General features: G+C 73.1%; 96 protein-coding genes and 8 pseudogenes. 63 read left to right on the forward strand and 41 right to left on the reverse strand.

All coding sequences use genetic code 11. The features are described 5' to 3' along the window. Nucleotides 1–153: 153 nt before the first annotated feature. From ACFYPD_RS29050 to ACFYPD_RS29070, 5 genes are all read left to right on the forward strand, one after another. Entirely contained in the window at nt 154–1,110 is a 957-nt protein-coding gene (locus ACFYPD_RS29050; protein ID WP_387120233.1) for a carbohydrate ABC transporter permease, read from the forward strand. 12 nt (nt 1,111–1,122) lie between these two features. Continuing rightward, nucleotides 1,123–2,010, forward strand: coding sequence for a carbohydrate ABC transporter permease (locus ACFYPD_RS29055; RefSeq protein WP_387120236.1), 888 nt, complete (start codon nt 1,123–1,125; stop codon nt 2,008–2,010). Nucleotides 2,011–2,158: 148 nt separating this feature from the next. After that, nucleotides 2,159–3,745, forward strand: a complete 1,587-nt coding sequence (locus tag ACFYPD_RS29060) for a glycoside hydrolase family 13 protein (RefSeq protein ID WP_387120239.1) — start codon at nt 2,159–2,161, stop codon at nt 3,743–3,745. 125 nt (nt 3,746–3,870) lie between these two features. Beyond that, a complete protein-coding gene (locus tag ACFYPD_RS29065) occupies nt 3,871–6,732 on the forward strand; it encodes a discoidin domain-containing protein (protein WP_387120242.1) in 2,862 nt (953 codons plus the stop codon). Nucleotides 6,733–6,825: 93 nt separating this feature from the next. Beyond that, on the forward strand, nt 6,826–11,109 hold the full coding sequence (locus ACFYPD_RS29070) for a discoidin domain-containing protein (RefSeq protein ID WP_387120245.1): 4,284 nt from the start codon (nt 6,826–6,828) through the stop codon (nt 11,107–11,109). A 67-nt stretch (nt 11,110–11,176) separates the two neighbouring features. On the opposite strand, the gene ACFYPD_RS29075 is transcribed toward ACFYPD_RS29070, so the two are convergent. From ACFYPD_RS29075 to ACFYPD_RS29095, 5 genes are all read right to left on the reverse strand, one after another. Continuing rightward, a complete protein-coding gene (locus tag ACFYPD_RS29075; RefSeq protein WP_387120248.1) occupies nt 11,177–12,241 on the reverse strand; it encodes a cellulose binding domain-containing protein in 1,065 nt (354 codons plus the stop codon). Between the two features lie 47 nt (nt 12,242–12,288). Then, complete coding sequence (locus ACFYPD_RS29080) at nt 12,289–13,620, reverse strand: low temperature requirement protein A (RefSeq protein WP_387120250.1); 1,332 nt, start codon at nt 13,618–13,620, stop codon at nt 12,289–12,291. 83 nt (nt 13,621–13,703) lie between these two features. Then, nucleotides 13,704–14,330: a GNAT family N-acetyltransferase gene (locus ACFYPD_RS29085; RefSeq protein WP_387120253.1), complete on the reverse strand. Its 627-nt coding sequence runs from the start codon at nt 14,328–14,330 to the stop codon at nt 13,704–13,706. A 52-nt stretch (nt 14,331–14,382) separates the two neighbouring features. Further along, nucleotides 14,383–14,724, reverse strand: coding sequence for an MmcQ/YjbR family DNA-binding protein (locus ACFYPD_RS29090; protein ID WP_387120256.1), 342 nt, complete (start codon nt 14,722–14,724; stop codon nt 14,383–14,385). Nucleotides 14,725–14,754: 30 nt separating this feature from the next. Beyond that, a complete protein-coding gene (locus tag ACFYPD_RS29095; RefSeq protein ID WP_387120259.1) occupies nt 14,755–15,345 on the reverse strand; it encodes a TetR/AcrR family transcriptional regulator in 591 nt (196 codons plus the stop codon). A 101-nt stretch (nt 15,346–15,446) separates the two neighbouring features. Between ACFYPD_RS29095 and ACFYPD_RS29100 the strand changes: the two genes are divergently transcribed. The 3 genes from ACFYPD_RS29100 (at nt 15,447) to ACFYPD_RS29110 (ending at nt 18,534) form a co-directional block, all read left to right on the forward strand. Beyond that, a complete protein-coding gene (locus tag ACFYPD_RS29100) occupies nt 15,447–15,917 on the forward strand; it encodes a MarR family winged helix-turn-helix transcriptional regulator (RefSeq protein WP_387120262.1) in 471 nt (156 codons plus the stop codon). Then, the gene (locus ACFYPD_RS29105; protein ID WP_387120265.1) at nt 15,914–17,554 is read left to right on the forward strand and encodes an MDR family MFS transporter; all 1,641 of its coding nucleotides are present in this window, start codon (nt 15,914–15,916) and stop codon (nt 17,552–17,554) included. The genes ACFYPD_RS29100 and ACFYPD_RS29105 overlap by 4 nt, the downstream gene beginning before the upstream one ends. Before the next feature lie 95 nt (nt 17,555–17,649). Further along, the gene (locus ACFYPD_RS29110; protein WP_387120268.1) at nt 17,650–18,534 is read left to right on the forward strand and encodes a phosphatase PAP2 family protein; all 885 of its coding nucleotides are present in this window, start codon (nt 17,650–17,652) and stop codon (nt 18,532–18,534) included. A 12-nt stretch (nt 18,535–18,546) separates the two neighbouring features. On the opposite strand, the gene ACFYPD_RS29115 is transcribed toward ACFYPD_RS29110, so the two are convergent. Next, nucleotides 18,547–20,622, reverse strand: coding sequence for a cellulose binding domain-containing protein (locus tag ACFYPD_RS29115; RefSeq protein WP_387120271.1), 2,076 nt, complete (start codon nt 20,620–20,622; stop codon nt 18,547–18,549). 246 nt (nt 20,623–20,868) lie between these two features. Here ACFYPD_RS29115 and ACFYPD_RS29120 point away from each other — a divergent pair, with 246 nt between their 5' ends. Together ACFYPD_RS29120 and ACFYPD_RS29125 are read left to right on the forward strand one after the other, a co-directional pair. Continuing rightward, nucleotides 20,869–21,609 carry a lytic polysaccharide monooxygenase gene (locus tag ACFYPD_RS29120; RefSeq protein WP_387120274.1) on the forward strand — a complete coding sequence of 247 codons (741 nt, stop codon included), beginning with the start codon at nt 20,869–20,871 and terminating at the stop codon, nt 21,607–21,609. A gap of 8 nt (nt 21,610–21,617) precedes the next feature. Further along, on the forward strand, nt 21,618–22,244 hold the full coding sequence (locus ACFYPD_RS29125) for a DUF305 domain-containing protein (protein ID WP_387120277.1): 627 nt from the start codon (nt 21,618–21,620) through the stop codon (nt 22,242–22,244). 12 nt (nt 22,245–22,256) lie between these two features. On the opposite strand, the gene ACFYPD_RS29130 is transcribed toward ACFYPD_RS29125, so the two are convergent. Continuing rightward, nucleotides 22,257–22,757: a DUF1772 domain-containing protein gene (locus tag ACFYPD_RS29130; RefSeq protein ID WP_387120280.1), complete on the reverse strand. Its 501-nt coding sequence runs from the start codon at nt 22,755–22,757 to the stop codon at nt 22,257–22,259. Between the two features lie 80 nt (nt 22,758–22,837). Between ACFYPD_RS29130 and ACFYPD_RS29135 the strand changes: the two genes are divergently transcribed. Together ACFYPD_RS29135 and ACFYPD_RS29140 are read left to right on the forward strand one after the other, a co-directional pair. Further along, nucleotides 22,838–23,770, forward strand: a complete 933-nt coding sequence (locus ACFYPD_RS29135) for an AraC family transcriptional regulator (RefSeq protein ID WP_387120283.1) — start codon at nt 22,838–22,840, stop codon at nt 23,768–23,770. Nucleotides 23,771–23,933: 163 nt separating this feature from the next. Then, nucleotides 23,934–25,520, forward strand: a complete 1,587-nt coding sequence (locus ACFYPD_RS29140) for a DHA2 family efflux MFS transporter permease subunit (RefSeq protein ID WP_387120286.1) — start codon at nt 23,934–23,936, stop codon at nt 25,518–25,520. 83 nt (nt 25,521–25,603) lie between these two features. On the opposite strand, the gene ACFYPD_RS29145 is transcribed toward ACFYPD_RS29140, so the two are convergent. Further along, nucleotides 25,604–26,119, reverse strand: a complete 516-nt coding sequence (locus tag ACFYPD_RS29145; protein ID WP_387120289.1) for a DinB family protein — start codon at nt 26,117–26,119, stop codon at nt 25,604–25,606. 163 nt (nt 26,120–26,282) lie between these two features. On the opposite strand from ACFYPD_RS29145, the gene ACFYPD_RS29150 reads away from it, so the two are divergent. The 3 genes from ACFYPD_RS29150 to ACFYPD_RS29160 all read left to right on the forward strand — a co-directional run bounded on the left by ACFYPD_RS29150 (nt 26,283) and on the right by ACFYPD_RS29160 (nt 28,012). Next, nucleotides 26,283–26,696, forward strand: a complete 414-nt coding sequence (locus ACFYPD_RS29150; RefSeq protein ID WP_387120292.1) for a nuclear transport factor 2 family protein — start codon at nt 26,283–26,285, stop codon at nt 26,694–26,696. A gap of 40 nt (nt 26,697–26,736) precedes the next feature. Next, on the forward strand, nt 26,737–27,249 hold the full coding sequence (locus tag ACFYPD_RS29155; protein ID WP_387120295.1) for a GNAT family N-acetyltransferase: 513 nt from the start codon (nt 26,737–26,739) through the stop codon (nt 27,247–27,249). A 277-nt stretch (nt 27,250–27,526) separates the two neighbouring features. Continuing rightward, on the forward strand, nt 27,527–28,012 hold the full coding sequence (locus ACFYPD_RS29160; protein ID WP_387120298.1) for a winged helix-turn-helix domain-containing protein: 486 nt from the start codon (nt 27,527–27,529) through the stop codon (nt 28,010–28,012). A gap of 138 nt (nt 28,013–28,150) precedes the next feature. On the opposite strand, the gene ACFYPD_RS29165 is transcribed toward ACFYPD_RS29160, so the two are convergent. Next, on the reverse strand, nt 28,151–32,518 hold the full coding sequence (locus tag ACFYPD_RS29165) for a S8 family serine peptidase (protein ID WP_387120301.1): 4,368 nt from the start codon (nt 32,516–32,518) through the stop codon (nt 28,151–28,153). 341 nt (nt 32,519–32,859) lie between these two features. Between ACFYPD_RS29165 and ACFYPD_RS29170 the strand changes: the two genes are divergently transcribed. The 4 genes from ACFYPD_RS29170 to ACFYPD_RS29185 all read left to right on the forward strand — a co-directional run bounded on the left by ACFYPD_RS29170 (nt 32,860) and on the right by ACFYPD_RS29185 (nt 35,721). Next, nucleotides 32,860–33,435 (forward strand): winged helix-turn-helix domain-containing protein, encoded by a 576-nt coding sequence (locus ACFYPD_RS29170; RefSeq protein WP_387120304.1) that lies wholly within the window; start codon nt 32,860–32,862, stop codon nt 33,433–33,435. Between the two features lie 183 nt (nt 33,436–33,618). After that, nucleotides 33,619–34,326 carry a hypothetical protein gene (locus ACFYPD_RS29175; RefSeq protein ID WP_387120307.1) on the forward strand — a complete coding sequence of 236 codons (708 nt, stop codon included), beginning with the start codon at nt 33,619–33,621 and terminating at the stop codon, nt 34,324–34,326. A 45-nt stretch (nt 34,327–34,371) separates the two neighbouring features. After that, complete coding sequence (locus ACFYPD_RS29180) at nt 34,372–34,599, forward strand: hypothetical protein (protein ID WP_387120310.1); 228 nt, start codon at nt 34,372–34,374, stop codon at nt 34,597–34,599. 30 nt (nt 34,600–34,629) lie between these two features. Then, entirely contained in the window at nt 34,630–35,721 is a 1,092-nt protein-coding gene (locus ACFYPD_RS29185) for an NYN domain-containing protein (protein WP_387120313.1), read from the forward strand. A gap of 19 nt (nt 35,722–35,740) precedes the next feature. On the opposite strand, the gene ACFYPD_RS29190 is transcribed toward ACFYPD_RS29185, so the two are convergent. Next, nucleotides 35,741–36,976, reverse strand: coding sequence for a hypothetical protein (locus ACFYPD_RS29190; RefSeq protein WP_387120316.1), 1,236 nt, complete (start codon nt 36,974–36,976; stop codon nt 35,741–35,743). 89 nt (nt 36,977–37,065) lie between these two features. On the opposite strand from ACFYPD_RS29190, the gene ACFYPD_RS29195 reads away from it, so the two are divergent. Together ACFYPD_RS29195 and ACFYPD_RS29200 are read left to right on the forward strand one after the other, a co-directional pair. Next, entirely contained in the window at nt 37,066–37,539 is a 474-nt protein-coding gene (locus ACFYPD_RS29195; RefSeq protein ID WP_387120319.1) for a molybdenum cofactor biosysynthesis protein, read from the forward strand. Nucleotides 37,540–37,691: 152 nt separating this feature from the next. Then, the gene (locus tag ACFYPD_RS29200) at nt 37,692–38,267 is read left to right on the forward strand and encodes a sigma-70 family RNA polymerase sigma factor (RefSeq protein ID WP_387120321.1); all 576 of its coding nucleotides are present in this window, start codon (nt 37,692–37,694) and stop codon (nt 38,265–38,267) included. Between the two features lie 25 nt (nt 38,268–38,292). On the opposite strand, the gene ACFYPD_RS29205 is transcribed toward ACFYPD_RS29200, so the two are convergent. Both ACFYPD_RS29205 and ACFYPD_RS29210 read right to left on the reverse strand, forming a co-directional pair. After that, nucleotides 38,293–39,030 (reverse strand): zf-HC2 domain-containing protein, encoded by a 738-nt coding sequence (locus ACFYPD_RS29205; protein WP_387120323.1) that lies wholly within the window; start codon nt 39,028–39,030, stop codon nt 38,293–38,295. A gap of 61 nt (nt 39,031–39,091) precedes the next feature. Further along, a pseudogene (locus ACFYPD_RS29210) lies at nt 39,092–39,645 on the reverse strand (AMP-binding protein); the annotation flags it as partial. A gap of 106 nt (nt 39,646–39,751) precedes the next feature. On the opposite strand from ACFYPD_RS29210, the gene tnpA reads away from it, so the two are divergent. Further along, a complete protein-coding gene (gene tnpA / locus ACFYPD_RS29215; protein ID WP_387120326.1) occupies nt 39,752–40,150 on the forward strand; it encodes an IS200/IS605 family transposase in 399 nt (132 codons plus the stop codon). Next, nucleotides 40,151–41,368 (forward strand): RNA-guided endonuclease InsQ/TnpB family protein, encoded by a 1,218-nt coding sequence (locus ACFYPD_RS29220; RefSeq protein WP_387120328.1) that lies wholly within the window; start codon nt 40,151–40,153, stop codon nt 41,366–41,368. Here ACFYPD_RS29220 and ACFYPD_RS29225 read toward each other — a convergent pair. Next, nucleotides 41,363–42,259: pseudogene (locus tag ACFYPD_RS29225) on the reverse strand (AMP-binding protein); the annotation flags it as partial. The gene ACFYPD_RS29220 and the pseudogene ACFYPD_RS29225 overlap by 6 nt on opposite strands. Nucleotides 42,260–42,415: 156 nt before the next feature. Between ACFYPD_RS29225 and ACFYPD_RS29230 the strand changes: the two are divergent. Then, nucleotides 42,416–43,552: a CaiB/BaiF CoA transferase family protein gene (locus tag ACFYPD_RS29230; RefSeq protein WP_387120331.1), complete on the forward strand. Its 1,137-nt coding sequence runs from the start codon at nt 42,416–42,418 to the stop codon at nt 43,550–43,552. 4 nt (nt 43,553–43,556) lie between these two features. Here the strand turns inward: ACFYPD_RS29230 and ACFYPD_RS29235 are convergent, their stop codons facing one another. Then, the gene (locus ACFYPD_RS29235) at nt 43,557–44,132 is read right to left on the reverse strand and encodes a TetR/AcrR family transcriptional regulator (protein ID WP_387120334.1); all 576 of its coding nucleotides are present in this window, start codon (nt 44,130–44,132) and stop codon (nt 43,557–43,559) included. Nucleotides 44,133–44,272: 140 nt separating this feature from the next. Between ACFYPD_RS29235 and ACFYPD_RS29240 the strand changes: the two genes are divergently transcribed. Both ACFYPD_RS29240 and ACFYPD_RS29245 read left to right on the forward strand, forming a co-directional pair. Then, nucleotides 44,273–45,466 (forward strand): thiolase family protein, encoded by a 1,194-nt coding sequence (locus ACFYPD_RS29240; protein ID WP_387120337.1) that lies wholly within the window; start codon nt 44,273–44,275, stop codon nt 45,464–45,466. A gap of 32 nt (nt 45,467–45,498) precedes the next feature. Then, the gene (locus ACFYPD_RS29245) at nt 45,499–45,714 is read left to right on the forward strand and encodes a hypothetical protein (RefSeq protein ID WP_387120340.1); all 216 of its coding nucleotides are present in this window, start codon (nt 45,499–45,501) and stop codon (nt 45,712–45,714) included. A 35-nt stretch (nt 45,715–45,749) separates the two neighbouring features. On the opposite strand, the gene ACFYPD_RS29250 is transcribed toward ACFYPD_RS29245, so the two are convergent. After that, nucleotides 45,750–46,700 carry a helix-turn-helix transcriptional regulator gene (locus ACFYPD_RS29250; RefSeq protein ID WP_387120344.1) on the reverse strand — a complete coding sequence of 317 codons (951 nt, stop codon included), beginning with the start codon at nt 46,698–46,700 and terminating at the stop codon, nt 45,750–45,752. Between the two features lie 63 nt (nt 46,701–46,763). Between ACFYPD_RS29250 and ACFYPD_RS29255 the strand changes: the two genes are divergently transcribed. Beyond that, nucleotides 46,764–47,918 carry an epoxide hydrolase family protein gene (locus ACFYPD_RS29255; protein ID WP_387120347.1) on the forward strand — a complete coding sequence of 385 codons (1,155 nt, stop codon included), beginning with the start codon at nt 46,764–46,766 and terminating at the stop codon, nt 47,916–47,918. Nucleotides 47,919–48,140: 222 nt separating this feature from the next. Then, nucleotides 48,141–49,313, forward strand: a complete 1,173-nt coding sequence (locus ACFYPD_RS29260; protein ID WP_387120350.1) for a winged helix DNA-binding domain-containing protein — start codon at nt 48,141–48,143, stop codon at nt 49,311–49,313. Between the two features lie 225 nt (nt 49,314–49,538). Here the strand turns inward: ACFYPD_RS29260 and ACFYPD_RS29265 are convergent, their stop codons facing one another. After that, nucleotides 49,539–49,967 carry a PPOX class F420-dependent oxidoreductase gene (locus tag ACFYPD_RS29265; RefSeq protein WP_387120353.1) on the reverse strand — a complete coding sequence of 143 codons (429 nt, stop codon included), beginning with the start codon at nt 49,965–49,967 and terminating at the stop codon, nt 49,539–49,541. Between the two features lie 143 nt (nt 49,968–50,110). Here ACFYPD_RS29265 and ACFYPD_RS29270 point away from each other — a divergent pair, with 143 nt between their 5' ends. Further along, complete coding sequence (locus tag ACFYPD_RS29270; RefSeq protein ID WP_387120356.1) at nt 50,111–51,322, forward strand: LCP family protein; 1,212 nt, start codon at nt 50,111–50,113, stop codon at nt 51,320–51,322. 49 nt (nt 51,323–51,371) lie between these two features. Here the strand turns inward: ACFYPD_RS29270 and ACFYPD_RS29275 are convergent, their stop codons facing one another. Continuing rightward, complete coding sequence (locus ACFYPD_RS29275) at nt 51,372–52,430, reverse strand: S8 family serine peptidase (RefSeq protein WP_387120359.1); 1,059 nt, start codon at nt 52,428–52,430, stop codon at nt 51,372–51,374. Between the two features lie 143 nt (nt 52,431–52,573). On the opposite strand from ACFYPD_RS29275, the gene ACFYPD_RS29280 reads away from it, so the two are divergent. The 13 genes from ACFYPD_RS29280 to ACFYPD_RS29340 all read left to right on the forward strand — a co-directional run bounded on the left by ACFYPD_RS29280 (nt 52,574) and on the right by ACFYPD_RS29340 (nt 72,119). Then, the gene (locus tag ACFYPD_RS29280; RefSeq protein WP_387120362.1) at nt 52,574–53,227 is read left to right on the forward strand and encodes a hypothetical protein; all 654 of its coding nucleotides are present in this window, start codon (nt 52,574–52,576) and stop codon (nt 53,225–53,227) included. A gap of 1 nt (nt 53,228) precedes the next feature. Beyond that, nucleotides 53,229–53,528: a LysM domain-containing protein gene (locus ACFYPD_RS29285; RefSeq protein WP_387120365.1), complete on the forward strand. Its 300-nt coding sequence runs from the start codon at nt 53,229–53,231 to the stop codon at nt 53,526–53,528. Between the two features lies 1 nt (nt 53,529). Further along, nucleotides 53,530–54,681, forward strand: coding sequence for a hypothetical protein (locus tag ACFYPD_RS29290; RefSeq protein ID WP_387120367.1), 1,152 nt, complete (start codon nt 53,530–53,532; stop codon nt 54,679–54,681). Between the two features lie 19 nt (nt 54,682–54,700). Continuing rightward, nucleotides 54,701–55,198: a phage baseplate assembly protein V gene (locus ACFYPD_RS29295; protein WP_387120370.1), complete on the forward strand. Its 498-nt coding sequence runs from the start codon at nt 54,701–54,703 to the stop codon at nt 55,196–55,198. Further along, nucleotides 55,198–55,515 (forward strand): hypothetical protein, encoded by a 318-nt coding sequence (locus ACFYPD_RS29300; RefSeq protein ID WP_387120372.1) that lies wholly within the window; start codon nt 55,198–55,200, stop codon nt 55,513–55,515. Before ACFYPD_RS29295 ends, ACFYPD_RS29300 begins: the two co-directional genes overlap by 1 nt. Continuing rightward, nucleotides 55,512–55,895 carry a GPW/gp25 family protein gene (locus ACFYPD_RS29305; protein ID WP_387120375.1) on the forward strand — a complete coding sequence of 128 codons (384 nt, stop codon included), beginning with the start codon at nt 55,512–55,514 and terminating at the stop codon, nt 55,893–55,895. The genes ACFYPD_RS29300 and ACFYPD_RS29305 overlap by 4 nt, the downstream gene beginning before the upstream one ends. Further along, entirely contained in the window at nt 55,892–58,396 is a 2,505-nt protein-coding gene (locus tag ACFYPD_RS29310; RefSeq protein WP_387120377.1) for a putative baseplate assembly protein, read from the forward strand. Before ACFYPD_RS29305 ends, ACFYPD_RS29310 begins: the two co-directional genes overlap by 4 nt. Nucleotides 58,397–58,452: 56 nt before the next feature. Next, nucleotides 58,453–60,951 carry a baseplate J/gp47 family protein gene (locus ACFYPD_RS29315; protein WP_387120380.1) on the forward strand — a complete coding sequence of 833 codons (2,499 nt, stop codon included), beginning with the start codon at nt 58,453–58,455 and terminating at the stop codon, nt 60,949–60,951. After that, nucleotides 60,948–63,125 carry a phage tail protein gene (locus ACFYPD_RS29320; protein ID WP_387120383.1) on the forward strand — a complete coding sequence of 726 codons (2,178 nt, stop codon included), beginning with the start codon at nt 60,948–60,950 and terminating at the stop codon, nt 63,123–63,125. Before ACFYPD_RS29315 ends, ACFYPD_RS29320 begins: the two co-directional genes overlap by 4 nt. Nucleotide 63,126: 1 nt before the next feature. Beyond that, nucleotides 63,127–66,204: a DUF6519 domain-containing protein gene (locus tag ACFYPD_RS29325; RefSeq protein ID WP_387120386.1), complete on the forward strand. Its 3,078-nt coding sequence runs from the start codon at nt 63,127–63,129 to the stop codon at nt 66,202–66,204. 2 nt (nt 66,205–66,206) lie between these two features. Continuing rightward, nucleotides 66,207–70,598 (forward strand): DUF4157 domain-containing protein, encoded by a 4,392-nt coding sequence (locus ACFYPD_RS29330; RefSeq protein WP_387120512.1) that lies wholly within the window; start codon nt 66,207–66,209, stop codon nt 70,596–70,598. A 137-nt stretch (nt 70,599–70,735) separates the two neighbouring features. After that, nucleotides 70,736–71,677 carry an inositol-3-phosphate synthase gene (locus ACFYPD_RS29335; RefSeq protein WP_387120389.1) on the forward strand — a complete coding sequence of 314 codons (942 nt, stop codon included), beginning with the start codon at nt 70,736–70,738 and terminating at the stop codon, nt 71,675–71,677. 13 nt (nt 71,678–71,690) lie between these two features. Next, nucleotides 71,691–72,119, forward strand: coding sequence for a PaaI family thioesterase (locus ACFYPD_RS29340; RefSeq protein WP_387120392.1), 429 nt, complete (start codon nt 71,691–71,693; stop codon nt 72,117–72,119). A 15-nt stretch (nt 72,120–72,134) separates the two neighbouring features. Here the strand turns inward: ACFYPD_RS29340 and ACFYPD_RS29345 are convergent, their stop codons facing one another. The 3 genes from ACFYPD_RS29345 to ACFYPD_RS29355 are packed head-to-tail and all read right to left on the reverse strand — an operon-like array spanning nt 72,135 to nt 74,318. After that, nucleotides 72,135–72,692 (reverse strand): dihydrofolate reductase family protein, encoded by a 558-nt coding sequence (locus ACFYPD_RS29345; RefSeq protein WP_387120395.1) that lies wholly within the window; start codon nt 72,690–72,692, stop codon nt 72,135–72,137. A gap of 56 nt (nt 72,693–72,748) precedes the next feature. Next, a complete protein-coding gene (locus ACFYPD_RS29350) occupies nt 72,749–73,687 on the reverse strand; it encodes a sigma-70 family RNA polymerase sigma factor (RefSeq protein ID WP_387120398.1) in 939 nt (312 codons plus the stop codon). 40 nt (nt 73,688–73,727) lie between these two features. Then, nucleotides 73,728–74,318: an NADPH-dependent FMN reductase gene (locus ACFYPD_RS29355; protein ID WP_387120400.1), complete on the reverse strand. Its 591-nt coding sequence runs from the start codon at nt 74,316–74,318 to the stop codon at nt 73,728–73,730. 85 nt (nt 74,319–74,403) lie between these two features. Between ACFYPD_RS29355 and ACFYPD_RS29360 the strand changes: the two genes are divergently transcribed. After that, the gene (locus ACFYPD_RS29360; RefSeq protein ID WP_387120403.1) at nt 74,404–74,925 is read left to right on the forward strand and encodes a MarR family winged helix-turn-helix transcriptional regulator; all 522 of its coding nucleotides are present in this window, start codon (nt 74,404–74,406) and stop codon (nt 74,923–74,925) included. Between the two features lie 222 nt (nt 74,926–75,147). On the opposite strand, the gene ACFYPD_RS29365 is transcribed toward ACFYPD_RS29360, so the two are convergent. Further along, entirely contained in the window at nt 75,148–75,702 is a 555-nt protein-coding gene (locus ACFYPD_RS29365) for an NUDIX hydrolase (protein ID WP_387120515.1), read from the reverse strand. Between the two features lie 159 nt (nt 75,703–75,861). On the opposite strand from ACFYPD_RS29365, the pseudogene ACFYPD_RS29370 reads away from it, so the two are divergent. From ACFYPD_RS29370 to ACFYPD_RS29385, 4 genes and pseudogenes are all read left to right on the forward strand, one after another. After that, nucleotides 75,862–76,275: pseudogene (locus ACFYPD_RS29370) on the forward strand (winged helix-turn-helix domain-containing protein); the annotation flags it as partial. A gap of 108 nt (nt 76,276–76,383) precedes the next feature. Beyond that, nucleotides 76,384–77,799: a sensor histidine kinase gene (locus tag ACFYPD_RS29375; protein WP_387120406.1), complete on the forward strand. Its 1,416-nt coding sequence runs from the start codon at nt 76,384–76,386 to the stop codon at nt 77,797–77,799. 125 nt (nt 77,800–77,924) lie between these two features. Then, entirely contained in the window at nt 77,925–78,479 is a 555-nt protein-coding gene (locus ACFYPD_RS29380; protein ID WP_387120409.1) for a phosphatase PAP2 family protein, read from the forward strand. 60 nt (nt 78,480–78,539) lie between these two features. Beyond that, entirely contained in the window at nt 78,540–79,208 is a 669-nt protein-coding gene (locus ACFYPD_RS29385; RefSeq protein WP_387120412.1) for a DedA family protein, read from the forward strand. Nucleotides 79,209–79,217: 9 nt separating this feature from the next. Here ACFYPD_RS29385 and ACFYPD_RS29390 read toward each other — a convergent pair whose 3' ends face one another. Together ACFYPD_RS29390 and ACFYPD_RS29395 are read right to left on the reverse strand one after the other, a co-directional pair. Continuing rightward, complete coding sequence (locus ACFYPD_RS29390) at nt 79,218–79,931, reverse strand: polysaccharide deacetylase family protein (RefSeq protein ID WP_387120415.1); 714 nt, start codon at nt 79,929–79,931, stop codon at nt 79,218–79,220. An 11-nt stretch (nt 79,932–79,942) separates the two neighbouring features. After that, on the reverse strand, nt 79,943–80,824 hold the full coding sequence (locus ACFYPD_RS29395) for a glycosyltransferase family 2 protein (protein ID WP_387120418.1): 882 nt from the start codon (nt 80,822–80,824) through the stop codon (nt 79,943–79,945). 200 nt (nt 80,825–81,024) lie between these two features. Here ACFYPD_RS29395 and ACFYPD_RS29400 point away from each other — a divergent pair, with 200 nt between their 5' ends. Together ACFYPD_RS29400 and ACFYPD_RS29405 are read left to right on the forward strand one after the other, a co-directional pair. Beyond that, the gene (locus ACFYPD_RS29400; protein WP_387120421.1) at nt 81,025–81,468 is read left to right on the forward strand and encodes a response regulator transcription factor; all 444 of its coding nucleotides are present in this window, start codon (nt 81,025–81,027) and stop codon (nt 81,466–81,468) included. 280 nt (nt 81,469–81,748) lie between these two features. Next, nucleotides 81,749–82,987 carry a hypothetical protein gene (locus ACFYPD_RS29405; protein WP_387120424.1) on the forward strand — a complete coding sequence of 413 codons (1,239 nt, stop codon included), beginning with the start codon at nt 81,749–81,751 and terminating at the stop codon, nt 82,985–82,987. 332 nt (nt 82,988–83,319) lie between these two features. Here the strand turns inward: ACFYPD_RS29405 and ACFYPD_RS29410 are convergent, their stop codons facing one another. The 3 genes and pseudogenes from ACFYPD_RS29410 to ACFYPD_RS29420 form a co-directional block, all read right to left on the reverse strand. Continuing rightward, nucleotides 83,320–83,775, reverse strand: a complete 456-nt coding sequence (locus ACFYPD_RS29410; protein WP_387120518.1) for an ABC transporter permease — start codon at nt 83,773–83,775, stop codon at nt 83,320–83,322. A 169-nt stretch (nt 83,776–83,944) separates the two neighbouring features. Next, a pseudogene (locus ACFYPD_RS29415) lies at nt 83,945–84,109 on the reverse strand (ATP-binding protein); the annotation flags it as partial. 158 nt (nt 84,110–84,267) lie between these two features. Continuing rightward, nucleotides 84,268–84,945 carry a response regulator transcription factor gene (locus tag ACFYPD_RS29420; RefSeq protein ID WP_387120521.1) on the reverse strand — a complete coding sequence of 226 codons (678 nt, stop codon included), beginning with the start codon at nt 84,943–84,945 and terminating at the stop codon, nt 84,268–84,270. Between the two features lie 251 nt (nt 84,946–85,196). On the opposite strand from ACFYPD_RS29420, the gene ACFYPD_RS29425 reads away from it, so the two are divergent. The 5 genes and pseudogenes from ACFYPD_RS29425 to ACFYPD_RS29445 form a co-directional block, all read left to right on the forward strand. Next, entirely contained in the window at nt 85,197–85,433 is a 237-nt protein-coding gene (locus ACFYPD_RS29425) for a ferrous iron transport protein A (protein WP_387120427.1), read from the forward strand. Then, nucleotides 85,430–87,382, forward strand: a complete 1,953-nt coding sequence (locus ACFYPD_RS29430; RefSeq protein WP_387120430.1) for a ferrous iron transporter B — start codon at nt 85,430–85,432, stop codon at nt 87,380–87,382. The genes ACFYPD_RS29425 and ACFYPD_RS29430 overlap by 4 nt, the downstream gene beginning before the upstream one ends. A 4-nt stretch (nt 87,383–87,386) precedes the next feature. Then, complete coding sequence (locus tag ACFYPD_RS29435) at nt 87,387–87,923, forward strand: NifU family protein (RefSeq protein WP_387120433.1); 537 nt, start codon at nt 87,387–87,389, stop codon at nt 87,921–87,923. Between the two features lie 34 nt (nt 87,924–87,957). Continuing rightward, nucleotides 87,958–88,185 (forward strand): annotated as a pseudogene (locus tag ACFYPD_RS29440) (hypothetical protein); the annotation flags it as partial. A gap of 39 nt (nt 88,186–88,224) precedes the next feature. Continuing rightward, nucleotides 88,225–88,857 (forward strand): annotated as a pseudogene (locus tag ACFYPD_RS29445) (IS256 family transposase); the annotation flags it as partial. A 231-nt stretch (nt 88,858–89,088) separates the two neighbouring features. Here ACFYPD_RS29445 and ACFYPD_RS29450 read toward each other — a convergent pair. Continuing rightward, nucleotides 89,089–89,694 (reverse strand): PadR family transcriptional regulator, encoded by a 606-nt coding sequence (locus ACFYPD_RS29450; RefSeq protein WP_387120436.1) that lies wholly within the window; start codon nt 89,692–89,694, stop codon nt 89,089–89,091. Nucleotides 89,695–89,793: 99 nt separating this feature from the next. On the opposite strand from ACFYPD_RS29450, the gene ACFYPD_RS29455 reads away from it, so the two are divergent. Together ACFYPD_RS29455 and ACFYPD_RS29460 are read left to right on the forward strand one after the other, a co-directional pair. Next, nucleotides 89,794–92,607, forward strand: a complete 2,814-nt coding sequence (locus tag ACFYPD_RS29455; RefSeq protein WP_387120439.1) for an FtsX-like permease family protein — start codon at nt 89,794–89,796, stop codon at nt 92,605–92,607. A 2-nt stretch (nt 92,608–92,609) separates the two neighbouring features. Next, nucleotides 92,610–93,356, forward strand: coding sequence for an ABC transporter ATP-binding protein (locus ACFYPD_RS29460; RefSeq protein WP_387120442.1), 747 nt, complete (start codon nt 92,610–92,612; stop codon nt 93,354–93,356). 12 nt (nt 93,357–93,368) lie between these two features. Here ACFYPD_RS29460 and ACFYPD_RS29465 read toward each other — a convergent pair. The 12 genes and pseudogenes from ACFYPD_RS29465 to ACFYPD_RS29520 form a co-directional block, all read right to left on the reverse strand. Beyond that, nucleotides 93,369–93,613: pseudogene (locus tag ACFYPD_RS29465) on the reverse strand (phosphoglucosamine mutase); the annotation flags it as partial. Next, a pseudogene (locus tag ACFYPD_RS29470) lies at nt 93,595–94,349 on the reverse strand (transposase family protein); the annotation flags it as partial. The pseudogenes ACFYPD_RS29465 and ACFYPD_RS29470, both read right to left, overlap by 19 nt. Further along, nucleotides 94,346–95,329: a glycine betaine ABC transporter substrate-binding protein gene (locus tag ACFYPD_RS29475; RefSeq protein ID WP_387120445.1), complete on the reverse strand. Its 984-nt coding sequence runs from the start codon at nt 95,327–95,329 to the stop codon at nt 94,346–94,348. The gene ACFYPD_RS29475 and the pseudogene ACFYPD_RS29470, both read right to left, overlap by 4 nt. A 58-nt stretch (nt 95,330–95,387) precedes the next feature. Then, the gene (locus tag ACFYPD_RS29480) at nt 95,388–96,173 is read right to left on the reverse strand and encodes an ABC transporter permease (RefSeq protein ID WP_387120448.1); all 786 of its coding nucleotides are present in this window, start codon (nt 96,171–96,173) and stop codon (nt 95,388–95,390) included. Next, nucleotides 96,170–97,411, reverse strand: a complete 1,242-nt coding sequence (locus ACFYPD_RS29485) for a betaine/proline/choline family ABC transporter ATP-binding protein (protein ID WP_387120451.1) — start codon at nt 97,409–97,411, stop codon at nt 96,170–96,172. Before ACFYPD_RS29485 ends, ACFYPD_RS29480 begins: the two co-directional genes overlap by 4 nt. Beyond that, on the reverse strand, nt 97,408–98,169 hold the full coding sequence (locus ACFYPD_RS29490) for an ABC transporter permease (RefSeq protein ID WP_387120454.1): 762 nt from the start codon (nt 98,167–98,169) through the stop codon (nt 97,408–97,410). Before ACFYPD_RS29490 ends, ACFYPD_RS29485 begins: the two co-directional genes overlap by 4 nt. Before the next feature lie 461 nt (nt 98,170–98,630). Continuing rightward, a complete protein-coding gene (locus ACFYPD_RS29495) occupies nt 98,631–100,541 on the reverse strand; it encodes an ATP-binding protein (RefSeq protein ID WP_387120457.1) in 1,911 nt (636 codons plus the stop codon). Beyond that, entirely contained in the window at nt 100,538–101,788 is a 1,251-nt protein-coding gene (locus ACFYPD_RS29500) for a DUF4255 domain-containing protein (RefSeq protein ID WP_387120460.1), read from the reverse strand. Before ACFYPD_RS29500 ends, ACFYPD_RS29495 begins: the two co-directional genes overlap by 4 nt. After that, the gene (locus tag ACFYPD_RS29505; protein ID WP_387120463.1) at nt 101,785–102,651 is read right to left on the reverse strand and encodes a hypothetical protein; all 867 of its coding nucleotides are present in this window, start codon (nt 102,649–102,651) and stop codon (nt 101,785–101,787) included. The genes ACFYPD_RS29500 and ACFYPD_RS29505 overlap by 4 nt, the downstream gene beginning before the upstream one ends. Beyond that, nucleotides 102,648–103,361: a hypothetical protein gene (locus tag ACFYPD_RS29510; RefSeq protein WP_387120466.1), complete on the reverse strand. Its 714-nt coding sequence runs from the start codon at nt 103,359–103,361 to the stop codon at nt 102,648–102,650. The genes ACFYPD_RS29505 and ACFYPD_RS29510 overlap by 4 nt, the downstream gene beginning before the upstream one ends. Before the next feature lie 5 nt (nt 103,362–103,366). Continuing rightward, a complete protein-coding gene (locus ACFYPD_RS29515; protein WP_091261579.1) occupies nt 103,367–103,888 on the reverse strand; it encodes a phage tail protein in 522 nt (173 codons plus the stop codon). Nucleotides 103,889–103,899: 11 nt separating this feature from the next. After that, on the reverse strand, nt 103,900–105,459 hold the full coding sequence (locus ACFYPD_RS29520; RefSeq protein ID WP_387120468.1) for a phage tail sheath subtilisin-like domain-containing protein: 1,560 nt from the start codon (nt 105,457–105,459) through the stop codon (nt 103,900–103,902). Between the two features lie 123 nt (nt 105,460–105,582). On the opposite strand from ACFYPD_RS29520, the gene ACFYPD_RS29525 reads away from it, so the two are divergent. The 5 genes from ACFYPD_RS29525 (at nt 105,583) to ACFYPD_RS29545 (ending at nt 109,715) form a co-directional block, all read left to right on the forward strand. Further along, on the forward strand, nt 105,583–106,422 hold the full coding sequence (locus tag ACFYPD_RS29525; protein WP_387120471.1) for a DUF4253 domain-containing protein: 840 nt from the start codon (nt 105,583–105,585) through the stop codon (nt 106,420–106,422). Between the two features lie 239 nt (nt 106,423–106,661). Next, nucleotides 106,662–107,855: a low temperature requirement protein A gene (locus ACFYPD_RS29530; RefSeq protein ID WP_387120474.1), complete on the forward strand. Its 1,194-nt coding sequence runs from the start codon at nt 106,662–106,664 to the stop codon at nt 107,853–107,855. Nucleotides 107,856–108,211: 356 nt separating this feature from the next. Further along, complete coding sequence (locus ACFYPD_RS29535) at nt 108,212–108,427, forward strand: hypothetical protein (RefSeq protein WP_387120477.1); 216 nt, start codon at nt 108,212–108,214, stop codon at nt 108,425–108,427. A 28-nt stretch (nt 108,428–108,455) separates the two neighbouring features. Continuing rightward, nucleotides 108,456–108,830: a hypothetical protein gene (locus ACFYPD_RS29540; RefSeq protein WP_091308430.1), complete on the forward strand. Its 375-nt coding sequence runs from the start codon at nt 108,456–108,458 to the stop codon at nt 108,828–108,830. An 81-nt stretch (nt 108,831–108,911) separates the two neighbouring features. Beyond that, a complete protein-coding gene (locus ACFYPD_RS29545; protein WP_387120480.1) occupies nt 108,912–109,715 on the forward strand; it encodes a BTAD domain-containing putative transcriptional regulator in 804 nt (267 codons plus the stop codon). Here ACFYPD_RS29545 and ACFYPD_RS29550 read toward each other — a convergent pair. Then, entirely contained in the window at nt 109,646–110,395 is a 750-nt protein-coding gene (locus ACFYPD_RS29550) for a BTAD domain-containing putative transcriptional regulator (RefSeq protein ID WP_387120483.1), read from the reverse strand. The two genes, ACFYPD_RS29545 and ACFYPD_RS29550, sit on opposite strands and share 70 nt — an antisense overlap. Nucleotides 110,396–110,886: 491 nt before the next feature. Here ACFYPD_RS29550 and ACFYPD_RS29555 point away from each other — a divergent pair, with 491 nt between their 5' ends. Further along, nucleotides 110,887–111,195, forward strand: a complete 309-nt coding sequence (locus ACFYPD_RS29555) for a TraR/DksA family transcriptional regulator (protein ID WP_387120485.1) — start codon at nt 110,887–110,889, stop codon at nt 111,193–111,195. A gap of 122 nt (nt 111,196–111,317) precedes the next feature. Then, a complete protein-coding gene (locus ACFYPD_RS29560; protein WP_387120488.1) occupies nt 111,318–111,848 on the forward strand; it encodes a GNAT family N-acetyltransferase in 531 nt (176 codons plus the stop codon). 349 nt (nt 111,849–112,197) lie between these two features. Here ACFYPD_RS29560 and ACFYPD_RS29565 read toward each other — a convergent pair. Further along, the coding region (locus ACFYPD_RS29565) for an RNA-guided endonuclease TnpB family protein (RefSeq protein WP_387120491.1) at nt 112,198–112,874 on the reverse strand (677 nt) is incomplete at its 5' end.

Below are 112,874 nucleotides of genomic sequence, written 5' to 3' on the forward strand. Positions count from 1 at the left end.
TCACGCAAACTCCGCGGCGTGGCACACACGGGCTTATTAGAGGGCCACCCGGGGGGTGGGGGGGGGGGGTTGGGGGGGGGGGGGGGGGGGCGGGCCCCCCCCCCCCACACCCCGCCCCACCCCGTCCGGCCACCGATTTCCGCAGGAGACGCCTTGGCTGTCACCACCGTCCCGGGTACCACCAGACAACCGGGTCGCCCCGAGCCGCCGTACCCGTCGAGCCGCCGGCGGACGAGCCTGGGCCGCAAGGTACGCGACAACCTCACCGGGCACTCGTTCCTGATCGGGGCGGTCGTCTGCTTCGCCGTCTTCTCCTGGTACCCGATGATCCGCGGCGTCGTGATGAGCTTCCAGCGCACCCGCCGGGGCGAGACCACCTGGGTGGGTTGGGACAACTACGCCCGCATCATCGCCGACCCCAGCTTCTGGACCGCCTGGAAGAACACCTTCTACTTCACGGTCCTCGCACTCGTCCTCGGGTACGCGGTGCCGTTCTTCGTGGCGATCCTGCTCAACGAGTTCCGCCACGCCAGGGGCTACCTGCGGATCCTGGTCTACCTGCCGGTGATGCTGCCGCCCGCCTCGGCGCTGTTCCTCTTCAAGTTCTACGCCTACGACCCCAGCGAGGCGGGCCTGTTCAACGCGATCCTCGCGGCGCTGCACCTGCCGACCTCGGAGTGGATGCAGTCACCCGGGATGACCATGCCGGCCATGGTGCTCGCGTCGACCTGGATGAACATGGGCAGCGCGGTGCTGATCTACCTGGCGGCGCTGCAGAACATCCCCGGCGAACTCTACGAGGCGGCCGAGCTCGACGGCGCCGGGATCTGGCGGCGCATCCGGCACGTCACCATTCCGCAGACCCGGCTGATCCTCGCGCTCCTGGCGATGCTGCAGATCGTCGCCACCATGCAGCTCTTCATCGAGCCGCTGATCCTCGCCAACGGCGCGGGCACGGGGGACTCGGCGACCTCGGTCGCGTACCTCATCTACCAGCACGGGTTCTTCCAGAACGACCTCAACGGCGCCGCGGCGCTCGGCGTGATCATGCTCGTCGTGCTGGCCGGCTTCTCCGCCGTCTACGTGCGGCTGACCGCGAAACAGGACTAGGACGGACGAGGAATGGCACAGGACTCCGGGACCCGGACCCTCATCTCCCAGGCCCAGCTCGAACGGGGACGCGGCCGGATCATCTACTGGACGCTGCTCGTCGTCGTCGTGGTGGCGTTCACGCTCGTCTTCATCGGGCCGCTCTACTGGATGGTCACCGGCGCGCTCAAGTCCGGCCAGGAGATCGCGCAGACCCCGCCGTCGCTGTTCCCGAAGGACCCCCAGCCGCAGAACTACGTCGACGCGTGGAACAACCTGGACCTCGCCAAGCTGCTGTTCAACACGTTCTACTACGCGACCGGCGCGGTGTTGTTCCAACTCGTCCTCGACACGGCGGCGGCGTACGCGCTGTCGAAGCTCCGGCCGATCTTCGGCAACGCGATCCTCGGCCTGATGCTGGCGACGCTGATGATCCCGGCGATGGTCCTCATCGTCCCGCAGTACGTGACGGTGATCGACCTGCCCATCCTGCACGTCAACCTGCTCGACTCGCCGTTCGCCATCTGGCTGCCCCTGGTCGCGAACGCGTTCAACATCTTCCTGCTGAAACGGTTCTTCGACTCGATCCCCGAGGACCTGATGGCGGCGGCCTTCGTGGACGGGGCGACCCCGCTGCGCACGCTCTGGTCGATCATCCTGCCGATGTCGCGCCCCATCCTCGGCGTGGTCTCGATCTTCGCGGTGACCGCGGTCTGGAAGGACTTCCTCTGGCCGAAGCTGGTCATGCCGTCGCCCGAGACCCGGACGGTCAGCGTCGGCATCTACGCCTTCGCCGGTGGCACCCCCATGAACGTGGTGATCGCCGCCTCGGTCATCGCCGCGATCCCGACCGTCGTCATCTTCCTGATCTTCCAGCGCAACATCATGTCCGGCCTGACCACCGGCAGCCTCAAGGGCTGACCGCGCCGGACACCACCGGCGAAACCTCCCGAGGCGACCGACGACCGTTCGCCCGACACATCCAGGTCCGGCGAACCCGCCGACGTACCAACCCAGAAAGCAGGTGCTCGTGTCCACAGCAGACAGTGGTCCGTGGTGGCGTGGAGCGGTGATCTACCAGGTGTACCCGCGGAGCTTCGCCGACGGTGGTGGCGACGGCATCGGCGACATCGCCGGCATCCGGTCCCGGCTCCACTACCTGTCCGAGCTCGGCATCGACGCGATCTGGTTCAGCCCCTGGTACCCCTCGCCGATGGCCGACGCCGGCTACGACGTGGCCGACTACCGCGACATCGACCCGGTCTTCGGCACCCTCGCCGAGGCGGAGGCGCTCATCAGCGAGGCACACGCGCTGGGCATCCGGACCATCGTCGACGTGGTGCCGAACCACTGCTCCGACGCGCACCCCTGGTTCCGGGCGGCCCTCGCCGGCGGGCCGGACGCGCCCGAGCGGGAGCTGTTCTGGTTCCGCCCCGGTCGCGGTCCGAACGGCGACCAGCGGCCCACCGACTGGGTCGGCGAGTTCGGCGGCCCCACCTGGACCCGGACCGTCAACCCGGACGGCACCCCCGGCGACTGGTACCTGCACCTGTTCGCCCCCGAGCAGCCGGACTTCAGCTGGGACCACCCGCGGGTGCGCGCCGAGTTCGAGGACGTCCTGCGGTTCTGGTTCGACCGCGGCGTGGACGGCATCCGGATCGACTCGGCCGGGCTGCTGGTCAAGGACGGGACGCTGCCCGAGACCCGGCCGGACCGGCCACACCCCTTCCGGGACCTCGACGGGGTGCACGAGATCTACCGGGGCTGGCGGCGGGTCGCCGACTCCTACCCCGACGACCGGGCCCTGATCGGCGAGGTGTGGCTGCCGGACCGGCAGCGGTTCGCCAACTACCTGCGCCCGGACGAGCTGCACGCGGCCTTCAACTTCGACTTCCTCGGATGCGCCTGGGACGCCTCGGCGCTGCGCGAGAGCATCGACGGGACGCTCAGCGCGCACGCGCCGGTCGGCGCCCCGGCCACCTGGGTGCTCTCCAACCACGACGTCACCCGGCACGTCACCCGCTACGGCCGGGCGGACACCCGGTTCAGCTTCGCGGCCAAGCGCGAGGGCATCCCCACCGACCTGGAACTGGGCACCCGCCGGGCCCGCGCCGCCGCGCTGCTCTCCCTGGCGCTGCCCGGCGCCGCGTACGTCTACCAGGGCGAGGAGCTGGGGCTCTGGGAGGTCGAGGACATCCCGTACGAGCTGCGCCAGGACCCGATGTGGGAACGCTCCGGTCGCGTCGACCCCGGCCGGGACGGCTGCCGGGTGCCGCTGCCCTGGGCCGGTGACGCCCCGCCGTTCGGGTTCAGCCCCGACGGCGCGGCGGCCGGGCCCTGGCTGCCCCAGCCGGCCGACTGGAAGGACCGCACGGTCCGCGCCCAGACCGGCGACCCGCACTCGATGCTGGAGCTCTACCGGGCGGCCATCGCGATCCGCCGGTCCGAGGCGGCGCTCGGCGACGGCGCGCTCACCTGGCTGCCCGCCCCCGACCGGGTGCTCGCCTTCGCCCGGGACCCGAACTTCACCTGCCTGGTCAACCTCTCCGCCGCCGCCGTGCCGCTGCCCGGGCACGAGCGGCTGCTGCTGGCCAGCGGTCCGCTCGACGACGACCGGCTGCCGCCGGACACCGCGGTCTGGCTGCGGACCGGCTGACCCGTCCCCGGCGCCGGCGGCCCGCCGCCGGCGCCGCCCGCCGCGCCACCCGAACAGGAGGGAGGGGAGGAACCACCGCACCGCACGGGGGACCTGGCCATCCGACGAAAGGGAGCGCACCCCCCATGGCCGATCACACCACCCCGCACCACCCCCGCCGCAGCCGGCTCCGCGCGGGGCTCGCCGTCCTGGCCGGCGCCGCGCTGGCCGCCACCTCCGTCACCGTCGTGGCGCTCACCACCACCGCCACCCCGGCCCGCGCCGCCGGGCTGTCCCCGTTCGACATCGCCGGTCGCGGCGCCACCGTTCCCTTCGCCGAGCAGGAGGCGGAGAACGCCGCCCACACCGGCACCCGGATCGGCCCCGACCGGCGCTACGGCACCCTCCCGTCGGAGGCGTCCGGCCGGGAGGCGGTCACCCTCGACGCGGTCGGCGAGTACGTCGAGTTCACCCTCACCGCGCCGGCCAACGCGGTCACCTTCCGGTACAGCCTGCCGGACAACGCCGCCGGCACCGGCCGCGACGCCAGCATCGACCTGCGCGCCGGCGGCGCCCTGGTCAAGGCGGTCCCGGTCACGTCCCGGTACGGCTGGTACTACGGCGGATACCCGTTCAACAACAACCCCGGCGACACGAACCCGCACCACTTCTACGACGAGACCCGCACCCTGTTCGGCACCACGTACCCGGCGGGCACCAGGATCCGCCTCCAGGTTTCCTCGACCGCGCAGTCGCCCAGCTTCACCGTCGACCTGGCCGACTTCGAGCTGGTCGGCGGGCAGATCGCCAAGCCCGCGGGCGTCCTGGACGTGGTCACCGACTTCGGCGCCGACCCGAGCGGCGCGACCGACTCGACGGCGAAGTTCCAGGCCGCCGTGGACGCCGGCAAGGCCCAAGGCAAGACCGTCTGGATCCCCGCCGGCACGTTCACCCTCTGGGACCACGTGGTGGTCGACGGGGTGACCCTGCGCGGCGCCGGGCCCTGGTACTCGGTGCTCGGCGGCCGGCACCCCACCGACCGCAAGCGGGCCGCCGGCATCTACGGCAAGTACGTGCCCGGTGGCGGCTACAGCGGTGGGATCCGCCCGCACGAGGCCGGCGGGCCCAGCCGCAACGTCACCCTGCGGGACTTCGCCATCATCGGCGACATCCGCGAGCGGGTCGACGAGGACCAGGTCAACGCCCTCGGCGGGGCGATGTCGAACTCGGTGGTGGACAACCTCTGGTTGCAGCACACCAAGGTCGGCGCCTGGATGGACGGCCCGATGGACAACTTCACCATCCGCAACAGCCGGATCCTCGACCAGACGGCCGACGGGGTGAACTTCCACTGGGGCGTCACCAACTCCACGGTGACCAACACCTTCGTGCGCAACACCGGCGACGACGGCCTGGCCATGTGGGCGCAGAACGCGCCGAACGTCAACAACGCCTTCACCTTCAACACCGTCGGCGTCACCATCCTGGCGAACAACCTGGTCACCTACGGCGGCCGGGACATCCGGATCACCGACAACGTGACCGCCGACTCGGTCACCAACGGCGGCGGCATCCACGTGGCCAACCGCTATCCCGGCGTGAACGGCCCGACCGCGGTCGCCGGCACCGTGACCGTCGCCCGCAACACCCTGATCCGCAACGGCAACTCCGACTACAACTGGCGCTTCGGCGTCGGCGCGCTCTGGTTCTCGGCGCTCAACGAGCCGATCCAGGGCGCCACGATCAACGTCACCGACACCGACATCCTGGACAGCTCCTACGCCGCGCTGCACTGGATCGAGGGGCAGACCAGCGGGATCAACCTGAGCAACGTGCGCATCGACGGCGCGGGGACCTTCGCGCTCCAGGTGCAGGCGCCCAGCCAGGTCAGCTTCACGAACGTCCGGGCCACCGGCATTGCCCAGGCCAACCCGATGTACAACTGCGTCGGCAGCGGTTTCCAGATCACCCAGGGCGCCGGCAACTCCGGCTGGTACTCGGCGAACCCGTACTGCGGGCCGTGGCCCGAGCCGCAGTGGGGCAACGGCCCGTCCACCCCGCCCACGCCGACCCCGACCAGCCCGACGCCGAGCCCGACGCCGACCACCCCGCCGCCGTCGGGCGGCAACCTGGCGCTCGGCCGGCCGGCCACCGCGTCCAGCAGCACCCAGACGTACGCGGCGGCGAACGCCGTGGACGGCAACGCCGGCACCTACTGGGAGAGCGCCAACAACGCGTTCCCGCAGACGCTGACCGTCGACCTCGGCGCGGCGCGCGCCGTCGACCGGGTGGTGGTCAAGCTGCCGGCCGGCTGGGAGCGGCGTACCCAGACACTGTCGGTGCTCGGCTCGACCGACGGGTCGACCTGGACCACGCTGAAGGCCTCGGCCGGCTACACCTTCGACCCGGCCACCGGCAACACCGTGTCGATCCCGCTGCCGGCGGGACAGTGGCGGCACCTCCGGCTCAGCGTCACCGGCAACACCGGCTGGCCGGCCGGCCAGGCCGCCGAGTTCGAGGTGTACGGCACGGGCGCCACCCCGCCGCCCACCACCACCCCACCCCCGACCACCACCCCGCCGCCGCCCAGCGGCAACCTGGCCGCCGGGCGGCCGGTCACCGAGACCAGCCACGCCGACGTGTACGGCGCGGCCAACACGGTCGACGGCAACGCCGGGACGTACTGGGAGAGCGCCAACAACGCCTTCCCGCAGTCGCTGACCGTGGACCTCGGCGCGACGTACCCGGTGTCCCGGGTGGTGCTGAAGCTGCCGCCGTCGTCGGCCTGGCAGACCCGCACCCAGACGCTGTCGGTGCTCGGCTCCACCGACGGGTCGACCTGGACCACGGTGAAGGCCTCGGCCGGCTACACCTTCGACCCGGCCACCGGCAACACCGCCACCATCACGTTCCCGTCCGCCGGGCGCCGGCACCTCCGGCTGACCTTCACCGGCAACACCGGCTGGCCCGCCGGCCAGCTCGGCGAGTTCGAGGTGTACGCGACCTGACCGCCCCGGGGTCCCCGCGGCGCGGCGGGGACCCCGTCCACCCCCCCACCACACCCACCTCTCCACGTCCCAGGAAGAAGGTGTCCCTCCACCATGTCCAGATTCCGTACCCGGCTGGTCGCGGTGCTCGCCGCGGTCGCACTGGCCGTCACGGCCCCGCCCCCGTCCCCGGCCGCCGCGGCCGGCGGTCCCAACCTCGCCCTGGGCCGCACCGCCACGGCCAGCAGCGTCAACGGCCCCTACGCTGCCGACAACCTCACCGACGGCAACGCCGGCAGCTACTGGGAGAGCGCCGGCAGCACCTTTCCCCAGTGGGCCCAGGTCGACCTCGGTTCCGCCCAGTCGGTCGACCAGGTCGTGCTGAAGCTCCCCAGCGGCTGGGAGTCCCGCACCGAGACCCTGTCGGTGCAGGGCAGCACCGACGGCAGCACCTTCACCACCCTGGTCGCCCCGGCCGGGCGCACCTTCAGCCCGGCCAACGGCAACACGGTCACGCTGAGCTTCCCGGCCACCAGCACCCGCCACGTCCGGATCACGGTCACCGCCAACACCGGCTGGGCCGCCGCGCAGCTCGCCGAGCTTGAGGTGTACGGGTCGGCGAGCGCCTCGGCCAACCTGGCCCTGGGCCGGACCATGGCGGAGAGCGGCCACTCCGACGTCTACGGCGCGGGCAACGCCAACGACGGCAACCCGGCCACCTACTGGGAGAGCGCCAACAACGCATTCCCGCAGTGGATCCGGGTCGACCTCGGCGCCGCCGTGGCGGTCAACAAGGTGGTGCTCAAGCTTCCCGCCGGCTGGCCGGCGCGCACCCAGACGCTGACCGTGCAGAGCAGCACCGACGGGACCACCTTCGGCACGCTCGCCGGCTCCGCCGGGTACGCGTTCAACCCCGGCAGCGGCAACACCGTCACCGTCACCTTCGGCACGGCCACCACCCGCTACGTGCGGCTGCTGTTCACCGCCAACACCGGCTGGCCCGCCGGCCAGCTCGCCGAGCTGGAGGTCTACGGCCCGGCCACCGGCGACACCCAGCCACCGAGCGCCCCCGGCAACCTGGCCTTCACCGAGCCCGCCGCCGACCAGGTCCGGCTCACCTGGACGGCGTCCACCGACAACGTCGGCGTCACCGGCTACGACGTCTACGCCAACGGCACGCTGCGCACCAGCGTCAGCGGGTCGACCCTCACGTACACCGACACCCAGCCGGCCGGCCTCACCGTCTCCTACACCGTCCGGGCGCGCGACGCGGCCGGCAACCAGTCGGCCCCCAGCAACACCGTCACCCGCACCGGCAACACCGGGGACACCACGGCGCCGACCGCGCCGGGCAACCTGGCGTACACCCAGCCGGCGGCCGGGCAGATCCGGCTGACCTGGACGGCGTCGACCGACAACGTCGGGGTCACCGGCTACGACGTCTACGCCAACAACGCGCTGCGCGGCAGCGTCAACGGCTCCACCCTGAGCTACACCGACAGCCAGCCGGACAGCGCCACCGTCTCCTGGTTCGTCCGGGCCCGGGACGCGGCCGGGAACGTCTCGGCGACCTCCAATACGGTCACCCGGACCGGCAGCACCCCGGGCGGCACCAACCTGGCCGCCGGCAAGCCGATCACCGCCTCCTCGGTGGTGCACGTGTTCAACGCGGCCAACGCCAACGACGGCGACGTGACGACCTACTGGGAGGGCGCGCCGGGGGCGTACCCGAGCACGCTGACCGTCGCGCTCGGCGCCAACGCCAGCATCAGCGCGGTCGTGGTCAAGCTCAACCCCGACCCGGTGTGGGGGCCGCGCACGCAGACCCTCCAGGTGCTGGGCCGGGAGCAGTCCGCCTCCGGGTTCACCAGCGTGGTCGGCTCGGCGACGTACTCGTTCAACCCGAGCAGCAGCAACACGGTGACCATCCCGGTCAGCGCCACCGCCGCGGACGTGCGGCTGCAGTTCACCGCCAACTCAGGCTCGTCCAACGGGCAGGTCGCCGAGTTCCAGGTGATCGGCACCCCGGCGCCGAACCCGGACCTCACCGTCACCGCCCTGTCCGCGGCGCCGTCCGCGCCGGTGGAGACCGACCCGGTCACCCTCTCCGCCACCGTCCGCAACGCCGGCACCGCGCCGGCCGCCGCCTCGGCGGTCACCTTCTGGCTGGGTACGACCAAGGTCGGCACCGCGGCCGTCGGGGCGCTCGCGGCCGGGGCGTCGGCGACCGTCACGGTCGGCATCGGCGCGCGCAACGCCGGCAGCTACGAGGTGACCGCCACCGCCGACGAGGCGAACACGGTCATCGAGCAGAACGAGTCGAACAACAGCCGGACCGCCTCGCTGACGGTCAGCCCGGTGCCCAGCTCCGACCTGGTCGCCGGGTCGGTGAGCTGGTCACCGGGCACGCCGAGCGCCGGCACCGCGGTCAGCTTCGCGGTGTCGATCCGCAACCAGGGCACGGTCACCTCGGCCGGCGGGGCGCACGGCATCACCCTCACCCTGCTCAGCGACACCGGCGCGGTGGTGCGCACCCTGACCGGCTCGTACAGCGGCACCCTGGCGGCCGGGGCGACCAGCCCGCCGGTCAACCTGGGCGGCTGGACGGCGTCGAACGGGAGGTACACGGTGCGGGTGGCACTCGCCGCCGACGCCAACGAGCTGCCGGTCAAGCAGCAGAACAACACCAGCGACCGGCCGCTGTTCGTCGGGCGGGGCGCGAACGTCCCGTACGACATGTACGAGGCCGAGGACGGCCGGGTCGGCGGCGGGGCCCAGGTGCTCGGGCCGAACCGGACCATCGGCGACCTGGCCGGCGAGGCGTCCGGCCGCCGGGCGGTCACCCTGAACACCACCGGCGCGTACGTCGAGTGGACCACCCGGGCGCCCACCAACACCCTCGTCACCCGCTTCTCCATCCCGGACGCCCCGGGCGGCGGCGGGATCGACTCGACGTTGAACATCTACGTCAACGGGGTGCTGCACAAGCCGATCAACCTCACCTCGAAGCACATCTGGCTCTACGGCGCCGAGGCCGGCCCGAGCGACTCGCCGGGCGCCGGCGCACCCCGCCACCTGTACGACGAGGCCAACGTGATGTTGAACTCGACCATCCCGGCGGGTGCCACCATCCGGCTGCAGAAGGACCCGGCCAACAGCACCACGTACGCGATCGACTTCGTCAACACCGAGCTGGTGTCGCCCCGGGCCAACCCGGATCCGGCCCGTTACACGGTGCCGAACGGCTTCAGTCACGCGGATGTGCAGAACGCCCTGGACGCCGTCCGGATGGACCCCACCGGCAACCTCGTCGGCGTCTACCTGCCGCCAGGCACCTACGACACCGCCCAGAAGTTCCAGGTGTACGGCAAGCCGGTCAAGGTGGTCGGCGCGGGCATGTGGTACACCCGCTTCCAGACGCCCACCAACCAGCAGAACACCGACGCCGGCTTCCGGGTGGAGTCCTCGGCGAGCGGGTCGACCTTCGCCCACCTGGCCTTCTTCGGCAACTACACCAACCGGATCGACGGTCCGGGCAAGGTGTGGGGCGAGCTGAAGGACGTCGACAACATGACGCTGGACAGCGTCTGGGTCGAGCACACCGTCTGCGCGTACTGGGGGGTGAGCGTCAGCGGGCTGACCATCCGGGACAGCCGGTTCCGGGACACCTTCGCCGACGCGGTGAACATGACCAACGCCAGCACGAACAACCTGGTCACGAACTCGGAGGGCCGCTCCAACGGCGACGACGCCTTCGCGCTGTTCTCCGCGACCGACCAGGGCGGCTCGGGCGGCAACCACGGCAACGTGTTCGAGAACCTGACCGCCACACTGACGTGGCGGGCGGCCGGCGTGGCGGTCTACGGCGGGTACGACAACATCTTCCGCAACCTCTACATCGCCGACCAGCTGACGTACTCGGGCATCACCATCAGCTCGCTGGACTTCGGCTATCCGCTCGTCGGGTTCGGCGCCAGCCCGCCCACCCAGTTCCAGAACGTCTCGCTGATCCGGGCGGGCGGGCACTTCTGGGGTCAGCAGACCTTCCCGGCCCTGTGGCTCTTCTCCGCCTCCAAGGAGTTCCGCGGCATCCGGATCTCCGACGTGGACATCGTGGACCCGACGTACTCCGGGATCATGTTCCAGACCAAGTACACCGGCAACCAACCGGAGAACCCGGTCACCGACACGGTCCTGACCAATGTGTCGATCTCCGGGGCGAAGCGCAGCGGCGACGCCTTCGACGCCAAGTCCGGCTTCGGTATCTGGGTCAACGAGATGCCCGAGCCGGGGCAGGGCCCGGCGGTCGGCTCCGCCACCTTCACCAACCTCCGGCTGACCGACAACTACCAGGACATCAGGAACACGACCAGCACCTTCACCATCAACCGGAACTGACCCCTCGGCCAGCGGCGCCGCCGGGAGGAACGGTCCTCCCGGCGGCGCCGTGCCGTGGCCGCACGCGTCACAGCCCAGCGCAGGCCGCCCCGTCCACCGTGCAGCCCTCCGGCCCGGTGGCCGCCAGGTTGGGATCCCGCACGTCGAACCGGATCGTCGTCGATCCGCCCGCCGGCACCGCCGCGCCCGTGAACGTGACCACCGCCCCGTCCTGCTTCGCCTCGGCCCCGTTGACGCTGCCGACGGTGGCGTCGTCGCCCAGCGTCACGGTCACCGTCCAGTCCGGCTTCGCCGCCGGGCCGGGATTGCGCACCACCACCTGGCCCCGGTAGCCGAAGACCCGGTCGGAGACCGTCTCGTAGCTGGCGGCCAGCCGCGCGGCCGGCCGCGGGCTGAGGCTGGACGTGCGGGTCGGGGAGGCCGACGCGGTCGGGCTCGGCGCGACGCTGCGGCGGGTGGTCGACGGCGTGGGCCGGGACGGGGTGGCCTTGGGCGACGCGCTGCTCGCGGCGGGCTCCGCCAGCGGCGACGGCGAGGTCGACGCCGGCTGGGCGGCCGGCGCCGTCGGCGCGGGTCGGGTGGCCCACACCGTCACCCCGGCGGCCACGCCGAGCACCGCCACGACCGCGGCCATCACCAGCACCAGCCGACGCCGGGCCCCGCCGCGCGCCTCACCGGGCCCGACCACCGGCAGTTCGGCGGTCAGCCCGCCCTCGGCGCGGCGCAGGTCGACCTCCTGGAACGCGAGCCAGTCGAGGATCGCCGGGAGCCGTCCGGTCACCGCCCGCTGGTGCTGCTCGGCGCGCCGGTCGGCGTCCCAGTCACCCCCTTCCAGCACCTCCCGCACGGACAGCCGCGAACCGTGGCCGAGGGCGACCACGTCGCAGGCCAGCCGGGTGCTCCGGTCCGCCTCGCGGCAGCGCAGCACCAGCCGTTCCGGCGCGCGCAGCTCGACCACCTCCACCTCGGTGTCGGCGTCGTACCCGGGCAGCCCAGCGGTCCGCAGCAGCGTTCGCTCGCCCAGCGACTCGCTTCCGGCGAACCACTTGGCGAGCAGCGCCTGTTCCGTCAGCGCCCGCCAGATCCGTGCCGGCGGGTGGAACAGGTCGACCTCGGTGGCGATCTCGATCACGCGGAGACTCTAAGGGTCGCGTCCCACCATGGCGAACGGGCGACCGGTCAGCCCGCGGGCCGGTCCGGGTCGCCGTCGTGCCAGCGGGCACGGAAGGCCGCCTCGCCCGCCTCGTGGCTGGCCTTCTCCTCGTACACCGCCCGGCGCAGCGCGGTGCGGGGGTCCGCCATCATCACCAGCTCGACCGCGACGAGCGCGACGCAGATCGCGGTGAGCAGGCCGAGCGCGATGAGCGCGGGCAGGTGCCGGGCGACCGGCAGCCCGGCGGCGAGCGCGCTGAGGGCGCCGAGCCGGCTCCAGGACAGGGTCTTCAGGGTGCGTAGCTGGAAGGCCATGTCGGCGGCCAGATAGATCATCACCCCGGTGAAGAGCAGCGGCACGGCAGGCCCGTGGGCCCGCTCGGCCACCCCGCCGACCGGGTCGGTGATCGTCCGCACCACCTCCTCCGCGCCGATCGCGAACAGGATCACCCCGGCGATCATGGGCAGGTAGAGATAGGCGTACGCGTCCCGGGCCATCGCCACGCGGGGGTGGCCCTCGGCGGCGTGCAGGGCGATCCGGGCGGCCGGACCGATCATGTCGAAGTGCACCCACCAGAGTGCGGCCGTGAACAGGATCCCGAAGATCGCCGCGGGGATGGCCGGCCAGGTGACCGGCTTGCCGATCAGGTTGCCGCCGACGCCGACCGAGATCACCGACTCGCCCAGCGCGATGATCAGGATCAGGTCGTAACGCTCGGTCCAGTGCTCGGCGGAGGTGACCTGCCAGCCCTTCGTGCCCGACAGCAGGCCGCCGGCGTACTGCACGACGACCACGGCGATCCAGAGCCCGTCGCGCAGCCACAGCCCGAGGTCCGGGTCCGCGATCCTCGCCGGGAGCAGCGCCGCGACCAGCAGCAGGCAGGTGGTGATCAGCACCTCGGGCACGAACTGCCACAGCTTGCGCCGGGCCGCCGGGTCGCCCCGGGTCGCGGACACGTACAGCGACAGGTGCACGGCGCGGATCACCACGTAGCTGACGGTGACCAGCATGGGCCCGGCGCTGCCCTGCTGCAGGTCGCCGAACGTCTGCGGCAGGGCCAGCGCGAAGGTGAACAACGCGATCATGCCGATCACCATGAGCGCCGGGACGAAACCCTCGCCCAGCCGGAGCCGGCTGGCCACCACGCTGTGCACCACCCAGCACCACCAGAGCACGGCGAGGACCAGCATGGCGTGCAGCAGTTCGCGCCCGGTCACGTTCGCCGCGGTGGCCCGCGTGATGATGAAGAACGACACCACGAAGACGAGGTCGAAGAAGATCTCGAACTTGTCCACCCGGGCGGCCGGGGCGATCGGCATGGCGGGGCCCAGCCCCTTGCGCCACCGGTCGCCGCCCACCGCACGAGTCTGTCAGCGCCGGACCGGCCGGTGGGGCGGAATCGATCGCCGTACCGCCTCGCCGGCCGGACCGTCGTCGCAGCTCAGGTTGTGGACCGCCCGAGATAGGTGAGCGGGCCCGGGTCGGGCACCGGGATGACGTGGAAGCCCAGTCGGTCGTAGAAGCCCCGCGCGCGGACGTTGGCGGTGACCATGCCGACGTGCAGCGCGGGCGCGCCGGCGCGGGCGGCGGCGGCCAGGAACGTCTCCAGCAGCCGCCGGCCGTGGCCGCGCCCCTGGTGGCTGGGGAGCAGGTCGATGTGCAGGTGGGCCGGGTAGCCGGCCAGCTCCGGCAGGAGCATCCGCTCGGGATGGTGGTGCAGGGCGATCATCTCCTCGTCCAGTGTGCGCGGGTCACCGGCCGGCGCGGGGTAGCGGTGCGCCAGCCGGGGGATCCAGACGCGCCGGTAGGCGCGGACGAAGGCGGCGGTGTCGGCGGTGCCGACCACGTAGCCCACCACCCGGCCGGCGTCGGCCAGGACGAACGCCAGGTCGGGCTCGAGGTGCAGGTAGGGACCGGCGAACAGGTCGGGCATGAGGTCGTCCGAGGCGTACCTCCCGCGGGCGTCGCCGCCGGCGTCGGCGGTGCGCACGCAGATGTCGTAGACCGCGTCGTGGTCGCCGGGCCGGTACGGCCGCACGGCCGCCGTGGATGTCGTGGTGCCGCTCATGCCGGGACCGTACGGCGTGGTACCGCTCTCACCGAAGGCCCGGCGGCCGGGGCTATCCGCCCAGCCGCTGGCGGGCCAGGAACTTCGGCACCACCATCCGCCACGCCTCGCACACCAGCTCGGTCATCTGGGCGTGGTCGAGCCGCTCCAGGTGGCAGCAGACCCAGTTGAAGCGCAGGTCGGAGGGGCGGGGCAGGAAGAACAGCGCCGCCTCGGCGGCGATCAGCCCGTCCCGCTGCTCCTTCGGATAGCCGAAGCCCATGCTCCGCTCGTCGCGGCTGAACGCGACGTAGACGATCGCGCCGACCCGGAACTTGACCCGGTCGTGGATCAGGTGCTCGCTGGTGCGGGGCAGCGTGCGCGCCAGGGCACGGACGTCGTCGACGGTGACCACGCCGAGGACGCTAGCCCCGCCGTGCGACAGTCAGCCGGCCGCCGGGGCGGCGTGGGCGAGCGCGGCCCGCAGCGTGTCGGCCAGCGGGTGCTCCGGTTGCTCGATCCACTGCTGAACGGCGACCCGCAGGGTGGCCAGGAAGGTCGCGGCCAGGATCCGGGCGCGCAGCGCCACGTCGGGTCCGGTGAGCCGGCGGGCCATCTCCCCGGCCAGCTCCCGCTCGATCGCCGTGTACGCGGCCACCTGGTGCGCCAGCAGGCCGGGGTTGCCGTGCAGCCGGCGGCGCCGGGTGAGCCAGGACTCGGCGGTGTCGTCGTACATCTCGTCGGCCTGGCGCAGGGCGGCCCGACTCAGCGCCGCCCACGGTGTCAGGTCGGCGGGTTGCTCGGCGATCAGGTCCAGCAGCCGCCGCAGCCGCATGGTGTCGCCGTGGAAGAGGGCCTCCTCCTTGCTGGAGAAGTAGTTGGAGAAGGTGCGCCGGGACACGTTGGCGGCGTCGGCGATCGCCTCGACGGTGACCCGGTCCGGCCCCTGCTCGGCGGCCAGACGCAGGGCCGCCTCGTGCAGGGCGAGGCGGGTCGCCGCCTTCTTCCGCTCGCGCAGCCCGGTGGACTCTTCCATGGCTCCCCAGCGTACGTGATCCGTTTCTCAATGAGCAAACTTGCCTACTGCGCAAGATTCGCGAATTATTGCTTGAGGCAACCAACGCAGGGAGGGGAAGAGTGGACGCGACCAGCCGTGAGCTCGTCGCCCGGTTGCAGGACCTGCTGACCGGCGTGCGACTGCTCAAGCAGCGGCGCGCCGACGACCGGCCGGCCGTGCCGCCCGGCCTGGTGGGCCTGCTCCGGCACATCGACCGGGACGGCGCCACCGGCTGCCACGCCCGGGACCTGGCGGAGCGGAGCCGGCTCGACCCCTCGACGGTCAGCCGGGCGGTCGCCGCCCTGGTCGCCGACGGCCTGGTCGACCGGCGCACCGACCCGCAGGACCGGCGGGCGAGTCACCTGACGATCACCCCGGCCGGCCGGGCCGCCATGGCCGAGGCCTACGACTGGTACGGCGGAGTGCTCTCCCGGGCGCTCGCCGACTGGACCCCCGGCGACGTGGCGGCCCTGTCCGCCGCGCTCGCGCGTCTCACCCGCGACCTCGAGGTCGCCCTCACCCGACACGACAACCTGGAGGACGCGCGATGAGCGCACCCACCGCGACGGCCGACGCCGCGCCCATGAACCGGCGGCAGACGCTGGAAGCCCTCAGCGGCCTGCTGCTGGTGCTCTTCGTGGCCATGTTGAGCAGCACGGTCGTCTCGACCGCGCTACCGAAGATCATCGGAGCCCTCAACGGCTCGCAGACCCAGTACACGTGGGTGGTCACCGCCACCCTGCTCACCGCCACGGCGACCACCCCGATCTGGGGCAAGCTCGCCGACCTGTTCAACAAGAAGCTGCTGATCCAGGTCGCCATCGTGGTCTTCCTGGCCGGCTCGGTCGCGGCGGGCTTCGCGCACTCCGCCGGTCAGCTCATCGCCGCCCGCGCCTTCCAGGGCATCGGCGTCGGCGGTCTCCAGGCCCTGGTCCAGGTGGCCATCGCGGCGATGATCCCGCCGCGTGAGCGGGGTCGCTACAACGGCTACCTCGGCGGCGTGATGGCCCTCGCCACGGTCGGCGGCCCGCTGCTCGGTGGCCTCATCGTGGACACCTCCTGGCTCGGCTGGCGCTGGTGCTTCTTCGTCGGCGTGCCCGTCGCGATCGTCGCGCTGTTCCTGCTCCAGGTCACCCTGCACCTGCCCACCGCGCGGCGGGACAACGTGAAGATCGACTACCTGGGCGCCACCCTGATCGCCGCCGGCGTGAGCCTGCTGCTGATCTGGATCTCGTTCGTCGACGACTCGTTCGCCTGGGTGTCCTGGCAGACCGGCGCGATGGTCGGCGGCTCGGTGCTGCTGCTCGCCCTCGCCGTCCTGGTGGAGAAGCGGGCCGCCGAGCCGGTCGTGCCGCTGGAGATCGTCCGCGAGCGCACCACGGCGCTGGCCATCCTCGGCAGCCTCGCGGTCGGCATGGCGATGTTCGGCGGCGCGGTCTTCCTGGGCCAGTACTTCCAGATCGGCCGCGGCTACAGCCCGACCGAGGCCGGCCTGCTCACCATCCCGATGATGGCCGGCGTGCTGCTCTCCTCGATCGTCGCCGGCCGGCTGATCACGTCCTCCGGGAAGATCAAGCCGTACATCGTGGCCGGGTCGATCATCCTGGTCGTCGGCTTCGCCCTGCTCGGCACCATCGACCACGAGACCTCGCTGGTCCTCGTCGGCGCCGCCATGTTCATCGTCGGCGTGGGCGTCGGCATGACCATGCAGAACCTGGTGCTGGCGGTGCAGAACACCGTGGCGCTCAAGGACATCGGCGCGGCCAGCTCGAGCGTGGCGTTCTTCCGCTCGCTCGGCGGCACCATCGGCGTGTCGGTGCTCGGCGCGGTCCTGGCTCGCCAGGTCACCGACCGGATCACCCATGACCTGGCGGCGGCCGGGATTCCCACCTCGGGCGGCAGCGGCGGCAGCACGCTCAACCTCGCCGCGCTGCCCGCGCCGGTACAGCACATTGTGCGGGCCGCGTATGGTGACGCGACCGGGCACATCTTCCTGATCTCGGCCGCCATCGCGGTCGTCGGGATCCTGGCCGCGCTGCTGCTCAAGCCGGTCACCCTGCGGTCCAGCCTGGACCTGCCCGACACCGCCCGCTCGGTCGCCGTCGCGGCCGACGCGGTCGACGGGGCGCCCGCCTTCGACGAGGTGGCCGTGGACGTCACAGGGCCGGGCGAACGCGCCCGCCGCTGACGCCCCGTCGTCCCAGGGCCGTCGCCGATCCGGCGGCGGCCCTGGTCCGTGCCCACCGGGCCGGCGTACGCCGGCCGTGACCGAATCGAGGCGCTGTGGACACCACGCAGCCCGTGCCACCGTCGGTGGCCGTCGACGCGCGGCCGGCCGGGGCGGTGCGCCGGGCGGTCCGCGAGCTGGTCCTCGTCGCCGCGCTCTTCCTCGCCTACAAGGCGGGCCGGGTGGCGGTGGCCGGGCGGTCCGGCACCGCGCGGACCAACGGGGAGCGGATCTGGTGGCTGGAGCGGCTGCTCCACCTGCCGAACGAGGCCGCCGTGCAGGCCCCGTTGCTCGTCCACGAGCTGCCGGTCCGGCTGGCCAACTGCTACTACGCGTACGTGCATTTCCCGGCCACCGCGCTCTGCCTGGTGTGGCTGTATCTCCGCCATCCCGTGCACTACCGGTGGATGCGACGTGCCCTCGCCGTGCTCACCGCCGCGGCGCTGGCCCTGCACGTCCTCGTCCCGCTCGCCCCGCCCCGGATGACCGCGCTCACCGGCCTGGTGGACACCGGCAGCCGGTACGGCCCCGCCGTCTACGGCCCACCGGAGGCCGACACGCTGAGCAACCAGTACGCGGCGATGCCCTCCCTGCACGTCGGCTGGGCCGTGGCCGTCGCCGTCGCGCTGGTCACGGTCACCGCCGGGCGGTGGCGGTGGCTCTGGCTGGCCCACCCCGTGCTCACCCTGCTGGTGGTGGTCGGCACCGGTAACCACTACTGGCTCGACGGGATCGTCGCGGTGGCCCTCCTCGGGGTGATCCTGGCAGGGCTGCCCCGGCCGGGCTCGTTGCGCCGACGACCGGCCGGGCCGGAGTCCGCGGCGCGCCTGCGCCCGCACGTCGTGCCGGCCCCGCGCCGACCGGGGGGCGCGGGCCGCCGACGGAGCCCGCGGACCCCGTCGGCGGCCGACGGCCGGCTCAGGCCACCCCGCGGGGGGTGACCCGCGCCCGGCTCACCCGGTGGCGCACACGGTTCCGTTGAGCCGGAACGCGCTGGGCGGCACGTTCGGCCCGCTGTACGCGCCGACGAAGCCGGCGCTGGCGCTGCCGCCGCCGGCGGCGAGCCGCCGGTTGTCGGCGGTGCTGGTCGCCGTGACCTGGGTCCCCACCTGCGCCCAGTTGGCGTTCCAGCCGCTGCTCACCTGCTGCCAGGCGGTGGGCCAGCTCCAGGTGAGCGTCCAGCCGTCGATCGCGCTCGGGCCGGTGTTCACGATGTCGACCGTGCCGATGTAGCCGTTGCCCCAGTCGCTGCCCGTGCCGAACCGGACCGCGCAGGTGCTGGCGGCCGGGCTGCCGGTGGCGAAGGTGAGCGGCGGGGAGGACCAGGAGACCCGGCCCGCGGTGTCCCGGGCGAGCACGTTGACCGTGTACCGGGTGCCGGGTTCGAGGTTGCCGACCGTGAGGGAGGTGCGGGCGGTCTCGCCGAGCTGCTCGCTGACCGCCCCGTGCTGCCGGTACACCTCGTACTTGGCGATCGGCGCGCCGCCGGGGGCGGCCGGCGGCCAGGAGACGGTCGCCGTCCGGTCGGTCACCGCACCGGCGGTGGGCCGGCCCGGCGCGCCGGGGCGGCCGCCGACCACACCGGCCGGGCGCAGCACGAGCGTGGTCAGCGAGTACGGCGGCAGCGTCCGGCTGGTCGCGCCGCTGGACCGGCCGGTGGCCACCGCGCCCGCGCCGTTGGTCAGCGTGTGCACCGTCGGCGCCTCGTCCGCCGGGGTGAAGCCGGCGTAGTCGATCTCCACCGGGTACGCGGTGTCCGGGTCTTTGTTCAGCAGCAGGACCGCCAGGCTGCCGTCCGGCCGGCGGGCCGCGTGCGCGGCGACCAGCGGCTCGTCGGTGCCGGCGCGGACGAGCTGGTCACCCGCCCGGGCGAAGAGGTTCATCATGGACAGCCCGTGGTACGGCGCGAACGGCGTGTTGAACGGCGGCTCGCAGACCGACCCGTCGGCGGTGCACCCGCCGCTGGAGAGCAGCCCGAAGTCGCCGTAGTCGGTCTGCCCGGCGACCTGCGAGACCGTGCCGATCCCGTTGTGCGCGTTCCACCACTGCACGGTGAAGACACCCTGCTCCAGCAACCCGCTGTAGGCGTCGGCCAGGAAGAGCGCACCCGGCTGGGTGTTCTGGCCGGCGCCGACGTTCAGCTCGGTGAAGCTGATCCCGATCCGGGCGGCGTCCGGGCCGGCGTAGCGGGCGATCTGCTGGCGCAGCAGCCAGACGGCGTCGGGGAGGTGGCTGGTCCGGGCGAGGGACTCGGCGGCGGTGCCGCCCGGGTACCAGTGCACGTCGACGAAGTCGATCTTCGGACCGGCGAGGGAGAGCACGGTCTGGTTCCAGGGGCCGGGGTCGGCGCCGGCGGTCAGCCCGTCCGGCCAGTTCCCCGGCATGGTCAGCACCGCGCCGACCTTGATGTCCGGGTCGACCGCCTTCATGGCGTCGGCGTACTCGACGACCAGCCGGGCGTACTGGGTGGCGCTCTTGTCCGGGTGGTCGTCGGCCTCCCAGGCCGAGCCGTAGTGGCCGTTGCCGTAGTTCTCGTTGCCGACCGTCCACCAGGTCGCGTCGTAGCCCTTGGTGACGTTGGCGTACCGCACCCACTCGGCGGCCTCGGCCGGCGTGCCGGTGCCGTAGTTGGCGATGATCATCGGCTCGGCGCCGACCCGCCTGGCCGCGGCCATGAAGGTGTCGAAGTCGGTGTTCGGGGCGACGTACCCGCCGGGCGCGGTGTGCGTCCGCCAGTGGTAGATGTCGGCGTAAGAGCCGCCCGGGTAGCGCAGCATCGTCACGCCGGCCGCTTTCAGCAGGTCCGATGTCTCGGTGCTGCCGAGCTGCTGGTCCCAGATGGCGTGGTTGACGCCGAGCGCGGTGTCCGGCACGGTGGCCAGCCCGGCGCGGGCGTTCACGGTCACCGTCACCGCGTCGGCCGCTGCGCCGGCGGCGGGCGGGTCGACGGCGGCCGGCACGGCGAGGGCGAGCAGCAGGCTCGCCGCGTACGCGGTGACGCGGCGCGGGGTGGAGGAATTTCTGCTCATGCGGGGTTCCTTCGGGGGTCGGGCGATCGTCTGTCCTGCGTCGCCCTCCCGGTGTCCGGGTGCCCAAGGAACGACGGTCGGCCCCGCGCAGAGCCATCGACGTACCAGAATCCCACGGCGGCGCCGGAGCGCTCAAGGAGGCCCCTGATACGCGACTTAATTTATAGACAGGAGTCTTTACTGTTAACAAGGTTTAATTTATGTTCATTGACATCTCCTCCCATCGCCCCCGAAGGAGTTGCCGTCATGCGTCGAAGAATCACCCTGCCGCTGCTCACCACGGGTGCGGTCACCGCCACCCTGGCGGTCGCCGTCCCCGCCCAGGCCCACGGCTACGTCTCGTCGCCGCCCAGCCGCCAGGCGCTATGTGCCCAGAACCGGGTGCCCGACTGTGGCCAGATCAAGTACGAGCCGCAGAGCGTCGAGGGCCCCAAGGGCCTCAAGAGCTGCAACGCCGGCATCGCCCAGTTCGCCGTGCTCAACGACGACAGCCGCGGCTGGCCGGCCACCTCGGTCGGCAGCTCGGTGACGTTCACCTGGGTCAACACCGCCCGGCACGCCACGTCCAACTGGGAGTACTGGATCGGCAACACCCGCGTGGCGGTCGTCGACGGCGGTGGCCGGCAGCCCGGCGCCACCGTGTCGCACACCGTCAACCTGGGTGGCTTCTCCGGCCGGCAGAAGCTCCTCGCCGTCTGGAACATCGCCGACACGGCGAACGCCTTCTACTCCTGCGTCGACCTCCAGATCGGCGGCGGCGGCAACCCGACGCCCACCCCGTCGCCGACGCCCGCCCCGACGACCCCGACGCCCCGGCCCACCCCGACCAGCTCGCCGGCCCCCGGCGGCACCTGGACCGCCGGGCGCGCCTACCAGGTGGGGGACACAGTCACCTACAACGGCCTGACCTACCGCTGCCGCCAGGCGCACACCGCGATCCCCGGCTGGGAACCGCCGAACGTGCCGGCGCTGTGGCTCCAGATCTGACCGGACGGGTGCGGCCACGCTCCGCGTGCGCCGCACCCGGCACCCGGCGTACCCCCGACACGAGTACCGCCCTGCGCCGCCCGCTCGCCGCCGCGCTGCTGGCCGCGCTGCTGGCCGCCGCCGGCTGCACCGGCCAGCCCGCGCCGACCGCGGCCACCCGTCCCGGACCGGCGGCCGAGACCGCCACCAGCGGCATCGACGCGCTCTTCCTGGCCATGATGGTGGCGCACACCGAGCAGACCCTGGCCATCGTCGGGCTCGGGCTCGACCGCACCACCGACCCCGAGATCCGCACGCTGATCGCCGCCGTCCGAGCCACCGAGACCGACGAACTGGCCACCATGCGCGGCTGGCTGCGCGAGGCCGGCCCGTCCGCAATGGCGGCCGCCGAGCGGCACGACCACTCCGGCCACAGCGACGCCGCCGCCGGGCTGGCCCGGCTGCGGGCCGCCCCGCCCGGCGAGGCCGACCGGGTGCTGCTCGACGTGCTCGGCGCGCACCAGCGGACCGCCGCCGAGCTGGCCCGCGCCCAGGTCCAGGCCGGCACCAGCGCCCGGGTACGCGACCTGGCCGGCCGGATCGAACGATCCCGCACCGCCGAGGTCGCGTTGCTGGCGAAGCTGCGCACCCGGTGACCCGGACACCGCTCAGCCGGGCACCGACCGGGCCACCAGCAGGGCCCAGCCGAGGCAGCCGAAGGCCGCGGTGTTCAGCACCGCCCGGACCACGTTCCCGCGCACCCAGGCGCTCTCGAACGTCGCGCGCAGCTCCGCCGGGTCGGCCAGCCGGGCGGCCCCCGCCTCCAGCCGGTCGTTGAGCGGCACGTTCACCGCGGCGGTCACCGCGAGCACCAGCACGTAGAGCACCAGGCCGGCGATCAGCCAGGGCAGCGGCCCGCGCCGCCCGGCGGGCAGGTGCAGCAGGACCGCCGCGAGGGCGCAGACCAGCGCGCCGCCGAAGCAGAGCGCGAACCAGCCGTTGAGAATGGCCTGGTTGATCGACCGCATGCCGGCGACGAACGCCCGGTCGTCGACCCGGGCCAGGCCCGGCATCACCGCGTACGCGAAGGCCGCGAAGAGCCCCGCCGTCAACCCCGTGGTCACGGTGGCCAGCAGCAGCACGCCGGCCCGGACGTTCGATGCGATCATGGGTCCATTGGACACCGGGAGCGCTGGACGCTCCATGGCCGAAACGCCCCGAACCATACGCGAGCGTCTAGGCTCAGCCGGTGGACGTACTCGCCGCCCTGCTCCGCGGCCTGCGCGCCCGGGACGCGTTCCTGCTCCGTACCGTGATGGACCCGCCCTGGTCGATCCGGGTCCGCGACGCCGCTCCGCTGAGCGTCACCGCGGTGGTCCGGGGCAGCGCCTGGGTGGTGCCCGACGGCGGCGCGCCGGTGCTGCTGCGCCCGGGGGACGTCGCCGTGCTGCGCGGGCCCGACCCGTACACGGTGGCCGACGGCCCGGACACCCCGCCGCAGGTGGTGATCCATCCCGGGCAGCGCTGCACCACCCTCGGCGGGCAGGAGCTGACCGAGACCATGGCGCTGGGCCTGCGTACCTGGGGCACCCGGCGCGACGGCGCCACCGCCCTGCTCACCGGCACGTACGCCAGCAGCGGCGCGGTCGGCGCCGGCCTGCTCGCGGCCCTTCCGCCCCTTGTGGTGCTGACCGCCGCCGACGGCGACCTGCCGGTCGTCGCGCTGCTCGCCGCGGAGCTGGACCGGGACGGTCCCGGGCAGGAGGCGGTGCTGGACCGGCTGCTCGACCTGCTCGTCATCGGGGTGCTGCGTACCTGGCTGGCCCGATCCGGCGCACGGCCGCCCGGCTGGTACCGGGCCTACGCCGACCCGGTCGTCGGCCACGCGGTCCGGCTGGTCCAACACGACCCGGCCCGGGCCTGGACGGTGGCCGGTCTGGCCGCCGCCACCGGCGCCTCCCGGGCCGCGTTCGCCCGCCGGTTCACCGAACTGGTCGGCGAGCCGCCCATGACCTTCGTCACCAGCTGGCGCCTCGCGCTCGCCGCCGACCTGCTCCGCGACACCGAACTGACGCTCACCGCGGTCGCCCGCAGAGTCGGCTACACCAGCCCTTTCGCGCTCAGCGCGGCGTTCAAGCGGGTCCGCGGCGTCAATCCCCGCGACCACCGCGCCACGGCCTGAGCCCGTCCCGCGTCGCCGCCGATCCCGGTAAACCGGCCGCGCGCTGTCGCAGCCCATGGCTACGCTTCCTGCCGGACGCCGCCCCACCGCACGTCAACCCCGCGCCTCACTGGCGCGCGGCGCGGCCAGCGCCCCCGACCGGACCTGAACCAGGAGACTGTTTGTGACCCAGCAACCTGTCGCGACATCGAACAAGCTCGACGCCGCGGTGCTCAAGGTGGCCGGCGTCGTCGTGCTCGGTGCGATCATGTCGATCCTCGACGTGACGGTCGTCAGCGTGGCGCTGCCGACGTTCCAGAACGAGTTCGACGCCTCCTACGCCCGGGTGGCGTGGACGATGACCGGCTACACCCTCGCGCTGGCCACGGTGATCCCGCTCAGCGGGTGGGCCGCCGACCGGTTCGGCACCAAACGCCTCTACATGGTGGCGCTCGCGCTGTTCACCATCGGCTCGGGGCTGTGCGCCACCGCCGACTCGATCGGCGAGCTGATCGCCTGGCGCGTGGTCCAGGGCCTCGGCGGCGGCATGCTCATGCCGCTCGGCATGACGATCATGACCCGGGCCGCCGGCCCGCACCGGATCGGCCGGCTGATGGCCGTCCTCGGCATCCCGATGCTGCTCGGTCCGATCGGCGGCCCGATCCTCGGCGGCTGGCTGATCGACACCGCCAGCTGGCACTGGATCTTCCTGATCAACCTGCCAATCGGCGTGGTCGCGCTGATCTACGCCCAGCTCGCCCTGCCGAAGGACAACCCCGAGCCGTCGGAGTCGTTCGACTTCCTCGGCATGCTGATGCTCTCGCCCGGCCTGGCGCTCTTCCTCTACGGCGTCTCGTCGCTGCCGGAGGCCGGCACGGTGCGCGACAACAAGGTGTGGCTGCCCATGCTGGTCGGCGCCGTGCTCGTGGTGTCCTTCGTGTTCTACTCGTTCCGGCCCCGGCACCCGCTGCTCGACCTGCGGCTGTTCCGCAACCGCAACCTGAGCATCGCCACGGTGACCCTGTTCGTCTTCATCATCGCGTTCATGGGTGCGGGTCTGCTCTTCCCGAGCTACTTCCTGCAGGTCCGCGGCGAGTCGACGCTGACCGCCGGCCTGCTGATGGCGCCGCAGGGCCTCGGCGCGATGCTGACCATGCCGATCGCCGGCATGCTGGCCGACAAGGTGCCGGTCGGCCGGACGGTGCCGTTCGCGCTGGTGCTCATCGCCGCCGGGTTCTTCACCTTCACCCAGGTCGACCCGCACACGTCCTACTGGCTGCTCTGCGGCTCGCTGTTCGTGATGGGCCTCGGCATGGGCGGCACCATGATGCCGATCATGACCTCGGCGCTGAAGACCCTGCACGCCGCCGAGGTGGCCCGCGGTTCCACGCTGGTCAACATCCTTCAGCAGATCGGCGGCTCGGTCGGCGCCGCGGTGATGTCGGTGATCCTCACCAGCAAGCTGAACGGTTCCGAGGTGATCCCCGGCGTGACCGACCCGAGCGGCAAGCCGGTCACCCAGGCCGGCCTGGCCATCGCCGCGCAGCAGCGGCCGGAGCTGCTCCAGCAGTTCCCGGTGCCGCCGTCGCTGATCGAGCGCGGGCTCGACTTCGCGGCCGGTTCCTTCGCGACCACCTTCTGGGTCGGCTTCGCGCTGGTGCTGCTCACCTTCATCCCGGCCGCGTTCCTGCCCCGCCGGCGCGAGCCGTCGCACCTGCTCGACGGCGGGACGGGCGAGGAGCAGCGTCCGACCCCGGTGCCGATCCACTGACCGCCGGTCGGGCCGCCGGGGCAGCGCCCCGTCGCCCCGATCCCGGTCCGGCTCGCCGTCGCGGGGCCTGACGCCAACCGGCGTCAGGCCCCGCCGGCCGTCCGGGCGCCGGTGGCGCGGCGGATGTCGAGCAGGTGATGCTCGCCCTCGTGGACCGTGTGCCGGCCGAGCCAGCGCAGTGTCCGCGCCTCGCGCCGCGGCCACGGGTAGACGCCCGTGCGGGCCAGCTCCGTCTCGCCGAGCGCCGCGAAGCGGGCCGCGAACTCGTGGGCGGCCGTGGCCAGGTCGGCGAGGACCACCTCCGGGTCCTGCGCGTTGTAGCGCTCGGTGATCACCAGTTCGTCGCGGCCCATCGGCGGGAACTCCGGCTCCTCCACGCGCAGGGCCAGCGCGAGCCGCTCACCCTGCACGCGGAACACGTCGCGGACGTGGCAGGCGTACTCCAGTGGCGACCACACCTCCGGCGCGGGCCGCCGGCGCGGGTCCGGCACCCCGTGGAGGGCAGCCGGATAGCGCCCCGCCAGGTCGCGCAACCGCTGCGGCAGGTCCCCACTGTCGAGCGCGGAATAGACGAACAGGCACTCGTCACACCGATCCACGCGTTCAGGGTAGGTGGTGCGGGGGCGTACCGGCGAGGTGCTTCCGTGCCACCGGGGGAGTGGGGTGCGCCGAATCCGCCTCGGCCACGGACGCGGCGGCGGAGGATGAGCGGAGCCGGCGAGCGTCCGGGGTGCCCGCCGCAGGAAGAGAACGGGAGCGCCGATGACCGCCAACCGGGAGATCGTCGCGGACGCCTTCGCCGCCTGGTCCGCCGGCACCGGCGACATCACCGGCATCTTCGCCGAGGACCTGCGGTGGGAGATCACCGGCCGCTCCGTGGCGGCCGGGACGTACCATCCCGCCCGCCAGTTCGTCGACGAGGTGCTGACGCCCTTCGGTGCGCGCTTCACGGCCGAGGATCCCTTCCGGCCCGTGCTGATCCGGGGCATTCACGAGGATCCGACCACCGACACGGTGATCGTCGCGTGGAACGGCGCGGGCACCACCACGATCGGCACGACGTTCACCGACACGGTCGCCTGGTTCCTGCGGATGCGGGACGGCAGGGTGGTCGAGGGGACCGCCTTCTTCGACAGCACCGCCTTCAACGAACTCTGGCAGGACGTGCCAGCCTAGTCGCCGGGCCGGCCGGGGGAGCGGGCCGCTCCCGCCCCTCATGTCGACCTCGGCGATACTGGACGGCATGCTGACGACGGTCGCGCCGGTGACCCCGGCCCATGACGCGTTCGAGCAGGTGGCTGCTCTCTTCGACGACTACCGGGCGCACTACGGCCAACCGCCGTCCGCTCAGCGGACCCGTGCCTGGCTGCAGGAGCAACTCGCGCAGCGCCGGATCGCGGTCGCTGCCGCCATCCGCGCCGAGCACGTCTGCGGCTTCATCACGACGGCGATCACCCCGGCGTCGCTGATGCTGGGTGCCGCATGGTCGATCCGCGACCTCTACGTCGACCCCCACCATCGCCGCAGCGGCATCGCGAAGACCCTGCTCCAGCACGTCGTCGACGAGGCGCGGGCCGCCGGCGCCCACCGCGTGTCGCTGCAGACCGAGGTGGACAACATCCCCGCCCGCTCGCTCTACGCCGAGGTCGGTTTCCAGCCCGTTTCCGGCCTGGAACTGTTCAACCTCACCCTTGCTCCGAACCACCAGGAGTCAGATATCTCCGGATAATTGAACTCGCGCCAGCGTCGTTACATTGATGTTAACTGCTATACCAATCATCGGTATGCAGCTATATGATGTCGATCAACAGCTCCGCAACGCCTCACAAAACACGAGCTTCAGCACATTTCCGCGCCGGCCGACCATCAGGCGTACGAATCCACCCACGCCCGACGGTCTATTTCCACCACCTGTGCCGCATGTGCACCGGTAATTGCCTGGCGCCCTGGAAAAGCCGCACGAAAAGGGTGGAACGGAAGGGCGGATGATGGCGGGGGTTTCTTCCTTGGTCATCGGGATCGCGTCCTCGGCCGCGGAACGCCGGCAGCTCGCCCAGCTGCTCGGCGGCACTGAGACGTTCCTGATCGTCTCCAGCGCGCACCAGGCGCGACGGTTCCTCGATCTGCTTCGCACGCCCGGGGCGGCGCGACCTGCCCCCGCCCGCGACGCGGTTGCCGACGACCCGTCGCCGGCCGGCCCGCCCGTGTCCGATCTAGACGTGGACTCCGACCGGCGCGTCCTGCGCTGGCGGGAGCGTGAGGTCGGGTTGACGCCGCTGGAGCACGACCTGCTGGTCTGCCTCGCCCGCAGACCCGGCCAGGTGTGGACCTACGCCCAGTTGCACCGGGCGGTGTGGGGCAACGACCACCTGGGGCGCGGCTCCGACATGCACTCGGTGGTGCGCCGGGTGCGGCGCAAGCTCGGCCGGGTGGGCGCGGTGCCGACGATCCATGCGGTGCGCGGCATCGGCTTTCGCCTCGCCTCGTCCTGACGACGTTCGCGCCGTCCGGCGCCCATGCCGCGCCGGACGTCCGTCCCGCCGGAGCGCCCCGATCAGAGCCGCAGACGCGGTCCGGCCCGCCCGGTGCGAACACCGGGCGGGCCGGACCTGACGGTCGGCGGTCAGGGGTCAGCAGCGGATGGGTGACAGGGTGAAGTCCTCCACGGTGGGCGTGGTGTTGTTGATCCTCGTCTGACGGGTCTGGGGCTTCCAGCCGTCCTTGGCGACGATGATGCTGAGCGGGTTGTTGCGCCGGTCCATCCAGTAGGCGTACTTGCCGTCGGCGTCGGTGGCGAACGTCCAGGACATCGCCCACGAGTCGACCTGGACGACCGTGCCGGGAAGCGGTGCGACGGCGCCCTGGCAGCTGCGGCCGGAGACCGTGCCCATCAGCTTGCCCCAACTGGTCGGCGGCTGCGCGATCATCGTGACCGCCACCGGCGGCACGGTGTACGGCGTGTTCTCCTTGATCGCGACCGACGCCGAGTAGGTGCCGGGCTGGTCCACGTTGGCCGTCATGCCGACGGTGACCGTGACCTTCTCACCGGGCGCCAGGGTGACCTTCGACTTGTCGATGGTCAGCCAGCTGACGTCCGCCGGCCCCTCGGCGCACTCCTCGAGGCCGGGCAGTACCTCGCTGTCCTTCGTGGCGTTGAAGCTGCCCGAGGAGCCGCCCACCTTGTAGAAGCCGCACGCCGCCCCGCCACGGTAGCGGGGGGTGTTGGCGTTGGGCAGGTTCGCCCACGAGTCGGTGGCCGGGTCGTACGCGAAGCCGGCGTTGGTGATGGCGCCGCCCTGCGAGCCACCCACGACCAGGAGCTTGCCGTTCGCGACGGCGAACGAGCTGGCCCAGCTGTCGGCCGGGGCGTCCGCGACGGCGGTCCAGGCGTTGGCGCCCGGATCGAAGGCGTAGCTGGCCTTCTGCGCGACGGAACCGTCGTTGCCGCCGGTGCAGTAGACGGTGCCCCCGATTCCGCCGCAGGACGCGAACGCCACCGACTTCGGGTAGTTGGGCAGGGTCTCCCAGGCGTCGGTGCCCGGGTCGTAGCGGACCACCGAGTTGGACATCGGCAGGCAGCTGGCCGTGGTGCAGCCGCCGACGGCGTACAGCTTGCCGTCCGCGACAGCCTGACCGGCGGCGGCCCGCGGCGCGGGGTTGTCGGCCTTCCGGGTCCAGGTGTTGGCCGCCGGGTCGTACGACCAGGTGGTGCCGTCCGGCCCGGCGGCGCCCCAGCCTCCGGTGGCGATGATCTTGCCGTCGACGACCCCGACCGTCATGGCGTTGCGCGCGGCGGGGAGGTCGGCGATCGCCGTCCAGCTCTGGGCGATCGGGTCGTACACGTAGTTCTTCGCGCTGGACGTCGTGCCGTCACCGCCGGCGATCGAGTAGATCTTGCCGTCGAGGTTCACCACCCGGTTGTCCATGACGTTGGCCGGGTAGTTGGCGATGCCCGTCCAGGGTTCCGCCTGGGGACCGGCCGGCGTGGCGGCCGCGGTGGCCGACTTGCCGGACGGACGGGCGGCGAGCGACGTCGGGGTGGTGAGCCGCTGCGCCCGCGCGCCGGTCGAGCCGAGCAGCTTCTGCTCGGACAGCTGGGAGCCGTCGGCCCGCTGCAGCACGAACCCGCCGTCGCGCTCGCTGAACTCGGCGGTGACGGGGGCCCCGCCGGTGTTGGTCACCGTGAAGGTCTTGTTGACCTTGCCGGTGGGCATCCGGACCGTGCCGGTCACCGATGTCGGCTGCACGGACAGCCGGCCCGCGGCGAGCTGGAAGTTCGCCGCCGTCGCCCAGTCGGTCTCGACGTCGACCTGCTTTGTCTGGCTGACGTAGTTGCCGGCCTTGGCGGTGAACGGGTGCTGGCCGGTCAGCGACGAGAACATCCAGTAGAAGCCGTCGGGAAGTTCGGTGTCGTCCGGGGTCGCCACCGTGGTGGCCTTCTCCGCCGGGCGGTCGTCACTGGTGACGGTGGCGCCGTTGACGTAGCCGTTGTCGTTCTTGTCCCGGACGTGGCCGAGCACCAGGCCGCCGTCGACCGGCTTGCAGATCAGCTTGCTGCCGATCAGCACGTTGTCGACCTGCCACCACCATTCCCAGGAGGCGTCGTAGTAGTGGAACCGGACCTGCACCTGCGCCTGGCCCGCCGCCTGCGGGATGGGCACCTCGGTAACCCTGGGCCCGCGCACGTCGGCCGCCTGCCGCAGCACGTTGCTCCAGGTGGTGCCGCCGTCGAGGCTGAGGTCGACGTCCGCCCGGTCGGAGCTCAGCCAGTTGAAGTCCTGGTTGAACCGGATCACCGGCGCGGCGACGTCGGTCAGGTTGACGACGGGGCTGACCAGCGAGGTGTCCTGCCGGCCACCGCTGCCGTAGTCGTCGCTGTCGATGATGGCGAACCCGCCGGCGCCGCCGGTCAGGTTGCCCCGGTCGCCGCTGTCGGTGAACTTCCAGACCTGGCCGGTGCCGGCGTTGTCCACGACGGACCAGCCGTCGGGCACGCTGGTGCCGTCGAAGGTCTCGTACTCGCCGTCGGAGCTGTTGGTGTAGCCGGGCGCCGTGGTGCACGCGGCCGGATCGGCCGGCACGGCGATGTTGTTGGTGGTGTTGCCCGAGCCGACCACGACCTCCTTGGTCACGGTCTGGTAGCCCGGGTACTGCGACTCGACCTTGAGCCGGTAGGTCGCCCCGGCCGGGAGCTTGATGCTGTAGCGGCCGTTGGCGGGAGTGGTGTAGTCGGAGACGGGGAGGCCTTCGACGCTCACCTTCGCGTAGAGCGGCCAGCCGTGTCCGGAGCCGTCGGTGACCTGACCGCTGACGGTGACGCTCGGCACCGCCGTCAGTGCGACGTCGAGCGTCGTGGTCGCGTTCGTGGTCACCGTCGCCGAGAGCGTCCTGGTCTGGTAGCCGAACGCCGAGACGGTGACCTGGTAGTCGCCGGCCAGCAGCAGCGAGGAGTACCTCCCGTCGGCGCCGGTGGTCAGCGAGCGGGTCGCCGCACCGGTCAGGGCGATGGTGGCGCCGGCGATCGGGGCGCCGGTGGCCGAGTCGGTCACCTTGCCGGCCAGGGTGCCGTTGTCGCCGATCGGGGCGGCGTTGAGCAGCGCGAGCGCGTCCAGCCGGCCCTCACCGTAGACGTTGTTGTCGTCCGTGGTGCCGCCGCACTGGGTGTCGGCCTTGTCCACCGCCGTGTCGTTCAGCAGCGCGCGGGTCGCCGGCACGTCGCCGACGAGCGTGGGTGCCGCCGACCAGAGCAGCGCGATCGCCCCGGCGAGGTGCGGCGCTGCCATCGAGGTGCCGCTGTAGCTGGCGTAGGAGTTGTCCGGGACGCTGGACCGGACGTTGACCCCGGGCGCCGAGAGGTTGGGCTTGATCTCGCCGTTCTGCCCGGTGCCCCGCGAGGAGAAGCTGGCGATGTTGTTGTTGATGTCGTACGCGCCGGCCGAGTAGTTGCTGGCCAGGCTGCCCGGGGAACCGCTGGTCTGGCAGGCGGGCCCGTTGTTGCCGTTGGACCAGGTGCCGAAGATGCCCGAGGCGGTCCAGGCGTTGGTCACGTCCTCCATGAACGGCTCGGTGGACGGCAACGTGGTGCCCCACGAGTTGTTGATGATGTTCGGCCGCTTGCTCGCGTCCGGGTTCTGCCCGTTGAGGTCGGTGGGCTCCAGCATCCACTGGCCGGACGAGACCAGCGCGGCGTCGGTCGGGCAGCACCCGTTCGCGGCGATCCACTTGACCCCGGGGGCGACACCGATCTGGTTGGCGCCGGCGGAGCCGGCCATGGTGCCCATGGTGTGCGTGCCGTGGCCGTCCTCGTCGCACGGCGCGGTGGCGCAGGTGCCGGCGGCGTCGAACCAGTTGTAGTTGTGGTCGAAGGTGCCGTCACCGTTGTTGCCGCGGTACGAGTTGACCAGCGCCGGGTGGTCGAACTGGACGCCGCTGTCGATGCTGGCCACGGTGATGCCGGCGCCCTGGACGCCGTACTGGGACCAGACGTCGTCGGCGTTGATGTTCGCAACGCCCCACTCCAGGGCGTTCACCGACTTCTCGTCGGTGCCCTTGGTGATCTCGGGGAGCTTGTACTCGACCGGGGCGTAGACGGCGTCCACCTCGCTGTGGGCGGCGAGGTTCTGCGCCATCGTGAGCGAACCGTCGGTGACCTTGATGGCGTTGGTCGCCCAGAAGGTCTGGTACTTCGCGCCCGAGCGGTCGAGCTCGGCGCGGATCTTCGCCTGGCTGTCCGCGGCGGTCTTCTTCAGCGCGTCCGCGACCGCGGTGCCCCGCTTGGCCCAGTCCGTGATCGCACCGGCCTTGCTCAGGTCGGCCCGGGCGCCGAAGTGGATCCAGAAGTCGCCCTCGCTCTTGCCCTGAAGTTGCCGGGTGAGTTCGGGGCGGATCTTGTCGCCGGCGGATGCGCCGGTTTCCGTTCCGGTCTGCGCAGCCTGTGCGCCTGTGCCGGTGGCGGCCATGGCGGTCGCGGCGAGAACCAGGGCCGCGCCAGCGCTCACCAGCCGACCGGCCAGGCCCCTCCTGTGTGGACGTCTCAGCATCGGTGCTGCCTCCTCCAGAACGACCCGCGGATGGTCGAGCCATGGCGGAAGGCGCAGGAGACCCCTCTCCCGTCGGATCACATCGGTTTGAACGAGCCCCCCAAGCCCCCTAGGCGCCGTGCGGGTCTACGCCGGCTGCCTGAGTGGACACTATGATCGACAGGAAAGCGCGATCAAGCACTCTACGTGAGCAACATGTCACCAACAGGCCCCCGTCGGTCGGCCTGGTTGACATTGACTGTCATGGCGATTCTCCAGAGCGGCGATTTTGCCGCCGGTTGCTCCGGGCGGGGGTGACGGTGAGCGAGAAGGAAACGAGCGGGGCGACCGGTGGCATCGACCCGGTGGACCGTCCGTTCCCGATGGTGATCGGGGTGACGTCGTCACCGGCCGAACGGGTCCGCCTCACCGAACTCCTCGACGGCGTCGCGCCTCTGCTCCTGGTCGCCGACCTCGACGAACTGCGCAAGCTGCTCACGCCCGCGGGGCCACCGGCGGACCTCGACGTGCCGCCACCGGTCACCCCGACGCCCCCGGCGCCGGACGACACGCTGGTGATCGACGCCGCCCGCTCCACCGCCCGGTGGGGCGACCGGGAGATCGTCCTCACCCGCCTCGAGCGCGACCTGTTGGCCTGCCTGACCACCGAGCCGGTCCGGGTCTGGAGCTACGCCGAGCTGCACCGCTCCGTCTGGCACGACGAGGGGCTGCAGGACAAGGCGGACGTGCAGTCCCTGGTCAAGCGGCTGCGCCGCAAGCTCGACCAGTTGGGCACCGGCGTCACCGTCGTCGCGGTGCGCGGCGTCGGACTCCGGCTGACCGACCACCGGCGCCCCCGGGCGCAGGGCACCGGCCACCCGTCGAACGGCCGCTAGGGCCACGCCGGCCGTCCACGCCGATGGCCGACTACGTCGTGGAGCGTACGGGCGTACCCGTTCTGCCGTACCTCGAAGGCCGCCCCACGTCGGATGGCACGCTGCCCGCTCCCTGAAAACCTGAGTGGCCGATCGACGCGCGTCCGGGCTCGTCCGGCCGCGTCCGACCACAAGGGAGGGCAAATGGGAGTGAATCGGATCAGGAGTGCGGCCGGCGCGGCGCCGCAGGCGGCGGATGCCCCCGGCCGGCGCTGGGGCTGGTGGGGCATCGTCTTCGTGGTCGCCTTCGTCGCCAGCATTGCCGCCGGCAGTGCCCTGAAGGTGGGGGAGAGCCTCTATCTGCCCGACGCGTCGGTCACGCAGTTGCGTGACTTCTATGCCGCCAGCGGTGCGGCGGTGCTCGTCCAGTCGGCGTTGCAGATCCTGGCGGCGGTAGCCCTGTACCGGTTCGGGTGCCGCCTGCGTGCCGCCCTGCGGGCGGAGGGCACCCGTGCCGGTGCGGTGATGGGTTGGGGGACCGCGATCACCGCGGGGGCACTGCTCGCCTCGGTGGTGTGCGGGCTGGCCCTGCTGCTGGTCGCGGCACCGGCCGGCGACACGACCGTCGCCGGTCTCGGCAGGGCCGCGCTGGTACTCGGCGGTGCGGCGCACCTGCTCGGCGCCGGCCTGCTGATCACGGCAGCCTCGACGGTCGCGTGGCGTTCCCACCGGCGGCCACGGTGGGTGTTCGGCTACGGGAGGATCGTGGGACCGCTGGTGGCGGCCTCCGCCCTCTCGGTCCTGTTGCCGCCGCTCGTCCGGCCGGAGCCGGCGTTCCGGCTCCTCGCGGCCGTCTGGCTCGTCGGCGTGGGCATCGGCGTCCTGCGGGGGGCCTTCGACGAAGTGGGGTAGGACGGGCCGGCGCAGCCCCTAGGCTGGCCGGAGGAGGTGTGAGCGGTGGGTGATGGTGGTCAGGAGCGGTCGACGGCGAGGCGCAAGCGCCTGCTGCTGGCCGGCCTGCTCGCGGTCGTCGGGTTGATCCTGCTGCTGCTCGGCCTCACCGTCGCCAACGGCGCCGTCGCCGGCGTCGAGGTCGTGCTGGCCCTGCTGCTCCTGATCGGCAGCTACGCGATCCAGTACGTGGCCCGCCGCGACACCCTCTACCGCGACAGGCGGACGCGGTGAGCGACCGGGAACCCCGCTAGGCTGGCCGGCGTGGATCAGGAAGACCGGATTGCGCTGTTCCTCGACTACGAGAACCTGGCGCTGGGTGTGCGGGACCATCACGGTGGCCGGGCGTTCGACCTTCGTCCGATCGCCGACGCCCTCGCCGAGCGCGGCCGGGTGGTGGTGCGCCGGGCGTACGCGGACTGGTCGTACTTCGACGAGGACCGGCGGATGCTCACCCGGTCGCACGTCGAGCTGATCGAGATACCGCAGCGGATGGGCGCCTCGCGGAAGAACGCGGCGGACATCAAGATGGCCGTCGACGCGGTCGAGCTGGCCTTCGAGCGGGACTACATCTCCACGTTCGTGATCGGCACCGGGGACAGCGACTTCACCCCGCTGGTGCACAAGCTGCGGGAATTGAACAAGCGGGTCATCGGGGTCGGCGTGGAGAACTCCACCTCGGCGCTGCTCCCGCCGGCCTGCGACGAGTTTCTCTTCTACGACCGCCTCGAAGGGGTCGACGTGCCGCCCGCGGCAGGCCGCCGGGGCCGGGCGGCCCGTCCGGCCGGGACCGGGGCGCCGCCGCCGGTCGAGCCGCCGACCGAGCGGCCCGCCGAGGTCGCGCCGGCCGTCGAGGAGTCCGCCCGGGACGTCGACACGCTCTCCGTCCTGGTGGCCCAGACCGTGGCCGGCATGCAGGGCAGCTCCAGCGGTGAGGTGACCGCCTCCGGCCTGAAGCGCACCCTGCTCCGCAAGGACCCGACGTTCAGCGAGTCCGACTACGGTTTCCGCACCTTCGGGGAGTTGCTGCGCCACCTGGCCGGGCACAACGTCATCGAGCTCGCCGCGGGACCCGCCAAGGGCGACCCGGAGGTGTCGCTGCCCGAGCGGGGCGACCGGGAGGTGGCCTTCGCGCTGCTGCGGTCCGTGGTGGTGGACCTGGCCGGCGAGGGCGGCGCGGTGGCGCTGTCCGGGCTGAAGGACCAGCTCCGGCGGGCGCGGCCCGATTTCAGCGAGAAGAAGCTCGGCTACCGCAGCTTCCTGCAGTTCTGCAAGGCGGCCGCCACGAGTGGCGCCGTGGAGCTGCGGTGGAGCCCGGAGGCCGAGGACTACCTGCTCACCCCGCACACCCCCTGACGTCCGGGTCCGCCCGCGGTCAGGTCCGGCGGCACAGCAGCGGGTCCACGAGCGGCAGCCGGAGCGGATCTAGGCAGATGCCCGCCAGGGTGGGCTCGCTCGGGGACGGCGAGGCGGTCGGCGCCACGGTGGGGCTTCCGGTCGGGGCCACCGCCGGAGGCGGGCTCCCGGTCGGGCTGACCACCGGCGGAGGGGTCGACGGCGCGGTCGGCGGGGGCGTCGTGACGCGGGACGGCGCCGGCACTGCGATCTGCTCCGTGCCGATCCGGACCGGGGTTCCGGCGACCGCCGGCCGCCGGCCGCCGTCGGCCGGGCGGGGGAGCCGGGTGGGCTCGCCGGCCGGCGACCGGGTCGGGGCTCCGTCGGGCTGGCCGGGCGTGGTGAGGACCGGGTCCGGCGCGAGGTCGTCGGGGACGGCGGCGGGACCAACTGTGGCCGCCCGCGCCTGGTGCACCGACCCGGCCGTCGCGGGCCAGGTGCCTGCGGCCGACACCCCGAGGAGCACCGCGACCGCCACGGCGCCGGCCGCGGCCAGGCGCTCCGGACGCCGCCGTGCCGCCGGGGCGTCCGCGACACCGAGCGGTCGCGGCGGCCGCGGCCGGGCCGCGCGGTGCGCGGCCAGCAGCGCGTCGAGCTGCGTGACGACCGCGTCGCGGGTCCCGGTGGCGGCGGCGTACGCGAGGGTGAGGTAGAAGCGGAAGTTCGCCGCGCCGGTGACCGGCACGCGCAGCCCGGCCGGGCGCGCGCCGTCGCCGGGGTGCAGCAGGGTGACCGGCAGGTCGGTGTGGTGCCCGAGGCCGAGCAGGTCATCGTGGGCCCACTCGCGTCGGCCGGCCCGCCCGGCGAAGGCGACCCGCCGGTCGGTCACCACGGCGGCGCCGGTGTCGACCACCCGCAGCCCGGCCGGGAGCGCGCCGTCGGCCGGGTCGAGCAGGTCCGCGGTCAGCGCCGGGTCGGGCGCGGGGAGCCCGGGCACGTGCCGGGCCTCCGCCTCGACCAGCTCCACGACCGGCACGATCCGGTAGACCACCTCGCCGTCGTCGAGCCCGACCGGCAGCTCGGTGCCGGGGAGGGTGCATCCGTGGAACCCGGTCGCCTCGATGTGGAGCCGCTCCAGGTGCTCGTTGCGCCGGCGCCATGTCCGGGCCGCCGCCTCGTACGCGCACCGCCGGCGTTCGTTCTCGCGTCGCGCCCATGCAATCTGTCGTCCCAGCTCCGGGTGACGCCCGGCCGGGGTGGACCGTCTCGTCGTCACACCCGGTACAACGTGCTCCACCCAGCGTGGACACGTGAGGGTGGCTATCGTCCGCTTTGGTTCCGGTACGTCCGTGCAAGAATCGGCGCATGCCGCAGATCGTCCAGTTGCTGGCCTCGCCGGTGCACCGCTACGTCGGCCGGCCCGCCGACGGCCCGGCTCCGGCGCCGCCGGGCGAACTGGTCGAGGAGGTCCGGATCCGGGCCGGCCTGGGCATCGTCGGCGACCGGTACTTCGGCCGGCCGGCGCACCGGCAGGCGAGCGTGACGGTGATCGCGCAGGAGTCGCTGCCGCCCGGCGCCGACCTCACCCAGGTCCGGCGCAACGTGCTGACCCGTGGCATCGCCGTGGACGAACTGGTCGGCCGGGTGCTCACCCTGGACTCCGGCGACGGGCCGGTCAGCCTACGGGTCCACCGGGCCGCACCGCCCTGCGCCTGGCTGGACGTCACCGTCGCGCCGGGCACCTGGAAGGCGCTGCGCGGCCGGGGCGGCGTCCGCTGTGCCCCGCTCACCGACGGCGTCCTGCGGGTCGGGCCGGTCGAGGTGACCGTCGACTCCTGAGGCGGCCCGGGAACTTTCCGGCCCCGCCGGCCGACCAACGTGCGACCGTCCGGTCGGCGGCCGGGTGACAAGGAGGACGGCGGGATGAACCGAGCGAGGCCCGCGCCCGTACCGTCGATCATGACGGTGGTGGACCGGCGGGCCGGTCGCGGATGAGCCCCGAGGCCGACGACGAGCAGGTGACCCGGTGGGCGCGCCGGGCCGGACGGGGCGACCACCAGGCCGCCGCCGCGTTCGTCCGGGCCCTCCAGGGCCCGGTGTGGCGGTTCCTCGCGCACCTGGCCGGCCCCGCCGAAGCCGACGACCTGACCCAGGAGACGTTCCTGCGCGCGCTGCGTGGCCTGCCCGGTTTCGCCGGCCGGTCCACGGCCCGCACCTGGGTCTTCACCATCGCCCGCCGGGTCGCCGTGGACCACGTCCGGGCCGCGACGGCACGCCCCCGGGTGGCCGCGCTGCCCGACTGGCAGGCCGCCGCGGAGGCGGCCGGGGCGGTCACCCCGGGCGGGGACGACGCCGTGACCCTGCGCGGGCTCATCGCCGGGCTCGCCCCGGAGCGGCGGGAGGCGTTCGTCGCCACCCAGGTGGTCGGCCTCTCCTACGCCGAGGCGGCGGAGGTGTGCGGCTGCCCGGTCGGCACCATCCGGTCCCGGGTCGCCCGGGCCCGCGAGGACCTGGTCGCCGCCTGGCGGGGCGACGCCCGCCCCTCCCGGGGCAACCGGGTGGTCTGACCGCACCGGCCCGCCGAGCGGCCCGTCAGGCGGCCCGGCGGTCGCGGGCCTGAGCGGCGTACGGCGTGGGCGGCAGCAGGCGCAGCCGGGCCGGCTCCGGCGGCTCCTCGATCTGCAGCGACCAGCGCGGCCCGGCCGACCGGCCCTGCCGGGGCGGCGTGCCGCCCCGGCGCCACCGCGGCCGGGCGAGCAGCACCATCACCACCCAGCCGACCAGCAGGAAGCCGTGGCTGACCAGCCGCTGCACCGCCACCTGCCCGGTGATCAGGTCGTTCACCGACAGCAGCACCAGGGTGGCGACGAACGCGCTGAGCATCGGCAGCAGCCCCGCCGGGGCGGAACGCCGCAGCGCCACGTAGAGGAAGCCGGCGCCCACGGCCACGTTCCAGGCGGCCGACTCGTGCCACAGGTGCTGGCCGGTGGCATGCCCGTGGTCGATCACGGCCTCCCGGCCGACCTGGGCCAGGCCGAGCACGAGCTGCACCGCGCCGAGCAGCCCGAGCACCCCCCGCAGCCCGAACGCCGCGCGCTCCCGCCACCCGGGCCGGGCCGCCGGCGCCGCGGCGAGCACCGCGTCGACCAGGTCGGGCACCGGCGGGGCGAGCTGGGTCCGGGCCCGCCGGGTCACCGCGACGGCCGCCTCGAACCAGCCCCGGCAGCCGGCGCAGCCCGCCAGGTGCGCCTCGGCCGCCGCGCTCTCCGACCGGGTCGCCTCCCCGTCCAGCTGCGCCGACAGGATCTCCCGCCACTGCTCACACACCATGTACAGGTAGTCGTCCGCAGCGGCCGCCTGGTTCCCGCGCCCCGGTCCGGACGTGCGCGCGTCACGCCTCGGCCAGCAGGTTCTTCTGCACCTTGCCCATCGCGTTGCGGGGCAGGGCGTCGACTAGCCGGACCTGCCGGGGCCGCTTGTGCACCGACAGCTGCCGGGCCACGAAGTCGATCAGCTCGGCCTCGCGCAGGTCGTCGCCGACCACGTACGCGGTCACCTGCTGGCCCAGGTCCGGGTGGGGCGTGCCGACCACGGCCGCCTCGCGGACCCCGGGATGGGTGAGCAGGGCGTCCTCCACCTCGCCGGCCCCGATTCGGTAACCGCCGCTCTTGATCAGGTCGGTGGCGGCCCGGCCGACGATCCGGTGCCAGCCGTCCGGCCCGACCGTCGCCACGTCCCCGGTGCGGAACCAGCCGTCCGCCGTCCGGCTGGCCGCGTCGGCGTCCGGCCGGTGCAGGTAGCCGTCGAGAGGGTGCCGCCGCGCACCTGGAGCTCGCCCATCGCGTCGGCGGGCAGCGGGTCGCCCTGCTCGTCCACCACGCGGGTGCGTACCCCGGGCAGTGGCAGGCCCACGGCGCCGGGCCGCCGGGGCCCGTCGGCCCGGGCGCAAGGTGATCGAAGTGCGTAGTGCGCAGATCCCCGGCTTTAGCTGTGGGGTTAGCGTGTCAATTTCGGGCGGACAGTAGATAGCGCGAGGCTGTATATTGCACGGGTGTCCGTTGCCCTGCGGTCGAACAGCAACGTCGTGTTCCAGTGCGCTTTCCACGTCGTGTGGTGCCCGAAGTACCGACGCCGGGTGCTCGGCGGCCCGATCGAGGAGCGGTTGACGCAGCTCATCGGTGAGGTGGTGGAGGAGAAAGGGGCGTGGCTGGTGGCGTTGGAAGTCATGCCTGACCATGTTCACCTGCTGGTTGAAGTTGACCCGCAGTTCGGCGTCCACAAGCTCGTCAAGGCGATCAAGGCACGGACGTCTCGGGTTCTGCGTGAGGAGTTCCCGTCGCTGCGTTCCCGGCTGCCGACCTTATGGACGAACTCGTACTTCGTGGCGACCACCGGCGGTGCCCCACTGGCAGCGGTGAAGCGGTACGTCGAGCAGCAGAAGGGCCGCTGAATGCTGACCGGCCGCCGCTATCTGCTCGCCTTCACCGACGAGCAGGCCGCGTACGCCGAACAGGTCGGCGCGGTGTGTCGGGCGGTGTGGAACACGGCGTTGGAGCAGCGCCGTGAGTATCGCCGCCGCGGCGCGTTCATCGGCTACAACGAGCAGGCTGGGCAGATGGCCGAGGCGAAGAAGGACCTGGACTGCGCGTGGTTGGCGGACGCGCCGTCGCACGCGTTGCAGCAAACCCTGCGGGACCTGGACCGGGCGTGCAAGAGGCATGGCACGTGGAAGGTGCGCTGGCGGTCCAAGGCTCGCACGGCCCCGTCGTTCCGGTTTCCCGACCCCAAGCGCGTCGCGGTGCGGCGGCTGAACCGCAGGTGGGGTGAGGTGCGGCTGCCGAAGTTCGGGCCGGTCAGGTTTCGGTGGACCAGGCCGTTGGGTGGCGCTATCCGCAACGCCACCGTCTTGCGTGACGGCGGATGCTGGTACATCTCGTTCTGCGTCGAGGACGGCGGGAGCGAGGTTGCCCCGAACGGTAAGCCGCCGGTCGGTGTGGACCGGGGTGTCACCGTGGCGGTGGCCACCTCTGACGGGGGGCTGGACGAGCGGGAGTTCGTCACCGCGGGCGAGGCGGCCCGGCTCAAGCGGTTGCAGCAGCGCATGTCCCGGTCGCTGCGGGTCCATGGCCGCAGCCGCGGATCGAAACGTCGCGACGCTACCCGCGCGCAGCTCGGCCGGCTCAACGCCCGTATCCGGGCCCGCAGAGCTGACTTCGCCGCGCAGACCGCCGTGCGCCTGGTCCGCGAGCACGGCATGGTCGCTGTCGAGGGCCTGCGGATCACAAACATGACGGCCAGCGCGAAGGGCACCGTTGAGCAGCCCGGCCGTAACGTCCGCCAGAAGGCTGGCCTGAACCGGGTTATCCTCGCCAAAGGGTGGGGCGGATTCCTGCTCAAGCTCGAACACGCCGCCCGCTACCACGGGGCAAAGATCGTCAAGGTCAACCCGGCGTATACGTCGCAGACCTGCAACGCCTGCAAGCATGTCGCCCCGGAGTCCCGCGAGAGCCAAGCGGTCTTCCGGTGCGTCGCCTGCGGGCATCAGGACCACGCCGACGTGAACGCGGCCAAGAACATCCTCGCCGCCGGGCTGGCGGTAACAGGGCGCGGAGACCTAGCCGCAGGGCTGTCTGTGAAACGCCAACCACCCGAACGGCTCGCGGCGTGAACGCGCCTCAGCCACGGGAATCCCCCGCCCTTTCAGGCGTGGGGAGGAAGTCAACAGGGTCTCGGTCATGCCGTACCGCTCGACGACCCGGTGACCGGCCAGGTCGGCGAGGGCCGCGAAGACCGGCTCGGGCAGCGCGGCGCTGCCGGATACCAGCAGCCGCGCCCCGCGCAGCGCCCGCGCCGCGTCCGGGTCCGCGGCGATCCGCGACCAGATCGTGGGTACGCCGAAGTAGAGCGAGCCGGCGGCGGCCGCGTACCGATCGGGGCGGGGCCGTCCGACGTGGTGCAGCCGGCTGCCGACCCGCAGCGGGCCGAGTACGCCGAGCACCAGCCCGTGCACGTGGAACAGCGGCAGCCCGTGCACCAGCCGGTCGTCCGGCGTCCACGACCAGGCGTCGGCGAGCCCGTCCAGGCAGGCGGCGACGGCGCGGCGGGACAGCACCGGGCCCTTCGGGGCGCCCGTGGTGCCGCTGGTGTACAGGATCAGCGCGGTGGCCGCCGGTGCCGGCTCCGGGTGCCGGGTGTCCGACCGCCGGGTCAGGTCGACCGGCACGGCCGCGGGCACCGCGGGGGAGTCGACGACCTCGCCGCCGGCGGGCGTCAGCAGCGCCTCGGCGCCCGAGTCGCGCAGGATGTGGTCGCGTTCCACCGGCCCGGCGTCCGGCGGCACCGGGACGACGGCCGCGCCGGCCAGCAGCCCGCCCACCACGCCGACCACGGTCTCCAGGCTCGGCGTGGCCGGCACGGCCACCCGCCCGACGCCGCGCAGGTCGTCGGCGACGGCGGCGGCCATCCGGCGCAGCTCCACCCAGGACACCGACCGGTCGTCGACCCGGAGCGCCTCCGGCCGCTCGTCGGTCGACTCGGACAGCCAGGTCAGCAGCGACACGGTGCGGGCCTCCTCTCCCGGTCGCGCCGGCGGGCGCACCACCGCCCCCGTCGGGCCGCGACCCCCGGCGAAGCCCGGATGACGGGCCTGCGGGCAGTGTGCCATCGTTGGCCGTCCGGGGCGCCGCGGCGCGTGCGCGGCGGGGAGGAGGCGGCCATGGGGGAGGGGTCGTCGGGGCCGCTGCGCGGCGTCCTCGTCGCGGACTTCTCCCGGATCCTGGCCGGGCCGTACGCGACCATGCTCCTCGCCGACCTGGGCGCCGACGTGGTCAAGGTGGAGGCGCCGGGCGGTGACGACACCCGGACCTGGCAGCCCCCGGTGCGCGACGGGGTCTCGACCTACTACCTCGGCGTCAACCGCAACAAGCGTTCGCTCGTGCTCGACCTCGCCGATCCCGCCGACGCGGTGCTGGCCCGCCGCCTCGCCGCCCGGGCCGACGTCATGATCCAGAACTTCCGGCCCGGCGCGCTGCGCCGTTTCGGCCTCGACCACGACACCGTCACCGCCGCAAACCCGCGGCTGGTGTACGCCTCGATCAGCGGGTTCGGCGCGGCCGGCGGCGCGGACCTGCCCGGGTACGACCTCATGGTGCAGGCGGCGTCCGGGCTGATGAGCCTGACCGGGGCGGCGGACGGCCCGCCGTACAAGGCGGGGGTGGCGCTCTTCGACGTGATCGCCGGGCTGCACGCGGCGGTCGGGATCCTGGCCGCGCTGCACCACCGGGCGGCCACCGGCGTCGGGCAGCACGTCGAGGTGGACCTGCTCTCCTCGGCCCTGTCCGGGCTGGTCAACCACGCCAGCGCGCACGTCGCCGCCGGCGTGGTGCCGCACCGGATGGGCAACGCCCACCCGAGCATCGTGCCGTACGAGCCGCTGCCCACCGCCGACGGTGAGCTGGTGGTGATCGCCGGCAACGACGGCCAGTTCCGCGCCCTGTGTCAGGTGCTCGGCCTGCCCGGGCTGCCCGACGACCCGCGGTTCCGGCGCAACCAGGACCGCACCGCGCACCGCGAGGCGCTGCGGCCGTTGCTGGTGGCCGCCCTGGCCCGGCGGACCAGCGCCGAGTGGTTCGGCGAGCTGCGCGCGGCGGGCGTGCCGTGCAGCCCGATCAACACGGTGGCCGACGGGCTGGCCCTGGCCGACGGGCTCGGGCTCGACCCGGTGGTCACGGTCGGCGGCGTGCCGGGGGTGCGCCACCCGATCGGCCTGTCGGCCACCCCGCCCCGATACGACCTGCCGCCGCCGGGGTTGGACGAGCACGGCGCGGAGCTGCGCGCCTGGTTGGCCGGGTGAGCGGTCAGCGCCGCGCGGCGGCCAGCAGGTCGTCGACCAGCGCGGTCGCGGTCTCCGCCGCGGTCGCGGCGTCCGGGCGCGCGGCGCTGCCGTAGAGGCCCTCCACGACCAGCCAGATCCGGTCGGCGAGCCGGCCCGGGTCGGCCACGCCCAGCCGGGCCACCAGGGCGTCGATCTCCGCGCGGGTGTCGCGCAGGTAGTCCCGGGCCACCCGGCCGGGCTCGCCGGCGTCGCCGGGGAACTCGGCGAGGAAGAGGCGGAAGGCGCAGCCGCGGAAGTCCGGGGCGGTGGCGGTGGCGGCGATCTCCGCGACCAGCGTCCGCAGCCGCGTCGCCGGCTCGTCGGGCAGCCCCTCCGCCGCCGCGGCGCCGGCCCGCTCGCGCTCCCGCCGGCACGCCCGCAGGTACGCGGCGACCAGGTCGTCCTTGCTGGGGAAGTGGGTGTAGAGCAGGTTCTTGCCGCAGCCGGCCGCGTCGATCACCTGGTTCATCCCGACGGCCCGGACGCCGTGGCGGTAGAACAGCTCGCCGGCGGTGCGCAGGATCCGCTCCCGGGTTCCCGGTGCCGCGGTGCGGGCCATCGCTCCTCCTTCTCTCGTCTGTGGCGAGGATAACGGACCGATCGGTCCGGCGACGATTGACCGGCCGGCGGCCCATGGCGCAGTATCGGACCACTCGGTCCCGGACCGATCGGTCCGGCAATGGTCCCAGGGAGGCAGCGATGCGCGACGCGGTCATCGTCGAGGCGGTACGGACCCCGGTCGGTCGGGCGAAGCGGGGCGGGGCGTACCAGGACGTCCACCCGGTCGACCTGCACGCGCACGCGTTGCGCAGCATGGTCGCCCGGGTGCCGGGGCTTGACCCCGTCGAGATCGACGACGTCATCGGCGGCACCGTCGCCCAGGTCGGCGAGCAGAGCACCAACACCACCCGCCTCGCCGCGCTCGCCGCCGGCTTCCCCGAGTCGGTGCCCGGCGTGACCGTGGACCGGCAGTGCGGCAGCAGCCAGCAGGCGCTCAGCTTCGCCGCCCAGGGCCTGGTCGCCGGGGCGTACGACATCGTGGTCGCCTCCGGCGTCGAGTCGATGAGCCGGGTGCCGATCGGCAGCGCCGCCGTGGTCGACGGGGTCCGCACCGACTTCGCCGGGCCCACCGTCGCCGCGCGCTACCCGGGCGGCCTCGTCCCGCAGGGCGTCGCCGCCGAGCTGATCGCCCGCAAGTGGGGCCTGTCCCGCACCCGGCTCGACGAGTACGCCGCCACCAGCCACCAGCGGGCCGCCGAGGCGTGGCGGGAGGGGCGGTTCGCCGGCCAGGTCGCCCCGCTACCGGGCGTCGACCTCGCCATGGACGAGACCATCCGGCCCGGGACCACCATGGCCCGCCTCGCCGAACTGCCGCCCGCGTTCGCCGCTGAGCGCTGGACCGCGCGCTTCGGCGAACTCGACTGGAAGGTCACCGCCGGCAACTCCAGCCCGCTCAACGACGGCGCGGCCGCCCTGCTGCTCACCACCGGCGAGACCGCCCGCCGGCGCGGCTGGCGGCCCCGGGCGCGGATCCACACCGCCACCGTGGTCGGCGACGACCCGATCCTCATGCTCACCGGCATCATCCCGGCCACCGCCAGGGTGCTCGCCCGGGCCGGTCTCACCATCGGCGACATCGACGCGTTCGAGGTCAACGAGGCGTTCTCCTCGGTCGTGCTGGCCTGGCTGGCCGAGACCGGCGCGGACCCGGCGAAGGTGAACGTCGACGGCGGCGCGATCGCCATCGGCCACCCGCTCGGGGCCAGCGGCGCCCGGCTCGCCACCACCCTGCTGCACGTCCTCGAGCGCACCGGCGGCCGCTACGGCCTGCAGACCATGTGCGAGGCCGGCGGCACCGCCAACGCCACGATCATCGAACGCCTCGACGGCTGACCGGCGGCCCCGGCACGGCCGGGCTGGCGTTCGTGATCGCCGTCGAGTTCGGGCTGATCACCTGCATGGGCGTGTTCAACCCGGTGTTCGCCATCTACCGGCTCGACCAGGTCCCGACGGACCGAGTCGCCCGCACCCTGTCCGCGTGGTCGGAGACCAGCAAGGCCGCCGCCGCCGTGCTTGGGGCCTGCTGGCAAGCGTCACCAGCCCCTGCACCGCGATCACGATCGCCAGCCTGCTCATCCTGACCACCCCACTCCTGTTGCCCCGACCCGATCGCGTACTAATCCGTCGCGCCGGCGAGCCTGGCTGCCAGCGTCCTGACGTGCTCGACAAGCTCCGGGGGTTCGTGCACCTGGAAGTCGAACCCTTTGGTTGTCACGTAGATGGCCAACTCGTCCAGCGAGTTGGATCCGGCCCGCAGGGTGCAGCTGTGCTCGTCGATCGGCTCCAGTGCTCCGGTGGTGGGGGCGATCCGCTCCGCCGCGGTCTCGGCGCTGACGTACAGGGTGAACCGGGCCTGGTAGCGGTAGGCCGACGTGGAGATCGCCCGCGAGGTGTAGCCGCTGATGTCGGGGTCTGGCGGGGTGCGCGGGGTGAAATGGGGGCCGGTGGGCGTGCGCGGGTCGAGGCGGTCCACGCGGTAGGTGCGCCAGTCCTGGCGGTCGACGTCCCAGCCAATGAGGTACCAGCGCCGGCCCGCGTGTACCAGCCGGTGCGGCTCGGTCGTGCGGATGCTGCTGGTTCCGTCGTGGGTGCGGTAGTCGAAGCGTAGGCGCAGCGAGTCGCGGCAGGCGGCGGCGATGGCGGTGAGGGTGCTCGGGTCGACGGTGGGGCCGGTGTTGGCCATCGGCACTGTCATCGACTGCAGGGCGTTGATCCGGTGGCGCAGCCGGGACGGCAGGACCTGTTCGAGCTTGGCCAGGGCTCGCACTGAGGTCTCCTCGATGCCGGTGATCGAACCGCCAGCGGCCGTGCGCAGGCCCATCGCGACAGCGACGGCTTCGTCGTCGTCGAGCAGCAGCGGCGGCAGGTCCGCGCCGGCACCCAGCCGGTAGCCGGCGGTGCCCGCGGTGGCCAACACGGGGTAGCCGAGGCCGCGCAGCCGGTCGATATCGCGGCGCACGGTGCGCGGAGTGATCTCCAGTCGCTCGGCCAGTTCGGCGCCGGACCAGTCGCGTCGGGTCTGCAGGAGCGAGAGCAGTCGCAGCAGCCGTGCCGAGGTTTCCCACATGGTTTGAAGTCTGCCATTCGCCTAGGACCGAGTCTGACCTAACCGGCTCCTAGGGTTGTCGGCATGGAGAACAACAGCGAGATCCGGCCCTTCACCGTCGACATTCCCCAGGCTGACCTGGACGACCTGCGGGACCGGCTCGCCAGGACGCGGTGGGCCACGGACCTGCCCGATGCCGGCTGGAGCCGCGGGGTGCCGGTGGGCTACCTCAAGGGGCTGGCCGAGTACTGGCGCGATGGCTACGACTGGCGCGTCTACGAGCGGGAGCTCAACAAGTACCCGCAGTTCACCACCGAGATCGACGGACAGAACATCCACTTCCTGCACGTGCGCTCGCCCGAGCCGGACGCGCTGCCGCTGATCCTGACCCACGGCTGGCCCGGCTCGATCGTGGAGTTCCTGAACGTCATCGGCCCGCTGACCAACCCAAGGGCACATGGCGGAGACCCGGCGGACGCGTTCCACCTGGTGATCCCGTCGATCCCCGGCAGCGGATTCTCCGGGCCGACCGGCCAGGCCGGCTGGGACACGAACCGGGTGACCAGGGCGTTCGCCGAACTGATGAACCGGCTCGGCTACGACCGCTACGGCGCGCAGGGCGGCGACACCGGCGCGGTCATCTCGCCGGGGCTCGGCCGGCTCAACCCGGACAAGGTCGTCGGCGTGCACGCGAACGGGCTCTCCGCGTTCACTGAGGTCAACCCGGACGAGGTGGGGGAGCTGACCGAGGCCGAGCGGGCGCGGCTGGAGCACCTGCAGCACCTGAAGACCGAGCAGTCCGGCTACATGATGATCCAGATCACCCGGCCGCAGACCCTGGCGCACGGGCTGCACGACTCCCCGGTCGGGCAGTTGGCCTGGATCGTGGAGAAGTTCAAGGAGTGGACCGATCCGGCCGCCGAACTGCCCGAGGACGCGGTGGACCGGGATCTGCTGCTCACCAACGTGATGCTGTATTGGCTGACCGGCACCGCGGGGTCCTCGGCCAACAGCTACTACGAGACCGCGCATGCCGGCGCCTGGGGCGCGAGTAAGCGCTCCACGGTGCCGACCGGGGTCGCGGTGTTCCCCCTGGACGTGTCGATCCGGCGGCCTCTCGAGCACGAACACACCATCGTGCACTGGTCCGAATTCGGCCGCGGCGGCCACTTCGCCGCCATGGAGGCCCCCGACCTGCTCGTCGACGACGTCCGGGAGTTCTTCAGCAAGCTGCGCTGAAACCACCGCGGCGCCGACCTCGATCCGGGCGGCGCCGCGGTGGTGTTCGGTGCTCAGGCTCAGGAACGACCGGGATCGGCATGGTCAGCGGCTCCTGGGCCGCGGCGGCCCCGGCCCGCAGCAGGACCGCGACATGCTCCGCTGACGCGGACTGCCCTCTGTTCCGGTGCCGGCACCGACGGCACTTGGCTCCGATCGACGATATACCGGGAGATGTGTCCGATGACCAACCGTTCCGCCGCCCTGCCGCGGCTGTCCTGGGCCGACGTATGTCGCCGGCGGCTCGACCGGCACGGACTGTTCGCCCCGGCGCGCGACGGCCGACCAGCCGACGCCGTCGCCGCCATGTGCGGCGCGCATGCCCAGGTACTGTCCGCCGCCGAAGTGTCCATCGGGCTCCGCGTCGCCGGTGCCACGCGGACCACTGTCCGGGACGCGCTGTGGGGCGAACGCAGTTTGGTGAAGACGTACGGGCCGCGCGGCACCGTACACCTGCTGCCGACATCTGACCTGCCACTGTGGACCGGCGCGCTCAGCGCGGTGCCCCCGGCGACGAACCCCATGCCCGCCAACGGGCGACTGACCCCCGAACAGACCGACGAGGTCGTCTCGGCGATCGCGGCGACACTAGCCGACGCCGAACTCACCATCGACGAACTTAGCGCGGAGGTGGCCGTCGGCACCGGGCCCTGGGCCACCGACCCGGTGGTGCCCGCATTCCAGGGCATGTGGCCACGCTGGCGGCAAGCCATGCACCTCGCCGCACACCGCGGCGCACTGTGTTTCGGCCCGAACCGCGGGCGAAACGTCACCTACACCAGTCCGCAGCGGTGGCTGCCGGGATTCCAGCCGGCCGCGGCATCCGACGCGCTCGCCGGCCTCGTCCGCCGCTACCTGCACGCCTACGGCCCGGCCACGCCGCAGCACTTCGCGCAATGGCTGTCCGCCCCGCGCGGTTGGGCGACCAAACTGTTCGACTCCCTCGCCGGTGAACTGGAACAGGTCGAGGTCGCTGGCGCCCGCGCATGGGTTGCCTCCGGTGACACTGCCGCGGCATCCCTGCCACTGTGCGGCGTGCGGCTGCTGCCGTACTTCGACCACTACACCGTTGGCTGCCATCCACGGGAGCTGCTCTTCCCGGGACCAGCCGCACGACGCGCGCTCGCCGGCGGCCAGGCCGGCAACTTTCCAGTACTGCTGATCGACGGCACGGTCGCAGGCGTCTGGCATCAGCGCCGCTCCGGACGCAATCTGGACATCACGGTCGAGCCGTTGACCGTGCTCACCCCCTCTCAACGTCGGGAACTCGACGACCAAGTGGAGCGCATCGGGGAGATCCTGGAGGGAGAACCACGGTTGACCATCGGCACCGTGACCGTTGGGGGCCATGCATAGGTCATTCAGCAGAGCATTCCGCCTCGCGACCGCCACGCCATCCACCACGTGTTACGTGACCAGGTGCGCCAGGCCGAGGGCCACGACCCGGCCCCCACCGCGGCGGTGCTGGACTCCAGTCGGCCAAGTCCGCCTGCGGCGGCGAGCAGATCGGATACGACGCCGGTAAGAAGGTGCGAGGCCGCAAGCGGCACCTACGCTGTCACCCAGTTACACAACACTCCCTCAGTCGGCGATGCCGGTGAACGCGACCACGTGTTCCGCCCGCAGCCGGACCAGCAGCTCGCCGGGCACGGCGTTGCGCCGGCCGTACTCCTCGGCGCGCTCCGCGCCCATGTAGCGGGCGGCGATCCGGGTGGACCAGGGCAGCGACTCGACCGGGTCCTCGCTGATCGTCACCGGCCCCCGGACGGTGACGAAGGCGTAGGGCGGGTGCTCCTCGTCGACGGTCAGCGCGGCCCGGGGGTCGCGGGCCAGGTTGCGCCCCTTCACGCTGCCGCGGCCGGTGTTGAAGACGAGGTCGTCGCCGTCGAGCACGAACCAGATCGGGGCCACGTGCGGGGAGCCGTCGGCTCGCACGGTGGCGAGCTTCCCCGTCCGGGTGCCGGCGGTGAGGAAGGCCCGCCACTGGTCGTCGCTCATCCGCTGCGCCATGCGGCCATTCTGACCCACCACCCCGACGCCTCCGGCCGGTGCCCCGCTCCCAGCCAGTTCACAGCCGCGTGACCTGTCCGACCCGCCGGGCCCGGCATAGCCTGGACCGGCCCGCCACCCGTACTGACCTGGGAGAACCCACGGTGTCGTACCCCCTCACCGCCGGACCGGCCGGTCCGGTCCCGCCGCGCCGGTCCGCGCGACGGCCCTGGCCGCGCTGGGCCCGGTGGTGCGTGGCGGTCGGCACCACGCTGATGACGCTGAGCGGCGTGGCGCTGGGCGGCAGCGCCTACCTGCTGCACGCGGCGACGGGCGAGGTCACCCAGCAGAACCTCCTCGGCGCCGCGGCCGCGCCCACCGAGCAGCACCGGTCGATCACCGGCGCGAAGAACATCCTGCTCGTCGGGGTCGACACCCGCCCGAACCAGGACCCCAGCCAGCTCACCCGCGCCGACTCGATCATGCTGCTGCACATCCCGGCCGACCACACCCAGGCGTACCTGGTCTCGCTGCCCCGGGACTCGCTGGTCACCATCCCCGCGTACGACAACGGGGCGACGCCGTACCGCGGCGGGCAGAACAAGATCAACGCCGCCTTCGCGTTCGGCAGCCGGGGACTGACCGGCTCCGCGGCGCTCTCGCACGGCTTCGAACTGCTGGCGCTGACCGTCCGCGACCTGACCGGCATCACCCCCGACGCCGGCGGGATCATCGACTTCCAGGGCTTCAAGCAGATCGTCCAGGTGCTCGGCCACGTCTGCATGTACGTCGACGAGACCACCACCTCGATCCACGTCGGGCACGACGCCGCCGGCAAGCCGGCCGGGCCGTACGCGATCAACCCGGACGGGACGGTGAACCACCGCATCCCCGGCGTCACCCCGAACGTCTACACCAAGGGCCAGCACTGCCTCGACCCGGCGCAGGCGCTGGACTTCGTCCGGCAGCGGGACCTGCTGGCGAACCACGACTTCGACTACGGCCGGCAGCGCCACCAGCAGCAGTTCGTCAAGGCGGTGCTCGCCCAGGTGGTCAGCCAGGGGCTGAACTCGCCGACGAAACTGCCCGGGCTGCTGTCGGCGGTGGGCCGGACGATGACCGTGGACGACGGCGGCATCCCGCTCGCCGACTGGGCCTTCGCCATGCGCGGCGTCCGTCCCGACGCGATCACCACGCTCAAGACCAACGGCGGCACCTTCAACAGCCGTACCGTGCCGGGCGTCGGCAGCGCCGAGATCCTCAGCCCGACCAGCGTGCAACTGCTGCACGCGGTACGCGACGACACCGTCGCCGCGTTCGTCGCGGCCCATCCGGACTGGGTGGCCGACTCCGGCCCGGCGTCCTCGACGCACTGACCCCGGCCCGGCAGGTGCCCGAGCCGGGGCCTCGATCGGGACGCTCCCGTCAGGCGCGCGGCGCGGCCACGGCGGCCTGGGCGTCGACGACGCCCCAGCCGTACAGCGGCGTGTAGACGCCGCGCAGCCCGGCGACCGGAGTCCGGGCGGTCGACATGAGCACCGCGTACACGTTGGCCACGCTGCGCCCCTGGGCGGCGAGCAGCGCCGCCACCCCGGACACGTACGGCGTGGCCATCGACGTGCCGGCGTAGGCGTCGTAGTCGCCCTGCCCGCAGGTGGCCGCGCCGGCGCCCACCGGGACGGTGGACCAGATGTCGTCGTCGCAGTTGACCAGGCCGGCGCCGCCGGGCGCGGCGACGGCCTTCAGGTCGGCCTTGACACCCAGGTTCGAGTACCACGCCTTGACCTCGTTGCGGTCGGTGGCGGTGACGCAGAGGGCCCCGGCCTCCCAGGCCGGGGTGTCGCACAGCGGCGCGGTCTCGTTGCCGGCGGCCGCGATGACGGCGACGCCCTTGGCCTGCGCGTACGCGATGGCCTCGGTCGCCGCGGCCTCCAGGCCGGTGATGGTGAGGACCTGGCTGCCGGGCAGTGCGCCGAGGCTGAGGTTGACCACCTTGGCGCCGTGGTCGGCCGCGTAGCGGATGCCCGCGGCGATGTCGGCGAAGCTGCCGCTGCCCGCCTCCAGCACCTTGATCGGCATGATCTTCGCATCGCGGGCGACGCCGGCGACACCGACGCCGTTGCCCGTGGCCGCGGCGGCGATACCGGCCACGTGGGTGCCGTGCTCGTCGCCGGCGTCGGGCACGCCGTTGGGGCCGCGCCAGTCGCCGTTGCCGCACGATGCCGGACCGCAGTCGACGAAGGTCGCGCCGGGGACGAGCTTGGCGGCCAGGTCCGGGTGGCCGAGGTCGACGCCGGTGTCCACCACCGCGATGACGACGCCCGCTCCCGTGCTGGTCGCCCAAGCCTGCTCGGCGTGGATCTGCCGCAGGCCCCACTGCTTGTCGTACAACGGATCGTTGACGGCCGCCTGGGCGGGCGTCGCCGCGGCCGCCACCAGTGCGGTGACCATCGCGGTGCCGGCGAGTAACCGGGTGAACGACATCTGATCTCCCTTCCCCACGGACAGCACTTCATCTATGGATCGGGGATGGGGCGCGAAACGCAACAGCGGTGGAATCGCCCGACCGGCCCTGGCGTGACGCGGGCGTGACGGCAGGGCGACGGCTCCGCGGGACCCTCGGCGGCGTGAGCAGCTTCCCGGGCAGTCCGCGTACCCTGCGCGGCGCCATCATCGCGGTCGACCCGCTGGGGCCGCTGTCCCGGGTGGTGGTGTTCCAGTACAACCCGGACCAGGTGCAGCGCACCATCGCCCCGCGGTCGGGCGGGGAGTCCGGGCAGCGCGCCGCCGACGCGCACCGGGCCTGGGGCGCGCCCACCGAGACGATCACCATGACGGTCGACGTCGACGCCGCCGACCAGTTGGAGAGCGGCGACCCGGTCGCCGCCACCGTGGGTGTCCTGCCCCAGCTGTCGGTGCTGGAGATGCTGCTGCACCCGGGCAGCGTCCGGGTGATCGCCAACTCGGTGCTGCTGGCCGCCGGGACCATCGAGATCCTGCCGGTGGAGCTGCCCATGGCGGTGCTGGTCTGGGGGCCGGCCCGGGTGGTGCCGGTGCGGATCACCCAGCTCGGCGTCACCGAGCAGGCGTTCAACCCGGCGCTGAGCCCGATCCGGGCCACCGTGGACGTCTCCGCCCAGGTGCTCACCTACGACGACCTGTCGCTGACCGACGTCGGCTACGGGCTCTACCTCGCGCACCTGGTCGCCAAGGAGGTTCTCGCCGTGGTGGGCGCGGTCTCCGGCGCCGTCGACGCCGTCACCGACCTGGCCGGAGCGTGACATGACCGGGCGCTACGACTCCGTACCCGTCGCCGGAACGACCGTGCCCGACGGCGCCGGCGGCCTGCGCGAGGTGCGCTACCTGCGGCGGCGGCCGCTGCCGGAGCTGCGCGACGTGCGGGCCGCCGCCACCCACCGGGTGACCGCCGGCGACCGGCTCGACCTGGTCAGCCACCGGTACCTGGGCGACGCGACCGCGTGGTGGCGGATCGCCGACGCCAACGGGGCGCTCGACCCGGAGGCGCTGACCGGCCCGGACGCCGAGGGTGAGCTGATCGTCATCCCGCTGCCGGGGGTGTGAGGTGCTGCTCGGGTCCGGGCTGCGGCTCACCGTCCTGGCGGGACGGACCGTGCCGCTGCCGCTGTCGGTGGAGCTGGCCCAGCGGTGGCGCTCCACCCGGGTCACCGAGAGCGACGCCGAGCGCAGTGCCTTCTCGCTGGTCTTCGACGCCGGCCGGGCCGGCCCGCTGGCCGCGGTGGACAGCCCGTTCGGGCCGACCGGCCCGCTGGTCCCGTTCGCCCGGGTGGTGCTGGTGCTCACCTTCGGGGTGGTGCCGGTGGTGCTCTTCGACGGCATCGTCACCGAGACCCGGCTCGACCCGGGCACCGGCGCCGGGCGGGCCACCTTCACGGCCACCGGGGAGGACGTGGGCAACCTGCTCGACCGCGAGGACCGCGACGTCGAGCATCCGGCCCTCGACGACTACCTGACCGTGCTGAAGATCCTCGCCCCGTACGCGGCGCGCGGCATCCTGCCGAAGGCGCTGCCCGCCCCGGTCACCGACCCGCCGCTGCCGATCGACCGGATCCCCACCCAGCACGGCACCGACCTGGAGCACCTCGCGGAGCTCGCCGAGCGGCACGGCTACGTCACCTACGTCGACCCCGGCCCGGTGCCGGGGGTCAGCTCGTTCTACTGGGGACCGCCGGTGCGGCTCGGCCTGCCGCAGCCCGCGCTCGCGGTCGACCTGGGCTCGGACAGCAACGTGCGGGAGGTTTCCTTCCGCACCGAGGCGACCCGGCCCGCCACCGTCACCGGGGCGGTGCACGACCGGCGGACGGGGGCCACCCTGCCGGTCGCCGCGGTGGTGAGCACCCGGCCCCCGCTGGCCGCCGTGCCGTTCGCGCTGGCCAACGCCGGGGACGTGCGGCGGCGCCGGCTGCGCGAGGGCAGCAGCGACGCCGTCTCCGCGTTCGCCCGCGCGCAGGGCGAGGTGGACCGCGGCGCCGACGCGCTGGTCGCGGAGGGCGCCGCCGACGGCGCCCGGTACGGGGCGGTGCTGCGCCCGCGCGGCCTGGTCGGCATGCGCGGCGCCGGCTGGAGCCACGACGGCCTCTGGTACGTCCGCCAGGTGGAGCACGACCTGGCCTACGGCGGCTACCGGGTCGGCTTCACCCTGTCCCGGGACGGGCACGGCTCGATCACCCCCGCGCTGCCCCGGAGCCCGTCATGACCAACCGGGAGGAGCCGCGATGACCCGGCAGTTCTTCGGCGTCTACCGAGGCAAGGTGGAGCAGAACGTGGACCCGATGCTGCGCGGGCGGGTGCAGGTCTCCGTCCCGAAGGTGCTCGGCGACGGCCGGCTGGCCTGGGCCGAGCCGTGCGTGCCCTACGCCGGCAACGGCGTCGGCGGCTTCAACCTGCCGCCGGTGGGCGCCGCCGCCTGGGTGGCGTTCGAGGGCGGCAACCCCGACTACCCGGTCCTGCTGGGCTGCTACTGGCAGGTCGGCGAGTCGCCCGCGCCGGGGCTGCCGCAGCAGCGGGTGTTCCAGTCCGACTCGGTCAGCGTCACGGTCAGCGACCTGCCCATGGTGGGCGGTCTGACCATCGAGGTCGGGCCGCCGGCCGTGCTGATCCCGCTCAAGGTGGTGCTCGGCCCGGGCGGGATCGAACTGTCCACCGGCGCCACCAAGGTCGTCCTCGACGGCGTGCGGGTCTCGGTCAACGACGGCGCGCTGGAGGTGATGTGATGCCCGGACCCCTCGTGCACCAGGGCGCCGTGGTGATCTGCGCGCACGGCGGGCAGGCCATGCCCACCGTGCCCAACCCCCGGGTACGCGTCGGCGGGCAGGCCACCGTGCTGCTCGCCGCGCCATGGACGGTGGCGGCGTGCCCGTTCCCGCCGGTCTCCGGCGGCCCCTGCCTGACCAGCGTGTGGAGCGTCGGCAGCGTCCGGGTGCGCTCGATGGGGCAGCCCCTCGTGCTGGCCGGCGGCCTGGCCACCTGCGCGCCGACGGGGGTGCCGCTGGCGGTCACCGGCAGCCAGTTCCGGGCGGTGGCGACGTGATCCCCGGCCGGCACGTCGGCTTCCCGCTGCGCGTCGGCGGCCGGGGCCGCACCGCCCTGGTCGGCGACGAGGACTACCTGCGCGGGCTGGTCGAGGCGGTGCTCTTCACCCGCCCCGGCGAACGGGTCAACCGGCCCGACTTCGGCAGCGGCGTCGACCGGCTGGTCTTCGCCCCGGCCGGCGACGAACTGGCGCACGCCACCCGGGCGCTGGTGCACGGCGCCCTGCAACGCTGGCTCGGCGACCTCGTCCAGATCGACGACGTGCGGGTCGAGGCGGCGGACGCCCAGTTGCGGGTCACCGTCAGCTACGTGCCGCTGGTCGCCGGGGCGGCCGTCGGCGAGCGCCGCAGCCTCACCGTCGTGGGCGGCACCCCGTGACCGCGCCGCTGCTCGACCGGGAGGCCCGCCGGGCGCTCGTCGAGGGGGAGAGCGCCCTCGACGGGATCGACCACGTCGAGGTGCTGTCGAACCGGCCCGGCACCCCGGGCCACGTGCCCGGCGCGCCACGCCAGCGCACCCTCCTCGTGCACCTGCTGCGCGGCCCGGTCCCCGCCGACCTCGACGCCGGCCGGGTCCGCGTCCTCGGCGGGGTGCGGGTCGACCCGCGGGTCAACCCGGTGCGGGTGCTCTGGGCGTACCCGGCGAGCGTCGTGGCGGCCGGGCCGCCGCCGGGGGTGACCGCGGCCGACCGGACGCTGGTGACCGGGGCGGTGCCGGCGCCCGCGCGGGGCCGGGTGCTGGTGGTGCGCACCTCCTCCAGCGGGGACTGGTCCAGCTACCTGCTCACCCTCACCGGCCCGGGCGGCGAAGGCTTCCCCGCCGGCTTCGACGAGCCGCTGTCCACCTGCCCGTTCGCCTTCGCCGTCGACTGCCCCGACGAGCTGGACTGCCGGCCCGACGACGGCTGCCCGCCGGTGCCCGCCACCACCCCCGCCCTGGACTACCTGGCCCGCGACTACGCCGGGCTGCGCACCCGGCTGCTCGACCGGCTCGCCGTGCTGCTGCCCGGCTGGACCGACCGCAACCCGGCCGACCCGCTGGTCACCCTCGCCGAGCTGTTCGCGTACGTGGGGGACCGGCTCACCTACCGGCAGGACGCGATCGCCGCCGAGGCGCACCTGGCCACCGCGCGGCTGCGTCCGTCGGTACGCCGGCACGCCCGGCTGCTCGACTACCGGATGCAGGACGGCTGCGCCGCCCGGACCTGGCTGGCGTTCCGCACGGCCGCGGCGCTGACCCTGCCGGCGCGTACCCCGGTGGCCGGGGTCGAGGACCCGCTGCCGCCGGACGCGGGCGTGGCGGAGGCCGTGGACGCCGGCGCCACGGTCTTCGAGACCCTCGCCCCGGTGTCGCTGCGCCCGGCCCGCAACCAGCTCGACCTGCACGCCTGGGGCGACCCGGACGCCTGCCTGCCGGCCGGCGCGACGAGCGGCTGGCTGCGCCACCCGGCCGGCGGGGATCCGCAGCTGCGCGCCGGCGACGTGCTCGTCCTCGCGCCGGTCGACGAGACCGGGACCGTGGTGGGCGAGGAGGCGCGCCGGCAGGCGGTCCGGCTCGACCGGGACGCGGTCACCCGCGCCGACCCGCTCGCCCCCGCCGGCACGGTCGTCCGCGAGCTGCACTGGGCCGCCGAGGACGCCCTGACGGTCCCGCTGCCGGTGGCCCGCCGGGCCGCCGACGGCACCGCCGCACCGGCCGCCGTGGCCCTCGCCAACGTGGCGCTCGCCGAGCACGCCGCCGCGCTGCCCCCGCGCGGGCTGCTGCCGCCGCAGGCCACCGCCGACGGCCCGTACCGGCCCCGGCTGCCCACCGGGCGGCACCCGGTGGCCTGGACCGACGCGGTCGTGGACGGGCGCAGCGCCGCCGCCGCGCTGCGGCCGGATCCGCGCCGCGCGCTGCCCGCCGTGCTGCTCGACGACGGCAGCCGCACCTGGACACCGGTGCCGGACCTGCTGGCCAGCGGCCGGCTGGACCCGCACATGGTGGCCGAGCCGGAGACCACCGGCGTGCTGCGGCTGCGCACCGGCGACGGGATCAACGGCCGCCGGCCGGCGCCCGGCGCCACGCTCACCGCCTGGCCCCGCGTCGGCGGCGGCACCGCCGGCAACGTCGGCGCGGACGTGCTCACCGTCCTGCTGCCGACCCCGGCGTGGGCGGTGCCGGCCGGGGTGAGCGTCGGCAACCCGCTGCCGGCCACCGGCGGCGTCGACCCCGAGTCGGTCGACGAGGTGAAGGAGCTGGCCCCGTACGCGTTCCGCACCCAGCTGCGCGCGGTCACCAGCGCCGACCACGCCGCCACCGCCGAGGAGAACCCGGGCGTGCAGCGCGCGGTGGCCCGGCGCCGCTGGACCGGCTCCTGGTACGCCCAGGAGGTCACCCTCGATCCGGCGGCCCGCCGGGCCGGCGATCCCGCGCTCGCCGCCGAGGTGGCCGCCCTGCTCGACGTACGCCGGCTGGCCGGCACCGATGTGGAGCTGGCGCCGCCCGTGCACGTCCCGCTGGAGATCGTCCTCGGGATCTGCGTCGCCGATGGCCACCTCGCCGCCGACGTGGAACGCCGGCTGCGCGCCGAACTGTCCATCCGGGCGCTGCCCGACGGCCGGCTCGGCTTTCTCCACCCCGACCGGCTCACCTTCGGCCAGTCCCTGTACGTCTCCGACCTGGTCGCCGCCGTCATGGCCGTGCCCGGCGTCGGCTACGTCGAGGTGGCCGACGACGACGCCGCCGGCCTGCGGTTCCGCCGGCTCGGCCGGCCGCCCGCCGGGGAGGTGGCCCGCGGCCGGATCGACGCCGCCGCCCGCGAGGTGCTGCGCGCCGACAGCGACCCGAGCAACCCGGAGTACGGCCGGGTCGCCTTCCACCTGCGCGGTGGCGCGTGAGCTGCGGCTGCGGTGGCGGATGCGGGTGCGACCCCCTGCGCCCGCCCGCGCCCGAGGTGACCAACCCGCCGGGCCAGCCTGCCCTGGCCTGGCGGGTCGCCCCGCACAGCCACGCCCTGGCCCGGATGCGGGCCGCGCTGGCCGATCCGGGCCTGCCCGCCGGCGTGCGGGCGGTGGCCGGGCAGGACGCCGACGACCCGCTGCTGGCGCTGCTCGACGCCGCGGCGGTGATGACCGACGTGGTGTCGTTCTACACCGAGCGGATCGCGCAGGAGGCGTACCTGCGCACGGCCACCGAGCTGACCTCGGTGCGGCACCTCGCCGGCATGATCGGCTACCAGCCGCGCCCCGGCGTCGCCGCCGCCGCGGACATCGCCTTCGACGTGGAGGACGCGCCGGGCGCACCGCCGGAGGTGGACGTGCCGGCCGGCACCCCGGTGCAGTCGGTGCCCGGGCAGGGCGAACTGCCGCAGACCTTCGAGACCGGCGCCGACCTGCGCGCGTACGCGGCGTGGAACGCGATCCCCGGCGCCACGGCCGGGCCGCAGGACATCGACTTCGCTGCCGACGCGATCTGGCTGCGCGGCACCGCCCTCGGCGTGCGGGCCGGCGACGGGGTGCTGGTGGTCGGCGCCGAACGCCGCCGCTACGGGCGCACCCCCGCGCACAGCCGTGCCGCCGCCGACCGCCGGCGCGACGACGAGCGCTGGGACTTCCGCATCGTCACCGCCGTCGAGGAAGGCCCGCCCGGCCTGGCCGGCTGGACCCGGCTGGCCCTCGCCGAGCGGATCGGCTGGCGGCGGTCGAGTCCGCTGACCGCCGAGGAAGGCGTGCAGGTGCACGCCTTCGCCACCCGGACCAACCTGTTCGGCTGGAACGCGCCGATGGCGGGCCTGCTCGCCGGGAACGACCCGCCGCCGCCCGGCATCACCGACGGTGAGTGGGACGACATCGACAACCCGTTCCCACCCGGCCCCCCGGTCCCCGCCGACGTGGTCGAGGTCGACGGCGACCACCCCCGGATCGTGCCCGGCTCCTGGCTGCTGCTGGAGCGCCCCGACTACCGCGAGCTGTACGCCGTCGAGGCGGCCGACCCGGCCGGCGACTCCCGGTTCGCGGTCAGCGGCCGGACCACGCAGCTGCGCGTCGACATTACCGAGAACCTGGACACCTTCGGCCGCCGGGACACCCTGGTGCGCGGCGAGTCCCGGCCGCTGCCGGCGGCGGAGCGGCCCCTCGTGGAGCCGGTCGGCGGCCGGCGGCTCACCCTGGTCGCCACCGACCCGCCGCTGCCCGCCGGCCGGCGGGTGGTGGTCACCGGGTTTCCGCCCGGTGGCCCGCCCGCCGACCCGCTCGTCGCGGCGGCCACCGCGCCACCGCTCGCCGAGACCGCAGTGGTGCTGGCCTGCGCGGTCGACGCCGACGGCCGGACCATGACCGTCGACCTGGACCGCGACCTCACCCTGCGATACGACCCGCGCGGCCTGCGGGTGCGCGGCAACGTCGCCCCGGCCAGCCACGGCGAGACCGTCGTCCAGCCGCTCGGCAGCGGCGACCCCACGCTCGCGTTCCAGCGGATGCGCACCCGGCGCGGCCCGCTCACCCACGTCCGCGACGACAGCCCCGCCGGCGCCCGCAGCACCCTGGAGGTCCGGGTCGACGGGGTGCGCTGGGACCCGGTGCCCGCGCTGGACACCGCCGGCCCGCACGACCGGGTGCACACCGAGCGGCTCGACGACGAGGGCTTGGCCACGGTCACCACCGGCGACGGCCGGCACGGCGCCCGGCTGCCCGGCGGCGCGGAGAACGTCGTGGCCACCTACCGGGTCGGGGTCGGCGGCGCCGGCGCGGTCCGAGCCGGCCAGCTCAGCATCCTGCCCCGCCGCCCGTACGGGGTGCGGGCCGCCGGCAACCCCGCACCGGCCGGCGACTGGGCCGACCCGGAGCAGCTCGACGCGGCCCGGGCGCACGCCCCGCTGCGGATCCGCACCCTGGACCGGGCGGTCTCGGTGGCCGACCACGAGGACTTCGCGGCCGGCTTCGCCGGGGTCACCCTGGCCCGCGCCGACGACGTCTGGGACGGCCGGGAGCAGGTGGTCGTCGTCTCCGCGCTCGGCGCCGCGGCCGGTGGCGGGGCCGCCCCGGCCGGGCCGGAGCTGCTCGCCGCGCTGCGCGCCGCCCTGGTGGCCGCCCGGGATCCGGGCACCCGGCTCGCCGTGCTCGCCGGCGAGACCGTCCCCTTCGGACTGCACGTCGACCTCGCGCACGACCCGGCGTACCCGCGCGCCGACGTGGAGGCCGCCGTGCGTGCCGCCCTCGCGGCCGCGTACACGCCACCGGCGCTGGGCTTCGCCACCGGCGTGGTGGCCTCCCGCGCGCTGGTCACCGTCCGGGCGGTGCCCGGGGTGCGCGCCTGCACCCTGCCCCGGCTCGCCGCGCCGACCGGCGGCGCCGCCGTCGACCTGCTGGCCGCGCTGCCCGGCCGGTTCGCCGGCACGCTGCGCCCCGCCCAGGTGCTCACCCTCGCCGAGGCGACGATCGGGGTGATGTCATGACCGAACCCGCCCTGCGCCGCCTGCTCGACCTGGTCCCGGTGCACCTGCTCGCCCGCGACGCCCAGGCCGACGGCGGCACCGGCCCGCTCACCGCGCTGCTCGCCGCGGTGGCCGGCGAACTGGAGCTGCTGGAGGCCGACCTCGACCGGCTGCACGACGGGTTCTTCGTCGAGACCTGCGCCGAGTGGCTGGTGCCGTACCTCGCCGACCTGGTCGGCCTCGCCGAACTGCCCCCCGACCTCGGGGTCACCGTCAGCCGGCGGGCCCTGGTCGCCAACACCGTCGCCTACCGCCGCCGCAAGGGCACCGTGGCCGTGCTGGAACAGGTCGCCCGGGACGTCACCGGCTGGCCGGCCCGCGCCGTCGAGCACCACCCGCTGCTGGTGGGCGCCACCCACGTCAACCACGTCCGCCCCGACCGGCCGGCCACCGTCTCGCTGCGCGGCGCCGCCCGCATCGAGGCCGCCGCCGTGGTCAGCCCACCCGGGCCGCGCGGCGCCCTCGACCCCCTCACCCACACCGCCGAGGTACGCCGCATCCCGACCCGCCGCGGCCGCTACGGCATCGACCACGTGGCCGTGCACCTGTTCCCGACCCAGGCGTACGAGGTGGGCGCCCCCGAGGCCGACCCGCCGGCCGGCCCGAACGGCGGCTGGTCCGCCGCCCGCGCGGCCGGTGACCACTGGACGTTCGACCCGCTCGGCCGGGCCGTGCCCCTGTACGCCCCGCCCCGCCGCGAGGAGACCGTCGAACGGCTCGCCACCGAGGCGGACCTGCCCGTGCCGCTGCGCCCGCGCCGGCTGCTCGACCTGCTCGGGCAGGCCCGGGCCGGCGCCCCGGCGGCGACCGCGCTGCCGCTGGGCGTACGGCTGCGGGTCGGCGGCGTCGACCAGCCCGACCTGACCCCCGACCGGATCCGGGTCTGCCACCTGGAGGACCTGGCCCCCGGGGCGGCGCCGCAGGTGATGGTCGACCCGGTGGCCGGCCGGCTGCGGGTTTACGCGCCGGCCGCCCCCGACGCGGTATTCGTCCGCTACGCCCACGGCGGCCTCGCCGACGTGGGCGCCGGCACCTACGACCGCACGGCCGCCCACGAGACGCTGCTCGCCACCGACCCCGGCGCCCCGGTCACCGCCGACGGCCCGGACGCCCCGCCCGCCGCCGGCCAGACCGAGGTGTGCTCCGGCGCGCCCGCCCCCGTCGGCAGCGTGCCCACCCTCGCCGCCGGCCTGGCCGCGGCCGAGGCGTCCTGGGCGGCACCCGGCAGCCCCACCCGCGGCGGCACGTACGTGGTCTCGGTCGCCGACAGCGCCACCTACCCCGGGGACGTGACGGTCACCGTGCCCGCCGGCACCCGGCTGGTGCTGGTCGCGGCCGGCTGGCCGACCCGCCGGCTCCCGGACGGCGAGGTGCTCGCCCCCGTCCCCGGCCGGTACGCCCCCGACGGGCTGCGCCCGCACCTGCACGGCAACCTGCGGATCACCGGCGAGCCGGGCAGCAGCGTCATCGTCGACGGGCTGCTCGTCGAGGGCGACCTCGTCGTCGCCCCCGGCCAGCTCGGTCACCTCACCGTCGCGCACGCCACGGTCACCGGCGCGGTCCGGGTCGAGTCGGCCGCCGGCCGGCCCAACAGCCGGCTCCAACTCCGGCTCAGCCGGGTGGTGGCCGGCGCGGTCACGCTCGCCGCCACCGTGCCGATGGCCACCGTGGACACCTGCGTGCTGGACGCCACCACCGGCGGCGGGACCGCGCTGGCCGGCGAGGGCGTGCATGCCTGCCTGGAGGGCAGCACCGTGCGCGGCGCGGTCCGGGTCCGCAGCCTCGACGCGAGCAGCTGCGTGCTCGACGGGCCGGTGGAGGTGGCCCACCGGCAGGTCGGCTGCCTGCGGTTCAGCTACGTCGCCCCCGGCTCGCGCACCCCGCGGCGCTACCGCTGCGTGCCGGGCGACGGCGACCCCGGCCCGCTCCCGGTGTACGCGGCCACCGACCCGGCCTCGCCCGCGTACCCGGCCCTCGCCGGGTCCTGCCCGTTGTCCATTCGGGAGGGCGGCGAGGACCGGGGCGAGCCGGGCGTGCACCACCACCTCAGGCGACCGTTGCGGCTCCGGGCGGCGCAGCGGCAGCTCGACCCCTACCGGCCGGTCGGCATCGAGCTCGGGATCTTCGGGAGTTGACGTGCACGGAGACTTCACCCGCTGGACATTCGACCCGCGCGACGGCTACCGCCAGGTGCTGTTGCAGCAGGGTCGGATGCTGCTCGACGCCGAGTGGAACGAGCAGACGAAGATCACCGCCTGGCACGACGAGGAGCGGACCCGCGACATCGTCGGCGCGGCCGGCGGACCGCTCGACGGGGCCGGCTTCGCCGTGGTGGACACCGCGGGCGCCAGCCCCGCCGCGACCGCCTGGGCGGACCTGCGGATCACCCCCGGCCGCTACTACGTGGACGGGGTGCTGGTCGACGGCGCTCCACCGGCCGGCGGCGGGGCCGGGCACAAGCTCGCCGACCAGCCCTACCTGCCCAAGGTCGGCGACCTGCCCGGGCTGCCCGAGCCGACCGCCGACGGCCGGTACGCCGTCCTGCTCGACGTCGCCGACCAGCACGTCACCGCCGACCAGGCGCCCCGGCTGCGGGAGGCCGCCCTCGGCGGCCCGGACACCACCACCCGGGCCCGCACCGTCTGGCAGGTCCGGTTGGTCAAGGTGGCCGCCGGTACGGCCTGCGCCGACGTGGTCGACCCGGTGTGGGGCGACCGGACCGCCCCGACCATGACCGCCGCGCTGCGTGAGGTGGACCCGACCGCCGACCCATGCCGCCTCAGCGGCTCCGGCGGCTACCGGCGGCTGGAGAACCAGCTCTACCGGGTCCAGGTGCACGAGGTGGCCGGCGACGGCACCGCCCGCTACGTCTACTCGCGGGAGAACGGCAGCGTGGTGGCCCGGCTGACCGCCATCGGCCCACCCTCGGCCGCCGCGGCGGCCGCCGGGATGGACGCCGAGCTGAGCCTGGACCGGGTCGGCCGGGACGAGGAACTGTCCTTCCGGGAGGGTGACCTGGTCGAGGTGACCAGCCCCGACCGGGAGCTGCACGGCCGGCCCGGCCACCTGGCCACCGCCGGGGCCCCGGACGGGACGGCGCTGCCGGTGACGTGGGCCGCCGGCGCCCCGGCCAGTCTCGCCGCGCTCGGCCGCACCCCGATCGTCCGCCGCTGGGACGGCCCGGCCCAGGTCGCCAACGCCAGCCCCGACGAACTGGACGACGCCGGCATCGAGGTGCGCTTCGGCGCCGGTGACTTCCGCGTCGGCGACCACTGGCTGATCCCGGCCCGCACGGTCCGCCTGGTCTACGGCGTCAGCGCCCTCTCCGGCACCATCGACTGGCCCACCGACGACCTCGGCAACGCCCTCGCCCGCCCGCCGCTGGGGCCGGTGCACCACGTCGCGGTGCTCGGCATCATCCGCCGCACCACCGTCGGCGGCGCCGGCCGCTGGGCGCTCGACGAGGACTGCCGCCGGCTCACCCCGCCCCTGACCGACCTGGTCACCCTCGACCTGTTCGGCGGCGACGGGCAGCAGGCCCCACCCGGCCAGCCGCTGCCCGAGCCGGTGCGGGTGGTGGTCCGCAACGGCGGCCGCCCCGTGCACCGCGCCCGGGTCCGGTTCACCGCCGTCGACGGACACCTGGCCACCGGCGTACCCACCGCCGCCGCCCCGGCGCAGGTGGTCCTGGAGACCGACGCCCGGGGCCAGGTCGACGTGCGGTGGCTGCTGCCCAGCACCGGCCCGACCACCCGGGTGCTCACCGCGGTCCGGCTCGACGACGCCGACGCCCCGGTCGACGCCGAGGTCCGGGTCACCGGCCGCCGCGACGAGGGCGGCACCGTCTGCCTGGTGGTCCGCCCCGAGACCGACCTGGTGCAACTGTTCGCCGACCTGTCCGGGGTCACCGCGCTGGCGCTCTGCCTGACCGCGGGGGAGTGGACGCTGAGCGAGCCGGCGGTGCTCTCCGGGGTGTCCTGCGTGCTGGTCACCGGGGTCGGCTCCGCCACCCGGATCGTCTCCGCCGCCGAGTCGGCGCTGCGTTTCGAGGACTGCGGCGAGGTGCAGGTCCGCGACCTGTCCGTGGCGGCGGTGCCGGCCGAGAGCGACCAGCGCAACGGCGCCCTCGACGTGCGGCGCACCGGCCTGGTGCTGGTGGAACGGGTCCAGGCCGAGATGGGTGACGCCCCGGCCGCCGTGGCGAGCGGGATCACCGTCCGCGGCGACGACACCGAGGGCGGCCGGCCGGTGGAGCGCGCCGTGGTCCGGGACTGCCGGGTCGAGGCGGGCCACGCGCAGACCGGCGTGCTGGTGCTGAACAGCCGGCGCACCGACGTGACCGGCTGCGACGTGCTGGCCACCGCCGATCCGGGCGCCGACCCGGAGAAGCGGTTCCTCGAGTGGCTCAGCGACCCTCGCTTCGCCCGGCGGATCGCCCGGCGGGCCGTGCACCCGCTGCTCGCCGGGGAGGACGTGCTCGGCCTGCGGCGCGGCTGGTCGTCGCTCGTGGAGACCCGCAACCTGCGGTTCGGCTCCGAGATCGACGACTCGAAGGGCTGGACCGCGTACCTCGGCGACCAGGAGGTCAAGACCGTCGAGGAACTCCAGGACGTGGTCCGCGATGACCTGGTCCGGCACAACCCGGACTCCCGGTTCTTCGACGAGCGGACCCGGTTCGCCGCCTGGCTGCGCCGGGTCGCCGAGGACTTCGCCACCGAGGCCACGGCCACCGCCGGCATCACTGTCGCCGGGACCACCGCCGCTGACGTGCGGGTCCGCGACAACACCGTCGCGGGCGCGCTCACCGGCATCAGCGTCGCCCTGGGCGACCCCGACGAGCAGCGCGAGACGGTACGCCGGGCGTGGATCACCGGCAACACGATCGCCCCGCCGGCGCGGGCCGCCACCGCCTTCCTGCACCAGGGGGTGTACGTCGGGGACTGCCACCGCCTCGACGTGTCGTCCAACGCAGTCGACCTGGCCGACGGCAAACCCGGATACCCGGTGCAGGGCCTGCTCTGCGCCGGCCGGCTCGGCCCGCACGCGGTCGCCGCCGCGAACACGTTCGACGGCACCGTGCTCGGCATCCGCGCGGTTCCCGGCCCGTCGGGCTCGCCCGCGCTGTGGGTGGCGCGCGACAATGTCTGCACCACCGGCCCGGCGCTGGTCGACGGCACCGGGTCGTGGCGCGACGAGGGGAACGTGAGCGCTTGAGGGTGGCGGAGGCGGCGCAGCCGTCCCGGTCGGCCGACCGGGACGAGCCCGAGCGCGCCCACCCGGCGCCGGAGCGGCCGGCCGCCCGGCCGAGCCGGCCGGCCCGCAGCAGCCACAGTGTGGCCCGCATCCCGGTGCACGCCCCGCCCGACGCGGCCGCCGAACACGACGCCCACGCCACCGCCGCCCGCCTCGTCACGGCGCGGCCCGCGCCGCCGGCCGCCCCGGCCCGGTCGACGCGGCCGGTCGCCCGGCTCGCCACCGTGCCGGACCCCCGGCTGGGCGCCGGCCGGCCGCTGAACGGCGCCGAACGCTCCCGCTACGAGCCCGCGCTCGGCATGGACCTGACCGGCGTACGCCTGCACGACGGCCTCGCCGCCAAGCTCGCCGCAAGCGAACGGCGGGCGCACGCCTTCACGTACGGCAACCACGTGGTCCTGGGCGCCGGGGCCGGGCCCGGCCGGGACCTGGTGCTCGCCCACGAACTGGCCCACGTCCGCCAGCAGGCCCGCCCCGCGCCCGCCCGGGCCGGCGCGGCGACCGAGCATCCCGGTCGCGGCCCACCGGCCGCCCCGGCCCGGTCCGCGCCGCTCGGCGTGCAGTGCTTCGCGCTCGCCGACACCCCCGTGGGCCGGTTCGTCTCCGACACCGCGAGCGACGCCGCCGCCCTGGGCCGTGGCGCGCTCGACACCGCCCTCGACGTGAGCGGGGAGATCGCCGGGACCGCCCTGGAGGCGGCCTCCGCGGTCGTCGACCGGCTCGCGCCCGGCCTGCTGGAGTTCCTCCGCGGCGGCGCGCTGGTCCGGCTGCGTGAGCTGCTCTGCACCGGCGTCAACGCGCTGCTCGGCCGGCTGCTCGCCGGCCTCGCCGACTTCGATCCGATGTCCGCGATCGAGTCCACCTTCACCGGGCTCGCCCAGGGCGTCCGGGACGTCCAGGCTCGCCTCGGCGGCGCCGCCCGGTCGACCGTCGGCGCGCTGCTGCGCCCGGTGGTGGCCGCCCTGCAGGAGTGGGACGGCCCGATCATCCGGAACCTCCGGACCGCCGCGGACACCGTCAACCAGCTCTTCACCGGCCTCTGGGACCACCTCGCCGTCCCCGCGCTGGACCTGCTCGGCGCGGCCGGCGGCACCGTCTGGGAGTCCTTCACCCGGCTGGGCGGCTGGCTCTGGGACCTCACCGCGCCCATCCGCGCCGGCGCGTCGTACGCCTGGGACTGGCTCAGCACCCAGTTCGGCCTGGCCTGGGACAGCACCGAGGGCGCCCGCAGTTGGCTCGGCAACCTCGCGAACTCCGCCTGGGAGACCCTGCGGGCCACCATCGAACCGATCCGTACCCCGCTCATGGTGGTCGGCGGCATCCTGGTCCTGCTCTCCCCGCTCGGCCCCGTGGTGGTGCTGACGCAGGTGCTCCCGCCGCTGTGGGACGGGCTGACCTGGCTCTGGGAGAACTGGAACACCCGCGAGATCCTGGTCGCCGCCCGGCAGGTGCTCCAGGAGCGCGTCCTGCCCACCGTGATCGGCGCGGTCACCGGGGCGGCGGACACGCTGGCCGCCGCGGCGGCCTGGCTCGCCGACGTGGCCGGGCAGGTCGGCACCGCGATGGGCGGCGTGCTCGGCGCGTTCGGCGCCAGCACCTGCCTGACGGCGGTGTCCACCCTGCTCACCGCAGTGGCCAACCAGTTCACTCGGATGGCCGCCTGGGCACGCGGCGGGTTCAGCGGGCTCACCGAGGCCCTGCACGCCGTCTTCGACGCGCTGGTCGCCATCTTCCAGCCCATCATGGACTTCCTGGTCCGGCTGGCCGTCGTGGTGGCCAACCCGCTCATGCTGCCGGTCGTCCTCGCCGCGGTGATCTGGCTGCTCTGCCCGGACGACCTCAAGCCACCTGTGATCAACTTCGTGCTCGACCTGCTCATCGTGACGATCGGCGGGATGCCCACCCTGCTCACCGGCCTCGGCCCGCTCGGCGCGCTGCTGCGCGAGGGCGTGGTCGGCTTCCTCACCCAGCTCCGCTACGGCGAGCGGATCGGCGACCAGCAGCGCATCGACGCCAGCAACAAGATCGCCAACCTGGCCGCCGGCGGGGGCGTGGCCTTCGTGGCCGGCATGGCGTGGGGCATCGTGCAGGGCGTCGTCGACGGCATCATCGACCCGTTCCGACTGCTGTTCATGCTGGCCCAGCTCCTGGTGGCCGCCGCCCGCGCGGTGGCCCGGGTCGTCCAGTCGTACGCCCCGGGCATGGCCCTGGTCCGGGCCCCACCGGTCGCCGCCGGCGCTGCCCCGGCACCCGCCGTCACCGCGCCCACCGGCCCCGCGGTGACCGGTGGCGTCGGCCTCGGCGCGCCGGCCGCTGGTCTGGCCGGCCCAGGTCCGGCCACTCCCGCTGTCAGCACGGTCGCGGCCCCGGTGGCGGCGTCCGGATTGAGCGTCGCGGCCGGCAGTGGCCCGACGGCCACCGCCGGCCCGACCGTCGCTGCCGTCCCGGCCGCGGCTGCCGCCGGCCCGACCGGCGCCACCGCCGTTCCGACGGTCGCCGCCGCAGGCCCGACGGCGGCCGGCGGCGGGCCGGCCGGCGCGGCGGTCGAGCTGGCGGCGGTGCCCGGCGAACCGACCGACGCGCAGATCGTCGCGGCGCTACCGGCCGGCGCACTCGCGCAGGCGGCGGCCGGCGGAATGGAGGCCGACCTCGACCCCGCCACGCTGGAGACCGACATGCGCGGCGAGGTGCAGAGCAATGGCGCCACCGTGGGCGGGCTCGCCCAGCTCCTCGGCGACGCCTGGGCGGCCATGGTGGCCGGCGCCCAGTCGCTCGGCGCGCGGGCCGCCGACGCCCTGCTCGAATTCATCATGCTGCCCGACTTCGAGCTGGGCCGGAAGATCGGGTTCGTGGCCGGGTTCCTGCTGCTCCAGGCCGCCATCATCTACTTCAGCGCCGGCAACTACGCCGCCCTCAAGGCCGTCGAGCCGGGGCTGCGCACCCTGCTGGTCTACCTGCTGCGCTTCCTCGACCTCGGCGGCGAGCTGCTCGGCGTGCTGGGCCGGGCGCTGCGCCCGCTGCGCGGACCGCTCCTGCGGGGCATCGGCGCGGCGCGCGGCTTCCTCAGCCGGTTCCGCTTCGCCGCCGGGCTCCTCGAACGGGTCGAGGGGCTGGCCGGGCGGATGCTCGGCCTGGGCGACGAGGCGGCCCTGGCCGCCAGCCGGGCCGCCCAGGGCGCCGAGGCCGGCGCGTCCCGCACCGCCCGGGAGGCGGTCGAGGCGGGCGTGGCCCGGGAGGGTGCGACGACCGGCGCGTCCCGCACCGGCCGGGAGGCGGTCGAGGCCGGCGCCGCCCGCGAGGCCAGCGAGGCCGGCGGCGCCCGGGCCGGCCGCGAAGGTGCCGAGGGAGCCGCCACCCGGGAGGCCGACGAGCTGGGCGAGGGAGCGGTCCGCGCCACCGACGAACCCGGCACCCCGACCCTGGCCGACGACGCCGCCAAGGCGGCGCAGCTGCCCGAGGCGATGGCCGAGGCCCGCATCATCAAGGAGGCGAACGATGTGTTGAACACCCCGGTCCCCGTCCTGCTCGCCGAGCTGATGGCGCTCAAGACCCGGTACCGGTGGATCGAGACGTTCGCGGCCACCCCCGTCGGGCCCGGCCGCTTCCACATCGAGCTGATCGCCAGCCGCAACGACCTCGGTGACTACACCACCGGCGGCATCCCCGGCGCGCCGCGCGCTCCCGACCCCGCCCACGTGACGCTCGACCGGATCGCCGACCAGTACGAGGCGCTGCTCACCGCCGACCCGGCCCGGCACGCCCGGTTCCTGGAGATAGAGCAGCTGGCCCGGACCAATCCGGAACAGGCCGCCCGGCTCGCCGCCGAGCTGGAGGAGGACCTGATCAGCCACAGCCGCCTGTTGGGCGGGGCCGACGCGCCGCTGGACGCGCCCACCGGCTCGATGGCCGACCTGGCCGACCCGGGGACGTTGGGCGCCCGGCCGACACCCGGCCGGGCCCAGCCACGGGCCATGGAGGCGGGCAATTTCACCCACGCCAACGCCGAGGCGCTGCGGGATGTGCTGCCCCCGCCGCGGATCCCGGCGCAGTTCGCGGCGGACCGGGCGGCGGGAGACCTGATTCCGCTGTCGGAGCTGCCGGACGGTCTGCTCGCCGAGGCCCGGCTCGGCGTCACCTCCCGGGTCGACCGGGTCACGCCCACCACCATCGTGGACCCGGTCGCCGGCATCATCTACGAGATCAAGCCGGACAACGCCCGCCAGATCGTCAACGGCCTGGAGCAGGCCCGGGGCTACGCGAACCTGGCCAACGCGAGCCTGCGGGGTGGGCGCAGCGACTGGCGGGCCGTGGTCGTGGTCTACAACCAGCAGGCGGCGACCCGGATGATCCGCTGAACGCGCGGCGGATCCTCAGCAACGACCCGGACGCGATCTTCCTGCTGAAGGTCGTGGACTTCTGACCCGGCGTCCACGGGGTGCACGTGACGATGCCGCCGATCATGACGAGCGGCCTCTCCGGGTAGCCTCCTGCCATGATCGAAAGCGCGAAGGTCGCAGTCGTCGGCGTGGGCAACAACACGTCAGCGCTGGTGCAGGGGATCAACTTCTATCGCCACACCGGCAGCCTGGTGGGCATCCACCACTCCGAGTTGGCGGGGCTGGGCGTCGGGGACATCGACGTCGTCGCGGCGTTCGCCATCTCCGAGGCCAAGGTGGGCCGGGACCTGCACGAGGCGATCTTCCTGCCGCCCAACAACTTCCCCCGGCTCGATGCGGACCTGCTGCCCTCGGGCGTGACGGTGCAGCGTGGTCTCGTCGACCCGACGGAGATCGAGCGGGTGGCACATGCGCTGAAGGGCGCCGAGGTGCTGCTCTACTCCGCGCCGAGCGGCCGGCCGGAGACCGCTCGCGCCTACGCCGAGGCGGCTCTGCTGGCGGGGGTGGCGTTCGTCAACACCACGTCGGACGCGGTGGCCCGGGAGTCGTCCTGGCTCGAGCGGTTCGAGGCCGCCGGCCTGCCGCTGCTCGGCGATGACCTGGCCAGCCAGTTCGGCACCTCCGTGGTGCATCACGCGCTGCTGCGGTTGCTCGAGGAACGCGGCCTCACCCTGGTCAGTTCGTATCAGGTCAATCTGGGCGGTACGGAGGATTTCCGTAACCTGGTGGAGAACCCCAACACCAAGAAGCAGTCCAAGCTGAACGCGGTGGGGTCCGACAAGGTGCAGATGGCTCCGCTCGGGTACCTTCCGCAGCTGGGGTCTCAGAAGATCGCCCACCTCAACGTCGAGGCGCAGGGGTGGGGTGGGACAGCGGTCAGCCTGGACGTGCGGCTGAAGGTGCACGACCCGAGCGGCGCGGCCGGCGTCAACATCGACCTGATCCGCATGGCCGCCGCCGCTCTGCGCTCGGGGCGCGGCGGGTACCTGTCCGAGGCTGCGTCAATGCTGAAGTCTCCACCGGGGACGGCGATCTGAGACCGGAGGAGAGATGGAAGACGACGCGAGCCCCGAGGTGCGGGAGCGCATCACGGCGAGCTTCGAACGCCAGGGACTGATGCGCCACCTCGGCGCCCGCCTGGCGCACATCGCGCCCGGGCGGGTGCACATCGTGCTCGCCAGCCGGCCCGAGGTGACCCAGCAGCACGGCTACATCCACGCAGGCGCCACGAGCGCCATCGCGGACAGCGCGGGCGGCTATGCGGCGCTCACGTTGTTCCCCGCCGACGCCGACGTCCTCACGGTCGAATACAAGATCAATCTCCTGGCGCCCGCCGTCGGCGATCACATCGAGGCGGTCGGGACCGTGCTGAAATCCGGCAGAACGCTGACCGTGTGCCGGCTGGAGGTGTTCGGCGTGCAGAGCGGGCAGAAATCGCTCGTGGCGACCGGGCAGCAGACGCTCTTCTGCCTGAGCTGATCTCATCGTGGTCGGTCACCGTGCGGCCCTGCCGTATCGGGTGAGGACGGCCGCGCCGACGCGCTCGACCGAAACGGTTTCCAGGTCCGCCGGCGGGCCGCCGGCCGGGAAGAGCCGCTCGCCGGTGGCGAGGACGGCAGGGAAGGTCAGCAGCCGGTACTCGTCGATCAGATCCTCCGTCCTCAGCGCGTGCACCACGCTGAGGCTGCCGGTGACGATGACGTCCCGCTGTTCGTGCTTGACGCCGTCGACGAGGTCGCCGTCGATGAGCCGGGAGTTCGCCCACGCCGAGGTGTCGGTCAAGGTACGAGAGGCGACCAGTTTTGGCACGGCGTTCATCCGTGCGGAGAACGGGTCGTCGCGTCCTGGCCAGATCCGGGAGAACAGCTGCCACGTCGTGCGGCCCAGCAGCATGACTCCGTCGTCCAGCGCGCTGCCGAGGCGGAACTTGTCGCCGGCGACGGTTTCGGGGCCGTGCCGGAATGCCCAGCCGCCGGTCGGCGTGTCTCCGGACCCGTCGGGGTCGGACACGATCCCGTCCAGGGTGATGAACTCAATGACGATGACGCTCACGACAGATGTCCCTTCGGTCGACGCTCACCGGTACATACCGGCGGCACCGGCCGGACTCATCGCGGCGGGCGAAACTCGTCGGGAAAAATCTGCGTGGGCAGGTCGAACGCCGTGAGCGCGGCTCGGTCGGCGAACACGACGTTGCGCGTGACCAGACAGCCGGCGACGGTGAGGACCTGCAGCGTGTGCAACTGGTGCCCGCCGCCAGGTTGCGGCGCGTACGCGGCGAGCGCGGGTTGCCCGTTGGCGGTGAGTCGTGTCATGACCCAGCCCGTCCCGCGCATCTGGAAGACACGATCCATGAACCGGCCGTAGTCGCTGCTGCCCCGATACCACAACGGCACCGGCGGCATCTCCAGGACGGCATCGTCGGTCAGGAGCCGCACCAGCGCGGGAACGTCTGCCGCCTCGAACGCTCGAACGTAGCGGTCGATCACCGCGCGCACCTGCGGATCGTCCGGCTCGGTGACCTCGTCCACGTCGCCGACCTCGGCGAGAGCGGAGCGGGCGCGCTGCAGCGCGCTGTTGATCGCGGGGACCGTGCTCCCCAACTGCGTGGCGACCTCGGCGGCGCTGAACTCCAGCACATCGCGCAGCAACAGCACGGCCCGCTGACGGGCCGACAGGGCCTGCATGGCCGCCACCAGCGCGAGCCGGATTCCCGCCCGGGCCTCGACGTCAACCCGCGCGTCGGGAAACGGCTGCAGCCAAGGGACGTCCAGCGCCGGTGCGAGCGGCGCTGCGGGGTCGCCGCTCGGCGCGCCCAGGCCTGACGGCAACGGCCGCCGGGCACGCCCCTCCAGCGCGGTCAGGCACACGTTGGTGGCGATGCGGTACAGCCAGGTCCGTACCGACGCGCGGGTGTCGTCGTACCGGTCGCGGGCCGTCCACGCCCGCAGCATCGTCTCCTGCACCAGATCCTCGGCCTCGTGGAACGAGCCCACCATCCGGTAGCAGTAGGCGATCAACTCACCCCGGTAGGTCTCGAACTCCACCCGCCCATCCTGGCAGAGCCGGTGACACCCCCGAGAATGGTCATCCGGCGGTGTGTTGCCGTGCGCGTTCCCGTAGCGGGGTCAGGGCCGTGGTCCAGTGCACCAGCTCGTCGAGCATCGCCTCGGCGCTGGCGTCCATGGTCTCGTTGGGTCGCAGTGCGCCGTCGTCGTCGATGAACTGGGCGACGAACGGGATGTGCACGGCCTCGGGGATCGGCGTCATCTTCAACGTGGTCAGCACCTGCTTGATCATCTGCGCGGCGCGGGTGCCGGCGCTGACGCCGCCGTAGCTGACCAGGCCGACCGGCTTGTAGGCCCACTCGTGCGCGAGGTAGTCGATGGCGTTCTTGAGCGGGGCCGTGTAGCCGAAGTTGTACTCGGGCATGACGATCAGGAACGCGTCGGCCCGGTCGATCGTGGCGCTCCAGTCGCGGGTGTGCCGGTGGACGTAGCGGCGCAGGCGCGGGTGGTTCGGCTCGTCCATGAACGGCAGGTTCCACTCGGCGAGGTCGACGAGTTCCACCTGGTCGAAGCCGCCGTGCTTGACCGCCACGGTGTTGATCCACTCGGCGACCGGCAGGCCGAGGCGGCCGGGCCGGGTGCTGGCAATGATGATCTGCAGGGTAGACATGCCGCGCTTCCTTGAAGTTGATGACGTGTCAGCAACCTAGCCGCACGATGCTGACGTGTCAGCAATTCGCCGTAGACTGTGACGCATGACCCAACCGCGGTGGCTGAACCCCGAGGAACAACGCCTGTGGCTGGCCTTCCTGCGCATGCGGCGCGCGATCGACGCGGCGATCGACGGTCAGCTCGCCGAGGCCGGCCTGTCGCCCGCCGACTACGACGTCCTGGCCCCGCTCTCTCAGAGCGGCGAAGCACTGCGCGTGCGGGACCTGGCCACCCGCATCGGCTGGGACCGCAGCCGCATCGCCCACCAGCTCCGCCGGATGGAGCAGCGCGGGCTCGTCGCGCGGTCCGGCAGCACCACCGACCGGCGGGGCACGATGGTCCACCTCACGGACCTCGGCCGCACGGCGATCACCGCCGCCGCGCCGGGGCACGTCGAGGCGGTCCGCCGCGTGCTGTTCGACCAGCTCGACCAGGACGACCTGATCCATCTCGCGGACATCGCCGAGCGGGTGGCCGACGCCGCCGGACTGACCGGCATCTCCCGCACCGGGGGCCCGGCTCCGCGCGACAGGGCCCATGCGGACCGCCAGGGACTCGAACCCTGAGCCTATGGATTGCCGGCGAGCCGGCCGGATCGGGTGCGGTGCGAGGTCATCCGGGCTGCTGTCGCGCTTCTCGGCCCGGTTCGGCTGGCACGGTTGCTGTACTGCTGGCGTCGGCCGATAGGCTTCCCTGGTCCAGCCGAGGAAGCGGCGGTGCAGCACGCCGGCGGGTGTCCAGGGCAGTTCATCGCCCGGGTTGACGCTGCGCTCGGCCAACGTCGCTGACTACAGCTCACCCAGGGCCTTGCGCGCCACCAGTTCCAACACCGCGATCACCGTACCGGCACCCACGATCTCACCCTCGGAGACGAGATGCCGCGCCTCCTCCAGCGGAATCCAGGCCACCTGCTCGGTCTCGTTGACGTCCACCGGAGCGCCGGTGTGCTCCGCGTTCCGAGCAAGGAACAGCAAGTTCTCCGCGTCCGCGGTCGCCACCCACGGCTGAAACGACAGCAAGGGCTCTACTGCGCCCGGACGCCACCCGGTCTCCTCCTCGACCTCTCGGACCGCGCACTTTGCCGGATCCTCGCCCTCATCGATGTAGCCACCCGGCAGCTCCCACACCCATCGGTCGAACACGAACCGGTGCCGCCGCATCAGCAACAGGCGCTCCCGGCCGTCAATCACGGCAACCATGGCCGACCGGGGCGCCCGGATCACGTATTGCTTGAAGCGGACCCCATCCGGCAACTCCACATCCGCGATGCTCAACCGCGACCGCCGGCTGCCGTCTACAACCCGCTCACCATGAATCGTCCACCGCGTCGACCTGCTAGCCAGTTCCTCCGTCGCTCGGCCAGTATCCGACCAGCGGCACCGAGCCGCTGCCGCACGGCGCCGACCGGGGAACGTGGGCGGGAAGGCGGGAGCGGCGTGCGGGTGCTGGTGGTGGAGGACGAGACCGCCCTGGCGGAAGTGATCCGGGCCGGCCTGATCGACGAGGGCTTCGGCCTCGGTGCCGACGACTATCTGATCAAGCCGTTCTCGTTCGTGGTGCTGGTGGCCCGGCTCCGCGCCCTGGTCCGCCGGGGCGCGCCGGTGCGGCCGGTGGTGTTGACCGCCGGTGACCTGGCCGTCGACCCGGCCCGGCGGCAGGTCACCCGGGCCGGGCAGCGGGTCCGGGTGACCGGGCGGGGGTTCGCGCTGCTGGAGTTCCTGATGCGGCACCGCGGAGACGTGGTGTCCAAGACGCAGATCATCGAGAACGTCTGGGACGCCCATTTCGAGGGTGACCCGAACATCGTCGAGGTGTACGTCGGATACCTACGCCGCAAGATCGACCAGCCGTTCGGCCGGACCGCCATCCGGACGGAGCGGGGGATGGGCTACCGGCTGGCCGCCGACGGCGGATGACGGCGAGCCCGGCAGCGGCCCATGCCGCTGGGGCCGACCCACCTTGGCGGTGAATCGTCGTGCATCCTCTCAGGGCCTTCTCAGCGCTGGGGAACCTACGCTGCGGGTATGGCTGCCATGCTCCGTCCGTTCCGGGACCTCGCCTGGTGGGTGCGCCGCCGGCTGGGGGTGCGGCTGCGCTCGGCGCTGGCCGCCTCGGTGGTGGTGGCGGTGGCCTTCGGGGTCGGCGCGGCCGCCTTCATCTACCTGGCCCGCGCCAACCTGGTCGGCAACGTGGAGGCGGCCGCGAGGCAGCGCGCTGGGGAGGTGGCCACGGCGGTGGCCGGCGGCGACCGGGACGACATTGCCCAGACGCTGAAGTCCAGCCCGGGGGAGCAGACCTTGGTGCAGGTCCTGGCGCCGTCCGGCCAGGTAGAGGCGGCGTCGGCGGTGCTCGGGGGCGCCGCGCCGCTGTCACCGCTGCGTCCCGCCGCCGGTGAGGTGCTGCGGGAACAGCGGATGCTGCCGTTCGCCGATGAAGACCCTTTCCGGGTGATCGCTCTGGGTGTGGGCACCAGGTCGGGTACCCGGACCGTGCTGGTGGCCCAGTCCCTGCGGCCGGTGAACGAGAGCACCGAGGTGGTCGCCGCGATCCTGGTCGCCGGGTTGCCGCCGATGCTGCTCGTGGTTGGTGGGGCGGTCTTCCTGTTCGTCGGCCGGTCGTTGCGGGCGGTGGAGGCGATTCGCAGTCGAGTCGCCGGCATCACCGCCCGTGACCTGCACGCCCGGGTGCCGGTGCCGGCGGCGCACGACGAGGTGGCGGCACTGGCGGAGACGATGAATTCCATGCTCGACCGCCTGGAGACGGCGGCGGCAGGTCAGCGGCGGTTCGTCGCCGATGCCAGCCACGAACTTCGCAGTCCGCTGGCCACCCTGCAGGCCGGCCTGGACCGGCTGGCGCTCGTGCCGCTGCCGGACGCCAACGATGATCTGGTCCGGCTGATGCGGCTGGAGTCGCAACGGCTGGGCCGTCTGATCTCCGATCTGCTGCTGCTCGCCCGGATCGACGAGCACAGCCTCACCCTGCGCCGTGAGGACGTCGATCTGGACGACCTGGCGTACACCGAGCGGGACCGGCTCGCCGCCCGTCGGCCGGACCTGACGGTGCGGACCCAGCTTGCCCCGGTACGGGTGACCGGCGACGCGTACGACCTCGGGCGGGCGCTGCGCAACCTCGCTGACAACGCCGCTCGGCACGCGCGGCGGGAGGTCCTCCTGCGAGTTTGGGCTGACGACGGATGGGGCTGTCTCGACGTCACCGACGACGGGCCGGGAGTCCCCGAGGGGAAGCGGGAGCGGATCTTTGAGCGGTTCGTCCGGCTCGACGACAGCCGGGCACGCGCCGACGGCGGCAGCGGCCTGGGGCTGCCGATCACCCGGGAGATCGTCGCGGCGCACGGCGGGACCGTCCGGGTGCTACCGGGGCCCGGCATGACGGTCCAGGTCCGGCTGCCGCTGGGCGGTGACGGCCGACCGACCGGCTGAACCGGCGGGTTTTCCATTTGCTGGCTGCCCGGTCTGTCGCCCTTTCAGGCTCCTCTCAGGCGGGAGCGGGCAGGCTGGGCTCAGCCGGTCGGGGGAGCCGGGTCAGCGATGGAGTCGGACAAGTCATGAACTACCACCTGTTCCAGCTCGTCAACGCCGCCGCCGGACGCAGTGATTCGGTGGATGACGTGATGGAGTGGTTGGCGGTCTGGCTGATCTACGTCCTGGGCGGCCTGGCGGTCGTCGCGCTGCTGCTCGGCCTGAAATCACGCGGGCGGGCGCCCGTCGTGCGCGTCGTGGTGTCCCTTGTCCTGGCGTTCGCAGTCGGGCAGGTGGTCGCCGCCGTCAGCACCGAGGTCCGCCCGTTCCAGACCCATCGAGTGCACCAGCTGATCCCGCATGACCCGGGCGCGTCGCTGCCCAGCGACCACGCCACGGCCGCCTTCGCGGTGGCCTTCGCGATCGGGTTGTTTCTGTCCTGGCGCTGGGGGGTAGCGCTGTCGGTGCTGGCAACCGTCATCGGATTCGCCCGCGTGTGGGCAGGTGTGCACTATCCGGCCGACATCGTCGCCGGCGCGGTCATCGGCGCGGTAGCCGTGCTGATCACCGCGTTCGGCTGGCGCGTGTTCGACCAGTGGAGCCACCGTCGCGGGTCGGGCACCGCTGTCGGCAGCCGGTGACCGCATCCCTCGTCCGCCCGCCCCGCAGGCTTTCCGCCGCACGTATTCGGAGGTCCCCTCGTGTCGACGTCTCTGGCCCTGCCGGCGGTGGGTCCCGGTTTCCTCAATCCGGAGTGGTTGATCTCCACTTTCGGGTTGATCGGTATCCTCGCCATCGTCTTCGCCGAGTCCGGCCTGCTGATCGGTTTCTTCTTCCCCGGTGACTCGCTGCTGTTCACCGCCGGGCTGCTCGTCGCCGACAGCCGCTACCTGCACCAGCCGCTGTGGCTGGTCTGCCTGCTGGTGCCCGTCGCCGCGATCCTAGGGGACCAGGTGGGCTACCTGTTCGGCAAGCGGGTCGGCCCGAGCCTGTTCCGGCGGCCCAACTCGCGGCTGTTCAAGCAGGAGAATGTGCACCGAGCCAACGACTTCTTCGCCAGGTACGGGGCCCGGTCGATCGTGCTGGCCCGGTTCGTGCCGATCGTGCGGACGTTCACCCCGATCATCGCCGGGGTCAGCCGGATGCACTACCGGACGTTTCTCATCTACAACGTGCTCGGCGGGGCGCTCTGGGGCATCGGCGTCACCGTGCTGGGCTACTTCCTCGGCCAGATCGCCTTCGTCAAGTCCAACATCGAGTTCATCCTGATCGGCATCGTGGTGATCTCCGTGGTACCGATCGGCATCCAACTGCTCCGGTCCCGGCGGCACGCCGCCCAGACCCCCGATGAGGCGACGATCCGACACTGAGCGGTCCCGTCAATGGCCCACGCCGGGCTGGTAGGCGGGCACGTCGAGCAGTTCGTCCACGGTCACGAAATGAAAGCCGCTGGCCAGTAACGCCTCGGTGGTCAGCTTCACCGCCTCGACAGTCTGGCTGCGGTTGCCGCCTCGGGCATCGAATCCGTCGTGGAAGATCAGGATGGTGCCGGGCCTTGTCTTCGCGACCGCTGCGCGGGCGATCGCCGCCGCGTCGATCTGCAGTACCTCGAGGGCGTGGCAGAACACGCCGGACACCGGCTGCAATGCCGCTGCCCGCAGCATCCGCAGCAGCGGGGGATGCCGCCACAGCCAGGGAGAGCGGGCCAGCGCGGGTGCGCGGCCGACGTACCGGCGAAGAACCTCCTGCGTCCGGTGGACCTCCCTTTTGTAGCGGCCGGGACGAAGGTAGCTGCTGAAGCTGTGGGTCAGCGAGTGGTTACCAATGACGTGGCCAGCGGTAACCATTCGTCTGGTCGTGGCGGGGTACCGCTGTACGCAGCTGCCTACCTGGAAGAAGGTGGCGCGGATGTGCCGGCTGTCGAGGTAGTCGAGGATTTGAGAGGTGTACGGCTCGTTAGGGCCGTCATCGAAGGTCAGTGCGACGACCTGCTTCGTCGAGGGTCCCCGGTAGGGGTAATGGCCGAACAGTTGGCAGTAGGGAGACAGGAATGTCCAGTAGCCGGCGGCGAGGATGGCGATGAGGAGCAGCACGGCAAGCCACCTCATCGGTGTCCGTCCTGGCCTGCGCTCACCCTGATGTGCCGCAGGAACGAGTGATAGGTGTCGGAGACCCGCCCGGCTGGCGCCGCGAAGGGAATCGCCAGTAGCGCTGCGGCCGCGACGCTGCCGATGGTGCGCCAATGGCGCCTCGCGGCGCGGCTGGTGCGGAAGGCGGGTGCGGATCCGAGGACGCGACGGCCGAACAACCGGTTCAACAGGTACGCCAGCAGATAGTGCACCAGCAGCGTGACGAACATGTTGTAGACCAGGCCGCGGGTTAGTCGTCGCCCGGAGCTGTGGCTTGGATTGCTTGGGTCATACACCACGCGACCCTGACGGCGTAGCCTGCGCAGCAGGTCCAACTCGTCGCCACCCTGCGTCAGCCTCGTGTCGTAGCCGGGAAAGTGGTCCCGGCGCACGGCAATGTTCGTCGCGGTCACGTAGAACACCCGCCCGGTCAGCCGGTAGGCCAGGCCGACGAGCCCGAACAGCAGCCGGGCGTACAGCCGTCCCCAGTGCGGACCGTCCTTGTACCGGCAGGGGCCGACCACCCCCACGACCCGGTTGTCCGCGACGAACGCACGGTGGATCTTGTCCAGCCAGTCCGGGCCGTAGGTGGTGTCGGCGTCCGCCGAGACGATGATCTGGCCGCGACTGGCCTGGGCGCCGCACTGTCGAGCCGCGCAGACGCCGCGCTCGTGCTCCGTCACCACCGTTGCCCCGAGGTTCCGGGCTATCGCGGCTGTGGCATCGGTGCAGTTGTTGTCCACGACGATGATTTCGCAGCCGCCCACAACGCGTTGGGCTTGCAGCGACGCGATTGCCGCAGCGATGTAGTCGGCTTCGTTGAAGCAGGGGATGACCACGCTGAACAGTACGCCCACTCCGTCACCTTCCGATTGCTGCAGGCTGCCGCGGTGCAACCCTGAGCGATGGCGGCCAGCAGCCCACCTCGTTCGGTCGGTCGCCCGCGACGCGACATGGCCACCATGATCAACGCCGCGACCTGAGAGCGAGCTGAAGACGTGGGGCGGAGTCCGTAGCAGCGCCTAGGCATGACTACCTCTCCTACTTCCAGTCCCGGTTGGTCACCGCCCTCAACGCCGGCGCCGACGACCACGTCACCAAGCCCTTCGGCGTCGACCAACTCCTCGCCCGCATCCCCGCCGTCACCCGCTCAACACCACCACCGACACCCGGCCGGCGAGCAGCCTCGTACGGGTGGGACGACACACCGTCAACCTCGCCGACCGGACCGTCACCCCGCGACGACGGCACCGAGGTCCGGCTGACCCCCACCCAGTGGAGCGTGCTCGAAAAACTGCTGCGCCACCCCGGCAAGCTGATCACCCAGCGCCAACTGCTGCACGACGCCTGGGGCCGGACTACCACGACGAGACCGGCCACCTGCGCCATTCCATGGCCCAACTACGCCGCAAGCTCGAAGACAACCCCGCCCGACCGCAGCACCTCATCACCGAACCCGGCATGCGCTACCGCTTCCGCCCCTGACAGCTCCGCCTGCTGACGATCAGCCCGAGGCGCGAAGCGTGGACCGGCGCGTGGCGGGGCCGACGATCAGACCGTTGCCCGGGTGGTGGAGCAGGCGCGTGCGGCGGGCCAGCCGAGCCCATACTCGCGCCATGACTTCGCCCGGCCTGCATTCGAGCCCCGCGAAATCTCGAAGAGCCCGGACGTTCTCTTCAGCAAAATTTCAGGGTCGGTAGTCCATGCTCTCCGCAGTGTCCTTGACGAAGGGAAGAACTGTGTCCGTTGCCACTGACCGGCTGGTAAGTACGCGCGGGTGGTTGACGAAAGTCCCGGCGATTACCACGACGTTCTGGGTCATCAAGGTGCTGTCGACGACAATTGGAGAGACGTTTGCGGACTATCTGGCCGTGAACGTGGGACTCGGTCCTGCCGTCACCGACGCGGTAATGATCGCGGTGCTCGTCGTCGCGCTTGTCATCCAATTCCGGACCCGCGCATACACGCCGTGGATCTATTGGTTGTGTGTGGTGTTGGTGAGCATCGTCGGCACGCAGCTGACTGACTTCTTCACCGATACGCTGGGCGTGAGCCTGTATATCAGCACCGCCGTTTTCGCGGTAGTTCTCGCGGTCGTGTTCGCCGTCTGGTATCGCCAGGAACGTACGCTGGCGATCGCTTCCATCGACACTCCGCGCCGTGAAGCGTTCTATTGGGGCGCGATCCTCACCACCTTCGCGCTCGGTACCGCCGCTGGCGACCTTGCTACCGAGGCACTCAGCCTGGGCTTCCGCAACGGCGTGCTGATTTTCGGCGGTCTGATTGTGGCGACGTGGGTCGCCTACCGTCTGGGTGCCGGACAGGTGCTGACGTTCTGGATCGCCTACGTGCTCACCCGACCGCTCGGCGCCTCGCTTGGTGACCTGCTGACGCAGGACAAGGATTTCGGCGGTCTCGGGTTGGGCTCGAGCGTCACCAGTTTGCTGTTCTTCAGCACGATCCTGGTCCTCGTCATCCGCGAGCAGGTTCTGGTCAGTCGCCACGGTGTGGCCGTCAAGGGCGTGGGGCCGCTCGGCGGCCACCGGCAGGACTACACCTGGGCCGCTGCGGCCGTCGTCGCTGTCGCGCTGGTCGGGTGGGTGCTGCGGCCGGCCGGGGACACGACGCAGGCCGCCGGGCCGGAGGTCGTGACGAACCCACAGCCTGGTACCCAGGCCGGTGCCGCGCCCGGTGCCCCCGCAGCTCCCACACGGCAAGCACATCCGATTACGAAGCTGGGCAACCTAGGCCGATTCGCGGTGATCGTCGCCGACGTGAAGGCAAAGGTCGCCCAGAACGACCTGGCGGGCGCAAAGGCACGGGTGAAGGACCTCGAGGTGGCCTGGGACGACGCCGAGGCGGGGCTCAAGCCGCGCGATTCCGCCAAATGGCACCAACTCGACGACCAGATCGATGCGGTCCTGACGGCCCTGCGGGCGTCGAATCCCGTGCAAGGCGACTGCGCCTCGGCGGTGGCCACCTTGATGTCGACCCTGAATCAGTTCGACGGCGTACGGTGATTCAGGCGCTAGGTCGGGCGGATCCGGGTGCGCCAGTCAAGCGGTGCCGCAGCCCGCGTCCGATGGTCTGGCCGTTGTCGGTGCGCTGCGCCTCGGTCGCGGCCGGCCATTCGTCGCGCGGCGCGGTGGGCTGCGGCTTGGGAGGGGTATCCGCCACGGCGAACGCGTTCCGGATCGGTCGAGGACGTCCGTGGCGCAGCAGTGGAGCACCAGGTGCCGTTGCCGACCGTCCAGGTGGGGCAGCGCTGATCGCGAGTTGTGGTCTTCCGATCACCGGCTCAGCTCGCGCAGGTGGTGTGTCGGTGGACCGGTTGCCAGGTGGATTGCTGGTTTCAGGACGATCGCGGGCGTAGACGTCCCCGGGCGATCAGTTCAACGGTGAGGACGATGGCGGCGGCTTCGACGGCGAGAAGGCCGACGAGGACGAACAGTTGGGTGATTCCCGCGGTCAGTGGACTCGCGCCGCCGAGAAGGAGTCCGACGAAGGCGCCGGGGAGGGTGACGAGGCAGACGGTGCGGGTCTGGTCCAGAGCGGGGATGACTGCGTGGCCGGCGGCGGGGCGGCAGACGAGCAGCACGGCGTCGCGGGGGAGCAGTGCCAACGGGAGAGCGGCTTCGACCTCGCGGCGCCGAGCGCGAAGATCGTCGTTGAAGCGCCACCCGGCGAGGCTGGTGGCGGTCATGGCCCCACCGGTCAGGATGCCGGCTATGGGAAGGATCGCGATGCCGCGCAGGGGCGCCAGGACCCCCAGCAGCGCTGCGACGACGGTCAGGCTGGCTGCGGTGATCGGGACACCCGCCCACCCAGCCGTGTGGTCCGCCGGTTATCCGCCGGCCGCGGGTGCCCGCGGCGACCGCGCGCATGGCGTCCAGCCTGCCGCCCGTCACCTGAGACGAGCCTGAAACAGCCGGGGGCAGGGCTTCAGGCTGTTCGCCGTCGCCGTTGCGGGGCAGGAGGATCCGGACGGTCAGGCCCGGACCGGGCAGCACCTGCAAGCGTTCACCATGGGCCGTCACGACCTCGCGGGTGATGGCGAGGCCGAGGCCGCTGCCGCCTTCCGGCCGGGTGCGGCCGTCGCCGAGACGAACGAATTCGGTCGAAGATGCGCCGGACCCCCAGATGCCGGCCCGTCCACCGAATCACGCGCATGCGACGCTTCTCAGGATTCGTCACGACGGCAGCCGACACAGCTCAAAGCGGGAACGACGGGCAGCGGCAGCCGGTGAGCAAGCCTCACGGCGGGAGCGTTCGCCGGGCGAGGACAGGTGGGCGACCGTGCTCAACCGCCGTCGGCTGCCAGGCGGTAGCCCATGCCCCGCTCGGTCTGGATGGCCCGGCGACCGAACGGCTGGTCGATCTTGCGGCGGAGGTAGCCGACGTACACCTCGACGATGTTGGGGTCGCCGTCGAAGTGGGCGTCCCAGACGTTGTCGATGATCTGCCGTTTGGAGACCACGTCACCGCGGTGGCGCATCAGGAACTCCAGCAGCGCGAACTCCCGTGCGGTGACCCGAACAGCCTGGCCGGCCCGGCTGACCTGCCGTCGGGCCGGATCCACGGTCAGGTCCCCGGCGGTCAGCACGACCGGCCGGGCGGGTGCGCCCCGGCGCACCAGAGCCCGCAGCCGGGCCACCAGCACCACGAACGAGAACGGCTTGACCAGATAGTCGTCGGCTCCGAGGTCGAAGGCATCCGCCTGGTCGTACTCGCCGTCCTTCGCGGTCAACATCAACACCGGCGTCCACACGCCCCGCGACCGCAGCCGCCGGCACACCTCGTAGCCGTTGAGGCCGGGCAGCATGATGTCCAGCACGATCACGTCGTAGGGGTTCTCGGTGGCCGCCCACAGCCCGTCGGTCCCCGTGTGCTGCACATCCACGGCGAAACCCTCGTCTGTCAGACCGGCGCGGAGCACCTGCGCCAGGGCGGTCTCGTCCTCGACGACCAGCATTCGCACCCCGCCTGCCCCCTCCGGCATGTCGACTCCCGCGCCCTGCATTACAAGCGCGTCGCCCCCGATCATTGCGCGGACAGGTGGGTCAGCGGCGTGAGCCGTGCCACGTCGTCGGCCCCTCCGGCAGCCGAGTTCGGAACCCGCAGTAGCAAGTGAGGCCAGCCTTTCCTTATGGTGGGCTGGTGCCACTCAGATTACCCGCTGTCGCCCAGCCCGGTCCTGCGGTCCATGCCGCCGAGGCGTCCGCTGGGCCGGTGCGACGGCTGTCCGACCTGCCCCCGGGCAGCCGGGCCACGATCGTGGGGCTGGTCGACGGGGCACCGCCTTCGACGGCCCACCGGCTCGCGGATCTCGGGTTCACGGCCGGGACGCTGGTGCAGGTCGTCCGTCGCGCGCCCCTGCGGGATCCGGTGGTGTACCGGGTCAAGGACTACGACCTGTGCCTGCGCCGCGCGCAGGCCGCGCACGTGCTGATCCGGGATGTGCGGTGAAGGACTCGGGATGCCACGCTGAGGCCGGAGGTGGCGCCGTTGACACGGCCCTGCCGCGCTTGGCCCTGGCGGGCAGCCCGAACGCCGGTAAGACGAGCATCTTCAACGCTCTGACCGGTCTGCACGCCAAGACGGGCAACTACCCCGGCGTGACGGTGTCCCGATTCGTCGGCACCATCCAGGTGGGTGAACAGCGGTACCTGATCGAGGACCTGCCGGGCACCTACAGCCTGGACCCGATCAGCCCGGACGAGCAGATCATGGTCGACGTGCTCGACGGCCGCCTCGACGGTGAGGCACCGCCGGACGCCCTGCTCGTCGTGGTGGACGCCACCACGCTGCGCAGGTCGCTTCGGTTCGTCGCGCAGGTGCTGCGCCGCGGTCTGCCCACCTGCCTGGTGGTGACCTTCACCGACGAGCTGGACGCACGGCAGGGCCAACTGGACCTGCCGGCGTTGCAGCAGGCGCTGGGTGTGCCGGTGGTGCGGGTGCTCGGCAACCGCGGGCACGGCATCGACCAGCTACGGGACCAGATCGTGCGGTGGCCGACTTGGTCGGCGCCGGCCCTTCCGCCGCCGGACGACGCGGCCGAGGCGGACGCGTGGGCGGAGTCGGTGCTGAGCTTCGCCGGCTACCGGGCCCCGGGACGGCACCGCATCACCCAGCGCGTCGACGCGGTGTTGCTGCACCCGCTGTGGGGCACGATCGTGTTCCTCGCGGTGATGGTGATCTTCTTTCAGACAGTGTTCACCCTGGCCGCGCCGCTGCAGGGCTACGTGGAGACGTTCTTCGGGTGGCTGTCCGGGCTGGTTGCCGCCCACGTCGGCAACCCGTGGCTGGCCGGGCTGCTCGGCGACGCGGTCATAGGCGGCATCGGCGCGGTGCTCGTGTTCGTGCCGCAGATCATGCTGCTGTTCCTGCTGATCTCTCTGCTCGAGGGCGTCGGCTACATGTCCCGTGCCGCGTTCCTGATGGACCGGGTGATGGCCCGCGCCGGCCTGGAAGGCCGTGCGTTCGTGGCCCTGCTGTCGTCCTTCGCGTGCGCGATCCCGGGCATCATGGCCACCCGCACCCTGCCGTCGGCCAAGGACCGCCTGGCCACCATGATGGCGGCACCGCTGATGACCTGCTCGGCGCGGCTTCCGGTGTACGTGCTGCTGATCGGCCTGCTCGTGGACCCGGCCGCCCGTTGGGGGCCGTTCGGGGCGCAGGGCCTGGTCATGTTCGGCATGTATCTGCTCGGCGCGGTCTCGGCCATGACCGCCGCGTGGGTGTTCAAGAAACTCGGCGACCGCAACGGCCCGCTGCTGCCGTTCTACATGGAGATGCCCCCGTACCGGATGCCCTCAGCCCGCTCGGTGCTGATCGCGGTCGGTGACTCGGCGAAGTCGTTCCTGCGCAAGTGCACCACCATCATCACCGTCACCACGATCGGGCTGTGGCTGCTGCTGAACCTGCCCCTTCACTCGGCCGCCGACCTGCGCGCTCACGGCGTCGACTCGGGCAACGACACCGCAGTCTCGGCCTACGTCGCCGACCACAGCTACGCCGCCGGCCTTGGCCACCTCGTCGCGCCGGTCTTCGACCCGCTCGGCTTCGACTGGCGGATCAACATCGGCGTGCTGTCGGCACAGTCGGCACGGGAAACGTTCGTCGCCACCCTCGGCCAGGTCGCCGCCGCGGAGAACCCCGACGAACCGTCCAAGGCGCTCAAGGCGATGACCTACAACGACGGGCCGCACGCCGGGCAGCCGCTGTTCACCGCGCCGACCATCGCGGCGCTGCTGGTCTACTTCGCCTTCGCGTTGCAGTGTATGGCCACCGTCGGCATCATCCGCCGGGAGACCGGCGGCTGGAGGTGGCCCCTGATCGCGTTCAGCTACCTGACCGCGCTGGCCTGGATCATGGCCTACCTGGCCAGGACCATCGCCGCGCTGCTGACGGGATGATGCCATGATCCCCATCCATCCCCAGCCCGTCGCGGGACACGCCGAGCAGCTGCGGTGGATCACCCCCGCCGGGGTGCTGCCCTTCACCGGCGTCGCCGCCACCATGCCGGACCCGCTCGTCGCCCTACGCGACGACGGCACCCTCGCTCAGGTCCGCGTCGAACCCGCGGCGATCGTCACCACGCTGCGTCCCGGTCGGCAGTGGTCACGCGACGGCGCCCGGGTTCGTACGGCGCTGCACGCCGCTCTCGCCGACCCGACCGGCTGGACCCCAGCGGACTCCTGTGGCCAGCCGGACGATGCGCCACTGCGCGTCGCCGCCCAGGAGTTGCTCGACGGGCCCGTCGGCGACCTCGCCCACTCCCACGGCGGCCACATCGAGCTCGTCGACGTCCGCGACGGCACCGTCACCGTCAAACTCGTCGGCGCCTGCCACGGCTGCCCCGCCGCCCGCACCACCCTCCGCCAAGGGCTGGAGGACGAGCTTCGCCGACGCCACCCACAGCTGCGCGCCGTCACCGCTACCCCGTCCCGCCGCTGACCACCGGGTCCACCGCGCGGACTGTCGTGTGCAACGCCTGGAGGCCACCAAGGCGATCGTCTGCTGGTCGACGGAGTACCACGGCATGGCGGTGGGCGCGCTGCGCTGCGACGGCCGCGTCGTCGACGACGAACTGCCCGCGCACATGTGGCCCACGCATCACGCCAACGTGCACTTCTACGGGACCCGCTCCGTCGACATCGACGGCGGGCTCGCCCAGCTCGACGCCGACGGCTACCGGCCGCTGCCCGTTACCTGTTGATCGTCCCCAGCCGGGGACTCCTCGGTCGCCGGCGAACGCGATGTGCTCGGCCTGTGGGTCGGCACCGGCGGCGAGGGCGCCAAGGCGTGGATGGCCACCCTCGCCGAGCTGCGCAACCGCGGCGTCGAAGACGTCTGCATCGTCGCCTGCGACGGGCTCAAGGGACTGCCCGACGCGATCGCCGAGATCTGGCCCTTGGCCACGGTGCAGCTGTGCGTGGTCCACCTGGTGCGGGCCAGCCTGCGCTATGCGTCCAAGGCGCACTGGAGCCAGATCACCAAAGCGCTGCGGCAGGTCTACACCGCCCCGACGGTCAAGGCCGCCGAGCAGCGGTTCGCCGAGTTCGACCAAGCATGGGGCACGAAGTATCCCGCGATCATCCGACTGTGGTGCTCAGCGGGGGAGCAGTTCACGCCATTCCTGGCATTCCCGCCCGAGATCCGCCGGGTCGTCTACACCACGAACGCGATCGAGTCGCTCAACGCCCGCTTCCGCCAGGCCACCCGCCGCCGCGGCCACTTCCCCAACGAACAGGCCGCGCTCAAGGTCCTCTACCTGGTCATTCGCAGCCCGAGGCCGAACCGGGCTAACGTCACCGGCAAGGCCGGCGGCTGGAAACAAGCGCTGAACGCTCTCGCCATGTTCTACGGCGAGCGCATCACCGGAAACTGAGAAGGCGATCACCGCCTCACACACAAAGATCCGGACAGTCCCCTCGCTTGCTGAAGATCAGCAGAACGGACGTAAGTCCTGATCAGACTGTGCTTCGGTTGGTCCGACGTGGGGTCTGTAAATTGCTCCTCTGTCAAGCGGCGGCTGGTTGTCGGGTGACGAGGTCGGCGCGTGGGCCGGCTCGGCGGAGCCTGCCGCCCGACGGCCGGCGAGGCGGTGGCCGCGGTCGGTTCAGCCGGCGGCGAGTGTCTGTCCGGCTTCGCCGCCGGGTGCGGCGGCTGCCGGGCGGTCGGCGGCGAGACCGGCGAGCGCCGCGCCCCCGTCGCCGAGCAGCGCCGACTCGGCGTCGTCGACGAACGCGAGGTCGGCCTCAACGTGCCGACTGGCGGCCGAGAGCAGCAGCCGGACCACCGGATCGTCCGCCTGGCGGCGTAGGCCGTCGAGATTCCGCAGTTCCCGCATCAGGTGGCCGCGCTGGTTGCCGAGGACGGTCCGGACGGTGGTCGCCTCGCCCGACCGGGCTGCGGCAGTGACCTTCAGGAAGAAGTCGTCCCTGAAACCGCCGTTGCGCGGGCTGGGTTCGGCGAGCCACCGGTCCAGCTCGGTCCGGCCGGCCGGCGTGATCTCGTAGACCACCCGGTCGGGCTTGACCGGCTGGGCGTGCCGCTCGGCGACCACCAGTCCGTCCCTGAAGAGCCGGTCGAGGATCTGGTAGAGGTGCCCGATGTTGAGCGGGCCCCACTGTGGGCCGACCGCCGCCTCGAAGGCGCCCTTGAGCTCGTATCCGTAGCTGGGGCCGCGGGCGAGCAGGGCCAGGACTGCGTGCTGGATCGCCACCGTCTTCTCCGATCCGGTTTCGGACAGGTACCCGGGAAGGGCCTTGCATTGTGACAATGTATCGCGCACAGTGTGTGTCAGCATACGGGGAGGCGCGACATGTTCCATTTCGTCTGGGGGCAACTTCGTGGCCGTGCGGGACGGTCGGTGGCGCTGCTGGCCGGCGTGCTGGTGGCGACCACCGGCTTCGTCGTCCTGACCGGCGCCACCACCACCTCCCGGTTGGCGGTCGCCGGCACGGTCGAGCGGAACACCCGCGCCGCGTACGACATTCTGGTCCGTCCAAAGGGGACGCGGACGCCGCTGGAGGCGCAGCGGCGGCTGGTCCGGCCCAACTACCTCTCCGGTCTCTACGGTGGCATCACCACGGCGCAGTACGAGCAGGTCAAGGCCGTCGAGGGCGTGGACGTGGCCGCACCAATCGCGATGCTCGGCTACTCGACCACACCGATCGAGATGCCGATCGACCTGACCGACGCGGTCGACCGGTCGCTGGACCGCCAGGTGATCCGGATCGACCGCACCTTCCTCGCCGAACGGGGACTCACCCACGGCCCCGCCGCGCCGACCTACGTGTACGTGACGAAGCATCGGCTGCACTATCCGGTGATTGGGGACGAGTACCGGCCGGAGGCGGTGCGGTACACCGACGGGCGGACGTACGACACCAACGAATGCGGGCTGGCACCTCGGGAGGTTCTCGACGGTGGGCGCGCCGAGCCGATCTGCGATCTCCGGGTCAGACAGCTCAACTCGCCGACCAGCCTCACCGAACGGCAAACCTGGCGGGTAGATGCGTTCCGGCTGCTGCCGGACGGCCGCTTCGAGCAGTCGGCAGCGGGCAGCGGGCCGGACGCGTCCCCGTCGAAGTCCGCCGCCCGTCTGACGATCTCACTGCGGCTCACCGTGCCGTTCCTGCTCGCCGCGGTCGACCCGGACGCCGAGCAGCGCCTGGTCGGACTCACCGGCGCGGTGGTGGCCGGACGTCCGCTCGCCGCCACCGACACCATCGTCGCGACCAACCACGGAGGCCGTCTCATCGGCGGCCACCTGCCGGTGCTCGCCACCAGCCGACCCTTCGTCGACGGCGCCATCCGGACCACGTACACCCGGTTTCGGCCCGATCGCAGCATCGCCGGCCTGCCACCGCAGAACCTGGCCGGGACGCTGCGCCGGGCGCCGGCCGCGACGGCCGGCGGCACCGAGCAGGACGCACTGAGCGCGTACCGGGCCCAGCTCGCCGGCGGGCTGAGCCCCGGCGCCTGCTGCTGGGGTGAACTGGAGGTCCCCGTGCAGGCCGGCCAGGCCACCTACGACCAACAGCCCGACGGCACGCTGCGGGTGGACACCACCGCCCCGGATCCGGACGTCTACAACGGCGAGGGGACGGTGCCGCGGCCCTGGCTCACGGAGGACACCGGCTTTCGACCACTGACCTCCCTGCGGCTCGGCCGCAGCGACCAGTTCGCGCGACAGTGGCGTGCGGTGGGCGTCTTCGATCCGACGAAGCTTGCCGGGTTCAGCGACCTGGGCAAGGTGCCGCTCGAGACGTACGAGCCACCGAAGGCCGAGGGCGCCGACAACCCGAGCCGGGCGGCGCTGGGCGGGCAGCCGCTGGAGCCCAGCGGCAACCCGGCCGGCTACCTGTCCGCCCCGCCGCTGCTGCTGACGACCCTGGCCAGCGTGCCGAAGCTGTTGCAGACCGGCAGCAGCCCGCAGCGCACCGCGCCGATCAGCGCGATCCGGGTCCGGGTGGCCGACGTGCACGGATACAGCAAGCAGTCCGCGGAGCGGGTCCGGCTGATCGCCGAGCGGATCGCCCAGGCCACCGGCCTGGACGTCGACATCACGCTCGGCTCCTCTCCCGCGCCGCAGACCGTGGAGCTGCCTGCGGGCGCGTTCGGCCGCCCGGAGCTGCGGCTGACGGAGAACTGGTCGGCGCTGGGCGTGGCCTCCACGATCACGAAGGCCGTCGACCGCAAGAGCGTCGCGCTCTTCCTGCTGGTGCTGGTGGTCTGCGTGCTGTTCCTCGGCAACGCGGTCTCCGCCGCCGTCCGGGACCGCCGTCCCGAGCTGGCGGTGCTCGCCTGCCTCGGCTGGCCGGCCCGCCGGATCGGCGCGCTGATCCTCGGCGAGGTCGCCGCGCTCGGCCTGGTCGCCGGGCTGCTCGCCGTCGGCCTGGCGTTCCCGCTCGGGGCCGCGCTCGGCATCGAAGTCGACTGGCGGCGGGCGTTGCTCGCCGTACCGGTGGCTCTGCTGCTGGCGCTGGTCGCGGGCCTGGCGCCTGCGCTGCGGGCCGCGCGCGCCCACCCGGCCGCCGCGCTGCGCCCGCCGGTGGCCGCCGCCCGTTGGGTACGCCGGCCGCGCACCCTGTCCGGCCTGGCCCTGGTGAACCTGGTCCGCACCCCCGGGCGCACTCTGCTCGGCGCCGGGGCGCTGGCCATCGGCGTGGCCGCGCTGACCGTGGTCGCCGCCGCGGCCTACGCCTTCCGCGGCGCGATCGTGGGCAGTCTGCTCGGCGACACCGTGTCGCTGAGCGTGCGCGGCGCGGACGCCCTCGCGGCGGTGACCACGGTGCTGCTCGGGGCCGCCGCGGTCGCCGACGTGCTCTACCTGAACATCCGGGACCGCGCCGCCGAGCTGGCCACCCTGCGGGCGACCGGCTGGACCGACACCGCGCTGGCCCGCCTGGTCGGCTACGAGGGCTTCGCGCTCGGCGCGCTCGGCGCGCTCGCCGGCGCCGGCCTCGGGCTCGGCGGGGCAGCCTGGCTGGTCGGCGACCTGCCGGCGGCGCTGGTGACGGTGGCCGCCACCGTCGCGCTGGCCGGGGTGCTGGTTACCTGCCTGGCGGCGCTCGTCCCGGCCGCGCTGCTGCGCCGCCTCCCCACCGCACGACTACTCGCCGAGGAGTGACCATGAACGCGACCACGGGTAGCACGGTCCGCACCGCCGGACTGGTCCGGCAGTTCCGCACCGGCACCGAGCGGCTCACCGCCGTTGACGACGTGTCGCTGCAGATCGCGGCGGGATCGGTGGTGGCGCTCACCGGTCCGAGCGGCTCCGGCAAGTCCACCCTGCTTCATCTGATCGGCGCGATCGAGCAGGCCGACCAGGGCACCGTCACCGTGGACGACGTGGAGGTCACCGCGCTGCGCCGGGCGGCGCTGGCCCGGTACCGCCAGCGGGTCGGCTTCGTCTTCCAGCGCTACCACCTGCTGCCGGCACTGTCCGTGCTGGACAACGTGATCGCCCCGGTGCTGCCCCGCCGGGGCCGCGCCGACCACGCGGCCCGCGCCCGGGAACTGCTGGACGCGGTGGGCCTCGCCGGCCGGGAACGCGCGCTGCCCGCCCAGCTCTCCGGCGGCCAGCAGCAGAGGGTCGCGATCGCCCGGGCGTTGATGGGCGCGCCGCGGCTGCTGCTCGCCGACGAGCCGACCGGCAACCTGGACTCGACCACCGGCACGCAGATCCTCGACCTGCTGCTGGAGCTGCGCAACCGGCACGGAATGACGATCCTGCTCGCCACCCACGAACGAGCCATCGCCGCACGCTGCGACCGGCTGATCCGGCTCGGCGACGGCCGGATCGTCGAGGACGTCGACCTCACCGACGGTGAGGATCCAGCCGAGACCTTCGAACGCGCGGCCCGGCTACGCCTGTAGCCGTACCGGCCGGCCGACCTTGGTATCGACCAGACAGATGCCCGACGCGGACATCGCCAGCCGCCGGCCGAGGTTGCTCATCACCGTGGCCACCAGGGTGTCCTGGGTCAGCTCGCCGGCCCCCCCATCGCGAGCCCGAGGACCGCCATCACCTGGTCGCCGTCCACCTCGTTGCCGTCCGCGGTCACCGCGACGCACGGGTCGGCGTCGCCGTCGTGGGCGATGCCCAGGTGTGCGGCGTGCTCCGCAGCGAGTTGGCCCGTTCAGCCTGGGGTCGCAGGTGCGCGTGGACGAGGTTGGTGGTCTTCTGGTCGTCGGTGAGCCGACCGGCGACGGCCTTCTTGATCGGGATGCGGAGCGTGGCGGCTTCGCCTTCGTAACCTAGGTCGGCCAGGGTGGGCAGATCGGGTGCGGCCAGGGCAAGCACAGGCAGGACGTCGTGGTGGCGTACGGCGGTGGTGTCGTGCTCCCGGCCGGGTCGTACTTGGGAGGTCCACAGCGGCCAGCCGTCGGGGGCGGAGATGACCTGCACGTTGCCGCCGTGGTGGTGATGCTTTCCGGACCACCACAGGTCCACTCCCTGTGTGGGACCGGGCATGGCGACCCGGTCGGTTTCAATCAGCGTGCCGTCGAGGTTGACGTGGCTGTGCCCGGCAGCCTTGGCGGCCAGCAGCGCCCCATGCAGGCTCGGTCGTCGGGCGGCGAGGGTGTCGATGCCTTCGTGCAGGTACCGGTAGGCGGTTGATCCGCCGATGGCGTTGTCGGCGGCCGGTTGGACTACCCGGTGCCGTCGAGGAACCAGCGCAGGACGAGCACGGCCTGGGCGAAGCAGCCCAGCGCTCGGCGGCCGGTTCGGGTGCCCCGTCGCTGGCGTTCGGCGTGCAGCGTGATGCGGCGCGCAGCTGAATTGCGGCTCACTGTCGACTTGGACAGGTACGAACGTGAGCGGCTCCCCGGGCCCGGGGAGCCGCTCACGTTCGCGCGGGAGGTCAGGCGATGAAGCCCTCTTCCTTCAACCAGTCCGCGGCGACCTGCGCCACCGGCTCGCCCTTGACGTCGACGCGCTCGTTGAGCTTGCGGATGGTGTCGTCGTCGAGCTTGGCGGTGATCGGTTCAAGGATCTTGGTCAGGCTCGGATACTTGGCGGCAGTTGCGCCGTTGACCGTCAGCGCCGGGTTGTAGATCGGGAAGAACTTCTTGTCGTCCTCCAGCACCACCAAGTTGAGGTTGCTGATCCGGCCATCGGTGGTGAACACCTCACCGAAGTTGCAGGACTCGCCCTTCTTCGTCTCGGTGTAGACGACTCCGGTGTCGACGCTCCTAATGTTGGACTTCGGCAGGTTCATGCCGTACATCTTGGTCATGCCGGGCCACCCGTCGTTCCGTCCGGCGAACTCGCTCTCCAGGCAGAAGGTCGCGTCGGCCGGGTTGCTCTTGGCGAACGTGGCGAGGTCGGACAGGGTGCGGAGGTTCCACTCCTTGGCCTTCTCCGCACGCACCGCCATCGCGTAGGTGTTGTTGGCCGGCGCGATGGCACCCCAGACGACCTGGTTCTTCTCCTTGTCCTCCTTGACCACCGCGTCGTACTGCTGCTTCGAGTCCGCGATGGGGTCGGTGTGGTTCAGGTAGGTGATCCAGGTGGTGCCGGTGTACTCCCAGTACACGTCGACTTCACCAGCGAGCAGACCCTTGCGGACGTTGACCGACCCCTTGATGTTGGTCTTGTCGGTCACGTTCGCGCCCGCCGCCTTCAGCGCCAGCATGGTGATGTGGCCGAAGACGATGTTCTCGGTGAAGTCCTTGGAGCCGACCACGATCGTCTGGCCGGCGAGCGCGTCATCCTGCTTGATCGACCCCGCCCCGACCGCCACCTTTCCACCGGAGTCCTCGGTGGTGACCGAGCAACCGGTCAATGCCATGGCGATGAGTGCGGCGCCGGTAGCCAGTCGGGAAGAGGGTGTGCGCGTACGCATTGACGACCTCCACGGCGCACGGGGCGCCGGTTGGGGAAAGGGGACGTGAACCTATGGATCAATCGAGCCCGGGCGGGCGCAGCAGATCGGCGATCACACCGCCGAGCCAGTCCAGCGTCAGGGCGAGAGCGGCGGTGAGTACCGCGCCGGTGATCAGGACGGGATCACGCTGAAGCTTGATCCCGGTCACGATCAGTCCGCCGAGTCCGCCCGCGTCGATGAAGGTGGCGAGCGTGGCGACCCCGACCGCGAGAACGAGCGCGGTGCGCACGCCGGCGAGAATCACCGGCACCGCCAGCGGCAGCTCGACCCGCAGCAGCACCGCGAGCGGGGACATGCCGATGCCCCGACCCGCCTCGATCAGATGCCGGTCGACCTCGTTGATCCCGACGATCGTGTTACGCAGCACGGGCAACACCGCATAGGCCACCAGCCCGATCAGCGCAGTGCCGGTGCCGATGCCCAACCAGATGCTGAGCAGTACCAGCAGCCCGATGGCCGGCATCGCCTGACCGACGTTGGCCAGAGCGGTGACGAACGGCGCCAGCCAGCGCAGTGCCGGGCGGGTGAGCAGAACGCCGGCGCTGACCGCGATCACCACCACCAGCAGGGTGGTCATCGCGGAGATCGAGACGTGCTGGCCGGTCACCCGGAACAGCTGCCCGGCGTTGAGCGAGCGTCGCTCGATGTCGTCCAGGGCAAGCGAGCTCACCCAGAGGTACGTGGTGAGCAGCGCCGCCGCGAGCACCAGCGGCATGGTCGCGTGTCGGCGCAACAGGCCCCGCCACCGGGAGGGTGGGGCGGCGTCCGCGAGCTGACCGGAGCCGAGCGTGCCGACGCTCACGGCGTCTCCCGATCCGTCGTCGACCGGGCGCTACGGCGCTGCATGGGCGCCGCTGCGGCTTTCGGCCCGTCCACTCTCTCAGGCGCCTCCGCCACCGGCCGATCGCGGCGCCGCTCGGTCTCGCGCATCTCACCGATCGCTCGCATCAGCCGGTCGATGGTCACCGTGCCGCGGTACCGGCCGGCGTCGTCGACCACCACCGCAGCACCGCTGCTGCTGGTGAGCATCGCGTCGAGCGCGTCATGCAGCGTGGCACGAGGTTCCACCACGGTGGCCGGCCCGCCCATCCCGTGCAGGTTGTCCTGATGCTGATCCAGGTCCCGGGCGGTGATCCAGTGCACGGGGCGCCGCTCGCTGTCGACGCTCAGTACGGCCCACTCGCCGGTCTCGTCCAGCCGGCGCAGCGCCGACGTCGGCGAGTCGTCCAGCCGGACCAACTCGGCCTCGTCCCAGTCGACCTCGTCGACCCGGCGCAGGTTGAGCTGCTTGAGTGAGGCGCCGGCACCGATGAACTGGGCCACCGTCTTGTCCGCAGGGTTACTCAGGAGCCGCTCCGGGGTGTCGAACTGCCGGATGCTCGACCGGTCACCGAGCACCGCGATGCGGCTGCCCATCTTGACCGCCTCGTCGAAGTCGTGGGTGACGAAGACAATCGTCTTCTGCAGCTTCTCCTGCAGCCGGAGGAACTCGTTCTGCAGCCGGTCCCGGGTCAACGGATCGGTGGCGCCGAACGGCTCGTCCATCAGCATCACCGGGGGGTCGGCAGCCAGCGCCCGGACAACCCCGACGCGCTGTTGCTGACCGCCGGAGAGTTGACGTGGCAGGCGGTGCCGGTACTGGCCGGGTTCCAGCCCGACCAGGTGCAGCAGCTCGTCGACCCGGGCGTCGATCCGCTTGCGATCCCAACCGAGCATCTTCGGCACCAACCCGACATTGGTCGCCACGTTCATGTGCGGGAAGAGCCCCACCTGCTGGATGACGTAGCCGATGCGCCGACGCAGCTCGGTCGGGTTGAGCGAGGTGACGTCGGATCCGTCCACCATGATCCGCCCGGAGGTGGGCTCGATCAACCTATTGATCATCTTCATGGTGGTGGTCTTGCCGCAGCCGGAAGGGCCGACCAGCACGACAATCTCGCCGCGCCGGATGGTCATCGAAACGTCCTCGACCGCAGGGGTCTTCTGTCCCCGGTAGAGCTTGCTGACCTGTTGCAGGTCGATCATCACGTCAGCGGTCATCGTTGACCTCCCTGGGCGGTGGACGGGGCCGCGAGGGCCGGCGGGCCGGCGAGCGCCAGAACGGAATCTGGTTGCTCGGCGAGGGATGGCGCGGTTGACCTTGATCGGGGCCGCCGGGTGCCCCGGCCGGCCCGGGTCAGCACACCGAGCAAGCCCAGGCAGATGTCCACGACGAGGGCGAGGACGACCACGCCGAGCGTGCCGATCAGAGCCTGGTTCAGCGAATTCACGCCGCCGAGGTTGGCCAGGCCCGAGAAGATCTGGTTGCCCAGGCCCGGCCCGCCGACGTACGCGGCGATCGCCGCGATGCCCATGGTCATCTGGGTGGAGACCCGGATACCGGCCAGGATAACCGGCCAGGCCAGCGGTATCTCGACCGTGCACAGCGACCGTGTCCGGCTCATCCCGATCCCGCGGGCGGCCTCGGTCAACGCGGGATCGATCTCGGTCAGTCCCACCACCGTGTTGCGGATGATCGGCAACAGCGCGTACAGGGTCAGCGCGACCAACGCGGGGAGGTACCCCAAGCCCAGCGGCGTGATCAGCAGGCCGAGCAGCGCGAAGGAGGGAATGGTCAGCACAGCGGCGGCGACCGCGACGGCGATTCCCCGGGCGCGCCGGTGGCGGTAGGTGAGGACGGCGATGGACATGCCGATGAGCGTCGCCAGCGCTATCGCCATCAACACGATCGTGGCGTGCTCAATGGTTTGGGCGATCAGCAGGTCGCGTCGGCTTTCCAGGTATTCGAAGAACGTCATCTGACACGTCCTCTCGGCGGCTGGCCGGCCCCTGGCCAGAGATAGCCGCGACGGTGCTGGACCTGCCATGGCCGGTTGGCCATCACATTTCGGGCGTAGGCGTTCGGCAAAGGCCCTCCGTGTGGGACGTGGAGTCGGTTGGAGTAGTCAGCAGGGAAGCTCTGACGGCACGCCGAGCGACACGGAGTGTCGGCGTGCCACCACCTTGGCCATCTCCTCCTTCCGGACAGAAACTTCTGTACAAGGCGATCATGGGGGTGCCACGGTACGCCATGGGCTCCTCGTCAGTTCGGCCGGCCCGGGACCGGAGCCTCAAATGGGTCCGATGCTGCGACAGCGAGACAACGAGTGGGCGGCGGCCAGGTGACCGCCATCAGCTCGGCGCCCGGGGGCGTGGCTCCATGGCGTTCGCACGAAGGACCAAAGTGGGCCGCCAGGGACTCGAACCCGCGGACCAAGAGTCAACGACCGCCCAGGGAACGGCCGTTCTTGGCCAGCTCCCACCGCGTCGCCGTGGCCACCTGCTCCCCGGTGATGCGCTCTCCGTCCGCCCCCAGGTACGCGGCGGTCAGCGCCGCCGCGGCGATCCCACCACCGGGCAGGTCCACGGCGGCCAGTCGCTCCGGGTCGACATCGGCCGGCACCGCGTCCGGGAACGCCCGCCGCCACATGGTCTCCCGCGCGGCCCGGTCCGGGTACGGGAAGGTCACCACGATCCGTAGCCGGCGCAGGAACGCCTGGTCCAGCACGGACCGGGCGTTGGTGGTGAGGATGGCCAGCCCGGTGAACGACTCCATCCGCTGGAGCATGTAGCCGACCTCGAGGTTGGCGTACCGGTCGTGGCTGTCGCGTACCTCGGTGCGCTTGCCGAACAGGGTGTCCGCCTCGTCGAAGAGCAGCACGGCCGCGCCGTCCTCGGCGGCGTCGAAGACCCGGCTGAGGTTCTTCTCCGTCTCGCCGATGAACTTGCTGACCACCTGGCTGAGGTCGACCACCACCAGGTCCAGGCCCAGCTCCTGGGCGATCACCTCGGCGGCGAGGGTCTTGCCGGTGCCGCTGGGCCCGGCGAAGAGGGCGGCGGTGCCCAGGCCGCGGCTGCTCCGGTCGGCGAACCCCCAGTCGTGCAGCACCCGGGTGCGGTGGTGCACGGCGGCGACCAGCGACCGCAGCTGCGTCACGTGGGTGTCGGGCAGCACCAGGTCGGCCCAGCCGGCGCGGGGCCGGACCACCCGGGCCTGCGCGCCGTAGCGGCTGCGGGAGCGGGCCCGGCACGCCTGCCACAGTGGCGTGCCGGCGGCGGCGTCCCCGGCGGCCAGTTCCAGGTCGGGCAGGGCCAGGTCGAACACCCCGGCCACCGCGGCCGCCTCGCCCGCCGCCCGGTCGGCCAGGTGCCGGTCGAGCGCGGCGTCCAGCGCCGCCGCCCGTTCCGCGATGGGCAACCGGGGTACGCCGACCAGCACGCCGTCGGCCAGCACGGTGTCCACGGCGCCGAGCACGGCGACCGGGGCGGGCAGCGTGCCGAGGGCGCGGATCAGGGCGCGGGCGTCCTCGGGGCGGGCCCCGTCGGCGTCGAACGCCCAGGCGGCCGGCGCGAGCAGGCTCTCCCGCCCGATCAGGCGCAGCAGCCGGTCGCGGTCGCGTACCGCGGAGGGGAGGTCGGCCACGGCGACCAGTCGCAGCTCGCGGCCGGCGGAATCGGCCGCGGCGGCCGCGACCACCGGCAGGTTGGCCGGCTGCGGTCCCTGGAGCACGGCGGGGCGGCCGTGCTCCCAGACGGTGCGGATGGTCGCGGCGACGGCGGCGAACGCGGGCGGCAGCGCGGCGGGTGGCGGGACCGGCCGGGCCACGGCGGCGAGGTCGGGTTCCAGGTAGCGGACGCCCATGAGGTGGTGCAGCACCCGTTCCTCGGTGACCAGCGGGCTGCCGGTGGGGGTGTCCGGGTCGAGCAGGCGGACCAGGTCCCAGCGCCGCAGCGGCCCGTCCGGGGTGAGCGCGTTCCAGTGCGGGCCGGGCAGCGCGGCCAGGGCGAGGCCGAAGGTGGGTCTGGGTTGCCCGTGCGCGCCGGTGAGTTCGTCGGCCACCTCGCCGGCCAGCTCCGGGCCGGTGGCCAGCAGCAGCACCGCCCGTTCGAAGCCGGTGAGCCGCAGCGCGGCGGCGAGCCCGTCGAGGGCCGTGGGCCGGTCGAGCAGCGCGCGGGCCGCCGCCAGCCGCCCCTCGGCCGCGGCGAGTTCCGCCCGGTCGGGTTCCCCCGGGTACGCGACGAGCCGCACCCGCAGCACGTCCAGCTCGGCGACGAGCGCCAGCCGGTTCGCCTCGTCCCACGACAGGGCGGGCGGGTCGGCCGGGCGGGCTCGGCGGTCGGCGGCGGTCACGGCACGGTCAGGGCGGGCGCGCCGTAAACCTCTCCGACCAGGTCGGGCAGGCTGTCGACGCCGTCGACCTGCACCCGGACCAGCCAGTCGCCGGTGGGCACGTCCCCGGTGGCGAGGGCGAGCCGGTCCTGCGGGGCGGCGTCCGGGGCGAGCGGGGCGAGCCGGATGGCCAGCGCGTCCGGTTCGCCGGCCGGGCCGGGGGTGAGCCGGGTGAGCAGGACCGTGGCCCGCTGCCGGGGCATCAGCGGCGGGTCGACGCCGAGCACGATGTCGGGCGGGCCGTCCACCACCGACGCGGTGGGGCGGACCAGCAGCGGCAGCGCGTTGGAGCCGGCGGTGGCCCGGGCGGGCGCGCCGCCGGCGGCCGGCGTGACGTGCGCGACCCGGACGGCGTGCAGCCCGGCGGGCACGGTGCCGTCGAGGGTGACGGCCAGGGTGGTGTCGGTGCCGCCCGCCTCGGGGGTGAGGGTGGCCGGTCCGACGTGGACCCGGGTGGTCTGCCCGGGTCGGCCGCGCAGCCCGGCGCCGCGCAGTTCGACGCGGTCGCCGGTGGCGGCGGTCCCGCCGGGCGGGTCGGTCACCAGGGCGGTCAGCACGGCGGGGCCGCCGGCCAGCACGGTGACGGTCCGCTGCCGCACCGGCAGGGCCCGGCGCGGGATGACGTCCGCCTCGACCAGCGCGGCCGTGGCCACGTACGTCTGGGAGAGCTGGTGCGGGGTGGCGAAGGTGGCCCACAGCTTGGACATCTCCTCCACCGACAGCGTGTACGGGGCGACCTTGACCCGCTCCACCTGGTCGGCCAGGTCGGACTCGGCGAGGAACGCGGTCGGCACGTCGTCGGCGTACAGGTCGATCGCGGCGGTGACCAGGTCCCTGGTCAGCGTCGGGGTGACCGCGAGGGCCAGCACGGCCCGGCCGAGCAGCCGCTGCGCGTCGAGGGACTCCGCCTCCCCGTAGCAGGTGAGCACGTAGTACAGGTCGAGCGCGGCGACCGGCCGGCGGGTGAAGCCGCCGTCGCGGCTGCGGGTGGGCAGGTCGGTGAGGTTCCAGGCGTGGTTGGGGCGCACGTCGTACAGGTAGATGTTGATGCCGGGCGCGGAGACCAGCGCGGTGTCGGAGAGCTGGTTGGGGCGCAGCGTGGTGACGGTGGCGCCGCCGACCGGCCCGGGGTGGGTGGCGTCGAGGGCCCGTTCGAGCACGTACCGCAGGGTCGAGGTGACCGCGGCGATGGCCAGGCCGTTGCTCATCGGCCCTCCCGACGGCGGGCGAGGTACGCGGCGTGGTCCACCGTGGACGGGGTCGGGGGTGGCGGTGCGGGCGGTGGTGGTGCGGGCGCGCGGGTGACCACCACCCGGTCGATGTGCAGGTGCACGTCGCCGGCCGGCGGGGCCTCCCCGGTCGGCGCGGGCGGGGTGGGCGCGGGACGGATCGAGCCGGTGCGCACCTCGGCGGTGCCGGGCCGGGGCGGTGCGCCGGCCCGGGCCGGCCGGTCGACGAAGACGAGGCGCTCCCCGGATTGCACGGCGCGGCGGGCGATCAGCGCGGGGCCGAGGCGTTCCCGCAGCAGCCGGGCCAGGTCCGGCGCGGCGGCGCGTACCGGGGCGGGGGCAGTCCGGCGGGCCGCGGGCGCCGGGGCCGGCGGCGCGGGCGGGGTGGCGGCGGCCGGCCGGGTGGGGTCGGGTGGCAGCTCGGCGGGTGGCCGGGTGACCGCCGGGGGAGCGGCGGTGGTCGGGACGGCGGTGTCGGGCTCGCGGCCTGCCGGGCCGGCCGGCTCGGCCCGCGCGGCGGTCCGGTCCGGGACGGCCGGGGCGGCCTCGGGCGGCGTGGCCGGCGGCGTCCGGTCCGCCCGCGACCGGTCCGGGGTGACCGCCACCTGCGCCGGGATGGTGTGGACCGTCGGCGTGAGCGATGGCAGGCCCGGCGGGTCGGGCGCCGCGCGGGGCGGCGACGCCGGGGAGTCGGGCCAGGACGCGGTCGGTTCGGCCGGCCGGCCGGTGGGCCGGTCCAGCGACGCGACCTCGAAGGGCTGCGGGGCGCGAAGCCGCACCAGCGGTTCCCGGCCGGTGGCGCGCTGCGCCATCCGGGCGAAGAAGCCGTCGTCGCCGCTCACGCTGCCCGCCCCGCCGCGAGGGCCAGGTACGCCCGCCGCCGACCGGCCGGCAGGGCGAGGATGTCGGCCTCGGCCCAGCCGTAGGCGGCGGCCAGGGTGGCCACCTCGGCCAGCACGGCCGGGGCACGGCCGGCAACCCGCTCCCAGAGCAGCTCGGCCACGTCCAGCGCGGTGACCACGGTGTCGCCGCAGCCGGGGCAGCGGGTCCGCAGCACCACGGCCGCCGCGCCGGCCAGTTCCTCGGCGGCGGCGTCGACGGCCCGGCGCTGGTCGACGGTCAGCTCGCCCGCGGCGACGGGCCGGTCGGCGGCGTCCCGGACGCAGCGGGCCAGCAGCGTGCCGACCGGGTCGTCGGACCGTCCGGCGGCCAGCAGGTCCCGGGCGGTGGGGGCGCGGACCCGCAGCGTGCCGCCGGCGACCGCACCGGTTTCCCCGGCGGGGAGCCCGGCGACCGGGTCCAGGGGCAGCGCCACGTCGAGGACCTGGCCGCAGCCGCAGGTGAGCACGGCGTCGACCGGGTCGCCGAAGCTGTCGACGCTCAGCCGGGCGGCGAGCGCGGCGACCGTGCCGACCGGCAGGTCCAGGGCGGCGTCGAGGTCGGGCAGGAGCCCGGCGGCGTGCAACAGCACCGGGCCGCGGGCGGCCGGCGGGGCGGCCGCGGCGGCCTCCCAGACCGCCAGCAGCCGGCCGGGGTCGTCCAGCGTGGTCATCGCGGTCAGGGTTCGACGAAGGACGGCTCGGCGGGCTCGGCCACCGTGTAGTCGCGTTCCCAGCCCTCGTTCTCCAGCTTGATGCTCTGGATGGCCACGGCGTTGGCGTTGGCGTCCAGTTCGGGCAGCGCCACCCACTCGGACACCCAGCACCGGTAGACCTTGTACGCGATGACCAGCTGCCCGGCCTCGTTGTACATCTCGATGATGATGTCCTTGCGGAAGTCCGCCAGGGACGTCTCCGCGCCCAGTCCGGAGCCGTAGTTCCACACCTTGTTGGCCCACTGCTCGAAGTCCGGGTCGTGGGTGACGCCGCGCTCCAGCACGATCGCGTCGTACTCGGTGCGGCCCGGCGACTTGCGGCTGCTGCTCGGGTCGCCGCCGTGCCGGTGGGTGACCACCTCGGTGCTCCGCTTCAGCGTGCCGATCTTGCTGATCCCGGCGACGTATCGCCCGTCCCACTTCGCCCGGAACTTGAAGTTCTTGTACGGGTCGAAGCGCTGCGCGTTGACCGTGAACTCGGCCATGCCCGCCCCTCCTAGGTCGCCGCGGCCGCGGTCCGCTGCTGGATGCCGATCACCACGAACTCGGCCGGCTTGACGGCCGCGAAGCCGACCAGGATGTTCAGCACCCCCCGGTCGATGTCGTACTGCGTGGTGGTCTCGCTGTCGCACTTGACGAAGTACGCCTCCCGCGGGGTGCGGCCCTGGAAGGCGCCCTGCCGGAACAGGTCCTGGAGGAACCCGCCGATCGACGCCCGGACCTGCGCCCACAGCGGCTCGTCGTTGGGCTCGAACACCACCCACTGGGTGGCCCGCACCAGCGTCTCCTCCAGGAAGAGCGCCAGCCGCCGCACCGGCACGTACCGGTACTCGTCGGCGAGCAGGTCCGCGCCGCGCAGCGTCCGCGCGCCCCAGACCAGCGTCCCGGTGGCCCGGAAGGTGCGTAGGCAGTTCACCGCGTACGGGTTGAGGGCGCCGTTCTCGCCGTCGGTGAGCACGAGCGCCGGCCCGGTCACCCCCGCGAGGGCCGCCTCCACCCCGGCGGGCGCCTTCCACACCCCGCGCGCCGCGTCGGTGCGGGCCATCACGCCGGCGACCGCGCCGCAGGGCGCGAACTCGCGGACCGCGCCGTCGCGCAGCGGGTCGGGCCGGCGCACCCGGGGGAAGTAGAGGGCGCCGTTGCGGCCGTTGGCGGTCAGCCCCCGCGCGCCGAGCCAGGCCCGGATCGTGTCGGCGGTCTCGGTGGGCGGCGGGTCGACGAGCAGGAAGGCCCGCTGGCGTACGCAGAAGTCCAGCGCGTCGGCCCACACGGTGTCGTCGAGGGCCTGGTCGGGCACCGACGGCGGCAGGCAGAGCAGAGTGAACAGGTCGGCGTCGCGCAGCGCGTAGATGCCCTGCTTGGTGCCCTCCAGCGCGCCACCGTCGGTGTACTCCGCGGCGGTCAGGTGGGTGCCGTCGATGCCGGTGGCCGCCGGATCGGCGGTGTCCACGTCGTAGCCGCCCGCGTCGGGCCGGCCCGTGCCGGGCAGCGCCGGCGCCGCGCCGACCCGGACCAGCCGGGAGGCGGCCAGCACGGTGTCCAGCCGGCGCGGTCCGTCCACCAGGGTCACGTTCGGGTACGTCTCGATCAGCACCGGGTTCTCCGCCGGGCCCTCGCGCACGGTCAGGTGGAACAGCTCGTCGGCGTCCACCCCCTGCTGGTCGGCGACCGTGGTGGCCTCCTCGCCGGTCGCGTGGGTCACCTCGGCGTGCAGCGCGTTGCCCCAGCCGCCCGGCCCCACCGCTTGGAGGGTCAGCGCGCCGTTGAGGTCGAGCTGCGCGATGGTGGCGTCGCGGGCCAGCCGGACGATGACGGCCTGGTTGCCGCCGTTGAGGTAGAAGTCGCGCACCGCGTAGCCGAGGCCGCTGTCCCGCCACAGGCCGCCGAAGGTGCGTTCGAACTCAGCGTACGAGGAGATGGCCACCGGCACGTCGACCGGCCCGCGCAGCGCCCGCCCGACGAACGCGGCCACGGCCGTGGCGACGCCGGTGATGGTGCGACTGCCGCCGGGTATCTCCTGGATGTAGACCCCGGGATGGCTGAGCGTTGCCGCCATGACGACTCCTCGACTCCACGGGCGTGCCGTACGCCGCTGGCGCGACTGTGCCGTCCGCCCGTCACCGCGCCGTCACCCGGCCGTGTCGCCCCGGTGTCGGTGGCTGCCGGTACGGTCCGCGTCGTGACAGCGCCAGAATGGGACCTCCGGACGATCGCGGCCGCGCTCCACGGGACGGTTCTCGAGGACCATCCCGTCGAGGAAGGGATCGGCGGCACCGTCATCGTCGACGAGGTGGACCCGAGCCGTCTGCTCGAGGCGTGGCGGGCCGCCCGGGCAGTCACGCCGACCACGGGCCGGTGCCCGGTCTTCACACTTCCCGGCGACCTGCACCACGAGCCCACGCCGGCCGAGATCGACGACTTGGCGCGGGCGGCGCGGGCGATCGACCCGTGGGCGGCGTTCCGGCGGCACCGGGACGACCGTCCGATGGAGCCGTGGCGGATCGAGAGCTACGTGAGCGCCTTCCTGGGCGCCGAACGGCTGCCCCTGGCCGCCGGGCCGCTGGCGGCGCCGACGAGCGAGCCGGAACTGGACCGGTGGCTCTACGACACCCTGCTGGCGGACCCGGTCCTCGCCGACCTCGCCCGCGGCTGGTACGAGCCCCTGGTCGGCACCCGCACCTGGCATCCGATGCGGGAGGTGCAACTGGTGCTGCTGCCCACGACGTCCCCGTGGCTGGCGCCGGCCTGGGTCGGCTACTTCGGCGCGATCTTTCCCGGTGGGCCGGAGGCGTGGGCTGCGGCGATGCGGCAGTGGCACCGGCACTGGGGGGCCGAGCTGGTGGCCGCCTTCAGCACCACGCTGCAGTTCGTCGTGTCCCGGCAACCGCAGCCGGGCCCGCCGGCCTGGGAGCTTGCCGGTCAGCTCCTCGCCGTCGGCGGCAGCCTTCAGCACGAGCAGTGGCAGCTCGCCATGGCCGTTGCCCGCAGCGACGCCTGGTTCCTGCACGACCGCCCCTAGTACGGCGGCCGCCGTCTGAGATGACGCCGGCCGGTGCGGGGTAGATGCGGCGCGGCACCGCGTGATCGTCTGTAGGCCGTCCATGGGCCCGTGCGTAGTTGCTCCAGGTGGCGCGGTGGCATCGGGGTTTTCTGCAAGACGCGTCGCGTGAAGTGCAGATCCGCTGGGATGGGCGAGTGATGGCCGATCGGCGATGGGGACGTGGACACGCGGTAGGGCTGCTGCGCGGCAAGGAGAGCGTGCAGCAGGCGACCTACGTGGAGTTGTTCTTCGACCTGGTGATGGTGTTCGCTCTCAATCGGTTGGTGGCGTTCGCGGCGCCATCGGTGGGCGGTGGCGACCTGGCGGAGCAGTGGACGGCGATCGGACGCATCTTGTTGCTGTTCGCGCCGCTGATGTGGTTGTGGATCATCACGGCGTACATCACCGCCCGGTTCGACCCGCGGACCGCCCACACCCAGTGGATGATCGTGGTGACGGCGTTCGCGCTGCTGGTCATGGGAACGACGGTGCCCCACGCGTTCGGCGGCGCGGGAATGACCTTCGCGGTGGCGTACGTCCTCGCTCAGGTCAGCCGCGCGATGATCTTCGGTTACGCGCTGGGCCGGCACGCGCTAGCCCGACTGTACTTTCGGGCCCTGATCTGGTTCCTGGTCGCCGGGGTGTTCTGGATCGGCGGGGCGTTGACCTCGGGTGGGACGCAGGCCGCCTGGTGGCTCGCGGCGGTCGTAGTTGATCTCGGCTCCGCGTGGCGGGGGTGGCCCGTACCAGGCCTGGGCAAGGGGCGAGCGACGGCATGGGCCATCGCGCCGCACCATCTGGCGGAGCGGTACCAGCAACTGGTGCTGATCGCCCTGGGCGAAACGATCCTCGCTGTCGGCGTCACCTACGCCACCGGGCTCGGCCGTGTCGGCGGCTACCAAAGCATTGGCCTGCTGCTGGCGTTCCTCACGACCGTCCTGCTATGGCGCATCTACTTCCACAAGGCCGGCCAACTTCTCGGCGACGCCGTCGCCGAGGCCGAGGATCCGGCCGGACTGGGTCGCTTCGCCGCGTCCGCCCACGTCGTGATGATCCTCGGCATCGTGGGAACCGCCATCGGCCACGAAATCGTCCAAACCCACCCCGTCGGCCACAGCTACCCGACGTGGCTGATCATGATCCTCGGCGGGCCGGCCTGCTACCTCACCGGCCGGGGCGCTCTGGAACGGGCCGTCTTCTCCCGACTGCCCCCACACCGCTGGATAGGGGCCTTGGCCCTCCTGCTGGCAGTCGTACCCCTGACCGCCGCGCCGCCACTAGCAGCCGCGATCACCGCCACCGTGATCCTGGCCGGCATCGCAGCCATCGACACCCGCCGCTCGGCCCACCGCCCACCGGAACAACCCCGACCCGGCGGCCGAACAACCGGGTGGCTGCCACCACTTCCCTGATACACAGGCTGCCGGTCGTGATCAGTGCTGAAGTTCGAGGTTGAGGTGGCGTGCGCAGTGGGATCGTCGGGCTTGGGCTTGATGACGTCACCGGAACCGTGACCAGCGCAAACGGTGGGTGAGGTTGCTGATCGGGCGAATGAGGCAGGTGTTGATCAGTCCACCCAGCCAGAGCAGCAAGATCTCAAACGGCGGCTGCCGTACTAGCGGAGGCCGGCCCTGAGACCGAGCCGCGAGACGGCGGCGGGCCCAGCGCGGTCGCCAGGTGGCCCGGTGACGCGGCGGGCACGCGCCGGTGACGACCAGGCGGCAGGCTGGCCCGGCCCGCGCACGACTCCTGCCCCGGAGGCGCTCCCGTGACAAGCCCCGACCCCGACCGCGGTGGGGTGGTGGTCGTCCGGGTGTGGCTCGAGGACCGGCCGGACGAGCTCGGCTTCCGCGCCCTGGTGACGAGCTGCGTCGACCTGGCCGGCGGCCGGCCGGAGAGCCGGGCGGTCACCTCGCCGGACGCGGTCGTCGAGGTGGTGCGCAGCCGACTGGTGGAGATCCTCGCCGGTCACCGAGCGCGGTGACGCCCACCGCCCGACCCAGGGAAGGCACATGACCGAGAAGATCAACTGGAGCCTCCAGGTCCGCGTGGCACACGGGCCGCAGATCGCGGCCACCGGCGTCGTCGACGTCGAGGCCTACGACAAGGTCTCGGTCGAGATCGCGGCCGGGGAGAGCCAGCAGGTGGACCTGGTGCCCGCCGGCACCGAGCGGGTGGGCATGGTGCTGATCGTGCCGGCCACGCCCAGCGCCGACCTGTCGTACGAGATCGACGGCACGGCGATCGCGCTCGACGGCGCGCACGCCTTCCTCGGCGCCGGGGCGGCCCGGCTGCTCGGCGCGGACCCGGCGAGCCTGACCTTCACCAACGACACCGCCGAACCGGCCCGGCTGGACATCCTGGTCGGCCGCGATGTCACCCCGTGAGGGCGGCCGCGATGTGACGCCGGGGTGACGCACCGCGTTCTACCCTGCCGAGGCCAGGCCCGCGGCGCAGGGAGGTCCCGGATGACCGCCGACTTCGTCGACGCCCTCGTGGCCGACCAGCCGGCCGGGTCCGGGCCGGTGCTGCGGCTGCTCGGCGACGTCCGGGTCAGCCACGGTCCCCGCTGGTACGACGTGCCCGAGGGCAGCAAGCGGCTGCTGGTCTACGTCGCCCTGCACCGCCGCCGCCTCGACCGGGGCCACGCCGCCGCCACCCTGTGGCCGGACGCCCCGGACGCGCGCGCGGCCGGCAACCTGCGCTCGGCGCTGTGGCGGCTCAACCAGGCACACGTCGGGCTGATCGGGGTGGACCGGCACCACCTGGCGTTCCGGCCCGGCGTGCTGGTCGACATCGACCTCGTCACCGCCTGGGCCGGCCGGCTGATCGCGGGCCGCCCGGCCGGCGCCGACCTGTCCGCGCTGCCCACCGGCGGGGTCCTGTTCGACCTGCTCCCCGGCTGGTACGACGACTGGGTGCTCACCGAACGGGAGCGGGTCCGCCAGCGGGTGCTGCACGGGATGGAGGCGATGAGCCGGCACCTCGTCACCACGGGCCGCTGCGCCGAGGCCGTCGAGGTGGCGCTCACCGCCGCCGGGGCGGAGCCGCTGCGGGAGAGCGCCCAGCGGGTGCTGCTGGAGGCGCACCTGGCCGAGGGGAACTGGGTGGAGGGGCGGCGCGGCCTGGACACCTACCGCCGGCTGCTGGCCCGGGAGCTGGACATGGAACCCGATCCGTGCCTGGGCGAGTTGCTCGACGCCTACCCGCGTGCCCGGCCGGCGGCCACCGCGGACCGGGAGCGCGCCTCCTCGATCAACGCCATGAGCTGAGCCGACGGTCGCACCCCCAGCTGCTCGGCGAGCAGCCGGACCACCAGGTCGGCGTGGCGCAGCGCGTCGCTGACGTTCCCCTCGGCCAGCATCGCGGTGAGCACCAGCCGGTGGCCGCTCTCCCGCAGCGCGTCCGCGGCGACCGCCTCCAGCGCCCAGCCCAGCCCGGCAGCCGGGTCACCCGCCCGGATCGCCGCCCCGGCGGCGTCCTCCAGCGCCCGCAGGGCCCGGTGCCGCAGCAGCTCCCGCTGCATGAGCACCCAGTCGTCGTACCAGCCGGGGAGCAGGTCGGGGCAGCCGTCGGCGGCGTACCGGCGCAGGAACGCCGGGTCGACCGGACCTCGGCCGGCGAGACAGCTGGTGTCCACCGACACCCCGGCGGTCAGCGCCAGCGGGCCGGTGGAGTCGGTGAGCAGCCCCGGTGCGGCCTTGCGCAGCCGCCACAGCGCCGTCCGCAGGTCCGCCGAGGCCCGTTCCTCAGGCTTGCTCGCCCACATCGACCAGGCGGTCCGGGCCCGGTCCGAGGCGCCGCGCACGGCCAGGAAGGCCACCAGCCGCTGCGCGGTCGCCGGCAGGGCGACCGGCTCGCCGTCCCGGTCGAGCGCGAAGCCGCCGAGCAGCCGCAGCCGCCAGCCGGCCCGGTGCGGGGGTACGGCCTCCGGCGCTGTTCCCGTGGTCATCCACACGTCGGCGCTCCGCTCTGTCGGGGTGTGGGCGGAGGGTCATCTCTCGAATACCGCAGGTCGCGGGTCCCGGGGAACGGGCCTGTCGGTGGCCGGACATACCGTTCGACCGGGCGGCCCGGCGGGCGGTCATGATCGGCGGCGGAGACCGGCCGAACAGCTGCTCCGCCAGGATGCGCGCCCGCGGCGGAGGCGGTGGGCAAAGTCGTTGGCGAACCGTCGGGGCTCGCCTATGGTGGGCGGATGTACCCGGTCGGGCTGTCCGCGACCGCCGTCACCACGGCGGCGTTCGCTGCTGCCCGCCGCCGGCGTCCCGAGGCCGTGCCCGCCCGTCCGGCGGGCAGCCGTTCCGTCGCGCCCATCCACGGCCTCCCGAGCCCGATCCCCACCGACCGTGGCCCACCCGGATCTCTTTTATCCGCGTACGGCCACTCAGGGCGAAGCCATCCGGCTTCGGCCCTTTTTCTTTTTCCTAAAAGGGGATCCAGATGGGCACCGACCTGCACGACGACCGGCTCACCCGGCTGCGGGCCACGCTGACCGACGACTTCGCGGCGCAGACGGCCCGGTTGACCGAACTCACCGCGGACACCGGCGACCCCGGCGAGGCGCACACCCGCGCCGCGCTGATCGCGGCCACCCGGCAGAGCCTGGGGCAGATCGGCGACGCGCTGCGCCGCATGGCCGACGGCGGCTACGGCCGCTGCGAGCGGTGCGCCGCGCCGATCCCGGTCGAGCGGCTGGAGGCGCTGCCGCACGCCCGCTTCTGCGTGCCCTGCCAGCAGAAGCACGGCTGACCCGGCGGGCGCCGGGCCGTCACCGCGCGGCCCGGCGCTCCGGCGCCCGGTGCGGCAGATCCGCGCGGGCGCCCGGCTGCGTACGCTGGCCCGGTGAACCGTCGTGACCGTGGAGACCGCCGATGACCAGCCCGCGCACCGTCCGGACCGCCCGTCACGCCGATGTGGCCGCCCTCGTCGACCTGGTCGAGTCGGCGTACCGGGGGGAGCGCAGCCGGGCCGGCTGGACCACCGAGGCCGACCTGCTCGCCGGGCAGCGCACCGACCCGGAGATGGTGGCCGAGTCCGTGACGAGCCCGGGCGGGACGGTCCTGGTCGCCGAGGACGGTATCGGGATCGTCGCCTGCTGCCAGTTGGAGCGCCGCGACGACCACGTCTACTTCGGGATGTTCGCGGTCGCCCCGGAGCGGCAGGGCGGCGGACTGGGCCGGGAACTGCTGGCCGAGGCCGAGCGGTTCGCGCGGGAGGAGTGGCACACCGGCGAGATGCGGATGACCGTGATCACGCAGCGGGACGACCTGATCGCCTGGTACGTGCGACGCGGTTACGTCCGCACCGGCGAGCTGAGCCCGTTCCCGTATGGTGACGAGCGGTTCGGCCTCCCGCTGCGACCGGATCTCGCGTTCGAGACCCTGCGGAAGAAGCTCGGCTGAGCCACCGGCGCGCGCGGTGCCTGAAGGAGTTTAACGTCGTAGTTGACGCCGACGAAGCCCAGGTGAACCCCGGGGCCGGGTGGCATTGATCGCCTGCATCGTCGCCTCCTGGGTGCCCACCGCCTCGACCACCGAGTGCGCGCCGAGCCGCCCGTGAGCTCAGAGTAATGTCGGTGCGAACGCGTATGACGTCGGCGAGGTCGTCGATCACCTCGGCGTGACAGCGCTCCGGCACCGCAGGAACGGACAGGTCGGTCAGCCGACCGGGGCGGGCACGGGGCCGGTGGCCGAGGCCGAGCGGTTCGGTGTGCCGCTGCGACCCGGACCTGGCGTTCGAGACCGTTACCTTTCAGTGCGCTCTAGCGAGCACACGGTTGGTAGTCCCGCCTTGCGGTGGGACGGTCCCGGTCTGACCGGCGGGCGCCGTGCCGGGTTCACGCTTCACAGCCGCCTGCCCGCGTTGGCGGGTCTTCCGGTCGGCTCCACGTGCTGCCACCGGGCCACTCCCGGCGGTGTCAAACTGGGCCGCCAGGGCGGCCAGGTTTAGTGAGGCGTTGCGGTCGCGGTCGGTGAGCAGGCCGCACGCCTGGCAGTGGTAGGTGCGCTCGGACAGGGCCAGCTTGGCTTTCACGGTGCCGCAGCCTGAGCAGGTTTTCGAGGACGGGTACCACCGGTCGGCCACGATCAGCCGGCCGCCGTTCCACTGGGTTTTGTACGTGAGCTGCCGGCGGAGTTCGGCGAGTCCGGCGTCGGCGATGTGTTTGGCGAGTCGCCGGTTGGCGAGCATGCCGGTGATGTTGAGGTCTTCGACCACGATCGTGGCGTGTTCGTGGGCCAGCCGGGTGGTGAGTTTGTGCAGCCCGTCGCGGCGCAGGTTGGCGACCCGGGCGTGGGCGCGGCCGAGCCTGTTCGCGGCGCGCTGCCAGCGGTTGGAGGGGCGGCGGCCGGTTCTGCGGTCCGGGCCGGTCTTGCGCGACAGCGCCCGGCCGAGGTGCCGCAGGCGCTGCTGGGCAGTGCTCAGGTGGC

Origin of the sequence: Micromonospora sp. NPDC005299 (genome assembly GCF_042872345.1) — a bacterium.
GTDB lineage: Bacteria > Actinomycetota > Actinomycetes > Mycobacteriales > Micromonosporaceae > Micromonospora.

Coding starts and splice junctions, on each gene's coding strand:
- ACFYPD_RS29055 (WP_387120236.1), top strand. CDS start 1,123: ATGGCACAGGACTCCGGGACCCGGACCCTCATCTCCCAGGCCCAGCTC.
- ACFYPD_RS29065 (WP_387120242.1), top strand. CDS start 3,871: ATGGCCGATCACACCACCCCGCACCACCCCCGCCGCAGCCGGCTCCGC.
- ACFYPD_RS29070 (WP_387120245.1), top strand. CDS start 6,826: ATGTCCAGATTCCGTACCCGGCTGGTCGCGGTGCTCGCCGCGGTCGCA.
- ACFYPD_RS29085 (WP_387120253.1), bottom strand. CDS start 14,330: ATGAGCGGCACCACGACATCCACGGCGGCCGTGCGGCCGTACCGGCCC.
- ACFYPD_RS29095 (WP_387120259.1), bottom strand. CDS start 15,345: ATGGAAGAGTCCACCGGGCTGCGCGAGCGGAAGAAGGCGGCGACCCGC.
- ACFYPD_RS29105 (WP_387120265.1), top strand. CDS start 15,914: ATGAGCGCACCCACCGCGACGGCCGACGCCGCGCCCATGAACCGGCGG.
- ACFYPD_RS29115 (WP_387120271.1), bottom strand. CDS start 20,622: ATGAGCAGAAATTCCTCCACCCCGCGCCGCGTCACCGCGTACGCGGCG.
- ACFYPD_RS29120 (WP_387120274.1), top strand. CDS start 20,869: ATGCGTCGAAGAATCACCCTGCCGCTGCTCACCACGGGTGCGGTCACC.
- ACFYPD_RS29130 (WP_387120280.1), bottom strand. CDS start 22,757: ATGATCGCATCGAACGTCCGGGCCGGCGTGCTGCTGCTGGCCACCGTG.
- ACFYPD_RS29150 (WP_387120292.1), top strand. CDS start 26,283: ATGACCGCCAACCGGGAGATCGTCGCGGACGCCTTCGCCGCCTGGTCC.
- ACFYPD_RS29155 (WP_387120295.1), top strand. CDS start 26,737: ATGTCGACCTCGGCGATACTGGACGGCATGCTGACGACGGTCGCGCCG.
- ACFYPD_RS29175 (WP_387120307.1), top strand. CDS start 33,619: ATGGGAGTGAATCGGATCAGGAGTGCGGCCGGCGCGGCGCCGCAGGCG.
- ACFYPD_RS29195 (WP_387120319.1), top strand. CDS start 37,066: ATGCCGCAGATCGTCCAGTTGCTGGCCTCGCCGGTGCACCGCTACGTC.
- ACFYPD_RS29200 (WP_387120321.1), top strand. CDS start 37,692: ATGAGCCCCGAGGCCGACGACGAGCAGGTGACCCGGTGGGCGCGCCGG.
- ACFYPD_RS29205 (WP_387120323.1), bottom strand. CDS start 39,030: ATGGTGTGTGAGCAGTGGCGGGAGATCCTGTCGGCGCAGCTGGACGGG.
- ACFYPD_RS29220 (WP_387120328.1), top strand. CDS start 40,151: ATGCTGACCGGCCGCCGCTATCTGCTCGCCTTCACCGACGAGCAGGCC.
- ACFYPD_RS29230 (WP_387120331.1), top strand. CDS start 42,416: ATGGGGGAGGGGTCGTCGGGGCCGCTGCGCGGCGTCCTCGTCGCGGAC.
- ACFYPD_RS29235 (WP_387120334.1), bottom strand. CDS start 44,132: ATGGCCCGCACCGCGGCACCGGGAACCCGGGAGCGGATCCTGCGCACC.
- ACFYPD_RS29240 (WP_387120337.1), top strand. CDS start 44,273: ATGCGCGACGCGGTCATCGTCGAGGCGGTACGGACCCCGGTCGGTCGG.
- ACFYPD_RS29250 (WP_387120344.1), bottom strand. CDS start 46,700: ATGTGGGAAACCTCGGCACGGCTGCTGCGACTGCTCTCGCTCCTGCAG.
- ACFYPD_RS29255 (WP_387120347.1), top strand. CDS start 46,764: ATGGAGAACAACAGCGAGATCCGGCCCTTCACCGTCGACATTCCCCAG.
- ACFYPD_RS29260 (WP_387120350.1), top strand. CDS start 48,141: ATGACCAACCGTTCCGCCGCCCTGCCGCGGCTGTCCTGGGCCGACGTA.
- ACFYPD_RS29265 (WP_387120353.1), bottom strand. CDS start 49,967: ATGGCGCAGCGGATGAGCGACGACCAGTGGCGGGCCTTCCTCACCGCC.
- ACFYPD_RS29275 (WP_387120359.1), bottom strand. CDS start 52,430: ATGTCGTTCACCCGGTTACTCGCCGGCACCGCGATGGTCACCGCACTG.
- ACFYPD_RS29285 (WP_387120365.1), top strand. CDS start 53,229: ATGACCGGGCGCTACGACTCCGTACCCGTCGCCGGAACGACCGTGCCC.
- ACFYPD_RS29295 (WP_387120370.1), top strand. CDS start 54,701: ATGACCCGGCAGTTCTTCGGCGTCTACCGAGGCAAGGTGGAGCAGAAC.
- ACFYPD_RS29300 (WP_387120372.1), top strand. CDS start 55,198: ATGCCCGGACCCCTCGTGCACCAGGGCGCCGTGGTGATCTGCGCGCAC.
- ACFYPD_RS29320 (WP_387120383.1), top strand. CDS start 60,948: ATGACCGAACCCGCCCTGCGCCGCCTGCTCGACCTGGTCCCGGTGCAC.
- ACFYPD_RS29335 (WP_387120389.1), top strand. CDS start 70,736: ATGATCGAAAGCGCGAAGGTCGCAGTCGTCGGCGTGGGCAACAACACG.
- ACFYPD_RS29340 (WP_387120392.1), top strand. CDS start 71,691: ATGGAAGACGACGCGAGCCCCGAGGTGCGGGAGCGCATCACGGCGAGC.
- ACFYPD_RS29355 (WP_387120400.1), bottom strand. CDS start 74,318: ATGTCTACCCTGCAGATCATCATTGCCAGCACCCGGCCCGGCCGCCTC.
- ACFYPD_RS29360 (WP_387120403.1), top strand. CDS start 74,404: ATGACCCAACCGCGGTGGCTGAACCCCGAGGAACAACGCCTGTGGCTG.
- ACFYPD_RS29375 (WP_387120406.1), top strand. CDS start 76,384: ATGGCTGCCATGCTCCGTCCGTTCCGGGACCTCGCCTGGTGGGTGCGC.
- ACFYPD_RS29380 (WP_387120409.1), top strand. CDS start 77,925: ATGAACTACCACCTGTTCCAGCTCGTCAACGCCGCCGCCGGACGCAGT.
- ACFYPD_RS29435 (WP_387120433.1), top strand. CDS start 87,387: ATGATCCCCATCCATCCCCAGCCCGTCGCGGGACACGCCGAGCAGCTG.
- ACFYPD_RS29455 (WP_387120439.1), top strand. CDS start 89,794: ATGTTCCATTTCGTCTGGGGGCAACTTCGTGGCCGTGCGGGACGGTCG.
- ACFYPD_RS29460 (WP_387120442.1), top strand. CDS start 92,610: ATGAACGCGACCACGGGTAGCACGGTCCGCACCGCCGGACTGGTCCGG.
- ACFYPD_RS29475 (WP_387120445.1), bottom strand. CDS start 95,329: ATGCGTACGCGCACACCCTCTTCCCGACTGGCTACCGGCGCCGCACTC.
- ACFYPD_RS29485 (WP_387120451.1), bottom strand. CDS start 97,411: ATGACCGCTGACGTGATGATCGACCTGCAACAGGTCAGCAAGCTCTAC.
- ACFYPD_RS29490 (WP_387120454.1), bottom strand. CDS start 98,169: ATGACGTTCTTCGAATACCTGGAAAGCCGACGCGACCTGCTGATCGCC.
- ACFYPD_RS29500 (WP_387120460.1), bottom strand. CDS start 101,788: ATGAGCAACGGCCTGGCCATCGCCGCGGTCACCTCGACCCTGCGGTAC.
- ACFYPD_RS29510 (WP_387120466.1), bottom strand. CDS start 103,361: ATGACCACGCTGGACGACCCCGGCCGGCTGCTGGCGGTCTGGGAGGCC.
- ACFYPD_RS29515 (WP_091261579.1), bottom strand. CDS start 103,888: ATGGCCGAGTTCACGGTCAACGCGCAGCGCTTCGACCCGTACAAGAAC.
- ACFYPD_RS29520 (WP_387120468.1), bottom strand. CDS start 105,459: ATGGCGGCAACGCTCAGCCATCCCGGGGTCTACATCCAGGAGATACCC.
- ACFYPD_RS29540 (WP_091308430.1), top strand. CDS start 108,456: ATGACCGAGAAGATCAACTGGAGCCTCCAGGTCCGCGTGGCACACGGG.
- ACFYPD_RS29545 (WP_387120480.1), top strand. CDS start 108,912: ATGACCGCCGACTTCGTCGACGCCCTCGTGGCCGACCAGCCGGCCGGG.
- ACFYPD_RS29550 (WP_387120483.1), bottom strand. CDS start 110,395: ATGACCACGGGAACAGCGCCGGAGGCCGTACCCCCGCACCGGGCCGGC.
- ACFYPD_RS29555 (WP_387120485.1), top strand. CDS start 110,887: ATGGGCACCGACCTGCACGACGACCGGCTCACCCGGCTGCGGGCCACG.
- ACFYPD_RS29560 (WP_387120488.1), top strand. CDS start 111,318: ATGACCAGCCCGCGCACCGTCCGGACCGCCCGTCACGCCGATGTGGCC.